95 protein-coding genes (1 of these 95 running past the window's edge) are annotated in these 114740 nt (G+C 67.8%); 40 read left to right on the forward strand and 55 right to left on the reverse strand.

What is annotated here, in order from left to right:
- Positions 1-272: 272 nt before the first annotated feature.
- Positions 273-1361: a DNA glycosylase AlkZ-like family protein gene (locus AC5P98_RS19680; protein WP_049406620.1), complete on the reverse strand. Its 1089-nt coding sequence runs from the start codon at positions 1359-1361 to the stop codon at positions 273-275.
- 77 nt (positions 1362-1438) lie between these two features.
- The gene (locus AC5P98_RS19685) at positions 1439-2023 is read right to left on the reverse strand and encodes a TetR/AcrR family transcriptional regulator (RefSeq protein WP_014647283.1); all 585 of its coding nucleotides are present in this window, start codon (positions 2021-2023) and stop codon (positions 1439-1441) included.
- A 258-nt stretch (positions 2024-2281) separates the two neighbouring features.
- On the opposite strand from AC5P98_RS19685, the gene AC5P98_RS19690 reads away from it, so the two are divergent.
- Positions 2282-4477 (forward strand): TonB-dependent receptor, encoded by a 2196-nt coding sequence (locus AC5P98_RS19690; RefSeq protein WP_495230172.1) that lies wholly within the window; start codon positions 2282-2284, stop codon positions 4475-4477.
- A 112-nt stretch (positions 4478-4589) separates the two neighbouring features.
- Complete coding sequence (locus tag AC5P98_RS19695) at positions 4590-5987, forward strand: phosphatase PAP2 family protein (RefSeq protein WP_049406608.1); 1398 nt, start codon at positions 4590-4592, stop codon at positions 5985-5987.
- Positions 5988-6092: 105 nt separating this feature from the next.
- Here AC5P98_RS19695 and AC5P98_RS19700 read toward each other — a convergent pair whose 3' ends face one another.
- Together AC5P98_RS19700 and AC5P98_RS19705 are read right to left on the reverse strand one after the other, a co-directional pair.
- Entirely contained in the window at positions 6093-6449 is a 357-nt protein-coding gene (locus tag AC5P98_RS19700) for a hypothetical protein (protein ID WP_032962681.1), read from the reverse strand.
- 465 nt (positions 6450-6914) lie between these two features.
- The gene (locus tag AC5P98_RS19705) at positions 6915-7580 is read right to left on the reverse strand and encodes a TraX family protein (protein WP_049406611.1); all 666 of its coding nucleotides are present in this window, start codon (positions 7578-7580) and stop codon (positions 6915-6917) included.
- A 114-nt stretch (positions 7581-7694) separates the two neighbouring features.
- On the opposite strand from AC5P98_RS19705, the gene pip reads away from it, so the two are divergent.
- On the forward strand, positions 7695-8642 hold the full coding sequence (gene pip, locus AC5P98_RS19710; protein ID WP_049406614.1) for a prolyl aminopeptidase: 948 nt from the start codon (positions 7695-7697) through the stop codon (positions 8640-8642).
- Positions 8643-8699: 57 nt separating this feature from the next.
- On the opposite strand, the gene AC5P98_RS19715 is transcribed toward pip, so the two are convergent.
- The 4 genes from AC5P98_RS19715 to AC5P98_RS19730 all read right to left on the reverse strand — a co-directional run bounded on the left by AC5P98_RS19715 (position 8700) and on the right by AC5P98_RS19730 (position 13858).
- Positions 8700-9911, reverse strand: coding sequence for a hypothetical protein (locus tag AC5P98_RS19715; RefSeq protein ID WP_495230173.1), 1212 nt, complete (start codon positions 9909-9911; stop codon positions 8700-8702).
- A 23-nt stretch (positions 9912-9934) separates the two neighbouring features.
- Complete coding sequence (locus AC5P98_RS19720; protein ID WP_049419557.1) at positions 9935-12439, reverse strand: TcfC E-set like domain-containing protein; 2505 nt, start codon at positions 12437-12439, stop codon at positions 9935-9937.
- A gap of 58 nt (positions 12440-12497) precedes the next feature.
- Positions 12498-12998, reverse strand: coding sequence for a CS1 type fimbrial major subunit (locus AC5P98_RS19725; protein ID WP_049408751.1), 501 nt, complete (start codon positions 12996-12998; stop codon positions 12498-12500).
- 125 nt (positions 12999-13123) lie between these two features.
- Positions 13124-13858 (reverse strand): CS1 fimbrial subunit B flags: Precursor, encoded by a 735-nt coding sequence (locus AC5P98_RS19730; protein ID WP_049408750.1) that lies wholly within the window; start codon positions 13856-13858, stop codon positions 13124-13126.
- Between the two features lie 358 nt (positions 13859-14216).
- Between AC5P98_RS19730 and AC5P98_RS19735 the strand changes: the two genes are divergently transcribed.
- From AC5P98_RS19735 to AC5P98_RS19765, 7 genes are all read left to right on the forward strand, one after another.
- Positions 14217-14516: an EF-hand domain-containing protein gene (locus AC5P98_RS19735; protein WP_049408749.1), complete on the forward strand. Its 300-nt coding sequence runs from the start codon at positions 14217-14219 to the stop codon at positions 14514-14516.
- A 292-nt stretch (positions 14517-14808) separates the two neighbouring features.
- Positions 14809-15108, forward strand: coding sequence for a hypothetical protein (locus AC5P98_RS19740; RefSeq protein WP_005413574.1), 300 nt, complete (start codon positions 14809-14811; stop codon positions 15106-15108).
- 63 nt (positions 15109-15171) lie between these two features.
- Positions 15172-17931: a magnesium-translocating P-type ATPase gene (gene mgtA / locus AC5P98_RS19745; RefSeq protein WP_049408748.1), complete on the forward strand. Its 2760-nt coding sequence runs from the start codon at positions 15172-15174 to the stop codon at positions 17929-17931.
- A 30-nt stretch (positions 17932-17961) separates the two neighbouring features.
- Positions 17962-18699, forward strand: coding sequence for an MgtC/SapB family protein (locus tag AC5P98_RS19750; RefSeq protein ID WP_049408747.1), 738 nt, complete (start codon positions 17962-17964; stop codon positions 18697-18699).
- A gap of 294 nt (positions 18700-18993) precedes the next feature.
- Positions 18994-20049, forward strand: a complete 1056-nt coding sequence (locus AC5P98_RS19755; protein WP_049408755.1) for a sensor histidine kinase — start codon at positions 18994-18996, stop codon at positions 20047-20049.
- A complete protein-coding gene (locus tag AC5P98_RS19760; RefSeq protein WP_049408746.1) occupies positions 20042-20683 on the forward strand; it encodes a response regulator transcription factor in 642 nt (213 codons plus the stop codon). The genes AC5P98_RS19755 and AC5P98_RS19760 overlap by 8 nt, the downstream gene beginning before the upstream one ends.
- A complete protein-coding gene (locus AC5P98_RS19765; protein ID WP_049408745.1) occupies positions 20680-21195 on the forward strand; it encodes a DUF1697 domain-containing protein in 516 nt (171 codons plus the stop codon). The genes AC5P98_RS19760 and AC5P98_RS19765 overlap by 4 nt, the downstream gene beginning before the upstream one ends.
- Here the strand turns inward: AC5P98_RS19765 and AC5P98_RS19770 are convergent.
- Both AC5P98_RS19770 and AC5P98_RS19775 read right to left on the reverse strand, forming a co-directional pair.
- Positions 21192-21584: a DUF3224 domain-containing protein gene (locus AC5P98_RS19770; protein WP_049408744.1), complete on the reverse strand. Its 393-nt coding sequence runs from the start codon at positions 21582-21584 to the stop codon at positions 21192-21194. The two genes, AC5P98_RS19765 and AC5P98_RS19770, sit on opposite strands and share 4 nt — an antisense overlap.
- A 31-nt stretch (positions 21585-21615) precedes the next feature.
- Positions 21616-22050, reverse strand: a complete 435-nt coding sequence (locus AC5P98_RS19775) for an EamA family transporter (protein WP_032962665.1) — start codon at positions 22048-22050, stop codon at positions 21616-21618.
- Between the two features lie 303 nt (positions 22051-22353).
- On the opposite strand from AC5P98_RS19775, the gene AC5P98_RS19780 reads away from it, so the two are divergent.
- The 3 genes from AC5P98_RS19780 to AC5P98_RS19790 are packed head-to-tail and all read left to right on the forward strand — an operon-like array spanning position 22354 to position 26501.
- Complete coding sequence (locus tag AC5P98_RS19780; RefSeq protein ID WP_049408743.1) at positions 22354-23550, forward strand: hypothetical protein; 1197 nt, start codon at positions 22354-22356, stop codon at positions 23548-23550.
- Positions 23551-23563: 13 nt separating this feature from the next.
- The gene (locus AC5P98_RS19785) at positions 23564-25051 is read left to right on the forward strand and encodes a DUF6384 family protein (RefSeq protein ID WP_049408754.1); all 1488 of its coding nucleotides are present in this window, start codon (positions 23564-23566) and stop codon (positions 25049-25051) included.
- Positions 25052-25067: 16 nt separating this feature from the next.
- Positions 25068-26501 (forward strand): coiled-coil domain-containing protein, encoded by a 1434-nt coding sequence (locus tag AC5P98_RS19790; protein ID WP_495230175.1) that lies wholly within the window; start codon positions 25068-25070, stop codon positions 26499-26501.
- Here the strand turns inward: AC5P98_RS19790 and AC5P98_RS19795 are convergent.
- Positions 26498-27676: a low temperature requirement protein A gene (locus tag AC5P98_RS19795; protein WP_049408741.1), complete on the reverse strand. Its 1179-nt coding sequence runs from the start codon at positions 27674-27676 to the stop codon at positions 26498-26500. The genes AC5P98_RS19790 and AC5P98_RS19795 overlap by 4 nt on opposite strands.
- A gap of 9 nt (positions 27677-27685) precedes the next feature.
- Positions 27686-27952 (reverse strand): hypothetical protein, encoded by a 267-nt coding sequence (locus AC5P98_RS19800; protein ID WP_014647303.1) that lies wholly within the window; start codon positions 27950-27952, stop codon positions 27686-27688.
- 203 nt (positions 27953-28155) lie between these two features.
- Here AC5P98_RS19800 and blaL1 point away from each other — a divergent pair, with 203 nt between their 5' ends.
- Positions 28156-29025, forward strand: coding sequence for a L1 family subclass B3 metallo-beta-lactamase (gene blaL1 / locus AC5P98_RS19805; protein ID WP_495230176.1), 870 nt, complete (start codon positions 28156-28158; stop codon positions 29023-29025).
- Between the two features lie 116 nt (positions 29026-29141).
- Here blaL1 and AC5P98_RS19810 read toward each other — a convergent pair whose 3' ends face one another.
- On the reverse strand, positions 29142-29681 hold the full coding sequence (locus AC5P98_RS19810; RefSeq protein ID WP_080354566.1) for a DUF411 domain-containing protein: 540 nt from the start codon (positions 29679-29681) through the stop codon (positions 29142-29144).
- 481 nt (positions 29682-30162) lie between these two features.
- Positions 30163-32448, reverse strand: a complete 2286-nt coding sequence (locus tag AC5P98_RS19815; protein WP_014647307.1) for an FdhF/YdeP family oxidoreductase — start codon at positions 32446-32448, stop codon at positions 30163-30165.
- Positions 32449-32692: 244 nt separating this feature from the next.
- Between AC5P98_RS19815 and fdhD the strand changes: the two genes are divergently transcribed.
- The gene (gene fdhD, locus AC5P98_RS19820) at positions 32693-33541 is read left to right on the forward strand and encodes a formate dehydrogenase accessory sulfurtransferase FdhD (protein WP_049407937.1); all 849 of its coding nucleotides are present in this window, start codon (positions 32693-32695) and stop codon (positions 33539-33541) included.
- Between the two features lie 39 nt (positions 33542-33580).
- Here the strand turns inward: fdhD and AC5P98_RS19825 are convergent, their stop codons facing one another.
- Entirely contained in the window at positions 33581-34117 is a 537-nt protein-coding gene (locus AC5P98_RS19825) for a carboxymuconolactone decarboxylase family protein (protein ID WP_019659816.1), read from the reverse strand.
- A 106-nt stretch (positions 34118-34223) separates the two neighbouring features.
- On the opposite strand from AC5P98_RS19825, the gene AC5P98_RS19830 reads away from it, so the two are divergent.
- Positions 34224-35105: an AraC family transcriptional regulator gene (locus AC5P98_RS19830; protein WP_197557485.1), complete on the forward strand. Its 882-nt coding sequence runs from the start codon at positions 34224-34226 to the stop codon at positions 35103-35105.
- Positions 35106-35289: 184 nt separating this feature from the next.
- On the opposite strand, the gene AC5P98_RS19835 is transcribed toward AC5P98_RS19830, so the two are convergent.
- From AC5P98_RS19835 to AC5P98_RS19870, 8 genes are all read right to left on the reverse strand, one after another.
- Complete coding sequence (locus tag AC5P98_RS19835) at positions 35290-35847, reverse strand: TetR/AcrR family transcriptional regulator (protein ID WP_049407933.1); 558 nt, start codon at positions 35845-35847, stop codon at positions 35290-35292.
- A 4-nt stretch (positions 35848-35851) separates the two neighbouring features.
- A complete protein-coding gene (locus tag AC5P98_RS19840; protein ID WP_049407931.1) occupies positions 35852-37384 on the reverse strand; it encodes an MFS transporter in 1533 nt (510 codons plus the stop codon).
- Between the two features lie 150 nt (positions 37385-37534).
- The gene (locus tag AC5P98_RS19845) at positions 37535-38281 is read right to left on the reverse strand and encodes a hypothetical protein (RefSeq protein ID WP_049407929.1); all 747 of its coding nucleotides are present in this window, start codon (positions 38279-38281) and stop codon (positions 37535-37537) included.
- Positions 38281-38901: a DUF3299 domain-containing protein gene (locus AC5P98_RS19850; protein WP_049407928.1), complete on the reverse strand. Its 621-nt coding sequence runs from the start codon at positions 38899-38901 to the stop codon at positions 38281-38283. Before AC5P98_RS19850 ends, AC5P98_RS19845 begins: the two co-directional genes overlap by 1 nt.
- The gene (locus tag AC5P98_RS19855; protein ID WP_049407926.1) at positions 38891-39442 is read right to left on the reverse strand and encodes a DUF3299 domain-containing protein; all 552 of its coding nucleotides are present in this window, start codon (positions 39440-39442) and stop codon (positions 38891-38893) included. Before AC5P98_RS19855 ends, AC5P98_RS19850 begins: the two co-directional genes overlap by 11 nt.
- Positions 39443-39444: 2 nt before the next feature.
- Complete coding sequence (locus AC5P98_RS19860; protein ID WP_049407924.1) at positions 39445-40698, reverse strand: ABC transporter permease; 1254 nt, start codon at positions 40696-40698, stop codon at positions 39445-39447.
- A complete protein-coding gene (locus AC5P98_RS19865) occupies positions 40691-41386 on the reverse strand; it encodes an ABC transporter ATP-binding protein (protein WP_049407923.1) in 696 nt (231 codons plus the stop codon). The genes AC5P98_RS19860 and AC5P98_RS19865 overlap by 8 nt, the downstream gene beginning before the upstream one ends.
- The gene (locus tag AC5P98_RS19870; RefSeq protein WP_049407921.1) at positions 41383-41916 is read right to left on the reverse strand and encodes a ZrgA family zinc uptake protein; all 534 of its coding nucleotides are present in this window, start codon (positions 41914-41916) and stop codon (positions 41383-41385) included. Before AC5P98_RS19870 ends, AC5P98_RS19865 begins: the two co-directional genes overlap by 4 nt.
- A 32-nt stretch (positions 41917-41948) precedes the next feature.
- On the opposite strand from AC5P98_RS19870, the gene AC5P98_RS19875 reads away from it, so the two are divergent.
- Positions 41949-42425 carry a MerC domain-containing protein gene (locus AC5P98_RS19875; RefSeq protein ID WP_049407919.1) on the forward strand — a complete coding sequence of 159 codons (477 nt, stop codon included), beginning with the start codon at positions 41949-41951 and terminating at the stop codon, positions 42423-42425.
- 369 nt (positions 42426-42794) lie between these two features.
- Here the strand turns inward: AC5P98_RS19875 and AC5P98_RS19880 are convergent, their stop codons facing one another.
- Positions 42795-43697, reverse strand: a complete 903-nt coding sequence (locus tag AC5P98_RS19880) for a LysR family transcriptional regulator (protein ID WP_046430882.1) — start codon at positions 43695-43697, stop codon at positions 42795-42797.
- Between the two features lie 118 nt (positions 43698-43815).
- On the opposite strand from AC5P98_RS19880, the gene dkgB reads away from it, so the two are divergent.
- From dkgB to AC5P98_RS19920, 8 genes are all read left to right on the forward strand, one after another.
- Positions 43816-44619 (forward strand): 2,5-didehydrogluconate reductase DkgB, encoded by an 804-nt coding sequence (gene dkgB / locus AC5P98_RS19885; RefSeq protein ID WP_049419559.1) that lies wholly within the window; start codon positions 43816-43818, stop codon positions 44617-44619.
- Positions 44620-44630: 11 nt separating this feature from the next.
- A complete protein-coding gene (locus AC5P98_RS19890; RefSeq protein WP_049406365.1) occupies positions 44631-45578 on the forward strand; it encodes a TIGR03571 family LLM class oxidoreductase in 948 nt (315 codons plus the stop codon).
- A gap of 19 nt (positions 45579-45597) precedes the next feature.
- Positions 45598-46536 (forward strand): cyclase family protein, encoded by a 939-nt coding sequence (locus AC5P98_RS19895; protein WP_087786657.1) that lies wholly within the window; start codon positions 45598-45600, stop codon positions 46534-46536.
- Positions 46533-46856 (forward strand): MoaF-related domain-containing protein, encoded by a 324-nt coding sequence (locus AC5P98_RS19900; RefSeq protein ID WP_032962628.1) that lies wholly within the window; start codon positions 46533-46535, stop codon positions 46854-46856. Before AC5P98_RS19895 ends, AC5P98_RS19900 begins: the two co-directional genes overlap by 4 nt.
- Before the next feature lie 113 nt (positions 46857-46969).
- A complete protein-coding gene (gene copC / locus AC5P98_RS19905) occupies positions 46970-47347 on the forward strand; it encodes a copper homeostasis periplasmic binding protein CopC (RefSeq protein ID WP_032962626.1) in 378 nt (125 codons plus the stop codon).
- 10 nt (positions 47348-47357) lie between these two features.
- Complete coding sequence (copD, locus tag AC5P98_RS19910) at positions 47358-48242, forward strand: copper homeostasis membrane protein CopD (protein ID WP_049406369.1); 885 nt, start codon at positions 47358-47360, stop codon at positions 48240-48242.
- Between the two features lie 45 nt (positions 48243-48287).
- Positions 48288-48986 (forward strand): heavy metal response regulator transcription factor, encoded by a 699-nt coding sequence (locus AC5P98_RS19915; RefSeq protein WP_049406371.1) that lies wholly within the window; start codon positions 48288-48290, stop codon positions 48984-48986.
- A complete protein-coding gene (locus AC5P98_RS19920) occupies positions 48983-50350 on the forward strand; it encodes a heavy metal sensor histidine kinase (RefSeq protein ID WP_049406373.1) in 1368 nt (455 codons plus the stop codon). The genes AC5P98_RS19915 and AC5P98_RS19920 overlap by 4 nt, the downstream gene beginning before the upstream one ends.
- A 66-nt stretch (positions 50351-50416) precedes the next feature.
- Here AC5P98_RS19920 and AC5P98_RS19925 read toward each other — a convergent pair whose 3' ends face one another.
- Positions 50417-51370 (reverse strand): LysR family transcriptional regulator, encoded by a 954-nt coding sequence (locus tag AC5P98_RS19925; protein WP_049406375.1) that lies wholly within the window; start codon positions 51368-51370, stop codon positions 50417-50419.
- 106 nt (positions 51371-51476) lie between these two features.
- Here AC5P98_RS19925 and AC5P98_RS19930 point away from each other — a divergent pair, with 106 nt between their 5' ends.
- On the forward strand, positions 51477-52220 hold the full coding sequence (locus AC5P98_RS19930; RefSeq protein ID WP_049406377.1) for an SDR family oxidoreductase: 744 nt from the start codon (positions 51477-51479) through the stop codon (positions 52218-52220).
- A 100-nt stretch (positions 52221-52320) separates the two neighbouring features.
- Here the strand turns inward: AC5P98_RS19930 and AC5P98_RS19935 are convergent, their stop codons facing one another.
- The 3 genes from AC5P98_RS19935 to AC5P98_RS19945 are packed head-to-tail and all read right to left on the reverse strand — an operon-like array spanning position 52321 to position 57811.
- Positions 52321-55398 (reverse strand): efflux RND transporter permease subunit, encoded by a 3078-nt coding sequence (locus AC5P98_RS19935; protein WP_495230178.1) that lies wholly within the window; start codon positions 55396-55398, stop codon positions 52321-52323.
- Positions 55395-56567: an efflux RND transporter periplasmic adaptor subunit gene (locus AC5P98_RS19940; protein ID WP_049419560.1), complete on the reverse strand. Its 1173-nt coding sequence runs from the start codon at positions 56565-56567 to the stop codon at positions 55395-55397. The genes AC5P98_RS19935 and AC5P98_RS19940 overlap by 4 nt, the downstream gene beginning before the upstream one ends.
- Positions 56564-57811, reverse strand: a complete 1248-nt coding sequence (locus AC5P98_RS19945) for a TolC family protein (RefSeq protein WP_049419561.1) — start codon at positions 57809-57811, stop codon at positions 56564-56566. The genes AC5P98_RS19940 and AC5P98_RS19945 overlap by 4 nt, the downstream gene beginning before the upstream one ends.
- 62 nt (positions 57812-57873) lie before the next feature.
- Between AC5P98_RS19945 and AC5P98_RS19950 the strand changes: the two genes are divergently transcribed.
- Both AC5P98_RS19950 and AC5P98_RS19955 read left to right on the forward strand, forming a co-directional pair.
- Positions 57874-58548: a response regulator gene (locus AC5P98_RS19950; protein ID WP_005413615.1), complete on the forward strand. Its 675-nt coding sequence runs from the start codon at positions 57874-57876 to the stop codon at positions 58546-58548.
- Positions 58541-59971, forward strand: a complete 1431-nt coding sequence (locus tag AC5P98_RS19955; protein ID WP_049419562.1) for a sensor histidine kinase — start codon at positions 58541-58543, stop codon at positions 59969-59971. Before AC5P98_RS19950 ends, AC5P98_RS19955 begins: the two co-directional genes overlap by 8 nt.
- A 342-nt stretch (positions 59972-60313) precedes the next feature.
- Here AC5P98_RS19955 and AC5P98_RS19960 read toward each other — a convergent pair whose 3' ends face one another.
- The gene (locus AC5P98_RS19960; protein WP_049407270.1) at positions 60314-62665 is read right to left on the reverse strand and encodes a GH92 family glycosyl hydrolase; all 2352 of its coding nucleotides are present in this window, start codon (positions 62663-62665) and stop codon (positions 60314-60316) included.
- Between the two features lie 348 nt (positions 62666-63013).
- Here AC5P98_RS19960 and AC5P98_RS19965 point away from each other — a divergent pair, with 348 nt between their 5' ends.
- Together AC5P98_RS19965 and AC5P98_RS19970 are read left to right on the forward strand one after the other, a co-directional pair.
- The gene (locus AC5P98_RS19965; RefSeq protein ID WP_495230179.1) at positions 63014-65323 is read left to right on the forward strand and encodes an autotransporter family protein; all 2310 of its coding nucleotides are present in this window, start codon (positions 63014-63016) and stop codon (positions 65321-65323) included.
- Positions 65324-65740: 417 nt separating this feature from the next.
- Positions 65741-65983 carry a hypothetical protein gene (locus AC5P98_RS19970; protein ID WP_032962604.1) on the forward strand — a complete coding sequence of 81 codons (243 nt, stop codon included), beginning with the start codon at positions 65741-65743 and terminating at the stop codon, positions 65981-65983.
- 59 nt (positions 65984-66042) lie between these two features.
- Here the strand turns inward: AC5P98_RS19970 and AC5P98_RS19975 are convergent, their stop codons facing one another.
- Entirely contained in the window at positions 66043-66366 is a 324-nt protein-coding gene (locus AC5P98_RS19975; protein ID WP_049407275.1) for a thioredoxin family protein, read from the reverse strand.
- 5 nt (positions 66367-66371) lie between these two features.
- Positions 66372-66788 carry a host attachment family protein gene (locus AC5P98_RS19980; protein ID WP_014037377.1) on the reverse strand — a complete coding sequence of 139 codons (417 nt, stop codon included), beginning with the start codon at positions 66786-66788 and terminating at the stop codon, positions 66372-66374.
- A 569-nt stretch (positions 66789-67357) separates the two neighbouring features.
- Between AC5P98_RS19980 and proP the strand changes: the two genes are divergently transcribed.
- Complete coding sequence (gene proP, locus AC5P98_RS19985; RefSeq protein WP_049407277.1) at positions 67358-68848, forward strand: glycine betaine/L-proline transporter ProP; 1491 nt, start codon at positions 67358-67360, stop codon at positions 68846-68848.
- A gap of 72 nt (positions 68849-68920) precedes the next feature.
- Here the strand turns inward: proP and AC5P98_RS19990 are convergent, their stop codons facing one another.
- The 10 genes from AC5P98_RS19990 to AC5P98_RS20035 form a co-directional block, all read right to left on the reverse strand.
- Positions 68921-69550, reverse strand: a complete 630-nt coding sequence (locus AC5P98_RS19990) for an ATPase (RefSeq protein ID WP_014647342.1) — start codon at positions 69548-69550, stop codon at positions 68921-68923.
- Between the two features lie 3 nt (positions 69551-69553).
- The gene (locus tag AC5P98_RS19995) at positions 69554-69895 is read right to left on the reverse strand and encodes a type II toxin-antitoxin system prevent-host-death family antitoxin (RefSeq protein WP_014647343.1); all 342 of its coding nucleotides are present in this window, start codon (positions 69893-69895) and stop codon (positions 69554-69556) included.
- Positions 69896-69965: 70 nt separating this feature from the next.
- The gene (locus AC5P98_RS20000; protein WP_046430927.1) at positions 69966-71552 is read right to left on the reverse strand and encodes a sensor histidine kinase; all 1587 of its coding nucleotides are present in this window, start codon (positions 71550-71552) and stop codon (positions 69966-69968) included.
- A 9-nt stretch (positions 71553-71561) separates the two neighbouring features.
- Positions 71562-71966 carry a response regulator gene (locus AC5P98_RS20005; protein ID WP_014647345.1) on the reverse strand — a complete coding sequence of 135 codons (405 nt, stop codon included), beginning with the start codon at positions 71964-71966 and terminating at the stop codon, positions 71562-71564.
- Between the two features lie 136 nt (positions 71967-72102).
- Positions 72103-73557, reverse strand: coding sequence for a surface lipoprotein assembly modifier (locus AC5P98_RS20010; RefSeq protein ID WP_049407279.1), 1455 nt, complete (start codon positions 73555-73557; stop codon positions 72103-72105).
- A gap of 89 nt (positions 73558-73646) precedes the next feature.
- Complete coding sequence (locus tag AC5P98_RS20015; RefSeq protein ID WP_100450155.1) at positions 73647-74411, reverse strand: Slam-dependent surface lipoprotein; 765 nt, start codon at positions 74409-74411, stop codon at positions 73647-73649.
- 52 nt (positions 74412-74463) lie between these two features.
- Complete coding sequence (locus AC5P98_RS20020) at positions 74464-77580, reverse strand: TonB-dependent receptor (protein WP_049407281.1); 3117 nt, start codon at positions 77578-77580, stop codon at positions 74464-74466.
- 183 nt (positions 77581-77763) lie between these two features.
- Entirely contained in the window at positions 77764-78720 is a 957-nt protein-coding gene (locus AC5P98_RS20025; protein ID WP_049407283.1) for a FecR family protein, read from the reverse strand.
- A gap of 82 nt (positions 78721-78802) precedes the next feature.
- Positions 78803-79306, reverse strand: a complete 504-nt coding sequence (locus tag AC5P98_RS20030) for an RNA polymerase sigma factor (RefSeq protein WP_495230180.1) — start codon at positions 79304-79306, stop codon at positions 78803-78805.
- 128 nt (positions 79307-79434) lie between these two features.
- The gene (locus AC5P98_RS20035) at positions 79435-80361 is read right to left on the reverse strand and encodes a LysR family transcriptional regulator (protein ID WP_049407285.1); all 927 of its coding nucleotides are present in this window, start codon (positions 80359-80361) and stop codon (positions 79435-79437) included.
- Positions 80362-80510: 149 nt separating this feature from the next.
- Here AC5P98_RS20035 and AC5P98_RS20040 point away from each other — a divergent pair, with 149 nt between their 5' ends.
- The 4 genes from AC5P98_RS20040 (at position 80511) to AC5P98_RS20055 (ending at position 83343) form a co-directional block, all read left to right on the forward strand.
- A complete protein-coding gene (locus AC5P98_RS20040; RefSeq protein ID WP_049407287.1) occupies positions 80511-81377 on the forward strand; it encodes a pirin family protein in 867 nt (288 codons plus the stop codon).
- 72 nt (positions 81378-81449) lie between these two features.
- A complete protein-coding gene (locus tag AC5P98_RS20045) occupies positions 81450-82130 on the forward strand; it encodes a hydrolase (RefSeq protein WP_014647352.1) in 681 nt (226 codons plus the stop codon).
- A 55-nt stretch (positions 82131-82185) separates the two neighbouring features.
- The gene (locus tag AC5P98_RS20050; protein WP_032962577.1) at positions 82186-82827 is read left to right on the forward strand and encodes a hydrolase; all 642 of its coding nucleotides are present in this window, start codon (positions 82186-82188) and stop codon (positions 82825-82827) included.
- 117 nt (positions 82828-82944) lie between these two features.
- A complete protein-coding gene (locus tag AC5P98_RS20055; RefSeq protein ID WP_049404363.1) occupies positions 82945-83343 on the forward strand; it encodes an OsmC family protein in 399 nt (132 codons plus the stop codon).
- 8 nt (positions 83344-83351) lie between these two features.
- On the opposite strand, the gene AC5P98_RS20060 is transcribed toward AC5P98_RS20055, so the two are convergent.
- The 6 genes from AC5P98_RS20060 to AC5P98_RS20085 form a co-directional block, all read right to left on the reverse strand.
- Positions 83352-83681: a hypothetical protein gene (locus AC5P98_RS20060; RefSeq protein ID WP_005409871.1), complete on the reverse strand. Its 330-nt coding sequence runs from the start codon at positions 83679-83681 to the stop codon at positions 83352-83354.
- 98 nt (positions 83682-83779) lie between these two features.
- Positions 83780-85525 carry a putative porin gene (locus tag AC5P98_RS20065; protein ID WP_049404360.1) on the reverse strand — a complete coding sequence of 582 codons (1746 nt, stop codon included), beginning with the start codon at positions 85523-85525 and terminating at the stop codon, positions 83780-83782.
- Positions 85526-85567: 42 nt separating this feature from the next.
- The gene (gene tolA, locus AC5P98_RS20070) at positions 85568-86233 is read right to left on the reverse strand and encodes a cell envelope integrity protein TolA (protein WP_049404358.1); all 666 of its coding nucleotides are present in this window, start codon (positions 86231-86233) and stop codon (positions 85568-85570) included.
- A 39-nt stretch (positions 86234-86272) separates the two neighbouring features.
- The gene (locus AC5P98_RS20075) at positions 86273-86686 is read right to left on the reverse strand and encodes an ExbD/TolR family protein (RefSeq protein ID WP_005409874.1); all 414 of its coding nucleotides are present in this window, start codon (positions 86684-86686) and stop codon (positions 86273-86275) included.
- A 10-nt stretch (positions 86687-86696) separates the two neighbouring features.
- Complete coding sequence (locus AC5P98_RS20080) at positions 86697-88481, reverse strand: DUF2341 domain-containing protein (protein ID WP_032956763.1); 1785 nt, start codon at positions 88479-88481, stop codon at positions 86697-86699.
- Between the two features lie 38 nt (positions 88482-88519).
- Entirely contained in the window at positions 88520-90136 is a 1617-nt protein-coding gene (locus AC5P98_RS20085) for a ShlB/FhaC/HecB family hemolysin secretion/activation protein (RefSeq protein ID WP_049404356.1), read from the reverse strand.
- 201 nt (positions 90137-90337) lie between these two features.
- On the opposite strand from AC5P98_RS20085, the gene AC5P98_RS20090 reads away from it, so the two are divergent.
- Entirely contained in the window at positions 90338-90673 is a 336-nt protein-coding gene (locus tag AC5P98_RS20090; RefSeq protein ID WP_032956760.1) for a hypothetical protein, read from the forward strand.
- 90 nt (positions 90674-90763) lie between these two features.
- On the opposite strand, the gene AC5P98_RS20095 is transcribed toward AC5P98_RS20090, so the two are convergent.
- Positions 90764-91240 carry a general secretion pathway protein gene (locus AC5P98_RS20095; RefSeq protein ID WP_172412061.1) on the reverse strand — a complete coding sequence of 159 codons (477 nt, stop codon included), beginning with the start codon at positions 91238-91240 and terminating at the stop codon, positions 90764-90766.
- Positions 91241-91343: 103 nt separating this feature from the next.
- Between AC5P98_RS20095 and gspH the strand changes: the two genes are divergently transcribed.
- The 4 genes from gspH (at position 91344) to AC5P98_RS20115 (ending at position 93922) form a co-directional block, all read left to right on the forward strand.
- Entirely contained in the window at positions 91344-91790 is a 447-nt protein-coding gene (gene gspH, locus AC5P98_RS20100; protein WP_014647360.1) for a type II secretion system minor pseudopilin GspH, read from the forward strand.
- 8 nt (positions 91791-91798) lie between these two features.
- Complete coding sequence (gene gspI, locus AC5P98_RS20105; RefSeq protein ID WP_153643303.1) at positions 91799-92149, forward strand: type II secretion system minor pseudopilin GspI; 351 nt, start codon at positions 91799-91801, stop codon at positions 92147-92149.
- Positions 92146-92760 (forward strand): prepilin-type N-terminal cleavage/methylation domain-containing protein, encoded by a 615-nt coding sequence (locus AC5P98_RS20110; RefSeq protein ID WP_049404354.1) that lies wholly within the window; start codon positions 92146-92148, stop codon positions 92758-92760. Before gspI ends, AC5P98_RS20110 begins: the two co-directional genes overlap by 4 nt.
- Before the next feature lie 247 nt (positions 92761-93007).
- Entirely contained in the window at positions 93008-93922 is a 915-nt protein-coding gene (locus tag AC5P98_RS20115) for an IS110-like element ISStma6 family transposase (protein ID WP_049404353.1), read from the forward strand.
- A gap of 60 nt (positions 93923-93982) precedes the next feature.
- Here the strand turns inward: AC5P98_RS20115 and AC5P98_RS20120 are convergent, their stop codons facing one another.
- The 7 genes from AC5P98_RS20120 to gspL all read right to left on the reverse strand — a co-directional run.
- On the reverse strand, positions 93983-106366 hold the full coding sequence (locus tag AC5P98_RS20120) for a putative filamentous hemagglutinin family protein (protein ID WP_495230181.1): 12384 nt from the start codon (positions 106364-106366) through the stop codon (positions 93983-93985).
- Positions 106367-106565: 199 nt separating this feature from the next.
- A complete protein-coding gene (locus AC5P98_RS20125; RefSeq protein ID WP_049404349.1) occupies positions 106566-107741 on the reverse strand; it encodes a substrate-binding domain-containing protein in 1176 nt (391 codons plus the stop codon).
- A 300-nt stretch (positions 107742-108041) separates the two neighbouring features.
- Positions 108042-109241, reverse strand: coding sequence for a type II secretion system inner membrane protein GspF (gspF, locus tag AC5P98_RS20130; protein WP_049404346.1), 1200 nt, complete (start codon positions 109239-109241; stop codon positions 108042-108044).
- Positions 109242-109248: 7 nt separating this feature from the next.
- A complete protein-coding gene (gene gspE, locus AC5P98_RS20135; RefSeq protein ID WP_080354472.1) occupies positions 109249-110682 on the reverse strand; it encodes a type II secretion system ATPase GspE in 1434 nt (477 codons plus the stop codon).
- Positions 110679-113060, reverse strand: coding sequence for a type II secretion system secretin GspD (gspD, locus tag AC5P98_RS20140; RefSeq protein WP_049404344.1), 2382 nt, complete (start codon positions 113058-113060; stop codon positions 110679-110681). The genes gspE and gspD overlap by 4 nt, the downstream gene beginning before the upstream one ends.
- Complete coding sequence (locus AC5P98_RS20145; RefSeq protein ID WP_049404341.1) at positions 113057-113584, reverse strand: type II secretion system protein M; 528 nt, start codon at positions 113582-113584, stop codon at positions 113057-113059. Before AC5P98_RS20145 ends, gspD begins: the two co-directional genes overlap by 4 nt.
- A protein-coding gene (gene gspL, locus AC5P98_RS20150) for a type II secretion system protein GspL (RefSeq protein WP_049404340.1) crosses the window boundary here: on the reverse strand, positions 113581-114740 show its 3' portion. It continues 4 nt past the right edge of the window; the window shows 1160 of its 1164 coding nt (coding positions 5-1164); its start codon lies off the right edge, out of view — the gene reads right to left on this strand; it ends in the stop codon at positions 113581-113583. The genes AC5P98_RS20145 and gspL overlap by 4 nt, the downstream gene beginning before the upstream one ends.

The raw sequence follows: 114740 nt of genomic DNA on the forward strand, positions 1-114740 counted from the left end.
CAGCGTTGCTCTGGTAGCTGCCCACCTTGGTGGGCACCGATGGAAGCCAGCGCCCACCAAGGTTGGCGGCTACCAGGCCTGAGCGGTGTTGCTCTGGTAGCTGCCCACCTTGGTGGGCACCGACGGAAGCCAGCGCCAACCAAGGTTGGCGGCTACCAGGCCTGAGCGGTGTTGCCCTGGTAGCTGCCCACCTTGGTGGGCACCGATGGAAGCCAGCGCCAACCCAGGTTGGCGGCTACCGGGATCGATAGATACCCATGCGCCGCTTGGCGCTACAGGAACTCCGCCATGCGCTGCAGCTCGTCGTCCAGCGCGCCACGAAATACCTTGTCGCGGGCCAGCGACTTGCCGGCATAGCCCACGCTCGACACCAACTCACCCTCGCGCACGCTCAAGTTGGCCCAGCCCACCACCTGCTCATGCCACAACACCGGCAGTGCGTAGTAGCCGTACTGGCGTTTCGGTGCAGGCGTGTACGCCTCGAACTTGTACACCCAATCCCACAACAGCTCGAAGCGGCGGCGGTCCCACACCACCGGGTCGAACGGCGCCAGCAGGCGCACCTGTTCGTCCGGCGCATGGCGGCGCGAGCGCGGATTTTCGTCTGCCGGCCAGTACCAGGTGGTGCCCTCCAACGTGCAGCTGGCCAGCTGCTGCTTGGCCAGCGCCAATGCCTTGCGGGTCTGCTCGGCCAGGTGCGGCGCGCCATAGCCCAGCAGGCGCACCAGATAGGTCAGGCTGGCCGAAGGCAGCGGCGCGTACTTGCGCACTACCAGATCAATCAGGGCGGCGGCACGTTCGATCTGCGCCTGTTCGCTGGAATCGGGCTCGGCATGATCGGCCACCGCGTAGATGCGCGTACCGCTGTCGCGCCGCTGCACGCGCAGCAGGCCACGGTAGTGCATGCCATCCAGCAGATGCGTACTGGCGTTGCTGGTGCCGCCCCAGTAGTTGGTCACTCGCCCATGCGCGAACGCCTGGTCGACCTCGCGCGGGTGCACGCTGCCACGCTCGCGCACAAAGGCCAGCACGTCGGCCGCACGGCGATGGGTCTCGGCATCCCACTCGCGCTTGGAAACCCGTGGGTGCATCAGCGCCAGATGCTCGCGCGGCAGGAAGCCGTAGTTCACCAGGCAATCCTCTTCCACCGGCAGACGCGTGTAGCGGCGCTCAAGATCGCCCGCGCGGTAGTCCTTCACCCGGTGGCGCAAGGTCAGGTCCTGTGCGCGTGCCGGTGCGCGGATCGGGTCGGCCTGCACGAAGCCCAGCCGCCGGATCGCGGTCAGCAGCGTGGTCGGCTTGAACAGGGTGCGCGCGACCGCGTAGCGGCGAAGATCATCGAGAGTAGGCGTGGCAGGCATGGCCGCATTGTAGATCCACGCCATCCGTAGATGGGGCCGTGGCGAACCGTGCAACGGCACCCACGCATGGCGTGCATCTACCGAAGCCGCGATACCTCCAGCGAACCGATCACCAGGGCCCGCATGCCCTGCTTGAACTCGGTGATCACCTGCCCTTCTTCGTCATCCGCAATCGCGTAGATGGTGTCGGCACCGGCGATGCAGTAGAACGCGATCGTGGCCAGCAGCCAGCGCGCCTTGTCCACCGGCAGGCCGAACACCTCGGCCACGTGCGCCTGGTGCGAGGCGATCTTTTCCAGCATCGGCGCGGTCGCCACCGTGCGCCGCAGCAGGTAAGGCGGTAGCCCGGGATGCGCCTTCACCACTTCGCACAGCGACTCCACGAACCCCATCAGATAGGCCTCCAGCCCACCCGGTGCGTCGACCGACGCGCGCGGAATCTGCCAGCGCTGGAACACCGCCTCCGCCACCAGGCGCTTCAACGCCTCCAGGTTGGCCACGCGCTTGTACAGCGCTGCCTGGGTCACCGCCAGTTCGGCGGCCACGTTGGCCATGGTCAGGTTGGGCAGGCCCAGGCGGATGCCGATGTCGGCCAGACGCTCCGGGGTGATGGTGGGCGGGCGGCCACGGGTCGGCGCCGTTGGATCGGGGTGCGTGCTCATACGGTGCCTACTCTTGCGGTGCGCGTCCATACCCTGCTGAGGGTGCCAGCAAAGGGACCCTCTTGTCCGCTTCGACTGATTTAGTTTACTTTACTCAACTAATTCGGAATGCGTCCGCCGCGCACCCGTAACCGAGCCCATGGCTCACCTCCCGCCAGGTCCCCACCCAGCCAACAACCCTGCGCTGCGCCCTTTCCCCGTGCTTGCCGTCGGCAGCGCGCCAGGCGCGCTCGCGCCTGCGATTCACAGGACTCTGGCATGACCGTTTTCAACTTCACTTCTGCACAGCATCGCGCTGCCGCCGCATCCTCCGGCCTGATGTATTCGCCGGGCATGGTCCGGCGCTACCGGGTGTCCGCCCTCGCGCTGGGGCTGCTGGCCTCGTTCGCCGCGCTGGCCGACGCCGCGCCGTCCACCCTTCCGTCGGTACAGGTGCAGGAACAACGCCGGGTCACTGCAGACTATGCGGGCGGGCAAGTGGCTGCCGGCAGCCGCGTCGGCCTGCTCGGCGACAAGGATTTCATGGACACGCCGTTCAATACGGTCAGCTACACCGAGTCCTTCATCCGCGATCGCCAGGCCAAGGACCTGACCGACGTCATTGCCGCCACCGACCCCACGGTGTTCAGCAACGGCGTCACCGGTGCCTGGAGTGAGAACTACGCGATCCGCGGCTTTGCCTCCAACACCAGCGACACCACGTTCAATGGCCTCAGCGGCATGGCGCCCTACTACCGCACCTCGCCGGAGATGTTCGAGCGCATCGAGGTGCTGAAGGGACCGTCTGCGCTGCTCAACGGCATGCCGCCGGGCGGCTCGGTCGGTGGCAGCGTCAACCTGGTGCCCAAGCGCGCAAGCGAGCAACCGCTGCTGCGGGTCAGTGCCAACTTCGCCTCCGATGCGCAGTTCGGCACCCACGTGGATATGGGCCGTCGCCTCGGCGCCGACAGGCAGTTCGGCATCCGCTTCAACGGTGCCTACCGTGATGGTGACGGCGCCGTCGGCAAGCAGCGCAAGAAGGTACAGCTCGGTTCGCTGGCACTGGACTGGCGCGGCGAACGTATGCGGCTGTCGGCCGATCTGTACAGCGCCGACGACCGCGTTGACGGCCCGGCGCGTGGCGTCGGCCTGGCACCGGGTGTGGCCATTCCACGCCCGCCACGCGGGGATACGCTGATCAACCCGGATTGGGCCTACGTGGACAGCCAGGACAAGGGCGCGATGGTGCGCGGCGAGCTGGATGTCAACGATAGCCTGATGGCCTACCTCGCGTACGGCACCAGCAGGACCGACTACCGCTACAACGGTTCGATCAGCGCGCAGATCCTCAATCCAGCCGGCGACTTCACCACGGTGATCGGCCAGCTCGCCTTCGACATCAGGAAGCAGTCCGCAGATGCCGGCCTGCGCGGTTCGTTCCACACCGGCAGCGTCGGCCACCAGTGGGCCGCCAACGTGACCCACTACCAGCACACCCAGAACGACTACGGTCGCCGCAGCGTGCCGGGCTGGGACTGGACCACCAACCTGTACAACCCGGTGTGGGGCCCGGCCGCGCCGTTCGTGGCACCGCACATCTCGCATACCGAGCTGACGCTGGACAGCAACGGCGTCGCCGACACCCTCGCCTTCGCCGATGACCACGTGCAGCTGACGCTGGGCGTGCGCCGCCAGCAGGTGGTCAGCGAGACCTTCAACGTGTCCACGGGTGCACGCACCTCGCGCTACGACGAGAGCGCCACCACGCCGGCAGCGGCCCTGCTGGTGAAAGCCACCGGCACGATCGCCCTCTACACCAACTACATCGAAGGCCTCAGCCAGGGCGCCACCGCGCCGATGACCGCTGCCAATGCCGGCGATGTGTTCGCACCGTTCCGCACCAGGCAGAAGGAGCTGGGCCTGAAGCTGGACCTGGGCAGCTTCGCGCACACCTTCAGCATGTACGAGATCAAGCGACCGAGCAGCTATACCGACCCGGTCACGAATATCTTCTCGTTTGGCGGCGAGCAACGTAACCGCGGCGTGGAATGGGGCTTCTTCGGCGCACCGCTGGACGGCGTGCGCCTGCTCGGCGGCGTGGCCTATGTACGGCCGAAGCTGACCCGCACGGCAGGCGGCGTGAATGAGGGACGCATCGCCACCGCCGTGGCGCAGCGACAGGCCAAGCTGGGCGTGGAGTGGGATGTGCCGACCTTGCAGGGCCTGACCTTGACCGGCAATGCCACGGCGATGTCGAAGCAGTACATCAGTGCGGACAATAGCCTGTCGGTGCCGGGGCGCACGTTGTTCGATGTGGGGGCGCGTTACAGCACCACCGTGGAGGGTCGACCGCTTGCGCTGCGGGCCAGCGTGAACAACGTGACCAACAAGGCCTATTGGGGCATGCCGTTGTTGTCGAGCCTGGCACTGGGTGCGCCGAGGACGGTGTTGCTCTCTGCGACGATGGATTTCTGAAAGGCATCCACGCATCGCGCAGCTTATCTGCCATCGGATTCGTACGAATCCGATGGCGGTTGCCTTTTCACGGTCGCACCATCGTCACGAATCCACCTTTTGCGATGGCCCCATGACCGTTGGCGTACGTCCGTCAATCATCACCTGGCTGGCCAGCACGTCTCGATACGCGCTGCTGGCCGGCCTCCTGCTGGCGCCCCACTTCGCCAACGCCGCTGCGGTGTGTGTCATCCGATCGAGCCACCGCATGCTGCTGGTGCAGGACCTCGCTTCGCGCTGGCAACTTCCCGGTGGCGGCGCCGAGCCCGCTGAAACACCGCAGCAGAATGCGCTGCGGGAAACCCTGGAGGAGACCGGCATTGAAGCCACGATCTCCGGCGTGCTGGCGACCGAAGGCAGCGTACACGTCTTCGGCTGCCAGGCCCGAAGCCCGCTGCAGGCGCAGGGCCACGCCGTCAATGTACTGGGCGCGCCGCACCTTGGGCGCGAGACCATCCAGGCGCGACTGGTCACCCGCGACGAAGCACGCCAGCTGCGGACCCGTTTCCCGGACCAGCTTGAGCGCGCTTTCGAACGTTTACCCGATGTGCCCGATACCGCGCTGCAGCCCGTGGCTGGGTTTGACCCAGCAACGCCTTTCCGTGAAGCAGAGCTTCAGCGGGTCAAGCAGACGCAGCAATGGCCGCTGGGCCCCGTCGCCACGGTCGGCAACGTACTGGGCGAGTTCTGGTTCTACCTGCTGACCATGCCGGTGCTGTGGGTCGTCTTCGGCGCGCGCGTCGCGCGATTGATGCTGATGACGCTGATGCTGGTGACCGTGGTCGTGCAGGGCTTGAAAGCGTGGGTGGCAGTGCCGCGGCCTTTCAGCTTCGACCCCAGCCTGAGCCTGTCCGGCGCCGGCGGCCCGGCCATGCCCAGCGGACATACGGCCAGCGCGACGGCGTTCTTCCTGCTGATTGCATTGTGGCTGGCAGGCAGGAGCGCCGGCAAAGGCCGCTATTGGCGGCACCTGGGGCTGGGGGTGCTTGCACTGATGGCCGGGTTGCTGGCCGGGCTGTCGCGGGTCTGGCTGGGCGTCCATTACTGGTCGGACGTAGGCGTCGGGTTGTTGCTGGGCGTACTGTCCGCAGTGGCAATTCGTGAGCTTGAGCGCCGGCTGTCCTGCAGCCAGAAGCCCGGGCGCGACGAGCGCGCAGGCTGGGCGGTGTTGGCGGTCGCCAGCCTGGCGGCGGGCCTCTCTTGGTGGACCATGGCCATGCTGCTGCCGCTCAGCGTGGCCGTTGCCTGCGCATTTGCACCACGCCGGGCGCAGGAGCTGTCCTCAGCGCGCTCTGCCGCCGTGCTGCTGGCCGGCCTGTTGCTGTTGGCGGGGTTCTGCCTGCCCGCTGCGCAGCGCGCCGAACCCTTTGTGTTCGCTGCCAGCCTGCAGGCCATGGTGTTCGCCGCCATGGGCCTGTGGATCGCGTGGGGTGCCGGTGCCGTGGCGACCTGGCGCTCGAAGAACCCGTAGAGCCAGGCCATGCCTGGCTGGCGCCAGGCCGATCCGCCAAGAGCATCCACGCATGGCGTGGATCTACTGAAATTCCCGGTAGAGCCGGGCCATGCCTGGCTCGTTTCACTCAGGGTGCAGGCGATAGATGGCGTGGCTGGTCAACGCCAGTGCGGCCAGCTTCAGACCTTCCATCACGCGATCGCCCACGTACTGTTCCGGGCCACCGTTCTGCCGGGCGCGTTCGGCCGCCAGCAGGATCTCCTGCACGATACGCAGCCCGGCCAGTGCGCCATCGGCGTCGGCCAGCGCCAGGCACCGGCCCGGCAGCTGATGACGCTCTGGCCAGGGCTGGCCATCGGCGGCGGCGCCCAGCCCGATGCGATGCAGCAGGGCCGTCAGGTTGTTGGGATCGGGCGGGATGTCGTGTCCTTCATCGGCATTGGCCGGGGCGCGCTGATGGGGGAACTCCGATGCATTCATGGCGGGTCTCCGTGCAAGGCATGCGGGACCACCGCCCTTAACAATCAAGGCGGCGGACGGTACGTGGCTGGAAATCCGGTGGTCGCGTAAGCACTGACCGGCAGGTGGGTTTTCACCCACCTCCACGCACCGCCCGCCATAAAGCTCGAACGGAATGCCAGCCGACGCCGCACAAGGCGACGCCGGCTGGCGAGCGCAAACTACATGCGACCAACGGGGTTTCCAGGCCCCGGCCATCCTTTATCGATGGCAACCCATCATGTGCACAACGATGTGGCAGGCGCCAACAACCCAAGTGCAAAGACAGCAACGTTCACGCAGCCGCAGCATTGTCGCATATCGATAATCGAGCCGAAAATTCAACAACTTGCACCATGCCGATGGCAGCATGCTCCACCCGCATCGGCACCGCGCGTTCCTTGACCGCGTCCGGCTTTCAAGACAGGCGACATGCCAGTTCCGACATTACGCAAGCAGATGGGCAACCAGCGCCAGCACCGCCAGATGCCCCACGTAATACCCGTAGAACATCCAGCGCCAACGCGGCAGTTGCCACGTCATCCGCGTCGCCAGCAGCACTATCGGAATGGCCAGCAGCGCCCAGCCGTTGTGGTTGGCCCAGCACACCGCCGCAAGCGCGAGCAGGCGCAGCAACCATGCTCGATGCCGGAACGCGATCCAGGCCAGCAGCACAGCGCCAACGCCGGCCCACTGGTAATCCACGAGCATCGGCAGCACGCCGGCAGCCAGCAACAGCAGCACAGGCCGATTGTTCGCAAGCGCATGCACGGCCACCGCCGCCAAGGTGAAGGTGAGCAGGATGTTGAGCGGCAGCCAGGAACCGAACGCGAAGGCGTGCAACGGCTGCGCGATCAGCCCCCATAGCGCGAGCCGGCGGATCGATTTGCGCAGGTCGGCGCCCGGCTGGGCCAGGTTGCAGGCCATCACCAGCGCGAACAGCGGGAAGGCGATACGCCCCAGTTCGCTGACCACCGGCACGTAGCCCCCGAACACCACCTTGGCCACGTGGTCGCCGGTCATGGCCAGCAGCGCGATCCACTTCAACAGCTCGCGCGCGCCGCTGCCGAGGCTGAGGTTGAACGTGGACGTCCCGGTCGTGGTCGCTTGCATCGCGGAAGCTTATGCGCATCGGCCAGCGCATTTCCAGCGCCGCGCAGGAGCCCGCCACTGCAAGCCGGAGATGGCGGCGCTATGCTGGCCGCCCCTGCTTGTGAGATACCTGCCATGCGCACCCTGTACCCGGCCATCGAGCCCTACCGCGAATTCACCCTGCCGGTGAGCGATCTGCACACGCTTCATATCGAAGAGTGCGGCACGCCGGAGGGCATTCCGGTGGTGTACCTGCACGGTGGCCCGGGCGCCGGTATCTCGCCGACCCATCGGCGCTTCTTCGACCCGGCGCGCTACCGCATCGTGCTGATCGACCAGCGCGGCAGCGGCCGTTCCACGCCGTTCGGCGAGCTGCGCGACAACACCACGCAGGACCTGGTGGCGGACATCGAAAAGGTGCGTGAGCACCTGGGCATCGAGCGCTGGCTGGTCTATGGCGGCTCCTGGGGCTCCACGCTGTCGCTGGCCTACGCGCAGGCGCATCCGGAACGCGCCACCGGCCTGATCGTGCGTGGCGTATTCCTCGGTCGTGAGATCGAGAACCGCTGGTTCGCCGAGGCCGATGGCGGTGCGCGCTGGATCTTCCCGGAGCGCTGGGACCGCTACGAGGCTTATATCCCGGAAGCCGAGCGTGGCGACATGATCGCGGCCTACTGGGCGCGCATGGATGGCCCGGATCAATCAACCCGCATCGAAGCCGCGCAGGCCTGGTTGGGCTGGGAAGACAATGCGGCCACCCTGCAGCACGACGTGGATACCGAATCCACCGATGATCCGCTGGATACCCTGGCGAAGGCCCGCATCGAAGCGCACTACTTCCGCAACGGCATCTTCCTGGAGCCGGACCAGCTGCTGCGCAACATCGAACGCATCCGCCACCTGCCCGGCGTGATCGTGCAGGGGCGCTACGACATCATCTGCCCGCCGCGCAGCGCGTGGGACCTGGCGAAGGCCTGGCCGGAAGCGCGCCTGGAGATGGTGACCTCCGGCCACAGCGCCAACGAGCCGGCCACGGTCGATGCGCTGGTGCGGGCGACGGATGCCTTTGCCGACCGGTTCTGAACGCCTGGGGTAGTGCCGGCCGCTGGCCGGCACCCCGCAACACACTCCCGCGTGCGACTACGGGTTGGCGTCAAACACCACGGTCATGTTGCCCTCCCAATGCGAGCCTGGCGCCTTCAGCATCTCTGTTACGGCGTCCCGTCCTGCGGTGAACCGCAAGGTCGACCGCCGCTGCATCAGATAGCCATCCGGTGTGAAGCGCGGCGCCTGTGCGTCGTCGGGCGACAGCGGTGTGTCCTGCGCCGGGCGCCCATCGCGCAGATTGCGCATGCCGGGCAGGGTGACGTCCACATCCACCGGTACAACCTCCCCAATCGTCTGATTGCGAATGCCGCAGCGATTGCCCGCGTCGTGCTCACACCGCAGCTTCATGCTGAAGTCCATCGACGTAGTCAGGTAGAAAGGGAGCTCCTGATAGAGGCGTGCCGGGGTTAGGCCATGATCGTTCCACTGTGCCCAGCCTCCTTCCGGGGCAAGCTTGACGGTTGGACGCTCGCTTGCAAAACGCACCTTGAAGTCGTGGACCACGTCCAGCAACAGCTGCAGTGTCAGCTCCGAGTCGGAATAGTCACCCTGCCCCAGGTCGATCTGCTGCCCGTTGCCAACCGTGTACGTCACGCTGCCGCTGTACTGTCCATCCTGCGCCCGCAACGGATTAGGGGTTTCAAGGTGATAGCCAATGGAGAATCGCAGATAGTTCGCGACGGAATCGGTGGTAGCACGCGGATTGCGCGCGCAGACCGCACTGCGCTCTGGCACTTCCCAGGCGTATCGATAGAACGTCGCATTTCCAACGCCCGTTCGTCCGGCGCAACCTCCTGTAGATGATCCATATAGCCCGGGTGACGTGCCATCGTGAGCCAAACCCCACTCCATGCCGACGAGGAACAGTCGTATGCGCGCCTTCAGTTCATGGCCTGCGGCGTTGACAACCGTCACGTCGCGCCAGTTTCCATCGGCGCCGAGGTACCACTTCTCGCGCGCCTCCTCCCCCCCCCCGAACAGCCGCCGCTGGCTGACGTTCAGGCCCGTGTTGATGGTGAAGTCGCCTGGCTTGCAGTAGCCCGAGTGCTGGGCACAGTACCCTGATTGCGGTGTGGTATTGACGAAACGGTTGTGGGTGGGATCAAGCGCCGTCGGCCTGAACTCCGCGGTAATCTGCAGATCTACCGCACGCGCAGGCGGCAGCGGCAGGAACAGCAGGAGCCCAACGAGGTAGAGTGCGATGGATGATTGGAATGTTCGAGAACGAAGTACAGTGTTTGCCATGACGTAGTTTCTCCTGCGTTCGCTCACGGACCTGCCAGTGGGGCTGGACATCCGACGGTGCCCACCATCAACACATCCCCTTCCCTGGGGTAGCGCCCCTCCTCCATCGTCAGCGTGCAGCTGACCAGGTTGGGGTAACGCAACTCCACCACCGGCGCACGGGCGCTCAGTTCCAGGGTAAAGAAGCCGTCCTCCTGGCTGACGCTGCGGCCGGCGTGGTTGATCACCTGCACGCCGCGCACGCCGTTGCCGTCTGCATCCAGTACCTGGCCCATGACGGTGAAGGTGCGCAGCACGTCCAGCGTGGCATGCATCACGCCGCCCTTGTTGAGGTGATAGCTGACGACCGAGGGCTGCAGCGTTGCCGACGGCGCATGCCGGCCCTGGAAATCGAACTGCACGTGGCCTGCGCGATACGCGGCCACCGGAACGAAGTTGCGGCCCGGGCGCAGCGCAACGCCGCCACCGTGGCTGTCGTCCGCACGCAGGGCAAGATCGGGATAATCGCTGCGGACATCGACAATCAGCCCGGTATCGGCGCTTCTGCCGCGCCCCTGCCCCAGCACGGCGGCGCGCCCACCGCCAATGACCACGGTGCTGTCGAGGTTGGCGGTGCCGCTGATGCGACCCGACGCCGCGCCGCGGTAGACCTGCATGTCACCTTCCACAAACGCGCCCTGCAGCGAGGCACCCGCGCCTGCGCCCAGCCCGCCCCGTTCGGCGGTGACCGTGCCATTCACGCTCTGCAGTACCGCTCCGTCCACGCGCTGTGTGGCGGTCGCGGTCACATAGGTGTCGCGGCGTCCGGCTTCGCCGGTGCGGCTGCCCAGGCTGCCGCTGTAGCTGCGTCGATCGCTGCCCAGCGACACACTCACCGTCAGGTCGATGCCGCGTTGCCGCCGGTACCCCGTGTAGCGGGCGCCGGGGCGGTCATAGGCGGAAACGCGCCAGTTGACATCATGCTTGCCGAACACCGTCTCCCGGCGCCCGTACGAGACATCGATGCCGGTCCCGCGGGTGAAGCCCGAACTGCGGGCCACGCGCAGGCTGGCAGTGTCGCGGTGCCCGAAACGATGCGTGATCGAGATGGCCGTGGTGTCCTGCCAGCCGCCGCGGGTCTCCCAGCGTGGGGCGCTGCTCGCATCCGCCACGACGCGCTCGCGCTGTTCCACCCAACCGCGCGCATGGTTGGCCACCACCGAGCCGGCACGATAGCGGTACAGGCCCTGCAGGTCCACGCCGCGCCCGGCGTCGCTGGAGGTATAGACATTGGTGTAGGTGCTGAAGCGGTCACTGGCCTGCCAGTCCATCGACACACCCGCCGCATGCCGCGCGCCGATCCGCTGCACGGTGGCCCCGGCCACCGCACGGGAATGCAACAGGTAATTGACCACGGCACCGGCCGCGGCGCCGCCCTCGCGGGCGCTTCCGGCGCTGGCCAGCAACCCGCGCTGCTGCCCTGCGAACGCGCTGTAGCGCCACCGCCGGCTGGGATCCTGCCAGCGGCTGGGCTTGTGGATGGAGGCGCTTTCGCGGGACGCTTCGCGGCCGTCCTGGACCACCCGCAGTTCCACATCGTAGATCCCGCCGGGTAGCCGGCGCGTATCGATTTCCTGGATGCCGGGCTTGACGGCCTGCGTGGACAGCAGGTTCCCGTCGCGGTAGATCTCCACCACGCCTTCGCCGCTGGCGGTGACATAGACGGGATAGACACTGGGGCTTCGCGTATCGGCCAGCAGCACGTCCGAGGATCCGAACAGCAGGCCCAGCGCCGTATCGTTCTGCGTACCCGGCGCGCGGGGCTGGCGCACAATGCCCTCGAAGCTGGGCAGGAAGTAGCCGGCGCGAACGAAGTGATCTCCCAGTTCGCGCTGGGCATACAGGGCACTGAGGTAGTGCTCGCTGCTGCCGGGCTGGGCGTAGTATTGGTAGCTGCCAACCGTGCTCCAGTGGCCGGCACTGCCGCGCAGTTCGGCGCTGTAGCGTACGGTGGCCTGCTGTTCCTGGCCGCCGTGCACGGCAAGACTGTTGCGCACGATCAACCCCCGGCTGCCCGCGTCCGGCAAGGCGATGTGGCGCCGCTCCTTCTGCGCGCCGGCAGGCGTCAGCACGCTCAGCAGCGAGTTGGACAGACTGTAGTGCAGCGCTGCCATGCCCCGGCACTGCTGCCTGCATACGCCCAGCGCCATCGGTTCAGCGAGCTGCTCGCCCCAACGGGCACGCTCGGTCTGTGCCAGCCGGCTTTCGTGGCTGTCACCAAAGCCGATCACCTGCACCCGGTTGTCTTCGTGCAGCAGAACCTCGGCGTCACCCAGATACTGGCCGTCCAGCTCCACGCGCACGGTGAGCGGGTTGCCAAACAGGTGCTCGCGGAACTCGGCCGGCATGCGTTCGCGCTGCTGCAGCAGGCTGGGCAGCTCGCCCGGCGCGAGGCCGGCCGCATGCGCTGAGGTGGCAAGGACCACGGCACCGATCGCGGTCGCGAGCCGGGCCAGTCGGAATCGACGGTGGTTGGAGGACGAGAGCATGGGCGCTGTTCCGGCGTCCCCGCCGCATCATTGGATGCGACGGGGCGCCTGAAAGGACTCAGGGGGTGATGTCGCTTTCGAAGATCATGTGGAACTGGCCGCCGTAGCTGCCCTGCTTGTAGCCGCCCGTCGGCGCAGTCGGCGCAATGGCGAAGGCCAGCGACTTGCCCGCGGCGGCCTGGGCCGCGTTGGCAACGGTGATCTTGGCGGCGGCGGTTGCCGGAACCTCCACGTTGTCCAGCTTCACCACCAGGTCCACGACGTCTGCGGCCGACGCCATCTGTGCCGGCGACGTCAGGTAGGCGGTGATGGCAGCCGGCGACTTGATGTTGATGACGCGCCCGGTCAGTTCGCCCAGGGTTTCGCGCGCGGTGTCCCACGGCAGGTTCTGCGGCAGGCCTTCCCAGCCGTCAGGCGTGGACACCTGCAGGCCAGCGGTGTTCGGGACGTCGGCGGTCACGTTGACGGTGATCGACTTGGATTCGGTGGCTGCCAGGCTGACAGCCGGTGCGATGAGGGCTGCAGCGGCTGCAGCCAGGGCGTACTTCTTCAGGGACATGGAAATGCTCCGGGATCGGTGGATGGATACGATGGGATACGACGCCAGGACGAAGACACAGCCTCCCCGCCGGGCGCCTGGCGAACCCGGTGGGGACGTTGCAGAAAGGGGAGATGGGCGGACGATCAGCGGCGCGAGTCGATGCTGCGGCGGTCGTCGCCCTCCCTCAGGTCGTAGCGGGCGAACCGGCTGTCGTCGGCCTGCAGCGCATAGGTTCGCCCGGGCCGGACATGGACGATGATGCCGGGCGTGCAGGCATCCGGACTGCTTCGCTCGCAGTACCGCAGGTTGTCCAGCACCACCGTGGCGTTGCCACCGTTGTGCACGTGACCGTCCTGCACACGGGTGTCATAGCGCGTGTTCCGCGGTGCCACGAACAGGATGGTGCCGTAGCCGGTGAACACGCGAACTGCCGAAGTCAGCCCGGTGATCTCCTGCACCTGCGCATCACTGAGCGAAAACTCCTCGGCGCTCGGCACCACCGGAATGAAGCGCAGCCGGTAGTAGCGCTCCTCATCGCGGTCACCGCGATAGACCAGGCGCGTCGCCTGTTGGCCATTGGCGGCAATGATCAGGCGGCTGGGGCTGGCGATCACCCCGTGCGCGCCAGGTGCATTGCGTACCAGCGCCACGGTGTCCACTGGCGTTTCGACAACCTTGCCGTCTGCATCGAAGTGCATCTCGGTGACCTCAACGCGCACGTATGCGGTCACATCACCGGTATTGCGTATGCGCTTGAGCAAGTTGCTCTGCGCGGGCGCAAGATGATCGAACAGGAGACCCACGTTGATCTGTGGTGTCGTGGCATGGGCGCTGCTGACGAACAGGGCCAGCAGGATCAGAATGAGTGCGCGTTGCATGACGAACTCGCGGGGGAGAGGCGAGCGGTTAGTTTCACGGCAGATTTACAATCAGGCCATGCAACAACTTGCAAAAAGGTCAGATATTTCCGACCTTCCAAAGCGACTCCGCCTGGGTCAGCCCGGAAATCCTGTTCGCGCACTCGGCCGCGGCGCACCGGCCCGTTGCACGTTTCGCTACGGCACGCCCTGGAACAGCATCGACGGCCGGTACACGCATGGGGCGTGCGGGTGAACGGTGGCCCACCGCCATCTGGTGACCCGGTCGGTTCTTCGCAGCTCGCTTACCGATCCGGGCCGAATATCCGGCCGTGGCCATCCACAGCCATGGCCCGCGCCCCCACTTCTGGAGCCTGTCATGACCGGTATTCGCTGCGTTTCTGCTGTCCTCCTCATCACCATCGGCCTGCTGCTGGGCGCCTGTTCCAGAACCCAGGAGGCGAGCAAGGCCACCGCCGCCGAGGACGTCACCGAAGTGAAGCTGATACCGCCGTATGAGTCGCTGGACAAGGACAAGGACGGCATCGTCACGCTGGCCGAAGTGGATGCCGTGGCACCCGACTGGGCCGAGCGCCTGCATGCCTGCGATACCGACCGTGACAAGACGTTGACCCGTGGCGAGTACGACGTCTGCAAGCAGACCAGCGGCGCGCATTGACCCACCACTGAACCCTCGATCGGCACCGCATACGCCCGGCTATACCAAGGTATAGCCGGGCTAACCCACGGGCCTCTAGGCCTGCCCCATTCAGGGGCGGACAATAGCGCCACTGGCCAGGGCAACCCTGGCTGGCCTCTTCCTTCATGGAGACGCAGATGGACCCCGACCCTGCCGGGCGCACCGCGCCCCGGATGCCCGCTTGTTGCCTGTTCCTGGCGCCTGCCCGCCGGTCCCTGCCTGCCTGAGTGACGGGGGACCGCCAGGTGCCGCCTGCCTGGAGATCGCCCCCATGTCCTACAAGATCCTCTACATCACCCTGCGCCGCCTGATCGGTGAGCGCGATGTTGCCGCCCTGCGCAGCCAGCTGCTGCAGCACGGACCGGTCATGTTTGCCCGTTCGCTGTCGCTCGGTTCGCCGCGCGTGGTGGCCGACGCGCTGTCGCTGCTGCCGATCAGCGAGCGGATCACCGTGCTGCGCCATCTGCCCTACCCGCTGCGCGATGCGATGAAGCCGCTGTGCATTGGTGGCAGCCAGCGCCTGCACATGCAGCCGTGGTCGCCGGCGGTGCTGGCGATGCGCCACGCCTGAACTGTCTCACCCATTCCGTTCGTGTTCCGGCTGCGGCCGGCTCTGACATTCGAGGAGCGTCCCATGAGCCTGCTCAACGCCTGGTTCAATGCCTTCCTGCGCAGCCGTCGCGCAGGCAACCTGTTCCGCCGCCGCGCGATGCCCGAAGCCGGCTTTGGCCCGGGCAGCGCCGAGGCCGCACCGTTCGCGCTTACCACCGGCCTGGTCACCCTTGCCCAGCAGGAGGAAGCCGAGCTGCTTGCGACGCTGGATTCGCATGCCGATGGCCTCAGCCCGCATGAAGCCGAGGAGCGGCTGGCCACGCTCGGCCCCAACGAGGTGGATCACGAAAAGCCGCTGCCGTGGTGGCGGCACCTGTGGCAGTGCTACCGCAACCCGTTCAACCTGCTGCTGACCGTACTGGCCGCGGTGTCCTGGCTGACCGAGGACATCAAGGCCACCGTGGTGATCGGTGCGATGGTGCTGCTGTCCACGCTGATCCGCTTCGTGCAGGAAGGCCGCTCCAACCGTGCAGCCGAGCGGCTGAAGGCACTGGTCGGCAACACCGCGCGCGTGCTGCGCCGCAATCCGGGCACCGAGGCCGCCGATGTGGCCGACCAGTACTTCGGTGCGCACCTGCACAGCCGTCGCCCGGCTCGCCTGCTGGACCTGCCGATCCGTGAGCTGGTGCCCGGTGACCACATCGTGCTGTCGGCCGGCGACATGATTCCGGCCGATTGCCGCGTACTGACCGCCAAGGACCTGTTCGTGGCACAGGCCGCAATGACCGGCGAATCGCTGCCGGTGGAAAAGTTCGCGCACCCCGGCGATGGCCTGGCTGGCCTGCTGGAGCAGCACAACCTGCTGTTCATGGGCACCAACGTGGTGTCAGGCACCGCCACCGCCGTGGTGCTGGCCACCGGCAACCGCACCTACTTCGGCACGCTGGCCCAGCGCAGCACCGCTACCGACCGTGCGCCCACCGCGTTCCAGGCCGGCGTCAACAGTGTCAGCTGGCTGCTGATCCGCTTCGCGCTGGTGATGGTGCCGTTCGTGCTGCTGATCAACGGCTGGACCAAGGGTGACTGGACCGAGGCGTTCCTGTTCGCGCTGTCGGTAGCGGTGGGCTTGACGCCGGAAATGCTGCCGATGATCGTCACCTCCACCCTGGCCAAGGGTGCGGTGCTGCTGTCGCGGCGCAAGGTGATCGTCAAGCGCCTGGATGCGATCCAGAACTTCGGCGCGATGGAAGTGCTGTGCACCGACAAGACCGGCACGCTCACCCAGGACAGGATCGCGCTGGAGCGCCACACCGATGTGTTCGGTCACGATTCGGAAGACGTGCTGAAGTTCGCTTACCTCAACAGCCACTTCCAGACCGGGCTGATCAACCTGCTGGACCGCGCGGTGCTGGAGCATGTGGAGCTGCAGAGTTCGCTGCGGCTGTCGCAGGACTACCACAAGGTGGATGAGATCCCGTTCGACTTCGAGCGCCGCCGCATGTCGGTGGTGGTGTCCGAGCGCGAGGACCACCATGAGCTGATCTGCAAGGGCGCGGTGGAAGAGATGCTGGCGGTGTGCAGCACCGTGCGCGAGAACGGCCAGGACATGCCACTGGACGAGCGCCGCCTGGCGCGGGTGCGGCAGACCACCGAGGAACTGAACGAACAGGGCCTGCGCGTGGTGGCGGTGGCGATGAAGGAGACCGCGGCCAGTCAGAGCGCCTACTCGCAAGCGGACGAGTGCGGGTTGACCCTGGTCGGCTACGTGGCCTTCCTGGACCCGCCTAAGGAGTCGGCTGCGCAGGCGCTGCAGGCGCTGGCCGCACACGGTGTCGAGGTCAAGGTCTTCACTGGCGACAACGAACTGGTGACCGCCCGTGTCTGCGCACAGGTGGGGCTGGACGCGGACACCATCCTGACCGGCCCGCAGATCGAGCGCATGGACGACGGCACGCTGTCGCGGGCGCTGCACCACCACCGCGTATTCGCCCGGCTGACGCCGCTGCACAAGGAGCGGCTGGTACGCGAGCTGCGCGCGCAGGGCAAGGTGGTCGGCTTCCTCGGCGACGGCATCAACGATGCACCGGCGCTGCGCGCAGCCGATATCGGCATCAGCGTGGACAGCGCGGTGGACATCGCCAAGGAGGCGGCCGACATCATCCTGCTGGAAAAGAACCTGATGGTGCTGGAGGAAGGCGTCATCCAGGGCCGGCGCACGTTCAACAACATGCTGAAGTACATCCGCATGACCGCCAGCTCCAACTTCGGCAATGTGTTCTCGGTGCTGGTGGCCTCGGCCTTCCTGCCGTTCCTGCCGATGCTGCCGCTGCAGCTGCTGGTGCAGAACCTGCTGTATGACATCTCGCAGATCGCCATTCCGTTCGACAACGTGGATGAGGAACTGGTACGCAAGCCGCTGAAGTGGAACCCGGCGGACATCGGCCGCTTCATGGTGTTCTTCGGGCCGATCAGCTCGCTCTTCGACCTGAGCTGTTTCGCGCTGATGTGGTACGTGTTCGATGCCCGCACGCCGGCCGACCAGGGCCTGTTCCAGTCCGGCTGGTTCGTGGTCGGCCTGCTGACCCAGACCCTGATCGTGCACATGATCCGCACGCCGAAGGTGCCGTTCCTGCAGAGCATCGCCGCGCCGCCACTGCTGCTGATGACCGGCCTGATCATGGCCATCGGCGTGGCCCTGCCGATGAGCCCGCTGGCCGGCTACTTCAAGCTGCAGGCGCTGCCGGTTGGCTATTGGCCGTTCCTGGTGGCGATCCTGTTCGGCTATGCGGTGCTGACCACCGCGCTGAAGAAGTTCTACATCCGTCGTTACGGCTGGCAGTAAGCGCCCGCCGCTTGTCCAGGGAGAAACGCAATGGACATCAATCCGAACCTGCCGGCGTTCAACGCCGGCGCCACGCTCAGCTCGCTGATCAGCCTGTCGGTGGCATTCGTGCTGGGCACGGTCATCGGCCTGGAGCGGCAGCTGCGGCAACGCACCGCCGGCCTGCGTACCAATACGCTGGTGGCGGTGGGTGCGGCAGTGTTCGTCGATCTGGCGGTGCGCTTCCATGACCTGTACGGCGGACCACCCTCGCCGCTGCATGTGGTGGCCTATGTGATCTCCGGCGTCGGCTTCCTCGGCGCCGGCGCGATCATGAAGGACGGCGCGCAGGTGTCCGGCCTGAACACCGCCGCCACCCTGTGGGGATCGGCGGCGGTGGGAGCATGTGCAGGTATCAAGCTGCTGCCCGAAGCAGTGCTCGCGGCGTTGTTCGTGCTGGCCGCCAATACCCTGCTGCGGCCGGTGGTGAACCGCATCCAGCGGCAGCCGCTGCCGGAAGCGTTCAGCGAGGCGACCTATGCGATCAACGTGGTCTGCCAGCGCGAACAGCAGGCCGAGGTGCTGGACCAGCTGTTGCTGCTGCTTGAGCAGGCGCAGTACCCGGTGCGCGCGGTGGACCAGCGCCCGTTCGGCGAGCGCGATGTGGAGATCGAGGCGGTGTTGTATGCCACCACGGTGGATGCCGGCGAACTGGACGCCGTACTTGCGACGCTGGCGACCACGCCCGGTGTGCTGCAGGGATTCTGGAACGCCAGCCTGGAGGAGTAGTGCCGGCCGCTGGCCAGCAACACCGTGCACCGCTTTGGTAGGTGCCGACCTTGGTCGGCAGAGAACCTTCAGAGACCGTGTCCATCCCTGCGGTAGTGCCGGCCGCTGGCCGGCAACCTCATGAGCTCCGGCAACACCGTGCAGTTGCCGGCCAGCGGCCGGCACTACCAGGCATCGTTCTGGCTTGTGCCGACCAACGGTCGGCACCCACAGCAAAAGAGCCTGCCGACCAAGATCGGCATCTGCCGATGGCGGCTTTGCTATCCTTTCACCCCACGCCAGGGAGCCGTCCCGATGCCATCGCTGTCGCCCCGCCGCCCGCTGGTGCTGCTGGCCCTGATCGTCGTGATGGCCGCGATCTTCCTGATCGACACCGTCACCGATTACGCGGTTGCTGCTGCCTGCTTCTACGCAGCGGTCATCCTCGCGGCATCGCGCGTGCTGGCCGCCCGCGGCCTGATCACGCTGGCCATCGCCTGCATCGCGCTGACCGGGCTGAGCTTCTTCCTGACCCGCTTCGGCACCTACCGCATCGGCCTGGTCAATTCGGTGATCGGCATGCTGGTGATCGGCATCACCACCTACCTCGCCCTGAACATGGAAGCGGCCAAGGCCGCCGTGCAGGAAGCGCAGGGTCGCCTGCTGCGGGTCGCCCGCGCCTCCACCGTGGGCGAACTCACCACCTCCATCGCCCATGAAGTGAACCAGCCGCTGGCGGCCATCGCCAGCAGCGCCGAAGCCTGCCAACGCTGGCTGGCCCAGGACCCGCCCAACGTGGACAAGGCCCGGCAGACCGTAGCCCGCATCCTGGCGGACGCGCACCGCGCAGGCGATGTGATCGCCCGCATCCGCGGCCTGACCCAGGGCGCGGCACCGGAACGACTTGCCTTCGACCTGAACCAGGCGGTGGAGGAAATGCTGGCGTTGTCGCGCAGCGAACTGGACCGGCATGGCGTGGCCGTGGCCCTGCTGCTGGACGCCGACCTGCCGCCGGTGCAGGCCGACCGCGTACAGGTGCAGCAGGTGATCGGCAACCTCATCCTCAATGCGGTGGATGCAATGGAAGCCGTACCCGCAGGCGACCGGCGTCTGTCGCTGCTGACCCGGCGTGAGGGCCAACGGGTCAGCCTCAGCGTACGCGATCGTGGCGTCGGCCTGCCCGCCGAGCATCCCGAGCGCGTGTTCGACGCGTTCTGGACCACCAAGTCGCACGGGTTGGGGCTGGGCCTCAGCCTGAGCCGCTCGATGATCGAGGCCAACGACGGCCAGGTCCGCGCCGAACGACCGGCAGGCGGCGGTGCCTGCTTCGTCTTCGACCTGCCCGTCGCCACGGATGTCCACCATGCGTAAGCCCACTGCACCCCTCGCCGATCCGGCGCCCATTGTCTATGTGGTCGACGACGATCCGTCGGTGCGCGCGGCGCTGGAAGACCTGCTGGCCTCGATGGGCCTGCAGGTGCGGGCCTTCGCCTCCACCCAGGCGTTCCTCGAACACGACCTGGAAGACGCGCCGGCCTGCCTGGTGCTGGACGTGCGCATGCCCGGCCAGAGCGGTCTTGAATTCCATGGCACGATGGGCAGCCATGGCCTGCAGCTCCCCGTGGTGTTCATCACCGGCCACGGCGACATCGCGATGGGTGTCAACGCGATCAAGGACGGTGCCATCGAATTCCTGACCAAGCCCTTTCGCGACCAGGAACTGCTGGATGCGATCCACAAGGGCATCGAGATCGACCGCCAGCGCCGCCGCGAGGGCGAGGCGCTCGATGCCCTCCAGCAGCGCTGGAACACGCTCAACACGGGTGAGCGCGAGGTGGTCGATGGCGTGGTGCGTGGCCGCCTCAACAAGCAGATTGCCGGCGACCTCGGCGTCAGCGAGATCACGGTGAAGGTGCGCCGCGCGCAGGTGATGCGCAAGATGGGCGCGCGCACCCTGGTCGACCTGGTGCGCATGTACGACCGCCTGCAGGCGGGGACGCCATGAACGTCCACGTCGCCTTGCTGCGCGCGGTCAACGTCGGCGGTACCGGCAGGCTGCCGATGCGCGAACTGGCGGCGATGTGCAAGGACGCAGGCTTCGCCGATGTCCGCACGTACATCGCCAGCGGCAACGTGGTGTTGCGCAGCTCGCTCGACGAGGCGGGCGTGCGCCAGGCCCTCGGCCAGCAGCTCCAGGAATATGCCGGCAAGCCGGTAGGCGTACTGGTGCGATCGGCCAGCGAGATCGCAGGTGTGGTGGCACGCAATCCGTTTCAGCAGGCCGCCGGCAACCGTGTGGTCGCCCTGTTCCTGGACGGCAGCCTGCCTGCGGACCCGCTTGATGGCGTGACCGGCCGGCGCGACGAACAGCTTGCACTCGGCACGCGCGAGATCTTCATCCACTACGGCGCCGGCATGGCCGACTCGCGCCTACGCATTCCCGGCACGGCACAGGGCACGGCGCGCAATCTCAACACCGTCGCTAGGCTAGCGGCGATGGCAGCGGAACTCCGCTAGGGTTCTTCCGGCAGGCTGTAGACCAGCCGGTAGTCATGGCGGCCCTCGCTGATGGTGATCTCCAGCGTGCCGCTCAGGCCGAGCAGTCCTTCACTGCCCGAGTCGGGCACCACCACCACGCTCAGCTGCGGCGTGCCACGGGTCATCAACCCGTTGTGCTGCAGGGTGAACCCACCCTGGCGCCCGGCCAGCGTGGCCGTTACCCGTTCCATCGCCACGTAGCCGGCCGAGCCCTGCACCGGCGTGCGGAAGGCCAGCATCTGGCCGACGCTGCTGCCGTGCAGGTCGCCGGCGAAGGTCTTGTTGATCGACATCACCGCAATCGGGCCGTCATTGCCACCGATCGGCCGCAGATCCACTTCAAACGTACCGTGTGCTTCGCCCTGCATCCTGCTCTCCCCTCTGGTCGGTTGAACGCTGCTACTTCTTCGTGGCCAGCACGATCACCCCGGCCAGCACCAGGCCGATGCCGCTCCACTCCCGCAGGCTGGGCCGCTCGCCCAGCAGGAGATAGGCCAGCACGATCACCAGCACCACGCTGAACTTGTCCACCACGGCCACCTTGGCCAGCTCACCGCTCTGTAGTGCGCGGAAGTAGAACAGCCACGACGCACCGGTGGCCAGCGCCGACAGCACCAGGAACAGCTGGGTGCGCCCCGGCAGCAGCAACGGGTTGGACCATTTACCGGTGACCACCACCAGCGGCAGGATCACCGCCGCCACCACCAGGGTACGGATGGCCATGGCCAGGTCCGGGTCGACACCCTTGACGCCGACCTTGGCGAACAGCGCGGTCAGCGCTGCGAACACGGCGGACAGTCCAGCCCAGAGCAACCATTGCGGTACGTTCTGCACGAAGCCCTCGCTTGCCGCAACCGATGAGCGTGCGCCAACGCTACTCCACCCTGCCATCGGTGGGGCTTCACCTGCCCATCACCGCCGCTACAATGGGGACGGAATCGCCAGGGGGGCGATCTGCAGGGAATGCGCCATGCTTGAACAGGACACCACCCTCGCCCATACCGGGCCGTCGGCCCTTGACCGGGCCCGCCTGTCGTGCGCCGCACGGCTGCCGCTCCCCTTCCCCTTCGTTTCGCAGCAACCTGCCCGTTCCGCGCGGCAGGTTCCTCATTGCCTGCCCTGACCGGAGCCGTCGAAATGTCCGAGAACACCCTCCTTGCCACGCCGGCCGCTACCGCGCCGATCAAGTACCTCGACCGCGCCATGGCCACGCTGCGCAGCCTGGGCCTGGCCGCTCCCCAGGACAACAACGCTCCGGCCATCGCGCTGGTCTCGCAGCTGTCCACCCTTGACCAGGGCCGCGTGGTGGCCATTGCCCGCGTGCTGCAGCAGTCCGGGCATTTCAATGCCGTGATGCGTGATGAAATCAGCTCGGCCAAGGTGTCCGACCGCTATACCGAGATCATCCGCGCCTTCGACAGCATCCGTGACGATGCCAGCACCATGGTCGAACAGGTGCGCGACGGCAGGATCGACATGGGCGAGCGCCTGCAGAACCTGTGGATGAAGGTCACCCGCGGCGACATCCCGAGCCGGTTCGAGAAGATCCGCCGCACATTCCTGGAAGTCAGCCGCGAGTCGGCCGAGCAGCTGCAGCGCGAGTCGCGCGTGCTGGAGATGTACGGCGACTTCCGCCTGTCGATCAAGGATGCCGAGATCCAGGCCCATGAGCTGTTGAAGCTGCAGGAGCAGGCGCTGGCCGATGCCCGCGAGGCGCTGAAGCAGGCGCAGCAGCGCGTGGAGTCGGCCGATCCGGCCGCCGATGCCGCCGACACCGGCCGCCTGGTCATGGCCCGCGACGAGGCCCTGCGCAACAACCAGGCCGAGGAGTCGCGCTACCAGCTGGCCAAGGACCTGGCCGAGAACCTGCAGGTGAACTACGCCACCTCCGAGGCGATCATGCTGCGCGTGCACCAGTCGCACGAGATCAAGCGCCGCGTCAACGAGCGCTCGGTGGTGTTCTTCTCCACCAATGAAACCAGCTTCACCGCCTTGAACCTGGCCTTCACCACGCAGATGGGCCTGCATGAGTCCACGCAGGCGCTCAATGCGATGACCGAGGGCACCTCCAAGGGCCTGGAAGCGGTGGCCAACATCGGCGATGACGTGCTGCACGAGGGCCTGAAGGCCGGCTACGGCGCCACCATCGGCGTCGATTCGGTGCGCAAGCTGGTCGATGCGGTGGTGCGCTTCCAGGAGACCTCGCTGCAGGAGATCGAGCAGCTGCGCGGCCAGGCGACCCGCGACTCGGCCGAGATCGCCGAGTATGTCGAACAGGGCAAGCAGCGCTTCGCCGCCCTGCTGCAGGCGCCGCCGAGCCTGGAGTCGCGCTGAGGTGAGTGCGACGATGGCCCCTGCCGAGCTGCAGGCTGCGCTGCTGACCATGGATGTGGTCGACCAGCTGCGCTACCGCAATGCCGAAATGAAGGCGCTGGCCGACAGCGGCCATGACAAGGCGACGCTGAAGCAGCGCCTGCTTGAGCTGTACCGCTCGCAGGGCATCGAGGTCTCCGACGAGATCCTCGAGGCCGGCATCCAGGCCCAGCGCGAGCAGCGCTACCTCTACACCGCGCCGCGTGGCTGGAAGGCGTGGCTGGCGCGGCGCTGGATCGATCGGGCCCGCCTGTTGAAGTGGGCGCTGCTGGCGGCCTTCCTGCTGCTGGTGCTCGGCATGCTGCTGGTCATGGCACGCAGCTTCGGAGCGTTCGTGCACGAGAGCAACGTGCAGAAGAACGTGCAGGTGCTGAACGACAAGGTGGCCGCGCAGCAACAGGAGGCTGCTGCAGCGCGCGCCCTGCTGGCCGCACAGGAACAGGCCCTGCAGGGGCTGCTGCCACGTGCCACCGCCAGCGGTGGGCGCCTGCAGCCACTAGCCGAAGGCGCACAGGCCGCGCTGGCCGAAGCACAGCGGCGCTTCGCCGGGGTTCCCGCCGCACTGGCCGCACAGCCGACCCTTGTGCGCAAGGACAAGCTCACCCGGCTCAGCAGTGGTGGCAGTGCCACCGGCGAGCAGGCGGCCGCGCAGGTTGAGCAGCATCGGCAGGCCGCCGCGCAGCTGCTGGCGAATGCCAGGGAAACCCTGCCGCCGCTGACCGAGCGGGTGAACATTCTCGGCCAGGCGATCGAGGCCAGCGAGCTGCTGGATACCACCAACGCCGCTGCAAAGGCGGCACGCCTCGCGCCGGATGCAGAGCAGGCGCGCGCACGCGCCTACACCGGCGGCGACGTGGCACTGCGCGCGGGCGACATGGCCGCGGCCGGCCAGGCGGTAGCGACCCTGAAGGAGCTGATCGGCAGCGCCGCCACGCTGGCCGCGCTCAACGAGCGGTTGGCCCAGCTCAAGGCCGACGGCCTCGCCACCGGTGTCGCCGGCGAAGACCGCAAGCGCTTCGAGCGTGCGCTGGAGCAGGCCGCCCGCCTGATCCGGGTCGAGACGCTGGCCGAAGCCGGGCCGGCCCTGGACGAGGTCAACCAGCTGGTGGGGCTGCTGTCGCAGACCCTGGTCTACCGCATCGTCAACCGTGACGATGAACGCACCGGCGTCTGGCGCTACAACGAAAAGGCCAATGGTGGCCGCAACTACTATCTGGTGACCGAAGCGCTGGACGAGGCCGGCAATGCTGCCGAACTGCCGATCCGCAACGAGGAAACCGGCAAGGAGGAACGGGTCTCGGTGTTTGCCGTGCGCGTGCCCGAGGCCACCTACAACCGGGTTGCCGCCGACAAGCAGGACAACGGCATCATCGAAGACGACCAGATCGGCAGCAAGCCGCGCGGCAGCCTGTCGCCGCGGTTCCGCATGCCCGCCACCGGTGGCTACATCACCCAATGGTGATGGGTAAGGAACTGACATGAGAGACCTGAACGACGCGATTGCCGATGTCGAAACCGATATCGGCCAGGTGCAGGCACAACTGGCCGCGCGTGGCGACCAGTGCCGGGAGCTGACCAAGGAACAGGAAGCGCTGCACGGGCGGATCCGCGACGACTTCAACGCCCTGGCGCGCCTGCAGGCCGAGGCCGCAAACGATGCGCCGCCGATGCTGGCCCGGGACCTGCTGCAGCAGTCCAGCGCAGATCTGCAGCGCCGTGACCGCAAAGCGGCGGTGCTGGACGACGAACTGCAGGCGCTGCTGGACATCGAGCAGTCGTTGCAGCAGCGGTCGCAGGAGGCCGTTGCCGCACGCGACGCCGCCGGCGGACGCTGGCAGGCCCTGCAGGACCAGGTGGACACCACGCTGGAAGCGGAACCTACCTACAGGGCGCTGCAGGACGACCTGCAGCTGGCCGTGGCGCGTGCCGACACGGTCGAGCGCATGGCTTCCTCTGCCCAATCGGAGCATGACGCCAAGGCCGGCGCCTATCAGGCCGACCCGATCTTCATGTACCTGCACCGGCGCAGCTACGGCAGCACGGCCTACGACGGCTGGCCACTGGTGCGCACCGTCGACGGCTGGCTGGCCGAACTGTGCGGCTTTGACCGTGCCCGTCGCGAGTACGCGACGCTGGTCGAGCTTCCGCCCTATCTGCAGGAACATGCCCGACGCGCCCGCGACGACGTGGAGGCGGCCCGCCAACCGGTACAGCAGGCCCGCGATGCCGCCCTCGCCCGCGCCGGTGGCGACCCGCTGCGCCAGCAGCTGCAGACGGCACAGGGCGCAGTAGCGCAGGCGCTGCTGGCCGAGCAGCTGCATCGTCAGACCGTGGATGCCAAGCAGGCACAGATCGACGGCTTCCGCAGTTGGACCGATGCCGAAGGCAGCGCCCTGCTCACCGCGCTGGCGCGCACGCTGTCGGCCAAGAGCATGGACGACCTGTACCGGCGCGTCGCCGCCACCGCCTCCGGCGAGGACGATGCCGTGCTAGAGCGCATCCATCGCAGTCGCCTGCGCCTGGGCGAGATCGATGGGATGGTAGGCGAGCACACCCGCGAAATGGCCGTACTGAAAAAGCGCCTGGACAGCCTGCAGGCGGCGCGCAGGAGCTACCAGGCGGCAGCAGACATCGAGCGCCAGGCGTACGAGGCGCCGAGCTACCGGGCCGCCGCGCCGGCCACCGTCGCCGCATCCTTCTTCAGCACCACCAGCAGCCGAAGCACCACCCGCTCCTCTGGCAGCCTGTTCGACCTGCTTTCGGGCGGTTCCAGCAGTTCCGGCTCGGGTTCGAGCTCCAGTTCGAGCTCCAGCTCCAGCTCCAGCTCCAGTTCCAGTTCCAGCGGCAGCAGCTTCCACAGCGGCGGTGGTATCAGCGGCGGCGGTGACTTCAAGACCGGCGGCGGGTTCTAGCCCGGCAACGGCCGGGTGCGCCGCTTCAGCCGCGCATCCAGCAACCCCACGCCCAGCAGCACCAGGCTGGTCAGCCATCCGGCGGCCAGCAGGTGCATCCAGGGCAACACCAGGCCCAGCATCAGTAGTGCGGCGGCGCCCAGCAGGTGCGAGCGCGGCGCGCGCCCATAGACCACGTGCTTGTACAGGGCACTGCCCAGCAGATAGATCAGCGGGCCCGCCACCATCACCGTGGCGTACACCGTGGTGACGGCCGCCGCCGGATGGTCCATGACCAGATCGTTGCCCACCGCGGTGGCGATGATGCCGGCGATCAGCAGGGCATGCACGTAATGGAAATTGGCGCCCATCCGGCCCGGGTCTTCGGCGTGGGTGATGGCCTCTGTGGCATCGCGGCTGGAGATGCCGAAGTACAGCCACCACATGGCAATCGTGCCAGCGAAGGTGGCCAGCACCGCCGAGATCACCTGCAGGCTCCAGTGCTCGACGTCGCTTAGCACGCCCCCGGTGGCCAGCAACGTCTCGCCCAGTGCGACGATGACGAACAGCTGGCAGCGTTCGGCCAGGTGACCGCCCTCGATGGTCCAGTCGCGGGTGTGCGACCGGCCCATGCCCGGGAACGCGAAGCCGAACATCGGCGAGATGTATTCGCAGGCCGCCGCCATCGCCCACAGTGCCAGCCGCAGGTGGCCCTCGGCCGCCGCGCCGACCAGCCAGAAGCAGGCCGACACGCTGACCCAGGCCAGCATGCGGCGGAAGTTCGGCGCCAACGTATGGTTGCGGCCGACTTCCAGCAGCACGAACGCGGTGCGTCCGACCTGCATCGTGGCGTACGCCCCGGCGAAGATCCACGCACGATCGGCGAACGCCTCGGGAATGGACGAGGACATCAACAACGCCAGCAGCATGGTGGCGAACATCACGCCCCGGATCCGCGGCGCCTCCGGGTCGAACCAGTTGCTGACCCAGCACGCGTACTGCCAGCCGAGCCAGACCGCGAACCACAGCACCAGGGTCTGCAGCACGCCGGCCAGGTCCAGGTGGTGCAGCAGATGGTGGCTGAGCTGGGTGACCGCAAACACGTAGACCAGGTCGAAGAACAGTTCTTCGTAGGTCACGCGGGCATGATGGCCATCGCGGTGGCGCAGCGCGGGCAGGCGCAGTCGGGTACTCATGGAACTCCTTCAGCGCGCCAGGCGCCAGTACAGGAAACCGGCAAGTAGCGCCGGCACGGCGAATACCAGCAACAGGATCGGCAGCTCCTCGCGTACCGCGTAGCCGGCCTTGCTGACCCCTACCCACATGTTGGCCACGGCCACCAGCAGCCAGGTGGCGATGAAGGCGATCAGTGCCGTGGGCAGCTGCGAGGTGCCCGTGCTCCAGAGATGGCCAAACAGCACGAATACCCCCAGCAGCAGTACGCCACCCAGCATCACCATGAGCACGTGCATGGTCCACCTCCTTGAGCCTGGTAGCAGGCTAGCCCCGGCCGATTCTGCGCTCCAGCCCGTGGAGGTGGATTCACAATCCATGGCCAGCGAACAATCCCTGGGCAGGCTGCGGCGCACCTTATTGCAGCCATGAATTATTCGCGAAACGGTCCGCCCCGCCCGCGTGCTAGTTTCATCCGACCCTGCCCAGACACCTCTCCGCCATGCGCCTTTGCCTGACGACCCTTGCCCTGACTGCCACACTTGCCTTTGATGTGACTGCCGCCGACGCACCGCTGCCGCAGCTGCAGGCCTACACCGTGGACGCCTCGTGGCTGCAGCCGATGGCACCGCTGCAGATTGCCGACCACACCTGGCAGATCGGCACCGAGGACCTGACCGCGCTGCTGGTGCAGACCGCCGACGGTGCGGTACTGCTCGACGGCGGCATGCCGCAGATGGCCGGTCACCTGCTGGACAACATGAAGGTACGCGGGGTGGCAGCACAGGATCTACGGCTGATCCTGCTCAGCCACGTACACGCCGACCATGCCGGGCCAGTGGCGGAGCTGAAGCGCCGTACCGGCGCCAGCGTAGCGGCCAACGCCGAATCGGCGGTGCTGCTGGCGCGCGGTGGCAGCAACGACCTGCACTTTGGCGACAGCATCACCTTTCCGCCGGCCAGCACCGACCGCATCATCATGGATGGCGAGGTGGTCACCGTAGGCGGCATCGCGTTCACCGCGCACTTCATGCCGGGGCACACCCCAGGCAGCACCGCCTGGACCTGGACCGATACCCGCGATGGCCAGCCGGTGCGCATCGCCTACGCCGACAGCCTGAGTGCGCCGGGCTACCAGCTGCAGGGCAACGCCCGTTATCCACGCCTGGTCGAGGACTACCGGCGCAGCTTCGCTACGGTGCGCGCCCTGCCCTGCGACCTGCTGCTGACGCCGCATCCGGGCGCCAGCAACTGGAACTATGCCGCGGGTGCAGAGGCCGGAGCCAACGCCCTGACCTGCAAGGCCTACGCGGATGCGGCCGAGAAGAAGTTCGACGCACAGCTGGCCAAGGAAACAGCCACGGCACGCTGATCCTGTAGAGCCGAGCCCATGCTCGGCTTGCCGGCCAAACACAGCCGAGCATAGGCTCAGCCCTACACAGGACGCGTCGAAGGGTGCCGGTCGGGACGACCGGCACCCGCCTTCCATCAGCCACCCTGCCCGTGCTGGGCAAACGGCTCGGTGCTGCCGTCGGTCCGCACCAGCTCGACGGTGTACGACTGCACGTAACCATCCGGCATTTCCATGCCCGGCGAACCGGCCGGCATGCCGGGCAGCACCAGCCCGCGTGCGGCCGGGCGTTCGGCCAGCAGGCGCTTGATGTCCTCGGCCGGGATGTGGCCTTCGACCACATAACCGCCGATCTCGGCGGTATGGCAGGAGGCCTTGCCGACCGGCACGCCCAGGCGGACCTTGATCGGATTCATGTCATCGGTATCGCGCACGTCCACCTGGAAGCCCGCGGCCTTCAGGTGGTCGACCCAGATACCGCAACAGCCACAGCTGGCGGTCTTGTGCACGATGGCCACCGGCAGGGCCGGATCGACCTTGGCCGGGCTGGCCTGGATCGGTGCCACCGGTGCCGTGCTGGCGACCGGTGCGGCGGCGGATTCTTCGGCGGCACGTGCACAGGCGGTGGTGGCCAGCACGGTGCCCAGCAGCAGGCCGAGGGAGAGAGAACGGTTCATTGAGTGATTCCTTTGCTGAGGCGGGCAACGCGGCCCGCCGCCCGCGCATCGAAGGCGCAGGCAGAGGCGAGAAAGAGCCGAACAGTCATGGCAGGCGCTTGAGCGCCTGCAGGACATCACACGATGGGGGGACGCAACGGGTCCGGCATCGGCGGCGATGCGCGTTGGTGGAAACGGGCAGCTACAGGCGCCTCGCGCCACGGCGAGGCGGGCGTTCCACTCAACGTGGCCAGCATGCCAAGGCAGGCTGGCGGGCATTCGCACTCACCGCTCTGGCAGGCCGCCCGGGCCGCATCATCGCAGCAGCCGGCTGCCGCCAGCGCAGCCGCGTGCGGTGCAGCGCAGTGATCCTGGTTGGCCGACCCGCCGTACGAAGACGAGCCAAGCGCCAGCGCCGGTGCATTCAGCACCAGGGCAACGAGCAGCATCCATCTCAGCAGCAGGCCAGGCAGGTTCACCCGCCGATGATAGCCGATGCGCGTCACGCAATCGCCGCCGCCATCGCCCGCATCCGCACCGGGATCGACTTCGCTGCGGGTGTGCCGCTGATCCGGTCGTAGTAGTCCAGCGGCAGCAACGGGTTCAGTTCCGGGTAGTAACCGGCCAGCGCGCCGCGCGGCATCGGGTAGTCCAGCACCGTCAGGCCCTCGATGCGGCGCTGCACGCCATCGCCGCTGATCGTCTCCAGGCTGACCAGCGCCTCCTTCTCCAGCCCGCGCGCCAGCCGGTCCTCGATGTTCATGAACAGCACCATGCGATCGTTGTACACGCCGCGATAGCGATCGTTGTAGCTGTAGATGGTGGTGTTGTACTGATCGTGCGAGCGTACCGTGGCCAACCGCAGCATGTCCGGATCGTGCACCGGATCGTCCACGTCCAGGCCAGGCATCACCAGGATGTTGGCCTTGCCATTGGGCGTGGGCCACACGCGGCGGCGCGGCGGAATGTCCAGATGGAAACCGTGTGGCTGCTGGATGCGCTCGTTGAAGCCGGTGTAGATCTCCGGATACACCGCGGCAATCAGCTCGCGGATGGGCGCGTAGTCGTGCATGCAGCCGGCCCAGTCAACCCTGCTGTCGGGCAGCGTGGCCAGTGCCATGCGGCAGACGATCTCGACCTCGGGCAACACCTCGGCACTGACCGGCTCCAGTACCCCGCGCGACGCGGTGACATTCGACATCGCGTCTTCGATGGTGACGAACTGCTCGCCGGCCGGCGTAACGATGCGCTCCGAGCGCGCCACCACCGGCAGGATCAGTGCATCGCGGCCATGGACCAGGTGCCCGCGGTTGAGCTTGGTGGCGATGCCCACGGTGAGCTCCAGGCCACGCATTGCCTCATACGCACGCGGGGTATCGGGCACGGCATGGATGAAGTTGCCACCCAGGCCGATGAACACCTTGGCGCTGCCGTCCAGCATCGCCTCGATGGATTCGACCACGTGATGGCCGTGCTCACGCGGCGGGTCGAAACCGAACACCTGCTGCACGCGGTCCAGATAGGCCGGCTTGGGCTTCTCGTCGATGCCGACGGTGCGGTCGCCCTGCACATTGGAATGCCCACGGATCGGTCCGATGCCGGCGCCGGGCTTGCCGAAGTTGCCACGCAGCAACAGCAGGTTGGCGACCTGCTGCAGCAGGCGCGAGCCGTACTGGTGCTGGGTCAGCCCCATGCCGTAGCAGATCACGGTGGCCTTGGAACGGATGTAGATCTCCGCACAGCGGCGGATCTGCGCCTGCGAAATGCCGGACACCTGCACGATCTGGTCCCAGTCCTGCGCCATCACGTCTTCGCGCAGCGCCTCCAGGCCCACCGTGTGTTCCGACAGGAAATCATGGTCGAGCACGCGCTCGCCCTGTGCCTCACGCTCGAACATCACCTTCATCATGCCCTTGATCAGGGCCAGGTCGCCGCCGATGCGGATATGCACGAACTCGCTGGTGATCTCGGTCGAACCGAACGTGGCCATCTGCACCACGTCCTGCGGCTCGGCGAAGCGGATCAGCGCACGCTCGGGCATCGGATTGACCGCCACGATCGGGATGCCGCGTTTACGCGCCTCGACCAGGTTGCTCATCATCCGCGGTGAATTGGTGCCGGTATTCTGGCCGATCACGAAGATCGCCTCGGCATGCTCGAAGTCCTGCAGCACGATGGTGCCCTTGCCCACCCCGATGGCCGGCGGAAGGCCACGGCTGGTCGGCTCGTGGCACATGTTCGAGCAGTCCGGGAAATTATTGGTGCCGAACTCGCGCACGAAGATCGAATACAGGAACGCGGCTTCATTGGGCGTGCGGCCGGAGGTGTAGAACTCGGCCTGGTGCGGGCTGTCCAGCGCCTGCAGGTGGCGGCCGATCAGCGCGAAGGCATCGTCCCAGCTGCACGGCACGTAGTGGTCGGTGGCTGCGTCGTAGCGCATCGGCTCGGTCAGCCGGCCCTGCATCTCCAGCCAGTAGTCGGTCTGCGCCATCAGTTCGGTCACGGTGTACCGGGCGAACAGTTCGCGGCCGGCGCGGAACTGGGTGGCTTCCCAGGCCAGTGCCTTCGCGCCGTTCTCGCAGAACTCCAGCTTCTTGCGTTCGTCGGCATCGGGGAACGCGCAGCTGGGGCACTTGAAGCCACCGGGCTGGTTCATCGCCAGCAATGCCTTCGATCCCTTGCCGATCACACTCTGCTGCAGCAGCACCTTGGCCGTGGCGCCGGCGGCACCCCAGCCTCCGGCGGGCTGGTTGTAGGGCTTGTAACGCGGCGGTTTCTGCTCGGACATGTTCGGGAACCTGGCAGTAGGAACGCAACAACGAACGGCACAACGCGGTCCGGCGGTGCATTCAGTGGCACGACCAGCCGCACAGTCAAGCACGGCCCACGGCGCTTCGCCAGAGGGCACAGGCTGATTTCAGCACAACCTGCCATGGCAACGGTTACAGCCGCGTCTGCGCGCGACCACTGCGCTATCCTCGAAACCGCAGGCGGTGGCCCGCCCGCGTTTCTCCCTTGTCCGGACGCGCTGCATGCCTGATTCGATCCCGCCGCACACCCCGCCTGCCGGCACCGCCCAACGCCCGTTGCAGCGCTGGCGCGGCGGCACGCAACAGCAGCAGGTCGACGTGGTGGCCGAGGAAGTGCCGGTGGCGCTGCGCTACAACGATGCCGCTTTTGCCGTGATGATGGCCACACCCTGTGATCTGGAGGACTTCGCACTCGGATTTTCGCTCAGCGAAGGCCTGATCAGCGCGCCCTCGCAGCTGCTGTCGATCGATATCCACCCACAGCTGGAAGGCATCGAGCTGCAGATGACCGTGGACGAGGCTGCGCCCGGCGCAAGCCTCGACCCCGACAAGGGACGCCTGCTGCCCGGCCGTGGTGGCTGTGGCCTGTGCGGCACGCGCCAGCTGGAAGAAGTGCTGCGCCCACTGCCGCAGATCCGCGAGCGCCGCAGCTATTCCGCCACCGCCCTGCAGCGGGCGTTGGCCAGCTTGGCGCAGCACCAGCCGATGAATGCGGCAAGCGGTTCGATCCATGCCGCGGCCTGGGCCGACGCCAGTGGGCGCATCGGCTGGGTACGCGAGGACGTCGGCCGCCACAATGCACTGGACAAGCTGATCGGCGCCCTGCACCACAACGAACACGCCATCGAAGGCGGCCTGCTGGTGATTTCCAGCCGGGCCAGCTACGAGATGGTGAGCAAGGCAGTGCGCGCCGGCGCCAGCGTGCTGGCGGCAGTGTCCGCGCCGACCGCGCTGGCGATCGATCTGGCCCGCAGCGCCGGCCTGTGCCTGGTCGGGTTCGCGCGGGAAAGCGGGTTCAATGTGTATACCCATCCGGAGCGGCTGCAGGCGCACGACGGCCACGCCCGCTGAGGATGGCCGGGAGCACTGCGTCCCCCGGCCCGGTACGCCTCAGCGCAGCGCGACCTTCGGGAAGTCCACCGGCACGTCGAACGCCACGTTGACGTAGTTGGTGAACAGGTTGAGCGCCACATGCGCGAGGATCTCGACGACCTGCTCATCATCGAAGCCGGCCGCGCGCAGCGCCTGCACGTCGCCGTCGGCGATCTGCGCACGCTGCTCGACCACCTTCAACGCGAAGTCGAGCGCCGCCGCAGTGGCCGGGTCGCTGGACTGGCCGATCTGCGCGGCAGCCATTTGCTCACTGCTGGCGCCGGCCTTGCGGCCCAATGCCGTGTGTGCGGCCAGGCAGTACTCGCAGGCGTTGCGGTTGGCGATGGCCACGGCGATCTGCTCGCCCAGCAGCGGCGACAGGCGACCGCCGCCCAGCGCGCCGAACGAACCCCACATGCTCTGCAGGGCAGCCGGCGAGTTGGCCACGGCGCGGAACATGGCCGGGGTGGCGCCGAAGGCAGCGTGGACCTGGCCCAGCAGGGCCTGGCGGTCGGCGGTGGTGTTGGCGGCATCGATCAGAGGGACACGGGACATGGTGGATCTCCTTGGGAAAGCGCCCGGGATTGGACGACCCGCTCATCCTAGGTAGACTCCCTGGACGTAACATCCTCAATGAGCCACATATGTTGTCCATACGTCCATGAGCATGCCTGCCGCCACCCCTGCGCCAGATCGACTCTCCTCGCTGCTGGAACGCTTCCGGGTGCAGGCGGCGCTGTTCCACAGTGGCCCGCTGTGCGGGCAGCATGTCTTCGAGCCGCAGCCCGGTCGTGCGTTCCTGCACATCCTGCGCCAGGGTGAGATGGAAGTCCGTCATCCTGGGGGCGATAGCGCGCTGCCCCGCTTGAAGATCGATACACCCAGCCTCCTGCTGTATCCGCAGCCGCTGCACCATGTGTTCTTCAACGCTCCGCTGGACGGCCCGGATTTCACCTGTGCCACGCTGGATTTCGATGGTGGCGCGCGCAATCCGATCGTGCAGTCGCTGCCACCGGTGATGGTGGTACCGCTGGCCGCGATCACCGAACTGGATGACACCCTGCAGCTGCTGTTCGCCGAAGCCGATCGCCAGCGCTGCGGGTCACGGCTGCTGACCAACCGCCTGTTCGAGGTGGCGCTGATCCAGATCCTGCGCTGGGTGGTCGACCACCCGGATGCAGCCGGCGTCAGCCACGGGTTGATGCGGGGGCTGTCCGATGCGCGGCTGGCACGCGCGCTGGTGGCGATGCACCAGGCACCGCAGGACGAATGGACGCTGCCGCGCATGGCCGCGACCGCCGGCATGTCGCGCAGCGCGTTCGCGGCCGTGTTCAAGGACGTGATGCAGGCAACGCCAGCCAGCTACCTGCTGGACTGGCGGCTGAGCCTGGCCTGCGCGCAGCTGCGGGCCGGCGTGGCGGTCAAGCAGGTGGCGATCGAGGTGGGGTTTGCCGATACCGCTTCGTTGTCGAAGGCGTTCCGCAAGCGGCTGGGGGCGTCGCCGAGGGCGTGGTTGGCCGCGGGAGCCGCGCAGGCTGGGTAAAGGCGAGGGGGTAGAGTCGACCGCTGGTCGACTATCGCGCGACGCGCGGGATTTTCGTTGTCCGACCGAAGGGCAGTCGACCAACAGTCGACTCTACCGATGCGGCATTTTCGTGATCTGACCGAAGGGCAGCCGACCAGCGGTCGGCTCTACCACGGGCGATGTCGGCGCGCCCGCTGCCCGCTCAACTGGACGTTCCATCGGGCTTCGCCAGCAGCCCGGCGATCCGTTCGGCCACCTGGGCGCGCACGCTTTCATCCAGCTGCCCCTCGTACATCGCCTCGTAGATCCACAGGCCGTCGGCGGCCAGCCGTGCCACGAAATTGTCGAGCGCGGCCGGGTCGCTCTGCCCGGTCGACGGCGGCAACGGCGCCCAACGCCGTACCGCCGGCCCCCACGGGCGCTCATCGGCGTCCGGGTCGGCCGATTCGAGCATGAACATCAGCTCGGCACGGGTAGCGCTCTGCGCCGAGACGCGCACGAAGGTCTGGTAACGCTCCAGCGCCGAGGCTTCGTCTGCACGCTTGCCCAGCAGCGTTTCCATCGACGCCTCCCAGGCCTGCACCAGGTGCTCGTCGATGCCGCGCAGCAGTGCCTCGCGCGACGGGAAGTGGTACAGCAGGCCGCCGCGGGTCAGCTTGGCCTCGGCCGCCACCGACTCGAAGGTCACCGCACGCACGCCGTCACGATTGATCACGTTGACGGCGGCGTCGAGGATGCGGTCGCGCTTGCTGGTTCTCATCGCTTCATTTTACGCGATCGGCCGCACCCTCGCGGCTGCCGACGCGGCCGCGCAGCAGGCGCGCGATGATCGACGCGCCCAGCGCCAGCACCACCGTGATCACCAGCAGCACGATCTGGTAGCCGCGGTCATACGCGGCCGTGGCCAGTGCGAACCACTCGCCCTGCCCGCTTTCACGTGCCACGTGCAGCGCCTGGGTGAAGCCTTCCCGTGCAAGCGCGGGCATGTCGGCCGAGACCGGCAGGAATGCGCCATACATCGCCGCGCTCAAGCTGCCCAGCATCGCCACCGCCAGCAGGCCGCCGAACTCGTAGGACACCTCTTCCACCGACGAGGCCATGCCCGCACGGTGCGCCGGTACGTTGTTGAGGATGGCGGTGGACGCCACCGAGATGGCCGAACCCATGCCGAAGCCGGTGATCGCCATGCCGGCGACCACCCAGCCGAGGCCGTGCGGGAAGCCGAATGCCACCACGCCGACACCCAGCGCACCTGCGGCCAGGCCGCCACAGATCAGCGGGCGCAGGCCCACCCGGTGCAGGATGCTGCCGCCCAGCAGCGCACTGGGCAGGCTGCCAAGCGCGGCCACCGACACCAGCAGGCCCGCCTGCAGCGGCGAAAAGCCCGCCACCAGCTGGAAGCGCTGGGTGGTGACCAGCTGCAGGCCGGCCATCGCAAACAGGGTGAACACCGCCGACAGCGTGCCGGCCAGGAACGCCGGATTGCGGAAGATCGCGAAGTCCAGCAGCGGGTACGGCAGCTGCTGCTGGCGGCGCGCGAACGCCGCACCACTGATGGCGGCCAGCAGCAGCGCGCCTGCACCCAGCGCATACGACGGCGGCGTAGCGATCAGTGACTTGATCGCCAGCACCAGGCCGGACAGTGCAGCCAGAGCCAGCAGCGACGAAACCAGGTCCCACGGTCGCGAGGTGTCGCGCTGGCCTTCCGGTGCCAGCAGCAACGTGGCCACGAACGCGACCACCACCACCGGCACGTTGATCAGGAACACCGAGCCCCACCAGAAATGCTGCAGCAGCCAGCCACCGATGATCGGGCCAAGCGCCGCACCGACGATCGCCACCGAACCCCAGATCGCGATGGCGATGTTGCGTTCGCGCGCTTCGTGGAAGCTCAGGCCGATCAGCGCCAGCGTGGCCGGCATCATCGCGGCCGCGCCGACCGCCAGCAAGGCGCGCGCGGCAATCAGCTGCCCTGCGGTGTCGGCGAACGCCGCTGCCAACGATGCCACGCCGAACACCACCAGGCCGATCAGGAACATGCGGCGGTGGCCGATGCGGTCGCCCAGCGTACCCGCGCCCAGCAGCAGGCCGGCCATCACCAGCGGATAGGCGTTGATGATCCACAGCGCCTGGCCGGCACTGGCCGAGAGTTCTTCGGTCAGCGTGGGCAGGGCGGTGTAGAGCACGGAGTTGTCGAGCGTGACCAGCAGCAGGCCGGCGGCAACGGTGAACAGCAGTGCCCAGCGACGGGCACGCGACAGGGCCGGAGCACCGGCCAAGGGCTGGGACAAAGCCATGGGAGAACCTGATGGGGGTGGATTACGATCATAACTATACCGGATGTCCTGTATAGTTATGAAGGCGGCGACAGCGGTTCAGATTGCGGTGCGGGCAATGTTCATGTTGCCGTGCCCCTCATGCCGGGTCGTGGCTGGTGTCCGGGATCTTCACCGGCAGTCTTCCGGCAGCGCAGCAATCGCCGCTACCACCGCCGCCTGCATGCCCTGCCCCACGGCCATGTCCAGCTCCCCGCCCGTTGCCCCGTGCTGGCGCCGCAGCTCGTCCTCGCACAGGCCGCGCACCTGCGCGCGGGCATTCGCGCGCAGGCTGCTGCACCGCCAGTCGGTGCCACCCAGCGGCAGCACCGAATACACCACGCTGTTGCAGGCGTTGCCAGCGCGCTGCTGCAACGACCGTCCACCGAAATCCCGGGGTTCACTGCTGCGCTGCGGGTCGAAGTAGCTGTCCGGGAAGGTGCGCGCGTACTGTTCGATGTCCAACGCCATGCTGCGCCCACCGGCCAACGGCATCTGCAGCAGCTGCCCGCACCGCGTCGCATCGGCGCGATGCTGGATGTACTGGTAGATCGGCCGGTCCAGCGATGGATCCTGCTGGGTCACCGCGCTGACTCCCGCCAGCACCGGCAGCGATGCACGATTGGCCATGCGCGCCAGCAGCCCCGCCTGCGCTGGCTGGCAGCGGTCGCGCACTGTTGCCGCGAGCAGGAACAATACGTCGTTGCGGAACGCGTGATCGTCACCCAGGCGCTGTTCGATGCGCTGGCTGGCATCGGACGCCGGTGCTGGAAACGCAACCGCCGGCGGCGCGGTGGGTGCGCGCTGCCGCTGCCACCACACCAGCAGCACCACCGCGACCAGCAGCACCCCGGCAGCCATGAGCCATCGCCGGCGCATCAGTTGCGGATCGCCGTCAGCGTGGCCGCCGCAGCATCGTAGGACGCGCTGGCGATGTCCGCGTCGAAACGCTTCACCTGCAGGCGGCCGGCAAGCCGGTACGGATCCCACAGGTCGCCCAGCGCGATCGGCGTGGCCAGGGTCACGTGGATGATCTGGTTCGGCGGCGGTGGCGGCACGTGGATGCACGCCCCGTAGAACGGTACGAACAGCAGTTCATCGACCAGGCCTGCATCGTTGGTGCCGAGCGGTACCACGTAGCCATCCAGATCGACCGCGCGACCGTCGACGGCGTCGACCACGCGCGAGGAGCCGAACTGCTTGGCGCGGTCCGGGCTGGAGTGGTCGATCTCCTGCCCCGGCGGCGTGCCGGAGCCGGTGTCGTCGATCAGCCCGCCCACATCATCCATGCCAGTGCGTGACAGACCGATCTGCGGCGGCGGGCGCTGATAGGTGACTTCATCGGGCCGCAGTGCATCCCAACGGTCGATGGCGGCAGCGTCCGTAGCGACTGCAGCCGGCGTGTCCTTCGGCGTGACCACCACGGCATCGCCGCCCGGCGACGTACAGCCCGCCAGCCACAGGCATCCCAGCACCAGCAACAAGGGGCTACGGTTCATAAGGCCTCAGCTGTGCATCGCGCATGGTGTAGGCGGAGCCGGCCAGATCATCATCCAGCCGTTCGGCACGCAGGGTGCCGGCCAGGAAGAACGGCGAGTACATGTCCGGCATCGCGATGGGGCGTGGCAGCACCACGTGCACGATCTGGTTCGGCGGCGGTGGTGGCACGTGGATGCAGGCGCCGTAGTACGGCACGAACAGGAATTCGGTCAGCCGCCCGTCCTGCGCGTTGGCCAGCGGTACCACGTAGCCCGGCAGGCGCACCGGTCGCTGCAGCACCGTGTCCACCGTGCGGAACGTACCGAACTGCGGCATGCGCCGGTTGCCGTTGTGCTCGACCTCCGGGCCCTCGCCCCGCTCCAGCGCGGCCAGCTCGTCCTTCGGCATCATCTGCAACCAGTCCAGTTCCTGCTCTGCCGCATCCGCAGCGTCAGCGCGGTCGACAACCGGCGAGGGTGGCAGGGCCTGCACACCGGTATCAACCGGCCGCTCGCAGGCGGCCAGTGCCAGCAGCATCGGCAGCGACAGCATCCAGCGCATGCTCAGCCTCCCGGCGACAGGCCATCGGCCAGCGTGCGCCGGTAGGCCAGCAACGCCGGCACCAGCCCGGCCACCGCGCTGATCGCCAGCACGCCTGCCACCCAGGCCAGCTCGCGGCCGTCCGGCCAGACATGGGTGATCGACAGGCCAAAGTTGGCCAGGGCCCAGCCGCGCCCGGCCATGCTGGCGACCACGAGAAGCACCAGCGCCAGCGCGCAGGCCACCGCGCTGGTCGCCACCGCCTCCACCACCAGCAGGGCAGCGATGTAACCCGGCCGTGCCCCGGTGGCACGCAGGATCGCCATCTCGCGCCGCCGCTCCTGCAGGGTCGAGACCAGCAGCGCCACCAGCGAGACCATGCCGAGTGCCACCACCATTGCGCTGATCAGCTGCAGCGCCCGTTCGGCCATGCCCAGCGACTGCCACAACTGCTGCAGCGTGACGCCGGGCAGGATCGCCAGCATCGCCTCGTCCGGATACTCGTTGATCCTGCGCTGCACCGAGAACGTGGCGATGCGCGAGTTCAGGCCGAGCATGAAGGCGGTGATGCTGGTCGGGGTCAGATCCAGATGACGCGCCTGCTCGGCGCTGACGCGCTGGCTGCGCAGCTGCACGCCCGATCGCCAGTCGACATGGATCGCCTCGATCGCCGGCAGCGAGACCAGCAGCGACGAGTCGACCGGCGTGCCGGTGCGCTGCAGGATGCCGGAGACCCGGAACGGCTTGTCGGCATGCGTGGCCAGGGTGACCGCGCCGGTGCCGTGCGCCAGCACGATCTGGTCACCGAGACCGACCTTCTGTGCCTGTGCCACCTCGGCACCGATCACCACGTCATACAGGTCATCGAACGGCCGTCCGCTCGCAAACGCAAGCGCGTGCCCGGCGCCGTAGCGGTAGTGCTCGAAATAGCCATCGCTGGTACCGACCACGCGGTAGCCGCGCCAGGAATCGCCCAGCGAAAGTGGCACCGCCCACTTCACCTGCGGCAACGCGGACAGCTCCTGGTAGGACTGCCAGGACACGTTGTTGGTCGGGTCACCGATATGGAACACCGAGTACAGCAGCAGGTTCACCGGCCCCGAACGCGCACCGACGATCAGGTCGGTACCGGACACGGTGCTGGCGAAGCCTTCGTGTGCCTGCGTGCGCACGCGCTCGACGCCCAGCAACAGCACCACGCTGAGGGTGATGACCAGCACGGTCAGGCCCACGCTCAACGCACGGCTGCGCAGGCTGGCCCAGGCAAGCTCAAGCATGGCCGGCACCTGCCTGGTTGATCTGAGACAGGGCAATCGTGCGGTCGAACAACCGCTGCAGGCTGTCGTCATGGCTGACCACCAGCACCGTGGTGCCGGCCGCCTCGCATTGCGCCGACATCAGCTTCAGGAACGCGGTCGCCGCGTCGCGGTCGAGCGCCGAGGTCGGCTCATCAGCCAGCAGCAACGCCGGGCGGCCGATCAGCGCGCGTGCCGCCGCCACGCGTTGTTGCTGGCCGACGCTGAGCGTGCCGGCGCGGCGCTGCATCAGCCCGGGGTCCAGCTGCAGGGCCTGCAGCAGTCGCGCGATCTCGGCATTCAACGGCCCGCTGATGCGCGCACTGCGCAGGCGCGAGAAGCGCAGGCCCAGTGCGATGTTGTCGCGCACGCTGAGAAACGGCAGCAGGTTGAACTGCTGGAAGATCACGCCCAGGTGGTCGGCGCGGAAGCGATCCCGCGCGGCACCGCGCATCGCCTGCAGCGCGTGGCCGGCGACTTCGATGCGGCCCTTGCCGGGCAGCAGCACGCCCGCCAGCAGGCCCAGCAGCGTGCTCTTGCCACCGCCACTGATTCCGCGCAGCAGCACGCTGCTGCCCTGCTCGATCCATAGCCGCGGCACGTCCAGCACCAGCCGCCGGCCATAGCCGAACTGCACGCCATCCAGCACGATCACCGGTCGCATGCTCACGGTGCCGGCACCACGCGCAGATTGTCCGCAGTCAACACGCTGCGGTTCTGGCCATGGGCGGTGGTGCTGTTGACGATCACTTCATGCAGGCCCGGGAACAGCACGGGCAAGCGCACCACGATGGCCCGCAACCCGGCAGGCTTGGTGCACTGGTACCGCAGGGTTGCGCTGAACCCTGCGTGGCGATGCTGACCGGGCGGCGGCGCGGCAGCCATCGCATCGAAGCCCTCGGCCCTGGCATCGTTCGCGATAAGGCGGCAGCCCGCGGCGGTGGGCAAGGTGACCCAGCTGCCGCCCTGCAGCAGCGCAGTCGCACGCGCCAGCGCGGCCTGCTCGGTTGCATTGGCCGGCGGTCGCTCGTAATCAAGGATGCCGATGCCGGGTGCCTGCAGGGCGAATTCCAGCGTCTGCTGGTCAAGCGCAAGATCGACGGTGGCCTGGCCGTGTACGTGCGGTGCGTGCTGGCGGATGTCATGGGCCTGCGCGGCACTGGCAGCCAGCAGCAGGAAAAGAGCAGCAGAACGCTTCATGGGGGAGACTCCAATTGTTACTATGTAACATTATGGACCACATTCCCACGACACCTGCAAGGGCCTTGGCCCAGCCGCCAGCTTCGGCACGCTGGCACCCCCGCTTCGATCTAGCCGGGGCCTGGCTGTCCCTGGCCTGCGCCGCCCATTGCATCGCCCTGCCCCTGCTGTTGGCCTTCGTGCCGGCAGCGATGATGGCGCTGCGCTCGTTCCAGCACCCCGGCCATGGCGCGATGACGGCGCTGCTGATGATGTCGCGCTGGGAATGGGTGTTTGCGCTGCTGGCCTCGTCGCTGGCCTTGGCGAGCACCTTGGCCGGGGTTCACCGGCATGGGCGCTGGCGACCTGCAAGGCTGGCCTGCGTCGGCGCCCTCCTGCTGTTGCCGGCCTCGCTATACCTGCCGCTGAAGGAATCACTGCTCTGGCATGGCGTGGCGACAGCTGGTGGTGGCGTGCTGCTGGCATGCGCGCACATCGGCAACCGGCGCGCGCTGCACAACCGCCGGTAGTGCCGGCCGCTGGCCGGCAGCTGCGGGATCCCGGCAGCCGGCCAGCGGCCGGCTCTACCCCCTCCATGCATGGGCCACGCATCAGGTGATACACAGCTGGTAGTGCCGGCCGCTGGCCGGCAGCCCCAGAGACCCGGCAGCCGGCCAGCGGCCGGCGCTACCCCTCCATGCATGGGCCATGCATCAGGGGATACGCAGCTGGTAGTGCCGGCCGCTGGCCGGCAGCCCAGAGACCCGGCAGCCGGCCAGCGGCCGGCTCTACCCTCCATGCATGGGCAACGCAACAGGTGACGCGCATTTGGTAGTGCCGGCCGCTGGCCGGCAGCCCCAGAGACCCGGCAGCCGGCCAGCGGCCGGCTCTACCCCGCCTTATTCGTCAAACGGACGCTGGCCGAGCGTCTGCGTCACGTGGTCGACGAAACAGGTGATGCGCGCGGCCAGCGCCGTGTTGCGGTAGTACACCGCGTTGATCGGCTGGCGCACCTCCTGCGTCTGCTTGGCGAACAACTGCACCAGGCGGCCGTCACGCCGGTCCTGGCGGGTCAGGAAGTCGGACAGGCAGGCGATGCCCAGCCCGGTCACCGCCATCTGCCGCAGTGTCTCGCCACTGGATGAAGCAATCGCCGGCTCGATCACGAAAGGCCCACCATCGGCATCCTGCAGCGGCCATTCGTTCAACGAACTGGGCTGGGTGAAGCCAAGCAGGTCGTGCTCGCGCAGCTGCTCCACCCGCGTGGGCGTGCCATGCCGGCGCAGGTACTCGGGGCTGGCCACCACGCGGATGCGGCTGTGGCCGATCGGCCGCGCATGCAGGGTGGAATCGCGCAGCACGCCAATGCGGAATGCTACGTCGGTGCGCTTCTCGATCAGGTCGGTGATGCCTTCATTGGAATTCAGCTCCAGCTCCACCTGCGGGTAGCGCTCACGGAACCCCTCAAGCAGCGGCACGATCACGTGCAGCATGAATGGCGTGGCCGCATCCACGCGCAGGCGCCCGACCGGCTGCAGCCGCCGCGCGGCCATCTGTTCCTCGGCCTCGTCCACCGTGGCCAGGATCGTGCGCGCGTACTCCAGGAACGCCGCGCCTTCCTCGGTCAGTTCCAGCCGCCGCGTGGTCCGCCGCAGCAGCGTGGTCTGCAGCTTGTCCTCCAGCCGCGCCAGGGTGCGGCTGGTGGCCGAGATGGTCAGCTCCAGCTCCTCGGCCGCTGCCGTGATCGAACCACTGTCGACCACGGCCACGAAGGCCTTCAGCTCATCCAGGGTGGTTTTCATTTTTTACCTCGGCGCAAAAGCGTTTCCCGTATACACGGCTTAATCAACAAATGTAAAGCGCCCACACTTCGCCCTGTCCCGAGCCCACCGGCTCTCAACGAAGTCCCTGGAGTCCATCATGAGCGTTCCTTCCTTTGGCGTCGGCACCTTCCGCCTGACCGGCCAGACCGTCATCGATTCGGTGCGCAACGCCCTCGACGTCGGCTACCGTGCGGTCGATACCGCGCAGATCTACGGCAACGAAGCCGAGGTCGGCCAGGCCATCGCCGAATCCGGCGTCCCGCGCGACGAGCTGTTCCTGACCACCAAGATCTGGGTGGACAACTACGCCGCCGACAAGCTGATCCCGAGCCTGCGCGACAGCCTGGCCAAGCTGCGCACCGGGTACGTCGACCTGCTGCTGATCCACTGGCCGGCGCCGGGCAATGGCGTTGAACTGCGCGAGTACATGACCGCTCTGGCCGAAGCGAAGACGCTGGGCCTGACCCGCCAGATCGGTGTGTCCAACTTCAACATCGAGCTGACCCGGCAGGCCATCGAGGTGGTCGGCGCCGGCGAGATCGCCACCAACCAGATCGAACTGAGCCCCTACCTGCAGAACCCGGCACTGACTGCCTTCCTGCAGGAACAAGGCATCACCGTCACCTCCTACATGACCCTGGCCTACGGCAAGGTGCTGAAGGACCCGGTGCTGGCCGCCATCGCCGACAAGCACCAGGCCACCGTCGCCCAGGTCGCGCTGGCGTGGGCGCTGCAACTGGGTTACTCGGTCATCCCGTCCTCGACCAAGCGCGAGAACCTGGCCAGCAATCTGCTTGCCCAGGACCTGCACCTGGATGCCGATGACATGGCCGCGATCGCCGCGCTTGACCGCAACGGCCGCGAAGTGGATCCGCCGGGCCTGGCCCCGGCCTGGGACTGAGGAGCCTCGCCATGGGCAGTGCGTTGACGCGGCTGCAGGCCGGTGGTTTCAGCATCGGCATCGAAGCACCGCTGGACAATGACTGGACGCCGCTGGGCGAACAGGCACGACACGCCGCGCGACGCCTGCCCGGCGAACCGGACCTGCAGCGCCATGCGGAGCTGGCACGGTTGGCCGACCGCCTTGGCTTCCGTGCGCTGTGGGTACGCGACGTGCCGGTGTACGACCCGGCCTTCGGCGATGCCGCACAGGTGTTCGAGGTGTTCAGTTACCTCGGCTACCTGGCCGGCATCACCGAGCACATCCTGCTGGGTACCGGCGCGGTGGTGCTGCCGATCCGCGAGCCGTTGCTGACCCTGAAGTCGGCACGCAGCGTGCAGCGGCTGAGCGGTGACCGCCTGCTGCTGGGCGTGGCCAGTGGCGACCGCCCGGTGGAGTACCCGCTGTTCGGCCGCGACTTCGACAGCCGTGGCAGCCGCTTCCGCGAGCACATCGCACTGCTGCGCGAAGGCGCCGCCGCGCACCTGCCGCAGGGCCTGGACGTGCTGCCCGCGGATGGCCCGGCCCTGCCGCTGTTCGTGGCCGGCCTGGCCCAGCAGCAACCGGCGTGGATCGGCCAGCACATGGATGGCTGCCTGGCCTACCCGGGCACGCCGCAGGACCATGTACAACGCGTGGCGGCCTGGCGCGCCGTGGCCGGCAACAAGCCCTATGCCAGCTTCATCCACCTGGACCTGGTGGCCGATGCCGATGCTCCTCTGCAGCGCTGGCGCTTCGGCCTGCGCGGCGGCCGCAACGCCCTGCTGGCCGAGCTGCACGCCATGCAGGCGGCCGGTGTCGACCACATCGGTCTGCAGTTCCGCCGCAACGAACGGCCGTTGGCCGAAACCTTCCACGAAATCGCCGAGTACGTGCTGCCGCACTTCCCGGCCCATGCCGGCGCCACCGCGACGGCCTGACAGTTACCGGAGCTTTGCCATGAAGATGAAGACCCTGGCCGCGCTTGCGCTGGCCACCCTGCCGCTGTCCTTCCAGGCCACCGCCGAGGAGTGGTATCCCTCTACCTACGGCGCCAACGACGAGATCGGCGCGGCCAACCTGCTCACCGCTGACGTGGTCAAGCACGCGGTCTCGCTGGTCAGGACCGGCAAGACCTATCCGCTGGCGGTGCCGGTGGACAAGAACCTGCCCGCGTTCCGCCACCGCAGCTTCCGCCTGTACAACGTGCAGGTCGGCCAGCAGGCTGGCAAGTCGCTGGGCCCCAACAAGTTCACCTTCAACGATGAACTGGTGAACGCCTGGACCGGCGTTGGCACCCAGCTCAACGGCATCGGCCATATCGGCATCGACAACGTCTACTACAACGGCAACAAGGCCGCCGACTTCGTCACCGTGGACGGGGTGCGCAAGCTCGGCGTCGAGAAGGTGCCGCCGATGGTCACCCGTGGCGTCGTGCTGGACATGACCGCGTACTACGGCAAGGCGATCGTGCCCGGCGGCACCGAGTTCACCGTGGCCGACATCCAGGCCGTGCTGAAGAAGCAGGGGCTGCGCCTGCGCAAGGGCGACGTGGTGCTGTTCAACACCGGCTGGCTGGAACTGATCGGCAAGGACGACAAACAGTTCCTGGAAGTGGAACCGGGTATCGGCATGGAGGCGGCGAAGTGGCTGGCCGACCAGGGCATCGTCGCCTTCGGTGGCGACACCTGGGCCTCGGAGGTCTACCCGAACCCGAACGGTGCCGAGGAGTTCCCGATCAACCAGTACATGCTGGCCAAGCGTGGCATCTACAACCTGGAGCTGATCGACAGCCGTGCCCTGGTGCGCGACAAGGCCTGGGAATTCCTGTTCGTACTCGGCCAGCCGCTGTACGTCGGTTCGACCCAGGTCAACATCAACCCGGTGGCAATCCGATGAACACCGCCGCTGACCTTCCCGTGTTCGCCGGCCGCCGCTTCCGCGTCAGCTATGACGGCCTGGCCGCCGACAATGTCTACAGCGCCGATGGCCGCCACGTGCAGTACGCCATCGTCTCCGGCGCCTATGCCGGTGCGCGGGGCGAAGCCGCCTGTGAGTGGCAGCGGATCAGCGACGGGGTCTATGCCATTTCGTGGCAGGAAGCCGATGGCGCTACGGTCGTGCATGTCGATGACTTCGCGGGCGGGCATTCGCTGGCCTGGTTCACCGCCACCGATGGCAGTTTCCATCGCATGCAGGGGCCGCTGCACGCGCTGTGATGCGGGCCAGCGGCCGGCGGACGAAACATTACAGATCGGTAATGCAGGGGTCAGGGCAGCGAAAGGCGCTGCCCTCCACCCTGTGGGCCATGTCTTCCACAGGTGTCCCACGCATGGCCCGTCCCCTGCTCCGCTCCACCGCCCTTGTTGTCCTCGTTTCCGGCCTCGCGGTTGCGCCGCTGGCCCTGGCCCATCCCAGCCTGGTGCGCTCGACGCCGGCCGCCGACGCGACCGTGGCGCCGGCCAGCCAGATCGAGCTGCAGTTCAGCGAGAAGGTGATGCCGCGTGCCACCCGCATCGAACTGAGCATGGACCATGGCCGCATGAAGATGGCCATGCCCACCACTGCGCAGGAGCTCTCCGAAGATGGCCACACCCTGCGGGCACGCTTCGCCAAGCCCTTGCCGGCAGGCAGCTACGCACTGCAGTGGCGCGCGGTGGGCCAGGACAGCCACCCGATCACTGGCACGTACCGTTTCACCGTGAAGTAAGGCTGCCGTCGTGGCCGAGCTCTCGCCGTATGCGCTGCGGCTGGCGCTGTACCTGGTGCTGATGCTGCTGTTCGGGCGGATGCTGTTCGTCCGTCCGGGGCTGCCGCGCGGCGTCTCGCTGGCGCTCGCCCTGATCGCGGTGGCCGTGGTGGTCACCGATGCCATCACCCGCTTGACCGGTGTGCTCGGCATCGCGCCGGCCGACATCGACCCTGCAACGGCGCACTGGTTCCTCACCGGTACGCCGGTGGGTAAAGCCGGCCTGCTGCGTACCGTGGCGGTGCTGGCGATGCTGCCCCTGCTGGCATTCGCCACGCCGCTGCAGGGCCTGCGCCGCGTGGCCCTGCTCGCTTTGTCTGCCACGGCGTTGGCCAGCCTGTCCTGGAACGGCCACGCCGCCGCCGGCGATGGATTCGGTGGCACGATGCGGCTGGTGGCCGGCATCGTGCACCTGCTGGCCGCCGGTGCCTGGGTCGGCGCGATCGCCGCCATCCTGCAGTTGGCGCTGCGTCCACAGGGCCTGCGCCTGCGCGAGCGCACCTACGAGTTGTGGCGGGCCGCGCACAGCTTCGCCCTGCCGGGCACGGTCATCGTCGCCCTGCTGGCAATGACCGGCACCTATACCTATGTCGATCTCGGCGGTTCCGTGCAGACCCTGACCGGTACCGCGCATGGGCGCTGGCTGCTGCTCAAGCTGGCCCTGGTGGTCGGCATGCTGGGGTTGGCGGCGCTGCATCGCTGGCGATTGGTGCCGGCCTTGGCCACCTCCATCCGCGACGGCTGGCAACCGCGGCCGCTGCGTTCCCTGCGCCACAGCCTGGCCTGCGAGTCGGTGCTGGCCGTGCTGGTGCTGGCCTGCGTGGCGGTGCTTGGTACGCTGGACCCGTTGGCGTGAGCCTGCGCAGCCAGCCCACGTGCAAGCTGCGATGATGGGCGCATCATGAAACTGCTGATCGTCGAAGACGAACCCAAGACCGGCAACTACCTGCGCCAGGGCCTGATCGAGGCCGGCTACGTGGTCGATCTCGCCTGCAACGGCGTCGACGGGCTGCACCTGGCCGGCAGCGGCGAGTACCAACTGATCATTCTCGATGTGATGCTGCCCGGCCTGGATGGCTGGAACGTGCTGTCGCGGTTGCGCGCCGGAGGGTGGCAGACACCGGTGCTGTTCCTGACCGCGCGCAGCAGCATCGCCGACCGCGTGCAGGGCCTGGAACTGGGCGCCGATGACTACCTGGCCAAGCCGTTCGCCTTCGCCGAGCTGCTGGCGCGGGTACGCACCCTGCTGCGTCGCGGCCAGGTACAGCCGCAGGCCGAGCGCATCATCATCGCCGACCTGGTGGTGGATACCCTGCGCCGCCGGGTCGAACGCGGCGGCCAGCGCATCGCCCTCAGCCAGAAGGAATACACCCTGCTGGAGCTGCTGGCGCGTCGCCAGGGCGAAGTGCTGCCACGCTCGCTGATCGCCTCGCAGGTGTGGGACATGAACTTCGACAGCGACACCAACGTGATCGACGTGGCGATCCGCCGCCTGCGCGCGAAGATCGACGATGACTTCGATGCCAAGCTGATCGTCACCGTGCGCGGCATGGGCTATGTGCTGGAGGCGCCGGACGACGGTGCCGTGCACAGCGGATGAGCCTGCGTCGTTCCATCGCGGTACGGCTGACACTGCTGTTCGCCATCGTGGCCACGCTGGTGCTGGCCGCATTGGGCGTGGCGATCTATGTCAGCGCCCGCCATGATCTTGTTGCCCAGGACTTCATCGAACTGGAAAACAAGGTCGCGTTGATCCGCGACCTCGCTGACAATGGGCCTGCCGCCGCGCGCGGACCGCGGTTGGCAGAGGCGCTCGGCCATCATCCGGATATCGCCTTCCACATTGTTGATGGGAGCGGAACCGTACTGTTCTCCACTGCGCCGGCACTGCTGCGCGAGCATGCACGCAGCCAGCCCATCGACGCCGCGCCACGGCGGCACGACTGGATCCTCACCGATGGTCGCTGCATGCATGCCCTGCACCTGCGCCAGACGCTGGCCGACGGCAGCCAGCTGGTGACCCTGCTGGCCATTGATGACAACCGTCACGCCGACTTCCTGGAGCGCTTCCGCCATCTGCTGGCGATCGCGATCATCGGCGCCGCCGTGACCAGCAGCCTGCTCGGTGGCTACGTGGTGCGGCGCACGCTGCGGCCGCTGCGTACGTTGGCCGATGAAGCCCGGCAGATCACCGCCGGGCGCCTGCAGCGGCGCCTGAGCGCGCGCAGTGCACCGGCCGAACTGGAGCAGCTGGCGCAGACCCTCAACGGCATGCTGGCACGCCTGCAGCAGGACTTCGCGCGGCTGACCGGGTTCTCCGGTGATCTCGCCCACGAGCTGCGCACCCCGATCACCAACATGCTCACCCAGGTTCAGGTGGTGCTGGCGCACCCGCGCAGCAACGAGGCCTACCGCGAGACGCTGGCGTCCTGCGCCGAGGAACTGCAGCAGCTGGCACAGACCGTGGGTGACCTGCTGTACCTGGCGCAGGCCGAGGCGCCGGGTGCGCTGCCTTCGCGCGAGCCGGTGGCGCTGCATGGGGTGGTGGATTCACTGTTGGAGTTCTACGAGCTGTTGGCTGAGGACCGGCAGTTGACCCTGCATCGCGAAGGCGTGGCGAGCGTGGAAGGCAACCGCTTGATGCTGCACCGGGCGATCGCCAACCTGCTGTCGAACGCGTTGAAGCACGCCACTGCCAGCAGCGAGGTGCGGGTACGGCTGGCCGAGGCCGATGGCGTGTGCAGGGTCAGCGTGCACAACGTCGGCACGCCGATTTCCGCCGAAGCGCTGCCGCGCCTGTTCGATCGTTTCTACCGCGGCGAGCGTGGCCGCCACGAAGGTGCGGGGCTGGGGCTGGCGATCACCCGCGCGATTGCACAGGCGCATGGCGGCAGCGTGAGTGTTGCGTCCGATGACACCGGCACCGTGTTCGAGTTGGTGCTGCCGAGCGCCGCAGCCCGGTAGTGCCGGCCGCCGGCCGCCCCCCCGGGGTACATCAAGCGCATTGCGGTTGCCGGCCAGCGGTCAGCACTACCCCCTGGGGTCGGACAGCTTCGCGTGCCGCTCCGGTAGTGCCGGCCGCTGGCCGGCCCCCCCGGTCTGCTCGAACACCCCGGCCACCCAGTCGATGAACACCCGCAGGCGTGGCGACGGCGTGCGGTTGCGCGGGTAGACCAGGCTCAACGGGCTTGGGGTCGGCGGCGCGTCCGGCAACAGCTCCACCAGCTGCCCGCGCGCGATATACGGGTCCATCCGGTAGCGCGGAGCCTGGATGATGCCCAGGCCCGCCAGCGCGGCGCCGAGGAACGCATCCGCACCGGACACACGCACCCGCACCGGCAGCGGCACGTAGAGCACCTGCCCGCCCTGCTGAAACTCCAGCGGAATCAGCTGGCCGGTGGCGCTGGAGCGATAGCCCACCATTTCATGGCCGCCCAGTAGGGACTCGATGCTGCCTGGCACGCCCTTGGCCTGCAGGTAGCCCGGCGCGGCCACCGTGACCTCGCGCAGCATCGCCAACCGGCGCGCCGCCAGATCGCTGTCGGCCAGCGTCCCCACCCGCAGCGCCGCATCCACGCCTTCGCGCAGCAGATCGACATAGCGGTCGCCTTCGCTGACCTCCAGTTCGATCTCCGGGTAGCGCTGCAGGAACCCCGGCAGGTGGGGAAACAGCAGGTGCCGGCCCAGCGTGCCATGCACCTCAATGCGCAAGGGGCCGCGCGGCGGCGCGTCACGGAAGGCGGCCTCCGCGTCGTCCATGTCGGCGATCAGGCGCAGGCAACGACCATAGAAGGCCTCGCCTTCCAGCGTCGGCACCACCAGCCGCGTGGTCCGGTGCAGCAGGCGCACGCCCAGCCGCTGTTCCAGCGCCTTGATCGCGTCGGTCACCGTGGCCCGCGGCAGGCCCAGGTCCTCGGAGGCCCGGGTGAAGCTGCGGCGCTCGACGATACGGACGAAGGCGCGCATGGCCGTGAAGCGGTCCATTGTTCGGCTATCCGGATGATGTTGGCGGATTATGCAGGATTATCCGAAAGCGCGATTTCGCGAAGATGGCGCTGCGCCACTTCGGCGTGTCCCCGTGGAAGCCACCATGACCCTCTCCCCCGCCCGCTCTGTCGCCCTGGTCACCGGCGGATCCCGTGGCATCGGTGCCGCCATCTCGCGTCGGCTCGCCGCCGATGGCCACGCGGTCGCGATCAACTATGCGGGCCGCCGCGACGACGCCGAAGCCTTGGCGGCCGAACTCAACGCCGCCGGCGCGCAGGCCACCGCGCTGCAGGCCGATGTGTCCGATCCGCAGGCGGTGCGCCAGCTGTTCGACGCCATCGAAGCCCGTTTCGGCGGCATCGACGTGGTGGTCAACAGCGCCGGGGTGCTGCAGCTGGCACCACTGGCCGATACCGACGACGCCCTGTTCGAGCGGGTGATCGGCATCAACCTCAGGGGCGCCTTCAACGTGCTGCGCGAAAGCGCGCGACGGGTGCGCGACGGTGGCCGGCTGATCACCCTGTCCACCAGCGTGGTCGGCATCCGGCTGGAGAACTACAGCGTGTATGCGGCCAGCAAGGCGGCGGTGGAGACGATGGGCGCGATCCTCAGCAAGGAGCTGCGCGGGCGCAACATCACCGTGAACGCCGTGGCGCCCGGACCGACCGCCACCGATCTGTTCCTGGATGGAAAATCGCCCGAGCTGATCGAGCGGTTGGCGAAGATGAACCCCCTGGAGCGGCTGGGTACGCCGGAGGACATCGCCGGCGCGGTGGGGTTCCTGGCAGGTGCCGATGGCGGATGGATCAACGGCCAGGTGCTGCGCGCCAACGGCGGAATGGTGTAGGCCGCGGCCATCGCACACCGGTAGTCGCCCACCTTGGTGGGCGCTTCGCCGTCTGCCAACCAAGGTTGGCCTCTACCGGGCGGAGAGCCGGATATCGCCGTCAGCCCGTGCGGGCCTCGCGGCGGTGATGCACCCAGTAGTACAGCGTGGGCAGTACCAGCAGGGTCAGCAGCATCGCCGACAGCAGGCCACCGATCACCACCACCGCCAGCGGCTTCTGGGTCTCGGCGCCAATGGCATGCGAGGTCGCCATCGGCAGCAGGCCGAACATCGCCAGCAGTGCGGTCATCAGCACCGTGCGCAGGCGTTGCAGCGAGCCCTGCACCACCGACTGCAGCAGGTCCATGCCCTGCTCGCGCAACTGGGCGAAGCGGCTGAGCATCACCACGCCGTTCAGCACCGCTTGCCCGAACAATGCAATGAAGCCGATTGCCGCCGACACCGACAGCGGAATGCCGGTCAGCCACAGGGCCAGGATGCCGCCGATCATCGCCAGTGGCACGTTGGCCAGGATCAGCGCGGCGCTGCTGATGTCCTTGAAGGCATCGAACAGCAGCACGAAGATGATCAGCACCGACAGCGGAATCACCCAGCCCAGCCGCTTCATCGCACGCTGCTGGTTCTCGAACTCGCCGGACCACTCCAGCCGATAGCCTTCCGGCAGCTGTACGCTGGCATCCACGCGCTTGCGCATGTCAGCCACCACGCTGCCCATGTCGCGGCCGGCGATGAAGATGCTCACCGCCTTCACCCGCTGTGCGTTCTCGCGCGAGATGTTGATCGCGCCGCTGGCCATGCGGAAGTCGGCCACGTCGGACAGCGTCACCGTGTGGCCATCGCCGATGCCAACCGGCACCGTACGCAGCCGCTGCAGGTCACGATCGGCATCGTCCAGGCGCAGGGTGATGGGGAACCTGCGGTCACCCTCCCACAGCTCGCCGACCTGGCGCCCGCCCAGTGCGGTCTCGATCACTTCGTCGACGTCGCGTACGTTCAGGCCATAGCGCGCGGCGCGGTCGCGGTCGATCTCGATCTGCAGCTGCGGCAATGACCCGTCGCGGTCGATGAAGGCGCTCTCCACGCCCTCCACGCCGCGTACCTGGCCCAGGATCGCCTGTGCCTGCTGGTTCAATACGTCCAGATCCGAGCCGCTGACCTTGATCACCACCTGGCCCTTGATCTGCGAGATGCTCTCCAGGATGTTGTCGCGCACCGGCTGCGAAATCGAGAACTCGGGCCCCGGAATGCGCTGCTCCAGCGTGCGCTGCAGGTCGCTCACCAGCTGTCGCTTGCCCACGCCCTTCGGCCATTCCTTCTCCGGCTTCAACGCCACCAGCGCCTCGATCTGGTTGGCGCCCTTGGCATCGGAGCCGTCTTCCGGGCGTCCCAGCTTGGCCACCACCGTCGATACCTGCGGGAACGTGCCGACCAGCTCACGGATGCGCCGCGACTGCTGCTGCGCTTCGCCCAGGCTGGTGCTCGGGTCGAGCGTGGCCGTCAGCCAGATCGATCCTTCGTCCAGCTCGGGCAGGAACTCCGAACCCAGCCGCGTGCCCAATGCCAGCGTGCCGACCAGCAGCGCAACCGCGGTCAGCACTACCGCACGCGGGCGGGCCAGTGCGCGCTCCAGGACCGGCCGGTACCAGCCGGTCAGGCGGTCCATCAGCGGATTGCCGTCGCGCATGCGGTCGCGCCGCAGCCACCAGTAGCAGAACAACGGCACCACGGTCAGCGCCAGGATCAGCGCGCCGATCAGTGCCGAGGTCACCGAGTACGCCATCGGCGCGAACATGCGGCCTTCCTGGCGCTGCAGGGTGAAGATCGGGATATGCGCGGCGATGATGATCAGCATCGAGAAGAACGTCGGCCGGCCCACTTCCGACGCTGCCGAAAGAATGGTCGAGAACCGTGTCTTACGATCGGCCGCAGGTGGCAGCTTCGACAATCGCGAGACGATGTGCTCGGTCACGATCACCGCGCCATCGATGATGATGCCGAAGTCCATCGCACCCAACGACAGCAGGTTGGCCGGCACGCCCCACAGATGCAGGCCAAGGAAGGTCGACAGCAGCGCAAGCGGCATCATCGCCGCCACGATCAGCGCGGCACGGGCGTTGTACAGGAACAGCCACAGCACCAGGAACACCAGCACCGCGCCTTCCAGCAGGTTGCTGAAGACGGTTTTCAGCGTGGTCGAGACCAGCCACGAGCGGTCGTAGAACGGCTCGATGCTGACCCCGGCCGGCAGCTGGTTCGCTTCGATCTCGGCGATGCGCGCATGCAGGGCGTCGAGCACGTCGGACGGGTTCTCGCCCTTGCGCATCAGCACCATGCCGAACACCGCATCGTCGTTGTCATCCTGGCCGACCAGGCCCTGCCGGGGCAGGCCGGTATCGGCGATGCCGGCCAGGTCGCGCACCAGGATCGGCGTGCCACTGCGCTGCGCCACGACCACGTTGCCGATGTCGGCCGGCGAACGCATCAGTCCGACGCCGCGGATCAGGAACTGCTGCTGGCCACGTTCCACGTAGCCGCCGCCCGCGTTCGAGCTGCCCTTCTCCAGCGCCTCGGCGAACTCACCCAGGCTGATGCCGCGGTCACGCAGCTTGTCCAGGTCCGGCTTGACCTGGAACGTACGCGCGAAGCCACCGAAACTGATCACATCGGCTACGCCCGGCACGGTGCGCAGGCTGCGCTCCATCGTCCATTCCTGCACGGTGCGCAGCTGGGTCGGCGTCAGGTGCGGGCCTTTCAGCACGTACCGGTAGATTTCGCCCACCGCCGAGCTCATCGCCTCCAGCTCCGGCGTCACCCCTTCGGGCAGCTCCACGCCCTGCAGGCGTTCCAGCACCTGCTGCCGCGCGAAGTAATCATCGGCCTTGTCGTCGAAGGTCAGGATGATCATCGACAGGCCGAACTGCGTATGCGAGAACACCCGCACCGAATGCGGGATGCCGGACAGTGCCACTTCCAGCGGCATCGTCACCTCGCGCTCCACCTCTTCGGCGGCCCGGCCCGGGTGCAGCGATACCACCGTCACCTGGGTGTCGGACACATCCGGAAAGGCTTCCACCGGCAGCACGCGGAACGCGGCAATGCCAGCGCCGATGAACAGCAGCAGCGCCAGCATCACCATCAGCGGCTGGCGCAGGCAATAGGCAATCAGGCGATCGATCATGGCGCGGCATGCCCCGTCCCGGTGCTGGCGGCTGCGGGCGCACTGTCGACCAGCTGCTGCAGCAACAGGCCCCCTTCGACCACCACCCTGGCGCCCTGGGCCAGGCCCTCGCGCACCCACAGGCGGCCATCGCCCAGTTCCTCGGCACGCACGGCGCGGCGCGCGAAGCGGCCCTTGGCCTCCTCCACGAACACCACCTGCTTGCCGTCGATGAGCAGTACCGCAGCATCGGGCAGCGAGACACCCCGCCCGGCCGGCACTGCCACCTGCGCACGCACGTACTGGCCCGCCTTGAAACCGCGCGCACGGTTGTCCAGCTCGGCGCGCGCCTGCACCACGCGGCGTTCGCTGTCGACGAAGTCATCCACGTGCTGCAGGGTCGCCTGCAGCAGTTGGCCAGCGGCACCGGGTACGCTCACCTGCATGCCCGCCTTCATGCGTCCGGCCAGGCTCTCGGGAACATCCAGCAGCAACCACAGGCGGTCCGGATCACCAATCACCGCCAACGGCTGTTCGCTGTCCGGGCTGACCGCCATGCCCGGGCTCATCCGTCGCTCCACCAGCACGCCATCGATCGGCGCGCGCAGCGGCAGGCGCTGGTCGACGCGCTGGCCATTGCCATATGCCTTGGCGAAGGCGGTTGCACGCGCATGATCGGCCTGGCTGCCGGCGAAGCTGGCCTCGGCCTCGTCCAGTTCGCGGCCCGACGCCACACCCGCCGCATGCAGCTCGCGGGTGCGCTCCAGCTCCTTGCGCGCCTGCTGCAGCTCGGCGCGGCCACGCACGCCCTCCGCCTGGGCCTGGCCGAACTCGGGCGAGGTGATCCAGGCAATCACCTGGCCGGCCTTCACTTTCTGGCCCGGCTGCGCCTCGATGCGCGCCACCTGCCCCGGCAACGGCGTGCGCAGTGCACTGGAACGGGTCTCGTCCCAGACCACCCGGCCCGGCAGCTGCAGGCTGGCGCTGGCGCCGGCGGTCACCGCCTCGCTGCGCAGCACGTCCAGCTGGCGGCTGCCGGCAGGAAACTGGATCTGGCCGGCACTGATCTGCGGCGCATCCTCGGTGTAGGACGCCGGCTCACGGCCGCAGCCGCCCAGCAAGGCCAGCGCCAGCAAGGCCGGCAGCAAGCCGTGTCGCGCCCGCGGGCGATGGGCGACGGGGGACTTCATCGGGACTCTCCTTCAGCAACGGATGTGGCCGCTTCCCAGCGCGCCAGGGCAATGGCATGGTCGGCGCGCGCATCGATCAGCGCGGCCTCGAAGTCGCGCCAACTGCGGCGCGCATCCAGCAGATCGGTCAGGCTGGCGGCGCCGCGCCGGTACGCCAGTTCGATGCCCTGCACCGCCTTGCGTGCGGCGTCGGACTGCAGTCCCTCATAGTCGCTGCGGCGCTGTGCGGCGGACTGCGCGCTGGCCTGCAGCTGGTCCAGCTCGGCGCGTGCTTCGCGCTGCAGTACCTGCAGCTCCAGCGCGGCGCTGTCACGGTCGGCCTCGGCACGCTGGATCGCGCCGCGTGCACGTGACGGGCCGCCGAGCGGAATGGTCAATGACACGCCCCAGGTGACACCGCTGATGTCGGTCGGCTCGCGCTCGGCCTCCACACCCAGCTGGATGTCGCGCTGGCGCTCGCTGCGCGCCAGCGCCACACCGGCGTCGGCCGCGGCCAGGCGCGAACGTGCCGCGCGCAGATCGGCACGCTGCTGCGGGTCGAACGCACCCGTATCCACCCTGCCCGCGGGGTCTGGCCACGGATCATCGGCGCTGAGGTCATGGCTGTCGTCGCGGCCGAGCAGCAGCCCCAGCGCATGCCGTGCATCGCGCAGATCCAGGGCCGCCTCGCGCGCCGCGTCGGCTACGGCGAGATCGTCCACCGCCAGCCGCGCGCGATCCACCGGTGCCATCGCCCCTGTCGCGACCTGCTTGTCCGCCGCCGCCATCTGCTCGGCCGAAGTCTGCCGGTTGGCGTCGGCAATCTGCGCCCGCTCCTGCGCGCCCTTCAGGCCGAAATAGGCTTCATGCAGTGCCACCTGCTGCCGGCGCCGGGTATCGAGCATGTCCAGCCCGGCCACTTCCAGCAGCGCGTCCGCCTGGCGGATGCGCAATGCGCGCTTGCCGCCGCGCTCCCAGGTCCAGCCCAGGCCCAGCGTGCTGTCCACCCGCTTGTCCTGCCAGCGCCCCGGGCCGATGCCGTGCTTCGGGCTGATCTTGCTGCTGCCGATCGACAGCTCGGCAGCTGGCCGCAACGCAGCGGTCAGCGCATCGCCCTGCACCCCACGCAGTTCCAATGCCGCCGCGCGCAGGTCCGGGTTGTGTGCTTCCATTGCGCGCTGCGCTTCCTGCAGGGACAGCGCCGAAGCCGCAGGCGCGCACAGAAGCGTGGCCAGCACGGCCGCAAGACGAGAGGAGAAATTCATGCACGTCACGGTAAGGTGATGCACTTGCGCCAAACTTGCCCCAACCTTGCACGAAGCTTGCAATGCGAATCCTGCTGATCGAAGACGACGCCGCTCTGGCCGATGGACTGATCCGCGCCCTGCAGGGTGCCGGTCATCTGTGCGACCACCTCTCGCGTGGACTGCACGCGCCGGCGGCATTGGCCAGCGCACCGTATGACGTGATGGTGCTGGACCTTTCATTGCCCGACGTCGATGGCCTGGACCTGCTCTCGCGCCTGCGCAACGACGGCGCCACCCTGCCGGTGCTGATCCTGACCGCACGCGATGGTGTGGAGGACCGCATCCTCGGCCTCGACCGCGGTGGCGACGATTACCTGGCCAAGCCGTTCGCACTCGGTGAGCTGGAAGCCCGCCTGCGTGCACTGTCGCGCCGCCGCAGCGATGCACCGGCGCAGAAGCGATTGGGCCGGTTGTGCTTCGACAGCATCCGCAATGAAGTGCAGGTTGAAGGCCAGCGCATCGAGTTGACCGCGCGCGAGCTGTCGCTGGTCGAGGCACTGATGCAGCATCCCGGTCGCACCGTCACCAAGCAGCGCTTGTTCGATGCGCTGTACAGCTGGGACCACGAGGCCAACCTGTCGGTGATCGAGGTGCATGTCAGCCGCCTGCGCCGCAAACTGGAACAGGCGCGCGCCGGCGTCGGCATCCGCATGCTGCGTGGGCTTGGATACCGGCTGGAGGCCGTGGGTGACTGAGCGCGTTCACAGCCTGCGTGGCCTGCTGCTCAGGCGCCTTTGGCTACCGCTGCTGGTACTGCTGCTGTGCAGCGCAGTGGGTTCATTTGCGCTGGCCCGGTTCTATGCCGGCCAGGTCTACGACCGCTGGCTGCTGGATTCGGCGATGTCGTTGTCCGAGCTGGTGACGGTGCAGGATGGTCGTGCTTCGATCGAGATCACCCCAGCCGTCTCGCGCATGTTCAGCTGGGACACCGCCGACGAAGTGCATGGCGAGGTAGTCGATGCCGAGGGTGGGCGTCTGTATGGCGACCTGCCCGAAGCCCTGCCACGCCCGGCGACGTCCGCCAACAGTGACGACGCGGTCTACTATGATGCGCGGCTGCGTGGTCAGGCCGTGCGCATGGTCGAGGTGGTGGTCAGCGCCGGACCGGGCCATGACATCCGGCTGCGCGTGGCTGAGACGCTTCGCAAACGCCACCGGCTGGAGCGCAAGCTGCTGCTGGCCAGCATCCCGTTCCAGGCCGCGATCCTGGCGCTGGCCGCGTGGCTGGCCTGGTCCGGTACCGGCGCGGCTGCACGCCATGCCAACCAGGTGGCGCGGCGGCTGGCCAGCCCGCGTCCGGATCCGTTGGCACCGTTGGACCCCGCGCAGGAGGCACCGCGCGAACTGTGGCCGGCGGTGGAGGCCTACAACGCGCTGCTGCAGCGTCTGGACGCGATGCAGGATGCGCAGCGGCGCTTTGTCAGCAATGCCGCGCACCAGCTGCGCACGCCCTTGGCGGCGATGCAGGTGGAACTGGAGAGTTCATTGCGCCAGCACGACCCGCAGGCCCAGCAGCTGGCGCTGTCCGGCACGCTGGCCGGGCTGGCCCGCTTGCAGCATCTGGTCAACCAGCTGCTGATGCTCAGCCGCTCGGAAGATCCGCATGGCAGTGCACTGCCACTGCAACCGGTCGACCTGGCTGCGTTGGCACGCGGGGTGGTGGAGCGCTACGCCGACCGTGCGTTGGCGGCGGGCGTTGACCTGGGCTACGAGGGGCCAGACGACGGCGTGCAGGTACAGGGCGATCCGCAGCTGCTGCGCGAAGCATTGGGCAACCTGCTGGACAACGCGCTGCGCTACGGTGCCGTGCCCGGCGTAATCACCCTGGGACTACAGCGGGATGCCGAGGGCGTGCAGGTGTGGGTGGACGATGACGGTACAGGTATCGCCGAAGCCGAGCGCGCGCGCGTCACGGAACGGTTCTACCGGGCCAGCAGCGAGGGAGATGGCTGCGGGCTGGGGCTGGCGATCGTGGCCGAGATCGCGCAGCGGCATGGCGCGATATTGATGATCGAAACGGCGCCACTCGGTGGCGCGCGCGTGGGGTTGCGTTTCCGTTCGCGAAAGCACCCCGACCCACGGATTCCGGTAGACGCCCACCTTGGTGGGCGCCGTTGATGTCCCGCGTGCCAACCAAGGTTGGCACCTACCAAAAGCACCGCGACCCACGGATTCCGGCAGAGGCCCACCTTGGTGGGCGCCGTTGACGTCCTGCGTGCCAACCAAGGTTGGCACCTACCAAAAGCACCGCGACCCACGCGTTCCGGTAGAGGCCCACCTTGGTGGGCGCCGTTGACGTCCTGCGTGCCAACCAAGGTTGGCACCTACCAAAAGCACCGCGACCCACGGATTCCGGTAGACGCCCACCTTGGTGGGCGCCGTTGATCTTCCGCGTGCCAACCACGGTTAGCGCCTACCAGGTGCGGGTCAATGACGGCGGCAATGTGGCGCCGCCCGGCATCACCGGCTCATCGAATACGGCGCCTGCGCGTCCTGCCCCGGGCAGTCCTTGTTCGGCTCAGCCTGCATGCTGAAGCGCAGTTCGCCGCCAGCCAGGATCTCGTCATGGCGCAGGAAGGTGCGCTGCAGCGGCTTGCCGTTGAGGCTCACGCTGCCCACATAGGTGTGCCTGTCATCCAGGCCCTCGGCCACGATGGTGAACGTCTTGCCGTTCGGAAGACGCATCGCGGTCCTGGGCAGGAACGGACGGCCCAGGATGTACTCGCCCGAGCCCGGCGCCACCGGGTAGAAGCCCAGCGCGGTGAACACATACCACGCCGACATCTGGCCGACGTCATCGTTGCCGGCCAGGCCATCCGGACGGTCGGCGTACTGGGTGTCCATGATCTGCTTCAGGCGCGCCTGGGTGCGCCACGGCTGGCCAGCGTACGAGTACAGGTAGGCCACATGGTGGCTGGGTTCGTTGCCATGTGCATACCAGCCGATCAGCCCGGTGATGTCTTCCATGTGCTCGAAGATGGACGGATCCACCTTGGCGTTGAACACCTCGTCCAGGCGCGCGAGCAGCTTGTCGCTGCCACCGTGGGCTGCCGCCAGGCCGGCAACGTCCTGCGGCACGTACCACGAGTACTGCCAGGCGTTGCCCTCGGTGTAGTCGGTGCCGTAGCCGCTGGCGCTGGGGTCGAACGGCGTACGGAAGCTGCCATCGCGCTTGCGCGCGCGCATGAAGCCGGTGTCCTTGTCGAACGCGTTGCGCCAGTTACCCGCGCGTTTGTCGAAGGTGGCCGCGATATCGGCCTTACCCATCGCCTGCGCCATGCGTGCGATGGTCCAGTCATCAAAGGCGTACTCCAGCGTCTTGCTGGCCGCTTCGCCTTCCTCGTCGATCGGCACATAGCCCAGCTCACGGTACTGCGCGATACCGTCATACGGGCCGTAGTTGGCGGTCTCGACCATCGCCTTCAATGCCTTGTCGGCGTCGAAGCCACGAATGCCCTTCACGTAGGCATCGGCGATCACCGGCACGGCGTGGTAGCCGATCATGCACCAGTCTTCCAGGCCATGGAACGACCACACCGGCAGCATGCCGTACGGACTGTGCTCATGGTGGGCCAGCATCGAATTGACGAAGTCGCTGTTGCGCTTCTCCGGCTGCACCAGCGTCAGCAACGGGTGCAGCGCGCGGTAGGTGTCCCACAGCGAGAACGTCGAATAGTGCGTGAAGCCGTCGGCCTTGTGCACCGCGTTGTCCGAACCGCGGTACTGGCCATCGGCGTCCATGAACAGCGTCGGCCCCAGCATCGTGTGGTACAGCGCGGTATAGGCACTGCGCCGCGCATGCTCGGGGGCATCGATATCGAGTACCGACAGCGCCTGCGTCCAGTCCTGCTTCGCCTGTGCACGCACGCGATCGAAATCGAAGTTGGCCACTTCCGCGTCGAGGTTGGCAATGGCGCCGGCCTCGCTGACCGGCGAGATGGCTACCTTCACCACCAGCGGTGCGTCCAGCTTGCCGAAGTTGAAGGTGCCGACCAGCTGCCGGCCTTCGATCTGGGCGCGCTGCGCCGGATCCTTCTCGCCCGGCGGCGGGAAGCCTTTATAGACGATGTCCTGCTCGGTGTTGTGCAGCTCATGGCCGGCCAGCGGCCGCGAGAAACGCATCGCGAAATACAGCTGGCGGCCCGGTGCCCAGCCGCGCGTCTCGCGGAAGCCGGTCACCGTGCCATCGGCGCGCACCCGCACCCGCGACCACAGCACCTTGCCCGGGTAGTCGTACATGCTGGTGCGCATGTCCAGCAGCACCTTGGCGTCGGTGCCCTTGGGGAACGCATAGCGATGCACCCCCACGCGGGTACTGGTGGTCAGCTCGGCACGCACCTTGTAATCGTCCAAGGTGACCGCGTAGTAGCCCGGCTCCGCTTTCTCGTCATCATGGCGGAAGCGGGAGGCATAGCCGCTGCGCGGCTTCTCGGGATCGCCACGCTCCAGGCCGGGACTGCCGGTGAACGGCATCAGCAGGATGTCGCCCAGATCGGAATGGCCAGTGCCGGAAAAATGGGTGTGCGAGAAGCCGACGATGCTGCTGTCGTCGTAGCGGTAGCCGGCCGCCCAACCGTAGGCCTTCTCGCGCGGCTGGATACGCGTATCCGGGCTGAGCTGGACCATGCCGAACGGCACCGTCGCCCCCGGGTAGGTATGGCCTTCCCCGCCGGTACCGATGAACGGGTCGACCGAGCCATAGGCGCGTTCGGCGGCGGATGTCGACGGAGCCGCCAGCACCGCCCCGGAGGCAAGCATGGCGGTCGCGGCGAAAGCGATCAGGAGACGACGGTCCAGCGTGGGCATCGGCATTTGGATCGATTCAGGTGGTGGTCAGATCCTAGCACCCGCGTTCTGGCACCGCATGTTGCGGTGCGGCTGAACGGTTCCAATCACACAGCCTATGGCGAATGAAGACTGCAATTAATTGCATGGATCGATCCATCCCCCTTCACCACACTGTCCCCGTGCCCAAAACGGCGCGGCAAAGCGAGTGACGACATTTCCTGCCGCTGTGTGATCTCTCGCGCAGTTTGCGTCGGGCGGGCCGGAAAAGGGCACGGGTATCACCTGGGCTTCACAACATCTCGGCGTCTCATTAACGCTGACGAGTGAACGCGGTCCCCTTTCCTGAGGTTCTGATTCCAACAGGAGTACGTCATGAAGATCGCTGTTCGCCGTTCCCTTGCGCTGGCCATTGCCGCCGGCCTTGCCGTTGCCGGTCCCAGCCAGGCCGGCACCCTCAACCCGGGTGAAAGCGCAACAGTCAATGCTGGAGACCCCATTGAAGGCTGGTCTGCCCACGGTGCCACACTGACGTTCAACACCGGCAGCGCCGCCACATCCGTAGGCATCAGCGACGGATCCACGCTCGCCATGACGGGGGCAGCAGCCACCGCCACCGATCCGTTTGCCGCCGTCCAGATTGCCTCCTCCAGCGCAACGATCGCCGGCACCCGGATACAGAACAGCCGCGCCGCGGGATTGGCGGTAACCAATGGCATCTCTGGTGGCGCTGCCGGCACCGCAACTGTCACTGACTCGAGCATCATCGGCCAAGGAATCGGAGGCTATGTTCAAGGTGGCGTACTGACCCTGAGCAACACGACGATTGATGGAACCGGCATCGGAGCCGGCCTCCTACCGTCCGAAATCTCGTCCGGTCTGGCAGTCTTCTCGAACTCAAGCGTCAACATCACCAACGGATCTTCCGTCATGGGGGATGAGAACGGCATCGTTGTGAAGGACATCGGGGGAACTCCCACCAGTCCGATCAGTGACAACGTCCTCACCATCGACAAGTCACGCATCGCCGGTCGAAACGGCTCGGGCATTGTTGTCAGCGGTGCAGGGATCATCGCCCCAACCACTGTCAACGTTCTAAACGGCAGCACTGTAAGCGGCGGCAATGGCGTGATTGCTGAAGCCGTCGATGGCGGTACGCTGAATCTGAACGTCGGCGCGTCACAACTGCAGGGTACGCTTCGTGCCGATGCAACCTCGCAGCTGCACGCCAAGCTTTCCAATGGCGCGGTACTGACCGGCGTCATGACCAACGTCACCAGTACCACGCTGGACACGGCCACCTGGAACATGACCGGCAATTCCACGATCGGTGCGCTCAGCCTCGGTAACGGCACCGTGTCCCTCGGCGACGGTTCCGCCTTCCACACCCTCAACGTGGCTGGCAACTTCAGCGGTGCCGATGGCACGATCGTCTTCAACACCGTACTGGCTGGCGACGACGCAGCCACCGACAAACTGATCATCGGCGGTGACACCAGCGGCACGGCCAACGTGCGCGTCAACAATGTCGGCGGCGCGGGTGCGCAGACCGACAAGGGCATCGAGCTGATCTCCGTCGGCGGCGCTTCCAACGGCCAGTTCAACCTGGCCGGGCGCGCGGTGGGTGGCCAGTACGAGTACTTCCTGCACAAAGGCACCGGCGCCGACGGCAACTGGTACCTGCGCTCGCAGCTGCCGACCCAGCCGGACCCGTGCGTGGTCGATCCGAGCCTGCCCGAGTGCGATCCGGTCGATCCGGAGCCGGTGCTGCGCCCCGAGCCCGGCGCCTACCTGGCCAACCTGCAGGCGGCGCAGACCATGTTCCGGCTGGGTTACCACGATCGCCATGCCGGCCAGAACTCCGGCCGCGCCTGGGCCCGCGTGGATGGCTCGCGTAACGGCTTCGATGCCATCAGCCGCCAGCTCGACATCCGTGGCAACAGCCAGGCACTGACCGTCGGTGCCGATCTGTGGCGTCACGATTCGGGCAGCAGCGTGGGCGTGATGCTGTCCAGCGGCAACGCCAGCAGCACCTCCACCAATGAGCTGACCGGCTACTACGCCCGCGGCAAGGTGAAGGGCGAGGCGCTGGGCATCTACGGTACCTGGCGCGGCGGCAACGGTGCCGACCCGTATGCAGGCTTCTATGTGGACGGCTCGTTGCAGCGTGCGCAGTTCCGCAATCGCGTGGTAGGCATCGGCCTGGATACGGAACGCTACGACAGCCGTGCCTGGCAGGGGGCGGTGGAAACCGGCTACGCGTTCCGCGTCGGCGGTGCCAACAACGGCGGCATCTACCTGGAGCCGCAGCTGCAGGTGGGCTACAGCCGCTGGGACAGCAACCGCCACACCGAGGCCAACGGCACGGTGGTGAGCACCGAGAATGCCAATGGCGTGTTCGGGCGTGCAGGCCTGCGCCTGTCCGGCGTGACCCGCTGGGGCAATGGCGCGGCGGAGGTGCAGCCGTACCTGGCCGCCAACTGGCTGCACACCCGCGCCGAATCGCAGATCCGCATGGATGACGAGATCGCCGATTCGCGCGTGCCGCGCAGCCGTGGCGAGTTCAGTGGCGGCGCGTCGGTGAAGTTCAGCAACGGCATCGGCGCCTGGGGCGGGCTGTCGCTGCAGAAGGCCAGTGGCTATCACCAGACCAGTGCGCAGGTGGGTGTCAGTTACAGCTGGTAATCGGTCGCCTTCAGCCCGCGATCGATTCGATTGCGGGTTGATATCAAGGCGGGAGGTGTGGCTGCCGGACTGGGGTTCGCGGCCACGGCGTGAAGGGCGCGACAGGGATTGTCGCGTCAGACACTTGTTTGCCGGGATCTGCAGCGGGGAGTGACGTGACCTTTCGATTCTGCCCGTTTGGCAGAAAGCATCAATGAGCATTCCACGTCGTGACCCGTACAAGATGGCGCCGCAGCGGACATCCCGCTGCCGGGATTGGAACCCCGTTTTGAGCTACGAGATTTGCTTGCCGTAACTACGGCGGGCGGTGTGCGGCGGCCGCATGGCCCTCCGGCTTTTCTCGTAGCTCAGCCGAAGTTCCAACCTCGCACCGCCCGCCACCCTTGCGGTGGCCCTCGCTTCCCAAGGAGTTCCCGCATGACCCAACGTCCACTCAGTCCGGCCATGGAGTCGCTCTTCCAGCGCATCGAACACGCCCTCAACAGCGCCGAAGGCATGGCCATCCTCATCGGCGAACAGTACGGCCCCGAGCCGAAGCCGCCCGCACCGATGGGCTACAACGCCAAAGAGATCGCCAACGCGATGGTCATGCTGAGCCAGCATGGGCGGTGCCTGTTGCAGAAGCTGCGTGCGGAAGCGGAGAAGGTGACCTATCACTAGACCGCGATGCAGCCGAGCCTGCTCGACGCCGTGCGCACCGCACGCAGCGATCGCTGCCCTCAATCTGGCAATGCGCCCTGCAAGGTGGCGAGGTCGGCGCTGTCGACCGGCCTCACCACGCGCGCCACTTCCTGGCCGTCATGCAGCAGCACCACGGTGGGCCACAGTTTTACCTTGAACGCACGCCCCAGCGGCTTTCCCTTGCCATCCTCGATCTTCCAATGCACAAGATCGTGGGCGTCCACAAACGCCTGGAGTGCAGGCTGCGCAGCCTGGCAATGGCCACACCAGGGTGCACCGAACTCCAGCAGCTGCCAGCCCGCCTGAGCTTCCACGTCCGCGCCCGCAGGCTCCGCCGCCGGGTAGTCACGCATGAACGGCATGCCGGTTACGCCGCCAGCGCTTTCTGGATATCCGCCAGCGGGGCGTTGGTCAGGTCCTTGGCGATATCGCCCAGCAGGCGCGCCTGGACCTCCTTGTGCAGCAGCGGGCGGATACGGCCCAGCGTGGTCGGGTCTGCCACCAGCACCAGGTGTGCATAGCGGTTGTTGAGCGCATCTTCGTTCAACTGCTCCGCTACCTGCTTGGCAAACGTCGCCTCGTTGAGCTGCGAAATGGACATGTCCTTCGGCACCGCGCCAGCCGGGCCCTGACCGGAGACGCCCTGCTCGCTGATGTCCTGCAGGCGCAGCTCACCTTCCTGCTTCAACGCCAGCTGATGTTCGCTGCCGACGTTGGTGAACACGCGGGCCGAACCGCCATCGGCGACGATGATCAACGTGCCTTCGGGAATGCGACGGGTCATGCAATGCTCCTTCTCGATTGCGTTCAGCGCTACCGTAGACAGCGTCGCGTGAGCGCTGCGGCCAGAGTTCGTTCAACACTTGTCATTGCATGCCGCGCGCATGAACAGGCGCGATGGAACACAGCGTGCAGATCAGTCCGCTTCGCTGCATGCTCACGCCGATGCCGCTATGATGAACGGATGATCGACACGACCCACTACGTGACGGGCGCACCTGTTACGTGGGAAGCACTGCCGACCGGCGCTTCGCTTGCCACGATGGCTCCCGCCCTGCCGTTCCACCGCCTCGCGCTGGATCCTGGCGGATGACGCCCGCAGGCCCTCGGCCTGCACTCCCCACGCTGCTGTGACCGCCGGCCGCTGATTGCGCGACCGCTGTGATCCCGTTGCTGCGTTTCCGCCGTTACGGCGGTGCTTTGCCGTGCGCATGGCGTCGTGCCTGCACACATTCCCCGGCCCCCACGCCACTCACCGATGCCCCTGCGCCACCTGCGCCTGCATCGCCGTTTCCGATTTCCGGGACCTACCTCACCGCTCATTTCCCCTCTTCTGCCTACAAGGGAGCCCCCATGCAGGACACCCCCGATGCACATGCCCATTTCGGCTGGTTCAAACGCCGCCGCCACCTGAAGGTCGATGAGATCACCGTCGTCGACAAGCCCATGCTCAAGCGCGCCGTCGGCGCGGCCGCACTCGGCAATGCCATGGAGTGGTTCGACTTCGGTGTCTACGGCTATCTGGCCGTCACCATCGGCCAGGTGTTCTTCCCCTCCAGCAACCCCACCGCGCAGGTGATCGCTGCGTTCGCTACCTTCACCGTGGCGTTCCTGGTGCGGCCACTGGGCGGCCTGGTATTCGGCCCGCTGGGTGATCGCTACGGCCGCCAGAAAGTGCTGGCGTTCACCATGATCCTGATGGCGCTGGGCACGTTTGCCATCGGCCTGATTCCCGCCTACGAGCGCATCGGCATCTGGGCACCGGTGCTGTTGCTGCTGGCGCGCGTGGTGCAGGGCTTCTCCACCGGCGGCGAATACGGGGGCGCGGCCACCTTCATCGCCGAGTATTCCACCGACCGCAACCGCGGCCTGATGGGCAGCTGGCTGGAGTTCGGCACGCTGGGCGGCTACATCGCCGGCGCCGGCACCGTCACCGCGCTGCACATGCTGCTGAGCAGCGAGCAGATGCTGGACTGGGGCTGGCGCATTCCGTTCCTGGTGGCCGGCCCGCTGGGCCTGCTCGGCCTGTACATGCGCATGAAGCTGGAGGAAACCCCGGCGTTCCGCGCCTTCGCCGAGGAAGCCGAGAAGCGTGAGCACGAGCGGCCGGGGCTGGGCGCGCTGTTCCAGGTGCATGGCCGCCAGCTGCTGGTGTGCATGGGCCTGGTGCTGGTGTTCAACGTGACCGATTACATGCTGCTGACCTACATGCCCAGCTACCTCAGCGTCACGATGGGCTATGCCGAGAGCAAGGGCCTGCTGCTGATCATCATCGTGATGCTGGTGATGATGCCGCTGAACATCGCCGGCGGCCTGTTCAGTGACCGGCTGGGCCGGCGCCCGATGATCATCGGTGCCTGCATCGCGCTGCTGGTGCTGGCCATTCCGTGCCTGCTGCTGGTCGGTAGCGGCAACGACGGGCTGATCTTCCTCGGCCTGATGCTGCTGGGGCTGGCGCTGGTGTGCTTCACCAGCTCGATGCCGTCCACGCTGCCGGCGTTGTTCTACACCCCGGTGCGCTACAGCGCGCTGTCGATCGCTTTCAATGTGTCGGTGTCGCTGTTCGGTGGCACCACGCCGCTGGTGACCGCGTGGCTGGTGGAGCGTACCGACGACCCGCTGGTGCCGGCCTATTACCTGATGGGCGCGGCGGTGATCGGCCTGGTAACCATGCTGTTCGTGAAGGAAACCGCCGGCCTGCCGCTGCGCGGTTCACCGCCAGCGGTTGGCAGCGACAAGGAAGCAGCCGCGCTGTTGAAGAGCGATGTGCCGGTGACGGTGGACCCGACCTTGCCGCCGCTGCCGGACGTTGCCGAGCCCGAGCAGGCGAAGCCGGCGTTGTAGAGCCGAGCCCGCGCTCGGCTGACTTCCAGGGGATCAGCCGAGCATGGGTTCGACTCCGCACCCCGTGCGGCATCAATCACCCGGGGTGTCCAATTCCATCGCGCGCATCACGATGGGCTTGGCCCAGCCCGGCGTGTGCAACAGGTCGGCCACTGCGACCGGGTAATGCAGCTGGCCTGCAGCCATGGCCAATACCGGCAGCGGCACCACGCAGCCGTCGGCATCGGCCGGCGCGCTGTTGTCGTAGACATGCAGCTCGGCCAGGTGCGGCAGCAGCTCCAGCAGGTTCGCGCGCGCCGAATCGAAACGCGCGTGGATCTTCTCCACCGGAATATCGTGGCCACCGGCGGCCACCCGCGCGGCCACACGGGCGACGTGCAGCCCGACATCGGCCAGCCCACAGAACCAGATCGCCACCTGGTGCCGCTCGCAGGCCTCACGCAGCAGGCGCGGAATGGTGTTGCCACCGAGCGTGGTCTCGAAGGCGAAGTCGGTGCCATCGGCCATGGCCTGGCGCAGGCGGCGGGTGCCTTCCTGCCAGGCCTCGGCATTGGCGTCCGGCAGCGGCCAGCCGGCGTCGACCAGGCGGCGGGTGAACGAGTCCGGGTTGAACCAGCTCAGCCCTTCGGCGTCCAGCCAGGTGCCCAGCAGCGAACTCTTGCCGGCGCCATTGACACCGGCCAACGCCAGGATGCGTCCCATCGATCAGAGCGGACGGCCAAGGGTGACCTTGCGGCCGCGCCGGATCGGCTGGCCCAGCACCTTGCCCAGCCCTTCCCCGCGCTGCAGCCCGGCCAGGGTCTGGTCGAACTCGCTGCGCAGGCGCTGCAGCTCCTCGCTGCGCTCACCGGCATCACCGCCAGCGGCCTTGGCCAGCAGTTCCTGGTAGGTGCGGATGTCCACGATCACCGCTTCCGGGTGGTTGTGGTTGGTGATGACCAGCGCCTGCTTTTCGCGCACGGTGCGCATCAGGCTCGGCCAGCCCCGGGTCTTCACCGACGAGGCCGGGGCCTTTTCAAGGCCAGGCAGATCCAGCGGCAGGGTCATGGCACGGCTCCAGGCGGGGTGGATGAGCGAAACTATACCCAATTTGGCCAAATTGGGGATAAATCCCCTTTTACCGCAGGGGCGCGGTGTCCGGAGCGTCGGTCTGCAGCAGGCTGTCGCGTTCGCGCAGCGGGAAGCGGATCCACGCATCCAGCCCCTGTGGGCCAAAGTGCAGCTCGCCGCTGCCAGCCAGCTCGTAGGGCACGCGCTGCTCGATCAGCGCCCGGCCCAGGCCGCGCTGGCGTGGCATTTCCCAGCCCTCCACGTCGGCATGGCGCTCGCACCAGTGCAGGCCCAGCCACGGTTCGGCGTCCTGCACCTGCAGATGCCAGGACACCTCGATCCGCCCCGCCTCGCGCGCGGCCGCGCCGTAGCGCAGCGCATTGCTCGCCAGCTCATGGATGGCCAACGACAGCACCTCGGCCGCTTTCGGTGGCAGCAGCACGTCCTCACCGTGCAGTTCGCACAGGCCCGTGCCCGGCATCTGCGCCGACACTTCCTCTTCGATCATCCCGCGCAGGCAGACCCCGGCATTGCCGCCGCGGGTCAGCAGGCTCTGCGTGCGCGCCAGCGACATCAAACGCCCGCACAGCCGCTCGGCGTACTCGTCCACGCTGGCCACGGTGCTGCGCGTCCGCCAGGCAAGGGCATGGATGGTGGACATGATGTTGCGGACCCGGTGCTGCAGTTCGGCCAGCAGCACCGCCTGGCGCTCGGTGGCGCGCTTGAGGTCGTCGATATCCACCGCAATGGCGAACACCCCGGTCACCTCGCCGTCTGCATCGCGCAGCGGCGCAGCGGCGACGCGTGTCCAGCGGGCGCGCCCGTCGTCATGGATGAACTGGAACTCCAGGCCGGGGACCACCGTCTCCCCCCGCAGGGCGCGGGCGATGGCGAAATCATGGGGCTCGATGCGCGAGCCGTCGGGGTGCCATCCCTGCCAGCGGTAGTGGTTGGGACGATCAGTGGACGGCACCTTGCCGGTGGGCAGATAGGTCCGCATCCGGTCGTTGGACAGTTGCAGTCGGCCTTCGGCATCGACAATGCAGACGCCCACCGGCAGCACCTTGAATGCCAGCGCCAGGCGCCGGTCGCTCTCACGGCGCTTCTGCTCCTCGCGCTCGCGGGCCGCCTGCGCGACATGCGCGGCGGTCGTTTCGAACATGGTGACAAGCACACCGTTGATGCGCCCTTCCTCACCGCGGATGGGGCTGTAGGTGATGGTGAACCAGACATCCTCCAGCCGCCCCCGCCGCGCCAGCGGATAGAGCTTGTCCTCGTAGGTGATGGTCTCGCCCTGCCACACCCGCTGGTAGATCGGGCCGTTGATGTGCCAGACCTCAGGCCAGCACTCGCGGGTGGGCTGGCCAAGCCCGCCCGGATGCTTGTCGGCGAGGATCTCGGCATAGCCATCGTTGTAGAGCTGCACCAGCTGCTCGCCCCACAGCACGATCATCGGGAAGCCGTGGGCCAGCATCAGGTCGACAGTGGCGCGCAGGTGCGGCGGCCATCGCTCGATCGCACCCAGTGGCGTGCCTGACCAGTCGTGGCGGGCAATACGGGCGGCCATGCCGTCATGGCGCGCATGCGCCTGCAGCGGCGGCGGCATGCCCGCCGGGCGCTCAACGGCCGGGAGACCCTGGATGCGGTGTGACATGCCGCGCAATCAGGCGATGCCCGCAGCAGCCTGCGGGCCTGCCACCAGCCGTGCCAGCTGCTGCACCAGTGCCTCGATGTGATAGGGCTTGGTACAGCGGGGCGCGCCAGCGAAGCGGCTGGGCAGATTGTCATCGTAGCCGGAGGTCAACATGAACGGCGTGCCGGCGTCCGCCAAGCGGTCGGCCAAGGGGTAGACCAGTTCACCCCCCAGGTTGATGTCCAGCAGGGCGACATCGATGGGGTTCTCATCGACCAGACGCCCCAGCGCCTGCAGGTCACCGGCCGGTCCCACCACCTGCGCCCCCTTCAGTTCCAGATAGTCCACCAGGAACATCGCGATGGCGAATTCATCTTCCGCCACCAGCACCCGCAGCCCTTTCAGGCCCTCTGGCTTGTTGCCCGCTTCCAGCACGACCCGCGCTCCTCGATACACGCGGCGCACCTCTGCCGCAACGCCTGCAGGATGCGCGAAACGGGCTACAAGGGCGCGTGATGATCGATGAAGATCGCCGCCACGGCCCGTTCACCCGGGCATTGCAGCGGCGCGTTCAGAACGCACGCTCCCATTTCAGGCTGAGCAGGCTGCGGTCGTGGCTGTACAGCCAGCCGACGTTGCTGTCGATGCGGGCGTAGCGCAGGCCCAGGCTGGGCACCAGCCCGGCCACCGCCAGCCGCTCGCTGCGCACGATGGCGATCAGGTTCTGTTCGTCGTCCTGCCTGCGCGCCTCCAGCAATGGACTCCAGGCGTCGTAGTCGCGGCGGCGCAGCGACACGAACACCGTGGCCGTGGTGCCGCTCCACTGCCGCGCCGCGCCCAGCCGCAAGCCGCGCTGGCGGTAGCCGTTGGCCGGGTCGGCAGCGCTGCTGCCGGTGACATCCAGCCCGGCGAAGACCGTCCAGCGCGGATTGAGCGCACGGAACCAGGTGGCATACACCGATGCCAGTTCGCCGTCATAGTTGCTGGCCAGGCCCTGTTGGCGATACCGCTGGCGCTTCCAGTCGGCCTCCAGCTTGAGCAGGCTGCGTGCATCCGGGGCGTACTGCCATTCGCCGTGCACGCCACTGCCGCCCTGCAGCGCATGGTTGCCCAGGCCCTGGACGTCATAGCTGGGGGCAAGCAGCACGGTCTGCCGCGCACTGCGCCAGCTGTAACCTGCCTGCACATTGGCATTGAGCTCGTTGTAGGCACGGTGCCCGCGCCATGCCTGACCGAAGGCGAGACCGCGCACGTACAGCCCATGATGCCCGTCGAGGACCCAGCGCCGTTCCAGGCTGGCGTCGTAGTCGAGGCCCCCTGCGCGCTGGGCGTCGGGCAGTTTCCGTTCGATGATGCAGGCGTCGCCTACGCCGAACAGGCAGGTGCGGCTGGCCGAGCTGCGGTTGATGTTGTCACTCCATGCGGGGCCGGCGGACAGCGCGCCTTTCCAGCGCTGGCGCGCCTGCAGGGCACCCAGGTAACCGTCCACGCGCGCGCGGACGCCGGCCGTGGCCGGATCATCAGCATTGATGCCTGCAGCGATGGCCGTGAACAGCGCGACCGCATCGCGATCACGCTGGTCTTCCGCATAGACACGTGCCAGCTCGAGTCGGGCCGGCAGGAAATCCGGCTGCGCCGCCAGCAGCGCTTCGTACTCCTTCGCCGCGCGACGATGGTCGCCGGCCACGCGGGCCAACACCCCCTGCGCGTAATGGCGCAGCAGCGGGTCATGCCCCTGCAGTTCGATGTACTCCTCGAGGAACGCCGCGGCGGCCCGCCATTGCTGATGCTGCAGTGACAGGTAGAGGGCCTGGCCGAGATCGTCGACGGTGCGCTCCACGCGCAGCGTCCTGCCATCGATGGTGATGGTCGGCCGCTCCGACTCGGCCTGTTGCAGGCGCTGCCGGTCCTGCTGCTGGTGGCGCAGTTCGCTGCCCTGTTCAAGCACGCGGCGCAGATCGTCCTGCTGGGCGCGCACATCAGCGGCAGCCAACAGCAGTACGACAAGGAAGGTGGAATGGCGCATGGTCGATCCGTGGTGGTGCATGCAGCGGCCGAAGCAGGGACTGGCGGATCGCGGCTTGTCCCTGCCCTGCCCCGTCAGGGGCGTGGCGATCAGTTCTTGCTGCCGCCGAAGGCGGTGTCGTACTGGCTGTTGCCGGCGAACGTGGCGATACCGGCGAGCGTGGCCGCGTTGGCGCCGAAGAACTGGCCCTGGCTGTTGCCGGTGACCGAGCCGTTGGCCACGGCGGTGCCGGCGAAGGATGCATCGGCGCTGTTGATGTTGGCGCTGATCGCCAGGGTCTGGCCACCACCGGTCAGGCCGCCGGTCAGCTTGCCAGTGCCGAAGTTCGCCGCGAACGTGCCGCTGAGCAGGTTGCTGCCATTGAACCGGTTCAGGCCGGCCACCGCGTAGGTGGCGGTACCGCTGGGCAGGGTGGTGCCGGCGCGGTCACCAGCGAAGTACACCTGGCGGTTGTTGAAGCCACCTGCGGCGCCGTCCTTGGACCATTCACCGAACCACACATCGCCACTGCCCACCTTGACGAAGTTGAAGTGGCCCATGCCGGAATGGCTGCCCGGCGTACCGGTGATCGGCATGGCCAGGGTACGCACGGTAACGCCGTTGACGGTGGTCGGGGCCGAGTAGGCCGCCAGCCCCTGGAAGTCGACCGGCTTGCCGTTGGAGACGGCGCCGACGCCGATGCCGGCCTTGCCTGCGCTGTGCGGGCCGCCGTTGACTTCGGAGGCACCGACCTTGACGTACAGCTGCGAATCGGTGGCCGGGCTGGCCGCACCGACGATGTCGGCGGCCTGGGCGGCACCGGCCAGGGCGAAGGTGGCGGCCATGGCCAGTACGGAACGGGAGATCATCTTCATGGAACTACTCCTTGGGTTGAGGGAACAACGGGTACAACAACGAGGCAGGTCATCAGAAGCGTGCAGTGACACCGAGCTTCAGCGTGCGCCCCGGCGCCGGCAGCGTGGAGCGCGTGGCCGGGTCGACGTAGTAGCGGTTGCCTAGGTTGGTGCCGACCAGCTCGACGCTGGCGTGGTCATTGAAGCGCCAGCGCGCGTAGGCATCGACGGTGGTGATGTTTCCCCAGGTGAACGGCACGTTCTGCCAGATCAGGCCACCGCTGCCGGCGTACAGTCGGTCACGGTAGGCCTGCAGGTCCGGGTTCTGGTGGCGCTGGTAATGCACGATGCGGCTGCCCAGCTCCAGGCGCTCATCGAACAGCCGGGTGCCCAGCGACACGTTCACCGACAACCGGGGAATGGCCTGGGTCAGCAGGTAGCCACTGACGAAGCCGTCCTGCACGCAGTTGGGCACCTTGCCGGCCAGCGCATCGAGCTGCACCGCCATGCTTTCGTCGCAGACCTTGTTTTCCAGCGTACGGGTGATGCCCAGGTCGGTGAAGAAGCGCCGGTTGTCGAACCGCGCCTGCAACTCCACGCCGCGGATGCGCTGCTTGTCCAGGTTGTCGAACAGGAAATTGCCGTCGCGCTCGATCACGTTGCGGGTCTTGTGCACGTAGTAGGCCAGCTTCACGTCGGCATCGGCGGTGTTGCCGAACAGTGCGGACAGGTTGTACACATAGCCCACTTCGTAGTTGTAGGCGTGCTCGGGCTTGAGCGGGTACAGCGGGTTCAGGCTGCTGGAGAACGCGATGGTGCTCTCGAACATGCTGGGGAAACGCACCGCCTCGCTGTAACGCACATAGGCGCGCGCATTGGGCGAGAAATGCGCGGTGGCCGAGAAGGTCGGCAGCCAGGCATGGTCGCGCCTGCGCTCGTTGCGGCCGGCCACCGTCTGCGACCGCCCGCTCTGGATGCTGCACAGGATCTGCGCGCCCTGCACCGGCAACAGCCCGGGAATGGCCGCCACCTGACCATTCAGGCACGGGTTGCTGGCACGGCGGTAGTTGCCGTCCGCATCCGGCAGCCACGGAATGCTGTGCTCCACCGCCACCGGCGTCTCGTACCTGCTCAGCAGGCCCTTCAGCAGATCATCGACGATGAAGCCCATGCCGATGCTGTCCCAGAACGCGCGCTGCGCCTCGATGGCGTCGATCTCGCCCTGCAGGCTGGCCGGGCGTTCGGGCAGTTCGTTGACCCGGTAGCGGGCCTCTTTGGGGAACACAGAGGTGGTCATCAGCTCCGGGTGTTCCTGCAGGAAATCATCGAAGGCCCAATAGCGCGCGTAGCGCACGCCGGCGCTCAGGGAGAGGAAATCCACCGGCCGCCAGTCCAGCACCAGGTAGCCCTCGCCTTCCTGGCGACGCCCGGCGCGCGGGTACATGCGCCAGCCATCGCTGACGCCAAAGTACGGGTCCGCCGAGCGCAGTTTCTCGAACTGCCAGTTGCCGCCCACGGTCAGGTCCAGGGTGGAATGCAGCGCGAAGCGGTTGCTCAGGGTCAGGCCGGTGCGGTCGTTGCGGGCATTGGCCAGCGCGGTATTGCGCAGGATCGGGCTGCTGCCGGGGTTCCAGTCGGGGTTGCTGGCAAAATTGGGGAAGCCGCCGGCGGTGTAGGTATCGCTGGTGGTTTCGGTGCGCCACAGGTTGGCACGCAGGTCCAGCCAGCGGCTGCCGGCAGGCTGCCAGTGGTATTCCAGGTTCCAGGCATCGGCATCGACGCGGCTGAGCGGCCACTGGATGCGACCGTAGTCGGGCGCGGACAGGATGCGCGAGGGCATGATCTCGCCGTAGTGGGAGAGCGTACGCCGCCAGGTGGCGCGCAGCTGCTGGTCATCGTTGATCTGCCAGGTCGCCTTCAGCAGCCACGATTCCTGCTCGCTGGAGGTGTTGGGCACCTCGTCGCCGGGCTTGAAGTAGCGCGCCAGCGTGGTGATGTAGTCCAGGCCCTTGTACTCGAACTGCTCGCGCGGGTCCTGGTCGTAGTACGCCGTGCCCTGGGTGCCGGAGAAGTAGTTGCCGCGCTTGCGCCAGGCATACGCGGCCATCAGGTCCACGTGCTCGCCGCGCAGGCCCAGCGCCAGCCGCCAGGCCTGGTCCTCGCCGGCGAACACATTGGCTTCCGAACCGCGCGACTTCACCGGCACCAGCAGCGTGCTGTCGGCATACGGTGCCGAGGGCGAGCCCTGCGGGAACCCGGGCACCGTGCGGTAGTCCTCGCCGGTATGCAGCCGCGGCAGGCGTGGCGCCACCGCATTGCTGCTGCCTTCGATCTTCAGCTCCCCGCCGAAGCGCTCACCCGCTTCCACGATGTCATCGACGTCGATGGTCTTGATCACCAGCGCGCCACCGATCCCGCTGTGCACATCGCGCACCAGCCCCGGCCCCTTGATGACCTGGATGCCACCTATCAGGTTGGGATCGATGTAGTTGCGGTTGCTGACGCCGTTGTAGCCGCGCCAGACCGTAAGTGCCTGCTCGCCGCCGTCGATGCTGACCGGCACCCGCCCCGGCCCCTGGATGCCGCGGATGTTGATGTCCAGCGCGCCACTGTTGCGCGCATCGCCGCTGAACACACCGACCAGATCCTTGACCACGTCGGCCGGATTGGAGCCGCGGTAGCGCTCCACCCGGTCGCGCCCCGAATACGCCGTGGCCATGTCCAGCGCGAACACATCATCGTAGCCGCGCCGATCGCGGGCCTCGCCCCCTTCCGACTGCAGGCGACCGGCCACGTCCAGTGTCTCGGTCACCCGCACCCCTTCCCCTTCACCCGCCTCCGCTACGGCACGCAGGCTCCAGGTGCCGTCCATGCCACGCTGCGCGCGCACGCCGCTGCCACGCAGCAGCAGCTGCAGGGCCTGCATCTGGCTGTACTCGCCGCTCACCGCGCTGGAGCGACGGCCTTCCACCAGGTCACTGCGGAACACCACCTGCACATCGGCCTGGCGGCCAAAGGCACGCACGGCGTCGGCCAGGGGCTGTTCCGGAATGGCGTACTGGCGCAGCGGCGCGACGACCGCCGGTTGCGCCTGCCCGGCCGGCACCCAGGCCAACTGCAGCAATGCGGTGGAAACAGCCAGGGCCAGAGCGGTGGCGCGACGATGACAGGCGGATGCCGTGGACGGCATGGACAGGAACTCCTCAAGCGGGGCGGGACCACGGACACGTCCGGTGCCCGGTGGTGTGTCTGGCTTGAGAAGAAACGCTGTTTCGCTCTGGCTATACCTCTATAGACAGCGGGCTGCGACGACTGCCCACGGTTTTTTCATGTTTTTTTCATGCGACCGGTTCGTCCATGTTCCGCGGGTGCTTCACCACAGCAGCAACGCACCACCGGGCAAGCGCTGCACGCGCAGTCCCGCCTGCGCGGCCACGGCGACGATGGCCGTGTCCGGTTGCTGCAGGTGGAACAGGCCACTGACCCGTACGCGTGCGCCCTGCCCGCCCAGTACCCAGACCGGGCCACGACGGTAGCGCGCCAGGTCGGCGATGGCCTGCGCGGCCGGCCGATCATCGATCACTACCTCGCCACGCCGCCACGGCGCCATGCTCTCCGGATCTTCCAGCTGCACCGGCTGCAGCCAGTGCCCGTCACGGAACGCGCGTGCCTGTCCGGCATGCAGGCGCTGCACGCTGCCATCGCCCGGGCGCACATCGACCACGCCCGCGCTGACCTGGGTGGTGACCGTGGTATCCAGCATCGACACGCTGAAGGCAGTGCCGATGTCACGGACCAGGCCGCCCGCTGCCTCGACCTGGAACGGGCGAGCCTCGTGCGCTACCTGGAACCAGGCCTGGCCGCGCAGCAGGCGCAGGTGGCGCTGCCGGTCATCGAACGAAAGTGCCAGCGCGGTGCCGGCATCGAGTACCGCCGTGCTGCCATCGGCCAGCTGCACCACTCGTGGCGCATCGCTGCTGCGCACATCACTGCGCGCCAGCAGCAACGCATGCGGAGCGGCCGCGACCATCAGCACCACGGCCGCAGCCGATGCCAGCAGCCACGGCAGGCGACGGCGCGGTGCGATCGGCCGCAGCCCCTGGCGGTCGCCGGTCAGCGCGGGCAGCGCGGCCAGCACCTCGGGCCCGGCAGCGTCCAACCGCTGCCAGAAGGCCTGCTGCTGGCGCCAGGCCAGCGCATGGCGCGGATCGGACTGCAGCCAGCGCTGCAGGGTGCGTTGCTGGCGTTCCGGCAACGGGCCTGCACTGCACCGTATCACCCAGCGCAACGCCTGCCTGGCCTGACGCGGCGAGGGTTCGGACGTGGTCATGGTTGTGGCCTGCCGCACCACGAACGGGTGCGCCTTCCTGTTGTGACAACGGCGGGCACGATCTGCCCACGGCAATCGCCGCTCATCGGCCCATTCCCCGCTGCTGTTGCTGGATCAGCAGCGCTGCGCGCAGCACATGCTTGCCGACCAGGCTCTTGGAGATCCCCAGGCGCGCGGCAATCTCGCGTTCGCTCAGGCCCAGGTAGCGGTTGAGCACGAAGCACTCGCGTACCTGGGCCGGCAGGGCCAGGATGGTCTGGGTGATCTCGCGCAGCTGCGCCTGGTCCAGCGCCTGCGCCTCGCCGTCGTGGCCTGCCTCGGCCATGCCGGTCGCGTACTCGGCCATCGCGCGCCGCTCGCGGGCGTCGGCCTGGCTGCGGATGAGCGCGTGGTGGTAGGCCATCCGGTACAGATAGCCGCGCGGCTCGAGGATGGGCGGATCGCCGGGCACGCTGCTGGCCTTCAGGTACAGGTTCTGCAGAGTGTCCTCGGTGCTGGCCGGGTCGAGGTAGCGCGCGACGAAGCGGGACAACGCACGGCGCTCGCGGATCAGCAGCTCGACCAGCGCCAGGGCATTGGGAGACATAGGTGCCAAGGCCGGACCGGGGAATGATGGGCGTGATGGCGACGGTCCGGACGTGGATTGTGGGCTGCACGGCCGCAGGCGGCAAGCTGCAGCCCCGACATCATCCACGCATGGCGTGGATGGAAGACCTAGGGTTCCTCCAGCGCCTCGAAGCGTTCGGCGAGGTAGTCGATCAGCGCACGCACCGCAGGCAACAGGCCGCGTCGCGACGGGAACACCGCGTGCACGATGCCGTGCTTGGGCACCCACTCCGGCAGTACCGGCACCAGCGCGCCACGGGCCAGCTCGTCGCTGATCATCATCCGCGGCAGCATCAGCAGGCCCACCCCGGCCACCGCGGCGGTGCGCAACGCGATCATGTCATCGCTGACCAGCCGCGGGCGATGGTGCACGCTGGCCAGCACATCGCCCGGCCCGGTGTATTCCCAGGCATGCTGCTGGCTGGCCGATGCCAGATCCACGGTCGGCATCATCGCCAGGTCGGCCGGCACCTGCGGCGTGCCCAGCCGCTGCAGCAGCGCCGGGCTGGCACTGGTGCACCAGACCCGGCGCGCCAGCACGCGTACCACCAGGTCACTGTCCTCCAGCGGCGGCGGCCGCACGCGGATCGCCACGTCCACGCCCTCGCCCACCACATCGACGCGCCGGTTGGTGGCGTCCAGCTGCACCGTCACCTGCGGGTGCAGGGCCAGGAAATCGGCCAGCATCGTGCCGATGCGCGCGTGCAGGATCGCGATCGGGCACGCCAGGCGGATGGTGCCGCGCGGCTCGGCACGTGACATCGCAATGGCTTCCTCGGCCGCTTCGGCTTCGACCAGCATGGCCTTGCAGTGGCGGTAGTAGTCCTGGCCGACCTCGGTGACCGAAAAGCGCCGGGTCGAACGCTGGATCAGGCGCACGCCCAACCGTTCCTCCAGCAGCGCGATGCGCCGGCTCAGTTTCGACTTCGGCATCGCCAGCGCCCGGCCGGCCTGCGAGAAGCCGCCATGCTCGACCACCATGGCGAAGTAGAACAGGTCGTTGAGGTCACAACGGCGGATATCTGCGATGAACACGGGGCGATCTCCTGCGGCCACGGCCTGCAGACATTGTTCACCAGATAGGACTATGACGGCAAATACTGGCGTCTACCGGCCTTATTGTCACGGCGATATCGTCTTCGCAACGAAGAACAGCGGCCGGCAGCCCCGGCCAGGAGATCGCCATGAAGCGTGTCACCGGTACCTACAGCGCCCCCCGCCCGCACTGGGTGGGCGACGGATTCCCCGCCCGCTCGATGTTTTCCTACAACACCCACGGCCAGCACCTCAGCCCGTTCCTGCTGCTGGATTATGCCGGCCCGTACACCTTCGCCCCCAGCAATACGCCGCGTGGCGTCGGCCAGCATCCGCATCGCGGATTCGAGACCGTCACCATCGTCTATGAGGGTGAGGTCGCCCACCGCGATTCGACCGGGGCCGGCGGCACCATCGGCCCGGGTGACGTGCAGTGGATGACGGCTGCCTCCGGCATCCTCCACGAGGAATTCCACACGCCGGAATTCAGCAGGCGCGGCGGCACGCTGGACATGGTCCAGCTGTGGGTGAACCTGCCGGCGCGCGACAAGATGGGCGCACCGGGCTACCAGACCCTGCTCGACGCAGAGATTCCCTCGGTGGATCTGCCCGATGGCGCCGGCCGCGTGCGGGTCATCGCCGGCCGCTTCCACGGTCATGCCGGCCCGGCGCGCACCCACACGCCGATGGATGTCTGGGACATCCGCCTGCAGCAGGGCCACCACACCGACCTGCCGGTGGCCGAGGGCCGCACGCTGGCGCTTGTGGTGCTGAAGGGCACGGTGCGGATCAACGGCGGCCAGCCGGTCGGCGAAGCGCAGCTGGTCACCTTCGACCGCAGCGGCGAGGACGTGTTCGTCGACGCCGACAGCGACGCCACCGTACTGCTGCTCAGCGGTGAGCCGATCGACGAGCCGGTGGTGGGCTATGGCCCGTTCGTGATGAACAGCCAGGCCGAGATCGCGCAGGCGGTCAACGACTTCAACAGCGGCCGCTTCGGCCGGATCGCGCACTGATCGTTTCAAAGCGGCGGGCGATGGCCCGCCGCACCCTCCGGGCCATCGCCCGCTTTTTCCAGGAGACTGACCATGAGTACCCCCGCCAACTTCAACGGTGCCCGCCCGGTGATCGATCCGGACAACGCCGCGATGCTGCTGATCGACCATCAGAGCGGTCTGTTCCAGACCATCGGTGACATGCCGTTCACCCGCGTGCGCGCCCACGCCACCGCGCTGGCCAGGATGGCCACGCTGGCAAAGATGCCGGTGATCACCACTGCCTCTGTTCCGCAGGGCCCGAACGGCCCGCTGATCCCGGAGATCCACGACGCAGCCCCGCATGCCCGGTACGTGGCGCGCAAGGGCGAGATCAACGCATGGGACAATCCGGAATTCGTTGCCGCAGTGAAGGCCACCGGCCGCAGGCAGCTGATCATTGCCGGCACCATCACCAGCGTGTGCATGGCCTTCCCGTCCATTGCCGCCGTTGCCGATGGCTATCAGGTGTTCGCGGTCATCGATGCCTCGGGCACCTATTCGAAGATGGCCGAGGAGATCACCCTGGCCCGGGTGGTGCAGGCCGGCGTGGTGCCGATGGACACCGCCGCGGTGGCCTCGGAGATCCAGCGCAGCTGGAACCGCGATGATGCCCAGCAGTGGGCCGAGGTCTACACGAAGATCTTCCCGAACTACCAGCTGCTGATCGAAAGCTACCTGAAGGCGCAGGACGTGCAGAAGAACCACGAGCCGCTGGATTCGCAGCGCAGCTGACCTACGCCCGGGGTGCCGGCCCGCTGTCGGCACGCCTCTCAACCGGAGACCCATCATGTCCAGTGAACCGATCCGCGACCCGGCCAGCGATCATCTGCTGACCCCGCAGAACTCCGCCTTCATCATCATCGACTACCAGCCGGTGCAGGTGAACTCCATTGCTTCGATGGACCGCCAGTTGCTGGTCAACAACATCGTCGGCACTGCCAAAGCCGCAGTGGCTTATGGCCTGCCGATCGTGCATTCGACGGTGAACGTCAAGACCGGCCTGAACAAGCCGCCGATTCCGCAGCTGCGCCAGGTGCTGGGTGACTATCCGACCTACGACCGCACCACCATCAATTCCTGGGAAGACGTCCAGTTCCGCAGGGCGGTGGAAGCCACCGGCCGCCGCAAGCTGATCATGACCGCGCTGTGGACCGAGGCCTGCCTGACCTTCCCGGCCTTGGATGCGTTGAAGGAAGGCTATGAGGTGTATGTGGTGGTCGACGCCGTCGGCGGCACCTCGCTGGCCGCGCACGATGCCGCGCTGCGCCGCATCGAACAGGCCGGCGGCCAGCTGATCAGCGTGCCGCAGCTGTTCTGCGAGCTGCAGCGCGACTGGGCCCGTTCGGAAACGGTGCCGGCCTTCATGAACCTCTTCATTGAAACCGGCGGTACGGCGGGCATCCAGTTCTCGTACGATCGTACCGAGTAACCGGGTGGCGGCGCCGGTCCTGACTGGCGCCGCCTTTGGGGAGCCGTCGAGCATGGCTCGACGCTACAGTGGGTTTGGTCGAGCGTGGCTCGACGCCATGGACAGATGGAGAATGTGATGGCCTACGCACGCATTGTTTCAACCGCCGACAATTACCTGCACCACATCAGCAATGGCAGCTTCGATGTGGATGCGGACGAGCCTGCCTCGTTGGGCGGCCAGGGCAAGGGCTTCGCGCCGTTCGACCTGTACCTGGCCTCGCTGGCGGCGTGCACCGCCATCACCCTGCGCATGTACGCGCAGCGCAAGGGCTGGGACCTGGGCGAGTTCCATGCCGAGCTGCGCTCGGAACGTGATGAGGACGGGCGCCTCCACGTGCACCGCGTGCTGCATGCCAGTGCCGAGCTGAGCGATGCGCAGTGGCAGCGATTGCTGGAGGTGGTGGAAAAGACCCCGGTGACCCTGGTGATGCGCGAAGGTGCACGCATCACCAGTGAGCGTGGGGCGGCGGCGTAACAGAGGGCTCAGCGCCGTGAATGCAACACCGTGCGCTGGCGCATCGCGTTGAATTCCTGCTCCACCTGCTGGATGTCTTCGGCCTGGAACCCGGCGGCATCCAGCAGCTGGTCGGCGGCCGCGGCCGCCAGCGGATCATCGTCACGCTGGCGCCAGCAGCGCGCCGGCAGGAAGTAGCCCACTTCGCTGCGCCCGCGCATGATCACCACCGGCCGGCCCGCGTACAGCAGGAACTCGGCCAGGTGCTGGCGCAGGCCCTCCACGGAAACATAGGCCGGTCCAACACCCAGCATCTGGCTGGACGGTTCGGGACTCTCGAACAGCTTGCGACGGCTCATCCACTCCTCCTTTTGAACAACGCGTGGTCTCCTTTCCCTAGACGGGCGCATCGCTGCGCCCCCGCCACGCACTACGTGATCCGCATCACGCCCGCTACTCAGAAGCCGGTGTTGAACTCCAGCTGGAACACGTCGATCGACAGCGGCGCACCGGACACTTCCTTGGCCGCCATCCACTTGCCGCTGATCCAGCTGCGCGCGTCCAGCGCATAGGCACCGCCCACGTAGTAGCCGCGGGCGTTGGTGCCACCGAGGTGGAAGTTCGGATCGTTGTAGGCATCCGGCAGCGCATCGGCCTCGATGTGCTTGTAGCCCAGCAGCGCCTGCCACTGGCCCTTCTCCTTCAGCTCGGTGGCACCGAAGGCGGCCTGCAGCATCCATGCGGTGTCGCCGCTGCGGAAGGTGTCGATGCTGGCGGCACCACCGGCACCGTAGTTGTTGACGATGCCGTTGTTGGCGCGACTGAACATCGCCTGCTTGTCGTAGGCCAGGTTGCGGATGTAGTCGCCTTCAAGGCGCAGGCCGACGTCCTGGGCCAGCTGCGTATCCCAGCGCAGGTTCAGCGTGGCCAGGCGGAATGCCGAGGCCAGGCCGACATACTGCGGGGTGGGCGTATTGGCCGGATCCAGCGGATTGCGCGCGATGTCGCGGATCAGCATCAGGGTGTTGCCCTTCTGCATGAACGCCGGACGCGACCAGTCGGTGTCGCAGCCCACTGCGCCCGCATACAGCGCGCACGGCGAGGACAGGCGGCCGCTGATGTTCTTGAAGTCGTAGTAGCCCAGTGCCGCGCGCAGCGCGTTGTCGTCATTGAAGCGCCAGTTCACGCCCACCTGCGCACCGGACAGCCACTTGTTCTCGTTCGGGGTCTTGACCCGGCTCTGGCTGGGCGAGCTGTCGGAGGTGTACTCCAGCGGTACCACCGCCAGATTACCGAACAGGCCGAGGTCACCGCCGCCGAAGTCGTACTGCAGGTTGGCGGCCAGGCCGTCGAAGTTGAGGTCGTTGGAGAACAGCGTGTCGCTGGTCCAGAACGGATTGCCGAAGCGGCCGCCGCGCACCGTCACCCAGTCGGCCGGGCTGTAGGCCAGCCAGGCCTGGTCCAGCCACACGTCCTTCTTGCTCAGGCCACCGCCCAGCTGCTCGGTGGTCGACACCGGGCCATTGCTGCTGCCGCTGGCCAGGCGCACACCGGCCGTGGTGTGCTGGCCGATGGTCGCCTCGATGCCCAGGCGGGCGCGGATGCGCCACAGGTTGCGGCGGTCCTGGCGGGTGTTCAGCAGCGGTGGCAGCTGCAGGTTGGTGTTGGTGTTGGTGTCGAAGCCGTTGCCGGAATTGATCGACGACCAGTTGCTCACGATGTCGCTGTTGCGTTCGGAGAAGAAGCGCGATTCGCTGCGCACGCGCATGTCACCAGTGACCTTGATGCGCTTGGTCCATTCAGCCACTTCGTTCGGTGCCGCCCAGCCCTCGGACCTGGCCTGCGCCATCACGTCCTGGCGTACTTCGTCACGGATGCCGTCGCGCACGCTCTGCGGCACGTAGGGCACGCGCACGTCGCCGGCTTCCAGGGCGACACCGCCACTGGCGGCCGAGGTCGCGGTGGCTGTACTGCGCTGGGCGGCCGCCGCTTCGGCCTCGGCCTGCACCAGCAATGCCTGGCCATCTTCGGGTTTCAGTGCGCCGCTGGCGATCAGGCCCTTGATCAGCTTGACCATGGTCGTTTCGGCGGCCATCGCACCGGTCGGGGCGGCCAGGCTGAGCAGCACGGCGCAGCACAGCAGCGCCCGTCGGGCCGGCCGCGGGCGTCGGGAATCGGTTCGTGCGCGGACGTGGTCGTTCATCACGGTTCTCATCGAAAGAAGGGAAATCACGGAGGTCGGGAATCAGGCCCCGGGCCGGCGGCCCTGGATCAGGACGCGGGCGGGGAAATCAAGCGACGGTGGGGGTGCCTGGTCGACCTTGCCGATGCGGCGCAGTGCATCGAGCACGGCCGCGTCGGCCTCCTCGTTGCCACTGCCACGCACCAGCTCGACCTTTTCCAGGCGGCCATCGCGGGCCAGCCACACATTCACCTGCAGCTGGAACGCCAGGCGCTTGACCTTGTCGTCGCGCGAGATTGCCTGCTGCATCAGGTAGCCGAGGTAGCGCCCATAGGTGGCATTGCCGGCACCGCCGCGACCGACGCCGGACGAACCGCCACCATTGCCGGACTGGATGCCGAAGTTGTCACCGCCGGCCTGCGCATCGGCGTTCATCGTCACCGGATCGGCATTGTCCGGAGTCGGTGCCGGCTCTTCAGCCGGCGTCGGCTGCTCCAGCGGCTCCGGTTCGGGCATCGTCTCCTCCGGCGGCGTTTCCGGCTCCGGCGGCTTTTCCGGCGGCGGCGGGGGTGGCGGAGGCGCTGGCGGCAGCGCCAGCATCGGCGGCTGCACCACCGGCCGGCGGGTGCTGGCGGTGTCCTTGAACAGCATCCACCACACGGCGATGCCGAGCACCAGCAACGCGGCCAGCACCAGCGCGACAGTCACCAGCAGCTGGCGACCGCGCATGCCGGGCTCCGGCCGAGGGGGTTGATGGGCCGTCATGCCTCAGCCCTGCGCCTTGCCGGTGACCAGGCCGACCTGGGCGAGCTCCAGGCGCCGCAGCAGGTCCAGCACCTCGACCACGCGGGCGTACTGCACCTGCGCGTCACCGCGCACGATCACCGGGAAATCCGGCGTGGTCGCGCGCTCGGTGCGCAACCGGTCTTCCAGCTCGGCCATCGTCACCGGGTAGGCATCCAGGAACACCTGGCCGCTGGGGTCGATGGTGATCGCCTTGGTCTTGGGCTTCTCCAGCGCGACGCTGTTGCTGGCCTTCGGCAGGTTGACCTCGATGCCGGGGATGGAAGCGTTGCTGGTCAGGATGAAGATCACCAGCACCACCAGCAGCACATCGACGAAGGGCGTCACGTTGATGCCCTTCTCGCGCTTCTTGATGCCGAACTTCGCCTTCTGGCCCATGGCGCGCCCCTCAGCCCTGGACCGCGGCCGGGCCGCGCCCGTCCTGCTCTTCAGCCAGGCGCGCGGCGAACTCGTCGATGAACACCGCCATGTCCGCGCCGATCGCTTCGGCACGCGCGCCCAGATAGTTGTAGCCGAACAGCGCCGGGATCGCGACGCCGAGGCCCGCGGCGGTACACAGCAGCGCCGCGGCCATGCCCGGTGCCACCGAGTTGATGTCCACCGCGCCGGCCATCGCCGCAACCACGAACACCAGCATGATGCCGATCACGGTGCCGAACAGGCCCACGTAGGGCGCGCCTTCGATGGTGGTCGACAGCCAGTTCATGCGCCGCGCCATCGCTTCCTGCTCGCGCACCATCACTGCATCCATCGAGGCGCGGATCGCCGCGATGGTGGCACCACTGAGGTAACCGCTGTTGCCATCGCGCTGGTGGCGTTGCTGCATTTCATCGATGGCCACCTGGTAGATGCGCCACAACGAGCCATCGTGCATGGCGGTCGGCGCCTTGCCCTGGCGGTCCATGTCGGACAGGGTGCGCAGCGGTACGCCGGACAGCTTGCCGAAGCTCTCGGTGAACACGGCATTGGCCTTGCTGGTACGGCCGAAGTGGCGGCTCTTGGCGATCATGATCGCCCACGACAGCAGCATCATCAGGCCAAGGATGGCGACCACCACCCAGGCATCGAACGGCATCGCCTTGAGGATGAAGGCGAAGTGGCTCTGCCCGGCGGACTGCTCGTCGGCGCCGTAGCTGACCAGGCGCGAGTCGGCGCCCTGAGCGGTGGCGTCGGCCAGCAGCAGCGCGGCCGGGCGTGCCACCCGCGAAATGCGCAACTCGTCCAGGGCACCTTCGAAGTTGGCCAGCGGCTGCGCGGCGCCCGGCGCATCGGCGCCGACCACCGGCGCGGTGGCCAGCGCCGGCAGCGCACCGCTCAGCTGGGCAGCTACGCGCCCATTGAGGTACAGCTGCAACGCGCCCTTCTCTGCCGTCAGTGCAACATGCGCCCACTGCCCTTCCGGAATCGGTTGCGCCGGCGTGCTGCGCTGGCCATTGAGCTGCACGAACGGCACGCGGTTCTCGATGCCCAGCACCAGTTCGGAAGCACCATCACGGCGGGCGTAGATGGCTTGAGCCGCATTGTTGCTGCCCGGCTTGATCCAGGCCGAAACGGTGAGCGGCGCGCCCGCTTCCTGCGCCAGCGACGCGCTGGCCGGCAGCGGCAGTGAGCCGGCGCCCAGCTGCACGCCGCGGCCGATCACCGCGCCTTCCGACGGCGGCACCACCGCACCGGCATTGTTGCCATAGGCGGTGGTGTCGCGTGCCGGCGCATTGGCCTCGGCAAAGTGGTAGACCAGCGTGTAGTCCGGATCGAACACCTGCTGGCCGTTGCCGCTGGCCGGGGCTTTTTCATTGCCGTAGTACATCCAGATGGTCTGCGGCGCGGCGGCACTGACCGCCGGCAGGTCCACCCAGACCAGGGCCAGGCCCAGCGTGGGATCGAACTGCTCGATCTGGTGGGCCAGCACGGTACGGCCATCACCCGAGACGAAGCGAAGGTCGTTGCCCGCATCCTGGGTGCCGTCGAAGCCGAAGTTGCCGGTATGCAGCCGCAGCAGCAGTGGCGTGCGGCCCGGGTCACCGGCCAGGCCCGCGCCCTGCGGGCCGGCGTCGACGGTGATCGGCTTGCGGTATTTCCATTCGGCCTGCCACCAATTGGCATCGGCCGCAGCCGCCGGCAACGCAACCAGCGCGGCCAGCAGCAGCAATACTCGGGAAAGCAAACGGTCCATGCGAAGGGTCTCCGGAGAACGCATGTTCAAGGGAAGGGTCAGTAGCTGGTGCTGATGTTGAAATGCAGGCGCGGGTCGTCCTTGCGCGTGACCGGGCCATCGGCATAAGGCCAGGCGTAGTCCAGGCGCAGTTGCAGGTGTTCACCCAGGCGCAGCTGCGCGCCCAGGCCGACCGAGGCCAGGTTGTACTTGTCACGCTGCTCGGGCAGCGGCCGGCGCAGGCGCAGGTAGGCCGCGTCGGCGAAGCTGTAGACACGCAGGTCGGTGCCGCTCCACAGCGACCACGCCGGGGTGCGCCATTCCAGGCTGGCCAGGCCGCCGTAGTCGCCGATCGCCTCGGCCGACAGGTAGCCACGCACGGTGTACATGCCGCCAGCAGCGAACTGCTCGGCCGACACCAGTGGCGCATCGGTTACCTGCAGCGAGCCACGCGCATACCACTGCCAGTCATTGCTGAAGGTGTGGGTGTTGGCCACGTCGGCCTTGAAGGCCACGAAGCTCGGGTCAGCCCAGTAGCGCTTCTGCCCGAACGCGGTGGCGTCGCTGCCGTAACCCAACAGGCGGCGGGTACCGGCCACCAGCTGGGTGTTGATGCTCAGCTGATCCTGCTCGCCCTGGCGCACGCCGACGAAGGCCAGGGTGATCGGCGCATACTTCAACGGTGTCTTCAGGCTGTCCTTGCCCATCTGCGTGTCTTCCTCGGTGTCCTTGAAATCCACACCGAGGCTGAGCTGGCGCCACCACTGGCTGCTGCCGGCAAGGCGGTAGTTGAGCTTGAGGCCGATCGAATGGCCGTTGCCGATCACGTTGGTGCCGGTGCCGGTACCGACCTGCCCGCCTGCATTCAACACGCGGCTGTCGGATCTGTAGCCGGAGGCTTCCAGGCTCCACGGCGTGCCTTCGAACGGCATCGTGTACGAGGCCGAGAACACCTTGGCCTGCTTTGTATCTTCCGGCGCCAGGTACATGCCGATGTTGGCGCTGTGCCCGCGCTTCCACAGGTTGTCGTAGGCCAGCGACGCACTCAGGCGCAGTTTCTCGGTGTCGGCACTGTGGTCGTTGTTGAGTGACGCGCTGGCACGCCACGGCGACTTCTCCTCGACCTGCAGGTCCACATCCATCGTGCCCGGCACCTGGCCTTCGCGCACCAGCGGCATCACCTGGCGACGCCCGCCTTCGTTCAGTGCGGTCAGTTCCTTCTGGGCCTGGTCGAAGTCCGGCACCTTGCCCTCGGCCAGTGCCGGTACGCGATCGCGTATGCGGTCGGGCGATTCGTGGCGGGTGCCGACCACGCGCAGCTGGCCGATCGGCGTCTGCTGCACCTTCAGCAGCACCACGCCGCCACTGACCTGCTGCTCGGGGAGTTCGACGTAGACCGACTGGTAGCCCGCCTGCTGGTACAGCGCGTGGACCGCATCGCGCGCCTTCTCGACATCGGCCAGGGTCCTGCCCGGGCCGAGGAACGGCTCTACCGCCCGTTCGATCTGACGCGGATCGAGCACGGTGTTGCCGCGCACGATGTATTCATTGATGTTCACGCTGGGCGCAGGCGCTGCCTCCTGCGCGAACAATGGCAGCGGCATCGCGGCCAGCGCCAGCACCAGCGGATGCAGGCGCAACGGAAAGCGGACGGCTCGGCACGGAACAGGAGTCATCGAAGGCATCGCGTCGTATCGGAGGGAGGGGCCAGGGAGCGGCGCGTGGGTCTACCAACAGGACGTGCACGTCGCGTCAAAACCGCCACCAGTTTTGTGACAGCACTGTCATCTTGTGACAGCGCCGGAGCACCAGCCGGCGTAGACTGCCCTCGCCACACGTCTTCATTGCAGAGCGTCGGTTGTTGCAGGAGATTCGCGATGAGTGGGCCATTGAAGGCGGGCCTTCGCCCTGCCCTCGCCCTTGCCTTGTTGCTGGCGTTGCCATCGGCCTGGGCCGGAGAGGCGAAGAAGCAGGACGGTGCTGCGCCGTGCATCGAAGTACAGGTCAACGGCGAGCGCATCCCCGCGTGGGAATGCCTGCAACGCAGGCTGGCGCCGGCGCCGAAATCGGCGAAGTCAGCGGCGCTGCCGGATGCCGAACGCCTGATGCGGCAGCCCGGCAACCAGCTGATGCAGTACAACCTGGAAGGCACGCGGCAACGCATGGGCGATGCCTTCGGGCGGTCCGTGGTACCGCAGCGTCCGGCGCGATGAACCCATGCATCTGCAGAGCCGAGCCCACGCCCGGCTGCGCCTGCACACCGTTCAACAGCCATGCAGAGGCAGCCGAGCGCGGGCTCGGCTCTACCGAGCGCCGCCCTGCGGAGCGGCCGGCACGATGCCATCGTTCGGCACCGGTGGCAGCGCGGGCACCGGCAGGCTGCGCGATTGCCCAGCCTGGTTCAGTTCCACCGCGTTGGCGCTGATGCTGGCCAGCACCGTACAGGGCCCCAGCCGCTGGCCGGGCGCGTAAGCCTCCGGCGGGCGTCCATCCACCGACAACAGGGCCAGGGGCGCGTGGTCACCCGCCATCACACCCAGCACGACCACCTCGGTCTGCACCGCACCGGGCGACAGCAGCCGCACCAGCGGCAGACTGGCCACCGCATCGAACAGCGGCCGCGTCGGCGCATCGGCATGCGCTTCGCTGGCCGCCGCCGCAGGCGCCACCGCAGACAGGGTGACGCTCCAATAGGCCACCACCGCCAGCAGCAGGGTGGCCGCCAGCAGGGTCAACATCCGATTGCGATCCCAGCGCCTGCCATCCATGTTCCGCACCATCGCCACGTTCGTGTCCGCCCACGCTAGCAGCCGCCGCTGACGCTTTTGTTTCATCATGCGGGCCTACGCTGGCAGGCATCGACCTGGACAGGAGGCAACGTCGATGCAGCACGTGCCGCGTGGTTTCACCCTGCTGGAACTGATGGTGGTGCTGGTGATCATCGGCATCTGCACGGCGGGCATCGGCCTGGGCCTGGGCAGCCTGCTCGACCCCGCGCGCCAGCTGCGGCAGGAGGCCGAACGACTGGCGCAGCGCCTGCAGGTGGCGCGCGACGAGGCCCGCATCGATGGCCGCCCCCTGCGCTGGCAGGCCGACGCCGCCGGCTACCGGTTCAGCAGGCGCGAAGGCACCCGCTGGGTGGACGTGCAACGCGACGACCTGCTGCGCCCACAGTCATGGCAACCGGCCGGCATCGTGGTGCAGCCGGCCACTCCGGTTGAACTGAGCCCGGAGTGGATCGGCGTGGCATGGGAACTGACGTTGTCGTTGCAGGGCCGCCAGCTGCGTCTTCGTGACGATGGCAGCGGACAGTTGCAGGTCGTGCAGTGAAGCGGAACATGCGCGGATTCACCTTGATCGAAGTGCTGATCGCACTGGCGATCGTTTCGATTGCGCTGGCTGCGGTCATGCGCTCGGTCGCGGTGGCCACCGACGATCAGTCACGCCTGCGCGACCGTCGCCTGGCGCTGTTGTGCGCGCAGGACCGCTGGCAGGAGCTGCGCCTGGCCGGGCAGCCGCCGCAGGATGCACGGCTGCGCTGCGTGCAGGGGCGAAGCAGTTTCCTGGTGCTGCAGCATATCGGCACGGGGAGTGACGGACAGCCGCAACTGGAACTCAGCGTGGCTGCCGAAGATGCACCGCGGCAGTCGCTGGCGCGGATGCAGCTGCCGTGGACCGCGGCGCAATGAAGCGTACCGCAGCAGGCTTCACCCTTATCGAGGTGATGATCGCGATCACCATCATGGGCGTGCTGGCGCTGATCTGCTGGCGAGCGCTCGACAGCGTGGCCAGCAGCGACCAGCGCCTGCGCCGGGCCGATGCCGAGACCACGACGGCACTACGCGTGCTGCAGCAGTTCCAGCGCGATATCGAGATGCGTGCCGACGATGCGCTGATGAACGGCGCGGTGCGCCCGGCGGATCGTCCGCAGCGACTGCTGCCGCCTTCGCTGGTGAGCGAACGGTACCCGGATGGCAGCTTTGCGCTGGAAATCACCCGCAGCGTCGACAGTGATGGGCTGCGCTGGCAGCGGGTGCGCTGGTGGCGGCAAGGCAACACGCTATGGCGCGCCAGCGGTACGGCGACGGACCGCTATCCCCTGCCCGCACCGGTTCCTTCGGAAGGCATTGCAGTGGCAAAGGATGTGCAGCGGTTCGAGGTGCGCGCCTGGCAACCCGGGGCCGGCTGGGCGATGCTGCCGAGCGAGGGCGAGGTGCTGCCGGCCACCGGGCTGGAACTGCGGCTGGGCCTGCGTGACGGGCGTGGACCGCTGAGCTACCGGCGCGTGCTGGAGCTTTAGGATTCCTCCCAGGCAAAGCACCCACGCATGGCGTGGATCTTATCTCTTGCCGATCTGGCACCTTGGGTGCCGAGAGCCCGGCGTGGGCGACCGTGTGGATCCAGGTCTTGCGACCGAGAATTAGCTTGGGTCCCCACGCCGGATTCTCCCTGAACCGCCCGAACAGTTGGTTGAGTTGGCGCTCGAACTGATAAGACTGGGCAAGCGGGGAGAGCTCTCGACCCTGTCAGCCTAGCGGAGTTCTGCCATGTTTGGGATCGGGATTGATGTGAGCAAAGCCACGCTGGATGTGGCCGTCCATGGAGAGCAGTTTCGCCAATTCAGCAACGACAAGCGCGGCTTTGTACGCTTAATTCGGTGGCTGAAGACGTGGCCGATCAAGCAGGTCGTTCTTGAGGCAAGCGGGGGTTACGAGCGTGCTGCTCTGGATGTATTGCACGCCGCCGGCCTGCCGATGGTGCGAATCAATCCGGCGCGTGCACGGCGATTTGCCCAAGGCACAGGCCGTTCCGCAAAGACCGATCGGCTCGATGCGACAGTGCTGGCGCAGATGGCCCATTTGTTACCGCTGACCCGCTACGTACCGCCTGCCCCTTGGCAGCAGCGTCTGGCTGAATTTGCGCAATGCCGCAGGCAACTGGTGCAGATGCGGGTCAGTGAGATGCAGCGCTTGCGGCGATTGGTCGATCCGGATCTGATTGCGATGAAGCAACGCCATATAGCTCAGCTATCTGACGACCTGAAGCAACTGGACAAAGCTATTGCCGAGCAGCTTGAGGGACAGCCTGGCTGGAAGAACATCGGCGCGCTCAAAGGCGTCGGCCCCATCCTGATCAGCACACTGGCCTGCGAGTTGCCCGAACTGGGCAGCTTGGGAAGCAAAGCCATAGCATCGCTGGTGGGGTTGGCCCCGATGAACCGCGAAAGTGGCACCTGGCAGGGCCAACGGCGGATCAGTGGTGGGCGCGCAGTGGTACGCGAAGCCCTTTACATGGCGGCCCTGACGGCCATCCGGTACGAGCCAAGACTGCGCGCGTTTTACGCTGGCCTGAAGGCCAAGGGCAAAGCGAGCAAGGTGGCGCTCGTGGCGGTCATGCGCAAAATGCTGGTGATCCTCAACGCCCGTAAGCGGGACGCCGAGGTGGCCCTCGGCTGCCCCTGACAAGACAGTTGCTACTGCCGAGCTTGGTGGGCAGCAACGTGTGCCGACCAAGGACGGCACCTACCGGCGCTGTGTGCCCTCGTCGCGACTTGCCTGCGGGAACTGGAAGGCACTGTTGGCGTCATAACCGCTGTTGGCAGTGTTGCCACGCGCCGGCGGGTCGATGCTGCTGGTGCCACTGCCGAAGCCGAGGATCTGCACGCTGATCACCGACGGCTGGTTGCGCCGTGCCTCGTCCTGGCTCTTGCGCATCACATCCTGTGCCGCCTGGCTGGCGCTGTTGGCTGCCGCACTGGCCGAGGCCAGCGCATTGACGTTCACCGATGCCAGCACCGGCAGGCCCTTGCTCTCGCCCTGTACCTGGATGTTGGCGGCATTGAGCACCTGCAGCGCCGCCAGGTTGATGTTGCCCGAGACGCGGATACCGGCCTCGCCCGCGTCGATGGTGCCAAGCGGTGCGATCAGGTCGACGTCGCCCGGTCGTACTTCGGCGATGGGGTTCAAGGTCGCGATGCCGGCGCCACTGGCGGGAGCCTGCGGCGACAGGATCACATTGCCCCAGCCGTCATAGACGCGACGCGGTGGCGTGTACAGCAGCGTCGTCTGCGAACCGCGACCGGCATTGATGTCACCCTGCTCCGACCACGCCAGGATGTCGCCGCCGAACGTGGTCATCACCCGCGACAGGCCCAGCAGCACGCTGTCCTGGCTGAACAGCCGGATATCACCTTGCCCCTGGGTGACAAGGCCGGCGCTGGCGGGTGGCACCACGCCCTGCACACCGATCACGATCTGCCCACCCGGTGCCATCAGTTCGATGTTGCCGCCCGCCTCGGTACGCACGCCGGAGCCACCGTACATCACGATATCGCCGGTACGGTCGATCGTCGCACCGGCCGCATTCCTGTCCGGCATCAGCGTGGCGATGGCTTCGCGCCCGCGCAGGTAGGAGCCGAAGCGGGGCCCTTCTGCATCGGTATACTCGCGTCCACCTTCGCGCAGCTCTGCGTAATAGACCTGGCGCAGGAAGATACGCTGCTGTTCCTGCGGCAACGCATCGAACGTGGCCAGCGCCCCGTCGCCCTCGGCCGCCACGCCGAAGCGTCGCTGCAGCCACTGCTTCAGTTCCTGGTCGTACACCTTGGCTGCCTTGCCCGGCTGCGACGCAAGCGATTGCGCGGGATCGGCAAGGTTGGCAGGGTCCAGATAGCGTGCACGCAGGGCCGCGAAATCGATCTGCTGGTTGCCGGCCGTCAGCGCGATGCTGGCGCCGGGACGGGTGTCGCCCTGCACGATGCCACCGAGGCTGGCGATGCTGCCCGCATCCTCCTGGCGCAGCTGGCGGCCGGCACTGATCTCGGTGTTGCCGGGGCCAGCGATGGTCGCGTTCAGATGCACGATGTCGCGGCCCGCCGCCGCCACCGTGATGTCGGTGGGCGCGGTGTTCAACGCGGTCATCGACACCCCGAGGATGTCCCGGCCTGCCCGCAGTTGCACGGCGCCGGCGGCCTCGAACCAGTTCAGCTGCGTGCGCTGCCCCGCGTTGACATTCAGCGTGCGCTGGGCGCCGGTGGCCAGACCCATGATGTCGCCCTGCACCGCGTAGAAGCGGCTCGGCGCCAGTGCCGCAGACACAGTGGACAGCGGCGTATTCGGACCGAATGCGAACAGTGGGAGCGACCCCGCCGGCGATGCCGTGTTGCCGTCGACGGACAGGTTGTGCCGCGAGCGGGTCACATTGCCTGCGGAATCCCCCTGCTCGGCCATGAATGCCGGGTCGAAGGGTCCCGGCAGGCGCGCGTCACTGGCCGAGCGCGCGATCTGGGTCGCGCCAGGCTGGGCGAAGATGCCTCCACCGGCCAGGACGTCCAGCCGTCCTGTCGCCGAGGGTGCCAGCAGGATCACATCCTGCGTCCCCGGCGTGGCGCTGATCCGGTCCAGCTTGATGTCACCCTGAGCAGCAATCGCGCTGAAGCGCGAAGGATAGAGCCAGTAATTCAGCAGATCATCGCCGCCACGCACAACAAGCTGGACCTGCTCCCGCCACAGATTGCTGCCCGTCACGTTTTCCGGCCCGGCGAGGCCTGGCGCGAGGTCACCACCGGCACTGAACAGATCCACGGCCGTGTTGGCGGTCCACAGGGAGAACCACGTACTGCCTGCAGCGCGCGCGCCATCATCCTGCAGCACCGCGCTGTAGTTGGCCAGCGGAACCCGGCCCGCATCGGCGACGCCGCCGAGCACCACATCGCCCCGCGCCTGCAGCTGCGCGGCGGCGTCGCCCAGCACCAGCACCGGCCCGCCCATCGCGCGGGCGGCGTCAGGCGCAAACAGGTCTGCCGCCCGCTGCTTACCCAGCGTCGCGTAGCTTTCCAGGGTGACGCCCATTGCACCGATGCGCCCCGCATCGAGCTGCAGGCTCCCACGCAGGTTGCTGAAGGTACCGTTGAGGTCGAGATTCTGTCCCGCCCTGGAGGGGTTGAGGCTGGAGATCGTCGCCTGCAGGTTCGGATTCAGCGCGCCACCGATACGCAGCTGCAGGTCGCCGCCGCCGGTCAGGTGCAGCTGGCCATCGCTGACCCGGCCGGTCGATCCCACCGCAGCAATGATCGCACCCGAGCGCGGTGCGATCGTCGAGACCAACGCGTCACCTATCGCATCGCGCACGCCGGCGTCACGCCCGGCCTCCAGCGTCAGGTTTCCCCCGCCCAATGTGCCGAAGCCGGTGAAACCAACCATCCGTGGAGAAGCGCCGGCGGCAGCGGACACGTTGGTGTAGGCGCCAAAGTTCACCCACCAGCTGGTCGGCACCGGCTCGACCCCAGTGGTGCCGCCGGTACCCTGCCGCCACAGCCAGTTGCCGACCGCGGCACTGGAGTACAGCGCCCAGTCGCGATCGCTGCTGCCCGACTCTGCGCGCGCGGTCCAGGCGTCGCCGACGATATCGCGTCCGGCTTCGACGCGCAGGTTGCCACCATGATCCGGATACCAGGCCTGGTAGCTTGCCATCGCGGCGTCATAGCTGCCCGGCACCAGGTTCGGCCCCAGCACTGCGGTGTTCCAAGGGGCCGCTGCACGGGGCGAATTGAAGGCAGCGTCGCGGCCCCCACCCAGCGCGGCGGGAGTGCCGGCGGTGTAGACGCCAAAGCCTGACTTCATCACGACGTCACCGGCCGCGAGCAGTTCCATGTCGCCCCTGCCGGTGCGCAGTACGCTCCACGCCGGCGTGCCTGCGCGCTTGCCGTAAGTGGTCACTTCGGTCTGCGTGCCGCCGCCGGCGCAGTAGGTGGGCGCGGTGCTGCAGAACTCGTCTTCGGTCATGCCAAACATCGCGGCGAAGTCCTTCGCAGGAGTGCCTGCGTAGGACTCGTCGCCCCAGTAATCCAGCGAGCCCTGCGCGGCCACCTGGCGGGGTGCCGGGCCGCAGTAGTCGGCCGACATCGCGCAGAACTCGTCTTCGGTGAAGCCGAACATGTCGGCCAGCTCCGCGATCGGACGGCCTGCATAGGAGGTGTCGCCGATCCAGTCCAACGATGCCTGCTCGGTCAACGCGCGATCCCCCACCCAGATGATTTCCGTCTTGACCGTGCCGATCGAGCCCTGGTGGGTATCGGCCAGCACCACGTTGCCATCGCTGCCCCAGCGCCGGCTGCGTGGGTCGGCTGCCCCGGTATCGGCGCCGGCAACAACGGTCAGGTCCCAGGAGGTGGTGCCCTCGGCCAGCATCGGCGCCAGCGCCCAGTTGCGCCCCTGGTTGCCGCCGGCATCGGCCGGCCTCAGATTCACCGGCGCGTCGCCGGGCAGCTCCACCTTGGTCAACGACGGGATGTACGCGCCCACCTTGAGCGCGACTTCGCGTGCCAGGCGCAGCGCAACCGGCAGCACCGCGCCGGCGGGCCACTCCTGTGCCGCCATCTGTACCGCACTGCGCAGGCGGAAGCCGGCCCCCAGCCGCGCACCGGCCGCCAGCATCAGCGGCTCCTGCAGCACGGTGCCCGCGGCCAGCGTCTGCCCGGAGTCGGTGGTCACCGCCGCACCCAGCACCGTGCCTGCAGGCAGCCGCAGGCTCTGCGAGATCACCATCGGCGCGGGCAGCACGGTACCGACCGGAAGCGTTACCGATTCGACCGGCACGTCATAGTTCAGGCGGGTGCCGGCCTGAAACTCGGTGCCGGGCTGCAGCTTCACTCCGTCCACCGGCACCACCAGCCCACCGCCAAAGGGGGTGTGCCCCGCGCTGCCATTGCGACCCTCGTACAGCTGCCAGCCGCCCTCATCCGGCGTGGACGGCGGCGGTGCGAACCCATCGTTGATGCTGCCGTAGACGTTGATGTTGCCTTCGGCGCGCAGCACCAGCGAGGCCGATTCGCCGAAGCCACGCCGCGATGGATCGGCGCGGTTGGCATCGGGGCCATAACGGTAGCCGGACAGATCGATGTCGCCGGCGATGGTCAGGTCGCCGTCCGGGTTGGCGTCGCTGCGCCGCGCCAGCACCTGCACGCCGGGACGAAGGCGCACATCGCCCAGCGCCCGCGTGCGCTGCTGCAGATCCGCGTTGCCCAGCGCACCATCGATCCAGGCCACGCTGTGCGGATCGACCACCTGGTCCAGCCACTGCTGGGTGACCAGCTGCGCGCGGTTGCCGCGCACGTCAGCGGTGGTTGCCAGGGGCGCATCGTCGTAGCGGCGAACACCATTGAGCTGGATGTCGGCCGCGCCATCGATGCGCAGGCCGGTGGCCGCGGCAATCGCCGCGTCGTTGCTGCCCAGCCGCGGCACATCGATCTTCAGCGTGCCGCGCGGGGTGCCATCGTTCTGGCCAGGACGTCCACCAACGGCAACGTCGCTGCCCGCACGCAGGTCCAGCTGCGCCGCGCTGCCCAGGCCGACGGCACCTTCGGCGCTGCCCAGCGTGATGATGGCCCGGTTGGGACTGTCGATGATCTTGCCATGGCTGTCCACGCGCAGGCCGGTACCGTGCGCGTCCAGCGTGCCGTCCACCTGCAACTGATCGCGGGCGTACAGGCGGATGCTGCCGACCTGCTCGCCGCTGGCATCGATGCGGCCGGCCACGGTCAGGCTGCCCGCATCGACGCTGATGTCGACCCGGCGCGCCTTCACTTCGTCGCCGATCCGCAGATCGCCCTCACCGATCTGGAAGCTGCGACCGCCGACGACGCCGCCGGCAGTCAATCGCTGGTTGAGGCCGGCGAAGTCCTGCAGCTGGCGTGCCCGCACCACCAGTTCGCCACCGTCGTAGGGCACCAGCGTGCCACCGGCATCGTAGCGACCAGTGGCGGCACCCTGCAGAACACCGGCCAGATCGGCTCGGCCGGCCATTGCGGTGACCGTCAGGCGTCCGCCGCGGTTGTTGCGTGCGGAAACATCGATGCGGGAGGCAGCATCGGCGCGGATGTCACCCGTGTCGCTGGACAGCAGGACATCGCCGCCCCAGCTGAACTTGTCCACGTCGTACAGCGAGACCTTGCGTCCGGCCAGATCCAACTCGGCCCGGCTGCCAAGCGTGATGCCCTGGCGTGCGTTCGCCGACAGCCGTCCGGACGCCAGCGCGACCGTGCTGTCCAGCGTGATCCGGTTGGCGTCGATGCTCAGCTCACTGCCCAGTGCATCGCCACCCGCCCTGCCGGTGCCCCCCTGCAGGCGGAAGTCGCCGCCGGTGCGCACGCGCAGCTGCGCGGCGGGATCGGCCGTCAACAGCGGTGTATCGATACCCAGGCTGCCTCCGCTGTACTGCCAGCCCTTGTCGGCCAGATAGTCGCCGCGCTGCTGGAACACGTCCAGCGTGCCCTGCGCGGAGAACGACAGCTGCTCCGAGGCACTCAGGTTCAGCGCACTGAAGCCGAGCACCTGCCGGTTCGCAGGTACTTCAGAGCTGGGACGGCTGAATGGCGCCCGCCCCAGCTGCAGCTGCCGGGTGACGATGTCCAGTTGCCCGGCCCCGAGCCGGTCCACCATCGGATCGGCCGGCGGCACCGTCGCGTCGCTGCCCGGCGCCTGGCTCGCCGCCAATGAGCCGTCCCAGACCAGCGTGTCCACCAGAATGCGCGCGCGGTCGGTCGCCGCACCGTAGCCGCGGATGGCCTGCGCACCGAGCACAAGCGTCTGCAGGCCACTGCGGCCGGTGGCACTGTCGCGCGCATCCAGGTCGACGCTGCCGAACACGTTGACAGACTCCCGCGCGACCAGGCTCAGCGTGTCCAGCGCCGGCGCGCCGGTCGCATCATTGCCGCGCAGCAGTTGTTGCAGCACGGACTGGTTCATGGTCATGCCACTGGGCAGCGCCCCGGCCGCAGCGGCCTGGGCGATCGCTTCGGCACTGCCGAGGTTCAGCGCCGCCATGCTCAGGCCGAGCTGGCGGGTGCCATAGCTGGCCGAGTCGCGCATCTGCAGCGCGCCATCGGTCGCTACCGCGATGCTGCCATCGGAAACCAGCCGCGTCTGGCCGTCGCACGCCGCCTGGCATCCGCCGATGTCGATCGCCACCGGACCGGCCTCCACCCCGGTGGTGCCGGTGATCAGGTTCAGGCGCTGGTTGGACACCGCCAGCAGGCCGCCGGAGACCTGGTAAGGCAGGGTCGCGCTGGCATTCGCGTTGGCGGATGCGAACGGCAGTGTATCGAGGGTCGCACCGGCCTCGACCAGCACGCCGCTGCCACCGGAGGCCGCTGCCACCAGCACTTCCGGTGCGTTCAAGGTGACGCCGGAACGGATCGCCACGCTGCGCGCCTGGCCGGTCACCGCAACCTGCGAGGCCTCCTGGTTGAACTGCCCGCCGATCATCATCCGCGCCGGCAGGAAGGCATTGAGCGCGTCGTCGCTGAAGGTGGCGCCGCGATCACGCGCCTGCGATGGCGCGCTGCCATCGACGATCTCCAGCGAACCGACCGCCGGGCTCGCCAACGTGGCTGCCAGCGTGCCACCACGCCCCTTGTCGGTGGCAGCCGCGAACCGCGCGGTGCCGGCGAAGTGGATGGCAGGCGTGTCTGCACGACCTGCACCTTCGCCCAGCGCAAGGGTCAACCCGAGCGCATCGATGGTCTGCCAGCCACGCGACTCGCCGCGGCGGTCAGCTACCGATTGCGCGAAGCTGTTGTAGGAGGTTTCGTTGTAGCCCGAGTGCCGGCGTACCACTGCCGCGGGAGTCAGCAGGATGTCGGTGAGCAACGGCGAGATTGCCGCGCCCAGCGCCGTGCGCTGCTGCCCGGACACACGCCAGGTGCCGGTGCCGGTCGCAATCGGTTGCACGATGCCGGAGGTGCCGGTGGCGCCCAGCTCCACCCGGAATGCGCCGGGCTGCAGCGCATAGCTTGCCGGCATCAGCGTGTAGGTGCCGGCCGCCAGGCCGGGCACGCCAGCCGGCACGGTGATCTGCTGGCCCACCGCCGGAGCTGCGAACCCTTCTTCGCCACTGGGGGCGAACGCCCCGGCGCGTCCCGGTACGATCGCGTACACCGGGTTGCCCGACGCACTGAACCCGTAGCGCGGGTTGGCGTCGGCCAACGCCGTTCGCCGGACGTCGACAGAGCCACCGCGTCCTGACACGAAGGCGGCGCCGGTCAGCTCACCACCGCCGGACATGTCCAGCAGGGCCCCCGGCGCCACCTCGATCTCGTTGGCCTTCAGTGTCACCCCCATCGAGGAGATACCGGCCGGCGTCAGCGAACCCAGGCTGCGCGTACCGACCCGCCAGTCAACACCATCGACGGTGCCACCATAGGGCAGCGACAAGCCGGCGCCACTGGTCGAGGTTACGCTGCCTGGCAGCAGTTCCACCCGGCTGCCGACGGTTCCGTTCTGGATCAGGCCACCCAGCTGCAGCGTGCCCATCGGCGCCTGTACGTTGCCGCCCTGCTGCACCGTGGCGGCCACCAGGCGAAGCGTACCCAGCGCCGATTCCGGCGCCGGCTTCGTGGCCGCACCGGTGCCGTGGATGCGCAGCACGGCATCCGGATCGGACCAGTAATCAGCGGTCTGCACGGTCTGCGCCGACGCGCCGGCCACCAGCGTGCCGACCGCGCCTGTGGTGGGATACAGGCGCGCAGCGGTCACGTCCATCGAACCAGCCGTCATCAACGCGCTGGTGTTGCCACTGCTGGCAATGCCGTTGGTCAGGCGCACGTCACTGCGGCTTTCCAGCGCCACATGCTTGAAACCCGGCAGCCAGGTGACGTCGCGGATGTCGATCAGCCCGGCCTGCACCGCCAGCGCGTGATCTTCCGGCCCGGACGAAGCGACCGCGGCGGTGCCCTGCAGGTTCTCGCCCGGCATCTGGCGCCAGCGTGCCTGCGCCAGGCGAACGTAGGGCGCACTCAGTCGCAGCCCCGACGATGGCCCGGCATCCACGGCCATGCCCAGGCTCGAAGTACCCTGGCCGTGGATGCGCAGGCTCTGGGCCAGGCGCAGGTCGACGTCGCCGACCGCGCGGATGTCACCGAACACGGACAGATTGTCGAAACCGCCAGCCTGCAGCTGCTCGACCGACAACGCGGCGTGGCCATACTCCAATGTGGTCGGCAGTGGCTGCCCCGGCGCGCTGTGCTGGCTGAGGGTGATCGCACGTGACCGCAGTACCTCCTCGCTGGCGCCACGTGCATGGATGCTGCCGCCAAAGGCCAGCCCCAGGGTGCCGCCGCGTGCGCCGGCACCGCCGGCGGCCGCATCCATCCCGCCGTCCAGGTACAGCGCATTGGCCGAGCGCAGCACGATCTGCCCGCCATCGCTGTCCACGCGCACGCGGCCCTGGCCGTCGACGTCCAGCTCGGCCGACGCACCCCGCGCCTGCAGGCGCGCACCGCGTTCGACCACCACGAAGGCTTCCGGTGGTCGGTTGTCGACGAATGCTGTGGTCTCCCAGTCCAGCGCCCCGCCGATCTCGATGCGTCCACCCGCGCGCACCTGCCCGCGCAGACGGCCGCTGGAATCGGGCAGCGAAATCGCGTCTGCATCGGCATCCAGCAGCGCGCCTTCGGCGAAACGCCAGGTGCGTTCGGTGCGCTGCCCGGCGTACAGCGCGTTCTCCGGGCGCACATCGTCGATCAGGATGCGTCCGCCCTTCGCGCGCAGCGTGCCTTCAACATCGATGTTGCCCGCACCAAGCAGCGAGATCGTCTGGCCTGGATCGACCGCCACCAGTGCATCCTTGCCGACCCGCAGGTCACCGCCCACGCTGTTGCGCTCCGAACGCAGGCTGATGCTCGCACCCGCGCGCTGGCTGACGCGCCCGCTCGACGGATCGGCGCTGTACAGCGGTTCGTCCCACGCCGCCAGTGCGGACGCCCGGTCGGTCGCCATCGGCGCGTCCTGGGTCAGGCGCAGGCCTGGCAGGGCAGCGACCAGCCGCGCGCCATCGGCCACCTCCACGCCGTGGTGGCCATTGATGTCGTACTGCGCGAAGCCACTGCCGAACAGGCCGGGGTCCAGTCGCAGCGACGCGCCCGCCAGGTCCGCATCGCCCACCCGCACCTGGCCACCGGTACCCAGCGAGAAAGAACCACCGCCCTGTCCTCGACCACTGAACCGGCTTCCCTCACCCAGTTGCACCCGGCCACTGCCGTCGGTCGTCACCGTACTGCTGTTCGCCTGCAGGGTGACGCTGCCGCCTTTGCCGATATGGGCCTTGCCGCGCAGGTCCAGCGCAGCACCGGCCTCGACGTCAACCGTTGCCTTGGCGCCCACGGCCACGTCATGACTGTTGCCCAGGCTCAGGCGGCCGCCATCCGTCCAGGCACCGCTCGCGTCGCGCGGCATCGCCAGTGAGGCGTTGCTCCATTCGCCGGAGAGGTCGATCCGCGTTCCGTCGGCAATGACGGTGCGGGCGCGGCCATCGTGCAGCAGCGCCGTCGGCCGGCCCTGGACATCCAGCAGGTTGCCCGCCGACAACTGGCCGCCGGCAATGCCGATGTCGCCTGCCAGCTCCACCTCGCTGCCGGTCAGGTTGAGCTGCCCGCCGGCCTGAAGCCGAAGGCTGCTGTCGATGCGGATGCGATCGGCGGTCGCCAGGTCGATCCGCCCCCACTGCTGGGCACTCAGCTCTGCGATATCCAGCCACACCGTGTCACGCCGCTCCTCGTTGACCGGAGCCGCCAGCGACCACGCCGTCTTCGTCGGAGCCTTGTCACCCAGGCGCACATCCGAGCCGAACACACCACTGCGGCCCTGGCCGTCGTAGCGCCCCAGGTACAACTGCGCATTGCGCGCGACCGCCGTCTGCGCCTGTGCATAGCCATCCAGCGCGGCATCCGGCCTGCGGTTCTGCTGCGCGCCCTGGAAGGTTGCAGTCTCAACCTTTCCATCCAGCACCGCGGTCGGTGCGGAGACGATCAGCCGTCCTGCATCGCGGCCGACCGTGTACCCGTTATCGACCCGCTGCGCCGCGAATACGATCGGATCACGGAAGGTCTCGGTGATGCCCCAGCGTTCCTGCTTCACTTCATGGCCGCTGTACAGGCCATCGAACAGCATCTCCGCTGGCGCCTCATCAAGACGGTAGACCTGGCCATCAACGCCGCGCACCCAGCTCTGCCGGACCACGCCGCTCTGCACATCCAGGCTGCCGCCGGCAAGGTTGATGCGTGAGCCACCTTGCGTGATCACTTCCCTGCCGCCCAGCAGGACGGTGCCTCCCTGCGCAGCCCATTCGCCGATCGAGTGCCCCTGGTTGTCGAGGTAGCCCCCCACTTCCAGCAGGCCGCCTGCGGCGTACCAGCGCTCACCCTCGTAGCCCCCGGTACCGGCCGGAACGTGGACCAGCCTGCGGCGGTCGACCCAGACTTCGCTGCTGGTCAGCTTGCCGCTGTCGCGGTTGTCCAGGGCATCGCGCAGTTCGTTGCCCTGCACCTTGACCTGGACATTGTTGCTCTCCATCGACACCCGCACGCCCACTGCGCCGGACACGTCCACGCGCGCGGCATCGTCCACGTAGCTACGGGCCGCCGCATCGGCGATGATCTGGCCGCCCGTGGCAACCGTCAGCGAATCCGCGCTGAAATGGATGTTGCCCCCCGAGACGATCTCCACCCGCGACTGGTCCCGGCGATCATTGTGCTGGGACAGATTGTCGAAGGTTGCCGAACGCGCGCCAGCGCGGATCGCGTCCTGCTCGGCCGATTCCTTGATTAGGGCGTCGCGCTGCGTATCCAGCACCGTGGTCTTGCCATCGTCCTCGATCAGCACCGCCGTGGTGGCTCCGTCAGCAAGCGTGACGCTGCTGCCTGCATCACTGGCCGAGGCCAGAAGATGCACGGTGCCGCGCTGTGCAAGCGTGGTGCTGGCCACGGCCACACCGGCCTGCTCGACGCTGCGTCCGGCCAGGGTCACGTCCCCCTCGAGTGCGCGCAGCAGGCCGGTATTGCGCACGCTGCCAGCCGTGCTGCCAGCGATAAAGCGCGGCGCGATTTCATTGCCGCGGGTGGTGGAACTGGTGTTGGCGGCCGTACCCACGCCGCGCCGGATCACGAAACTGTCACCGGCTGCGAGCTGCACTTGGCCCTTGCGCGCTTCGATCTGGCCAGCATTGTCCACGCTGTGCCCGGCCAGCAGCACGTAGCCACCGCCGCGCGTCGCACTGGTCGGCTCATGGGTCGCGATGCGGGCGCCCCGCTGCACCATCACCTTGCCGAATGCATCGCTGAGCGCGCTGCTGCTGGCGTCGGGGCTGTACAGGCCGTTGTCGCGGAACTGCGCATCGCTGATCCGTGCTGCAGCCGCCAGCAGATTGCGTACATTGACCTGGCTGTTGTTGCCGAACACCACGCCGTTGCGGTTGGCCACGAACACCGTGCCACTGGCCTTCAGCTGGCCCAGGATCTGGCTGGGCCGCGCCTGCGGATCGTTGACGCGGTTCAGTACGGCCCAGTCAGGGTTCTGCAGGAAATTCAGCGTGGTGTTGCCGCCGATGTTGAAGGTCTCCCAGTTCAGGATCGCCTTGTCCGCGGTCTGCTCGACCGTGACCTGCACCCTCCCGTCGCTGCCCTGCGACTGGATCACGTCGCGCGCATTGAGCCAGCCACGGGTCAGCGGGTTCTGGTCGACGCTCAGGCCGTCCTTGCCGAGGCCATCGGCAACGATGAAGCCAGCCTCGCGGCGCGCCTGCCGCGCCTGTTCCTGCAGGCGCTGCTGCAGGGCACTCGCCTGCGCCGCAGTGCCAAGATTGTCGATCGACTGCTGCAGCTTCTGCCGTGCCGCATCCTGCTGCTGGGCCGGCAACTGGAACTGGATCGGCACGCCGTTGGGCATCCGGCCACTCTGTGCCGCGCTGCCCTGGGCCGCGCCCCGTTCGGCGAACCAGCCCGGACTGAACGCCTGCTGCGCCTGGCTGGCCGGGGCCACCATGCTCCCCAGTGCGACCGCGATGGCCCACGCCATCGGATGATTGCGGCGCATCGACGCGGCCGGATGAACAGCGGACGGAAGCGGGTGCGACATCGGAACCTCATCAACCTGGTGGGCCGCAGCTGCGGCGGCGATCGGGGAGGCACACGCAACGCATGCCCTGCCACTGATAGACGGTTCACGCGAGACGAAGCCGACAGCCAAACGCTGCAACCGCGGCACCGTCGCGGAAATGGCGACGCCGGCCCAGAGGCCGGCGTCGGGTCAAGCAGGATTCAACCCATGCTGCGGATTACAGCGGACGGCCGATGCCGGCGCAGGTGCTGGGGTTGTTCAGGCCGGCAGTGCTGCTGGCCAGCACGAAGCGGTTGCGGATCGCATCGCGCCAGGCCTTGGTCAGCGGGATGAAGCCGTGGTCGGTGATCGACTTCTCATACGCGACGGTGTAGGTCGCCGGATAGTGGCGGGCCAGGAAGCCGCGCAGGCTGGTGGCGACGCTCGAATCCTTGTAGCACTGGCCGATCACCAGATTGGTGTAGCCGGCGATCGGATAGCCGGCCGACGGGTTGCCGAACACCGGCACCCAGTTGGCGGGGTTCTCTGCATCGGTGCCGGTCGGCGGAGCGACGGTGTCCAGGGTGGCCTGCACGCTCACCTGGTCCGGCGAGAAGCCCTTGACCTTGGCGACCTTGGTCGCATCGGTCAGGTTCGGAATCACGTCCGGGCCAACGTAGCCGATACGGCCTTCAGCCGCGTAGACAGCGTTGTACAGCGAGGTGCCGCCGGTGGCCGGGGCGGCCACCAGGAACGCCGGCAGGTTGCCGTTGGCATCGCGCTTGTACAGGTCGGCGAAGGTCGACTTGATGGCGAACTTGCCGCCCACCAGCTTCGAGGTTTCAGCGTTCTCAGCGGCACAGGCCGCGGTCAGGAAGCGGCTGAACATTTCGCTGGTGCCGCTGCTTTCCGCGCGATACACCACCTGGATCGGGCCGCTGCGGTTGGCATCGATGGTCGACCAGTCGCTGATCGCGCCCGAGAACACGCCGCAGATCTGCGCCACGCTCAGGTTCACCGCCGAACCGGCCTTGTTGAACGGGATGGTGACCGAGGTGGCCACCGACGGCACCTGGATCAGCGCGCCGTAGCGGTTGGCATTGGTCGGCTGGTTGAAGTTGGTGGTGTAGGTGTTCAGCTCGGTGCCGCTCAGTACCGAATCGCTGCCGGCGAAGTGCACGGTGCCGGTGGTCGAGAACAGCAGCGAGTTGTTTTCCAGGAACGCCTTCTTGCCGGTGCCCGAACCGGTCACGGCGTAGCTGAAGTTCGCCGGCAGGATGCTGTCGGACGAACCCTTGTAGAGGTCGGCCGGCAACGAGGCACCGCCGCCGGTCACGGTCTGCGCCGAGGCGGCGCCCACGGTAGCGAGCAGCGCGGTGGCAACCAGCGCGGCCAGGGTCTTGCACTTGTTCATGATCTTCTCCTGAAGGGTTTACTGCGAAGGGAAACACCAAGGGAGGAACGGTCACTACACGCCTGCTGCCGCCGAGGGCCTCCCAGCCCACTCTGCGGCGACGTGTCCATGCTGGTCCGCGCCGATGACAGGCCGCTTAAGAAACCTGTGGAAGATCGGAAAAAGGTGTGGAGGATTGTGTGGAGAATCGAAGACGGCGACCGGGTAGAGTCGACTGTTCGTCGACTGGTGCACGGAGCGCTGGTCCTGTCGAAGTGTGCTTGGGAAGCAGTCGACTCCACCCGTGATGCGCGTTGCGCATCACTGCACCAGCTGGTTCATTTCCATGATCGGCATCAGTACCGCCAGCACGATCGTCAACACCACGCCACCCATCACCAGGATCATGGTCGGTTCCAGCAGTGCGGTCAGCGCCATCGCGCGACGCTCGATCTCGCGCGAGATCGTCTGCGCGGCGCGTTCGAGCAGTGGCGCCAGCGAACCGGTCTTCTCGCCGCTGGCCACCAGATGCACCAGGATCGGCGGATAGACCTTCTGTACCTTCAACGCAGCACCCAGTGCCGCACCTTCGCGTACGCGAGCAGCCACATCATCGGCACAGCGCGCCAGCAGCGCATTGCCAAGCGTCTGCCGCGCCGCTTCGAGCGCACGCAGCAGCGGCACACCAGCATCCAGCAGGATCGCCAGCGTCGAGGCAAAGCGCGCACTGTTCACACCCAGCACGAAGCGCCCGACCATCGGGACCCGCAGCAGCATCGCGTCCCAGCGCAGGCGCAGTTCCGGCCGGCGCAACGCCAGCCGCCAGGCCACCACCAGCGCAGCGATGCCCAGCCCTGCCCACATGCCCCAGCTGCGCACGAACGCGCTGGCGGCCAGCATTACCTGGGTCAGCATCGGCAGCGTCTGCCGTGCCTGAACGAACGCGGTCACTACCTGCGGCACCACATAGCTGAGCAGGAAGATCACGATCGCCACCGACACCAGGCTGATCGCCGCCGGATAGATGAAGGCGGTCAGTACCTTGGCCTGCAGCGCGTTGCGTTCTTCAATGTAGTCGGCCAGGCGCTCCATCACCCGTGCCAGGTCACCAGAGTCTTCACCAGCGCCCACCAGCGCCCGATAGATCGGCGGAAAATCGCGTGGCCGCGCGGCCAGGGCCACGGTCAGGCGCTGGCCGGCCCGCACGTCGGCGCGCACGGCGGCAAGTGCCTGGGCCACATGCGCGCGCTCGGCCTGGTCGATGACCGCACTCAATGCAGCTTCCAACGGCAGGCTGGCGGCCAGCAGGCTGGCCAGCTGGCGCGTGGCCCAGGCCAGCTCGCTGGCAGACAGTCGCCGGGCAGCCCAGCCACTGCCGGCACTGCGCGCCACGCTGACCTGCACGGGTGTCAGCCCACGACCGCGCAGCACCTGTCGCGCGCCGCGCGGGCTGTCAGCGTCCAGCTGGCCCTTCTCGATGCGGCCCTGCGCGTTGGCGGCCTGGTAGTCGAACAGCGCCATGCAAGCCTCAGTCGTCGCCGGTGACGCGCAGGATCTCTTCCAGCGTGGTCACCCCGCTGTCGACCCAACGCTGGCCGTCCTGACGCAAGGTCCGCATGCCGGCACGCCGCGCCGCCTCGCGCAGTGCAGGTTCACCCTGCCCTTCATGGATCAGCGTACGCACGCGATCGTCCACCACGAACAACTCGTGGATGCCGGTACGCCCCCGGTAGCCGCTGTTGGCACAGGCCGCGCAACCCACCGCGCGCCATACGGTACGGCCGTCCCCATCCACCTCGGCACGCCGGCATTGGGTACACAGCCGCCGCACCAGCCGCTGCGCCAGCACACCGCGCAGCGACGAGGCCAGCAGGAACGGTTCCACGCCCATATCGGCCAGGCGCGTCACTGCCGAGATCGCGTCGTTGGTATGCAGGGACGCCAGCACGCCATGGCCGGTCAGCGACGACTGCACCGCAATCTGTGCGGTCTCCAGGTCGCGGATCTCGCCGATCATGATGGTGTCCGGGTCCTGGCGCAGGATCGCGCGCAGCGCGGTGCCGAAGCTCATGCCGATGCGCGCGTTCACCTGGATCTGGCCGATGCCGGCGAAGTCGTACTCCACCGGGTCCTCCACGGTGAGGATGTTGCTGGTGCTGCTGTCGAGCTGGCCCAACGCGGCGTACAGCGAGGTGGTCTTGCCACTACCGGTCGGGCCGGTGACCAGCACGATGCCATGCGGCTGCCGGATCAATCCGGTGAACGTGGCCAGGGTGTCATCGGCCATGCCCAGGCGCTGCAGCTGCAGACGGCCGGCATCCTTTTCCAGCAATCGCAGCACGGCGCGCTCGCCATGCCCGGTCGGCACCGTGGAGACTCGGATATCCAGCGGACGCCCACCCACGCGGATCGCGATGCGCCCATCCTGCGGAAGGCGCTTCTCGGCGATGTCCAGGTGGGCCATGATCTTGATGCGCGATACCAGCGCTGCGTGCAGTGCGCGCCGTGGCTGCACCATGTCGCGCAGCGTGCCGTCCACCCGGTAGCGCACCACCGAATGGGTCTCGAACGGCTCGATGTGCAGATCGCTGGCGCCATCGCGTGCGGCCTGCGCCAGCAGCGCGTTGATCATGCGGATCACCGGCGCATCATCCTGCGCGTCCAGCAGATCGGTGACTTCCGGCATGTCCTGCATCAGCCGGTCCAGATCGACTTCGCTCTCGGCGGCACCGACCACGGCAGCGGCGTCGCCGCCGTCACGGTACTGCTCAGCCAACCGCTGCTGCCACGTCGCGGCATCCAGTACCTGGAAGGGCAACGGTCCATGCCGGCGGCGCAGTTCGGCCACGGCCCACGCTGCGGTATCGACGGTACCCAGCAGCACAGGCTCACCGCCAACCTCGGACAGCATCACCCCATGGCTGCGCACCCAGGCGTACGGCAGTGGCGCGGCGGCGCTCACGGTCCGATCACCAGTTCCGGCGTGTAGCCCAGCCCGCGCAGTTGCTGCAGTGCCGGATCCAGCGTCGCCGGGTCGCGCGGCAGCCGCACCCGCAGGCGCTGGCCACTCTCGCCCGGCGTCGCCTCGGCATAGGCCTGCAGGCCCAGCGCCCGCACCTGCGCCACGCCCTGGCGGGCACGGGTCGGGTCCAGCCCCTGTGCGAACTGCACCAGCTGCGCATCGCCGTCACCGGCCGGATACAACGCTGCCAGGCTGGTGTTCTGCAGCGGCTGGCCCTGGCCATCGCGCGCATTGCCCTGGCCGAGTACAGACAGGTCCTGCGGCGGCAGCTGCGGTGCCGACAGCGCCGGCAATGCCCAGCTCTGCACCGGTTGCGCGCCAGCCTGCGCGTTGCGCATGTAGTCATAGCGGTCGCGGGTCAGGCGCTGGCCGGCGGCCGGGTCACGCACCACGTGCGGACGCAGGAACACCATCAGGTTGGTCTTGGCGCGCCTGCGTGTGTCGCTGCGGAACAAGGCACCCAGCACCGGAATCTTCCCCAGCCCCGGCACCGCGTCACGGCCATGGCTGACGCTGTCCTCCAGCAGGCCACCCAGCACCATGATCTGGCCATCGTCCAGCAGCACGCTGGTATCCAGTGCGCGCTTGTTGGTGATGATGCCGGCCGTGCTGTTCGCGCTCTGCGCATCGATGCTGCTGACTTCCTGGTAGATGTCCAGCTTCACCGTGCCGCCCTCGGAAATCTGCGGGCGTACCCGCAGCTTCAGGCCCACGTCCTCGCGCACGATGGTCTGGAATGGATTGTTGCTGCCGCCGCCACCGTCGGTAACGTAGCGGCCGCTCACAAACGGCACGGTCTGCCCGACCATGATGCTGGCCGCCTCGTTGTCCAGCGTCATCAGGTTCGGCGTGGACAGGATGTTGGCACCGCCCTTGCTCTGCAGCGCGTTGGCCAGCGCCTTCATGTTGAGGATCTGGCCGACGCCGGGCAGGTTGATCGTGCCGTCGATCACCCCGATCTTCAGGCCATCCTTGGGCAGCACGTCCAGGGTGGTGCGCGCGGTGGTGTTCAGCCCGCTGCCACCGCTGGTGCCGCCAAAGTGGGTGCCGCCGAAGGTGCGGCCATTGCCCAGCATCCACTGCACGCCCAGTTCGGCCGCGTCGGTCTGGTTGACCTCCACGATCAGGCTTTCCACCAGCACCTGTGCACGGCGCTGGTCAAGCTGGTCGATCACCCGTCGCAGGTTGCGGTACACCGGTTCCGGCGCCGAGATCAACAGCGTGTTGGTGGCCACGTCCGCCTGTACCGAAATGCCGTTCTGGCTGAAGCCGGTGCTCCCGGCGTCGATCGGGTCGCGGCGGTTCGGATCCAGCCGCTGCGATTCCAGCGCATTGCTGCCGGTTCTGGCCTGCTGTGGCTGCGACGGCTGCGCCGGTGCGGAACGGCCTGCATCGCCAGGCAGTGGCGTGATGCCTTCATTGCTGCCCACTGCCGGCGCATCGCTCTGCCCCGCAACCACGCCGCGCAGCACGCCGGCGAGCTGATTGGCCTGGGCATTGCGCAGGTAGACCACATGCAGGTTGCCGGACTCGTCCTGCGCGCGGTCCAGCTTCTCCACCAGCTGCCGGGCCAGACGGGTGCGCCCGGGACTGCTGGAACGCAGCAGCACGCTGTTGCTGCGGGGGTCGGCCATCACCACTACCTTCTGGCTGGGCTCTGCGCCCTGCGCATCCAGCAGCGGCGCGACCATCGCCGCGACGTCTACGGCGATGCCCTGCTGCAGCTTCACCACATCGGTGTCCATGCCGGCCGGCGTGTCGACGCTGGCGATCACCCGCGCGATGCGCTCCAGGTTGTCGGCATAGTCGGTGATCACCAGGGTGTTGTTGCCCGGGTTCGCCGTGATCGGATTGTCCGGGCTGATCATCGGCCGCAGCACCGCCACCAGCGCGGCGGCGTTCTCGTAGCGCAGCGGAAAGGTGCGCGTGGCGATCTCGCCCCCTGCACCGCCACTGCCCACCCGGCCACCGAGCAGCTTGGCGTCGGCCTGCGGCACCACCCGGCTGACGCCGCCATTCTCGACCACGGCGAAGCCGCGCATGCGCAGCGCGCCCAGCAGCAGCTGATAGGCCTGGGTACGGCTGACCGGGCCATCGGAGACCACCGTCATCTTGCCGGTCACCCGTGGGTCGAGCAGGAACTGGCGGCCGGTGAACCGTGCCGCCATCCGCAGCACGCCACCGATGTCGGTATCCACCAGGTTCAGCTGCACCGGCTCATCGCGTGTGTCCTGCGCTGCCACCGGCGCCGGCACGTGGGCCATGCCCACGATCAGGGCCAATGCAGTACTGCAGGCAAGGCTGCGCATCGCCCTCATGGATGGGCACCCGCAGTGGCCACCATCACGATGTTTCCGGAAATCCGTGCCGCCGGCATGTTCGCGTCCCCTGTGCGTGTCAGTTGCAGCTGCTGCAGCTCGATGGCCGGGTCGGCCAGCAGCGGCAGCAGCCAGTTCCATAGCGCATCGGCGGGCACCGCCTGTACCTGCAGGTGCCAGCGCCCGTCGCGCGTTTCGATATGCAGGCCATCGGCAAGGCCGGCGGTCTTTATTCCATCGCGCAGCCCGGCCAGTGTCGGATGCTGGCCCTGCGCCAGCTGCTGGCGCTCACGGACGCGCAGCAGCGGTGCCAGTGCGCGCGACTGCGCCTGCAGCCGCGGTAGCTCGGCCTGCCAGTGCGTGCGCTGCTTCAGCAGTGGCTCCAGCCACAACGACCACAGGCCCGCCACCAGCAGCGCCACCACCATCACCCACAGCATCCGCCGGTCGCGCGGTGGCAGGCGTTGCCAGCGCTGCTGCAGGCCGGCCAGCCCCCCGCCCAGCCGCAGGGTGCGGGCCGTCACTGTCCCGCTCCGCTCACCCGCAGGCGCCCACCGGCGTCGCGCGTGAGCAGCAGACCCTGCACCTGCAGCGCCTGCTGCCAGTGCTCAAGCCGCTGCGGATCGTCGGCCAATGCCTGGGCATCGGCATCCAGCTCCATGTCGAGCTGGCCGGGCTGGTAATGCAGGCTGCGCACCTGCCCGGCCAGTTCCGGAACCGCCAGCAGCGTGCTGGCTACCTGCCGTTGCAACGGCGGCAACGGTGGCGCCGGTGGCGACACCGCCAGAGCACGCCTTGCCTGCAGCACCGGATCCACCACATCGGTGATCTCCGGGAAGCGTGCGCTGAACTGCCGCGCCATGTCCTGTTGCAGCGCCTCGCCCTCGATCCGCCAACGCCAGACCTGCAGCTGCAGGCCGAGCGCGGCCAGCAGCACTGCCGCCAACGCGAGGCCGATTGCCAGGCGTGGCGCTTGCCGACCCGCACCGGGCAGCGGCAGTGACCACCCCGGCAGAGGGCCACATGCCTGCCTTTCATTCATGACGGCGGTGGCCGGCAGGCTGTCCGGCCACGCCGGCGGTACGCTGCCGATCCATTGCACGGCCTGCACGCCGGCCTGTCGCAGGCGCACGGCCAGCGCCTGCATGACTGCACACGCATCACGTCCGCCATACCACTGGACGAACCCCCGATCGCGCCCGCTTCGCACCAGCAGGTGCTCGCCGCTGACCTGCAGCGTGGCCTGTCCGTCCTGCCAGGGCAGCAGCAGCGGCGTCGGATGGAGTGCCTGCAGCTGCAGTCCGCACGAGGTCAGCAACTGCTGCGCCTGCAGGACCGCCTGCTGGCCGAGCCAGGCCACCGGAACCGTGCCGTCAGCCGCCTGCGCACCGTGGGCCAGCGCGACGTCCTGCAGGTCGTCCAGCAACATCGCCTCCACCTCACCCTGCAACGCCAACTGCAGGCGGCGCCCGGACAACGGTGGCAGCTGCAGTTCCAGCAGGATCAGGTCGCTCGGATCGAGGCAGGCATGCACCGCAGCCCGCGGATGCCGCAGACCCAGCGCCGCCAGCGTGGCGCAACCGTGGGCCAGCACCTCGCCCTTGTGCAGCTGCGCCCAGTCCACCGCGCTGTCGGCGTGCAGACCCTCAAGCGTCGGCAGGCGCACCCGAAGCTGCCCGT

The sequence above is a fragment of the Stenotrophomonas sp. YJH_SMC_135 genome, from assembly GCF_059372355.1.

What these genes read in the sequence shown, in the direction of transcription:
- AC5P98_RS20090 (WP_032956760.1), top strand. Translation starts at nt 90,338, where the DNA reads ATGAGTGGGCCATTGAAGGCGGGCCTTCGCCCTGCCCTCGCCCTTGCC.
- AC5P98_RS19705 (WP_049406611.1), bottom strand. Translation starts at nt 7,580, where the DNA reads ATGCAAGCGACCACGACCGGGACGTCCACGTTCAACCTCAGCCTCGGC.
- AC5P98_RS19950 (WP_005413615.1), top strand. Translation starts at nt 57,874, where the DNA reads ATGCGAATCCTGCTGATCGAAGACGACGCCGCTCTGGCCGATGGACTG.
- AC5P98_RS19825 (WP_019659816.1), bottom strand. Translation starts at nt 34,117, where the DNA reads ATGTCCCGTGTCCCTCTGATCGATGCCGCCAACACCACCGCCGACCGC.
- AC5P98_RS19835 (WP_049407933.1), bottom strand. Translation starts at nt 35,847, where the DNA reads ATGAGAACCAGCAAGCGCGACCGCATCCTCGACGCCGCCGTCAACGTG.
- AC5P98_RS19810 (WP_080354566.1), bottom strand. Translation starts at nt 29,681, where the DNA reads ATGAACCGTTCTCTCTCCCTCGGCCTGCTGCTGGGCACCGTGCTGGCC.
- AC5P98_RS20050 (WP_032962577.1), top strand. Translation starts at nt 82,186, where the DNA reads ATGTCCAGTGAACCGATCCGCGACCCGGCCAGCGATCATCTGCTGACC.
- AC5P98_RS20030 (WP_495230180.1), bottom strand. Translation starts at nt 79,306, where the DNA reads ATGTCTCCCAATGCCCTGGCGCTGGTCGAGCTGCTGATCCGCGAGCGC.
- gspI (WP_153643303.1), top strand. Translation starts at nt 91,799, where the DNA reads ATGCGCGGATTCACCTTGATCGAAGTGCTGATCGCACTGGCGATCGTT.
- AC5P98_RS19720 (WP_049419557.1), bottom strand. Translation starts at nt 12,439, where the DNA reads ATGCTCTCGTCCTCCAACCACCGTCGATTCCGACTGGCCCGGCTCGCG.
- AC5P98_RS19855 (WP_049407926.1), bottom strand. Translation starts at nt 39,442, where the DNA reads ATGCGCTGGATGCTGTCGCTGCCGATGCTGCTGGCACTGGCCGCCTGC.
- AC5P98_RS19690 (WP_495230172.1), top strand. Translation starts at nt 2,282, where the DNA reads ATGACCGTTTTCAACTTCACTTCTGCACAGCATCGCGCTGCCGCCGCA.
- gspH (WP_014647360.1), top strand. Translation starts at nt 91,344, where the DNA reads ATGCAGCACGTGCCGCGTGGTTTCACCCTGCTGGAACTGATGGTGGTG.
- AC5P98_RS19685 (WP_014647283.1), bottom strand. Translation starts at nt 2,023, where the DNA reads ATGAGCACGCACCCCGATCCAACGGCGCCGACCCGTGGCCGCCCGCCC.
- AC5P98_RS20115 (WP_049404353.1), top strand. Translation starts at nt 93,008, where the DNA reads ATGTTTGGGATCGGGATTGATGTGAGCAAAGCCACGCTGGATGTGGCC.
- AC5P98_RS20000 (WP_046430927.1), bottom strand. Translation starts at nt 71,552, where the DNA reads ATGTCACACCGCATCCAGGGTCTCCCGGCCGTTGAGCGCCCGGCGGGC.
- AC5P98_RS19875 (WP_049407919.1), top strand. Translation starts at nt 41,949, where the DNA reads ATGGACCACATTCCCACGACACCTGCAAGGGCCTTGGCCCAGCCGCCA.
- AC5P98_RS19840 (WP_049407931.1), bottom strand. Translation starts at nt 37,384, where the DNA reads ATGGCTTTGTCCCAGCCCTTGGCCGGTGCTCCGGCCCTGTCGCGTGCC.
- AC5P98_RS19900 (WP_032962628.1), top strand. Translation starts at nt 46,533, where the DNA reads ATGAACACCGCCGCTGACCTTCCCGTGTTCGCCGGCCGCCGCTTCCGC.
- tolA (WP_049404358.1), bottom strand. Translation starts at nt 86,233, where the DNA reads ATGCGCGGTCGCCAGCTGCTGGTGACTGTCGCGCTGGTGCTGGCCGCG.
- AC5P98_RS20060 (WP_005409871.1), bottom strand. Translation starts at nt 83,681, where the DNA reads ATGAGCCGTCGCAAGCTGTTCGAGAGTCCCGAACCGTCCAGCCAGATG.
- AC5P98_RS19725 (WP_049408751.1), bottom strand. Translation starts at nt 12,998, where the DNA reads ATGTCCCTGAAGAAGTACGCCCTGGCTGCAGCCGCTGCAGCCCTCATC.
- AC5P98_RS20010 (WP_049407279.1), bottom strand. Translation starts at nt 73,557, where the DNA reads ATGCGCCATTCCACCTTCCTTGTCGTACTGCTGTTGGCTGCCGCTGAT.
- dkgB (WP_049419559.1), top strand. Translation starts at nt 43,816, where the DNA reads ATGAGCGTTCCTTCCTTTGGCGTCGGCACCTTCCGCCTGACCGGCCAG.
- AC5P98_RS20020 (WP_049407281.1), bottom strand. Translation starts at nt 77,580, where the DNA reads ATGCCGTCCACGGCATCCGCCTGTCATCGTCGCGCCACCGCTCTGGCC.
- gspD (WP_049404344.1), bottom strand. Translation starts at nt 113,060, where the DNA reads ATGAGGGCGATGCGCAGCCTTGCCTGCAGTACTGCATTGGCCCTGATC.
- AC5P98_RS19760 (WP_049408746.1), top strand. Translation starts at nt 20,042, where the DNA reads ATGCGTAAGCCCACTGCACCCCTCGCCGATCCGGCGCCCATTGTCTAT.
- AC5P98_RS19940 (WP_049419560.1), bottom strand. Translation starts at nt 56,567, where the DNA reads ATGAAGTCCCCCGTCGCCCATCGCCCGCGGGCGCGACACGGCTTGCTG.
- AC5P98_RS19975 (WP_049407275.1), bottom strand. Translation starts at nt 66,366, where the DNA reads ATGCCGTTCATGCGTGACTACCCGGCGGCGGAGCCTGCGGGCGCGGAC.
- AC5P98_RS19730 (WP_049408750.1), bottom strand. Translation starts at nt 13,858, where the DNA reads ATGCAACGCGCACTCATTCTGATCCTGCTGGCCCTGTTCGTCAGCAGC.
- AC5P98_RS19880 (WP_046430882.1), bottom strand. Translation starts at nt 43,697, where the DNA reads ATGAAAACCACCCTGGATGAGCTGAAGGCCTTCGTGGCCGTGGTCGAC.
- AC5P98_RS19695 (WP_049406608.1), top strand. Translation starts at nt 4,590, where the DNA reads ATGACCGTTGGCGTACGTCCGTCAATCATCACCTGGCTGGCCAGCACG.
- AC5P98_RS20095 (WP_172412061.1), bottom strand. Translation starts at nt 91,240, where the DNA reads ATGGTGCGGAACATGGATGGCAGGCGCTGGGATCGCAATCGGATGTTG.
- AC5P98_RS19990 (WP_014647342.1), bottom strand. Translation starts at nt 69,550, where the DNA reads ATGGGACGCATCCTGGCGTTGGCCGGTGTCAATGGCGCCGGCAAGAGT.
- AC5P98_RS19860 (WP_049407924.1), bottom strand. Translation starts at nt 40,698, where the DNA reads ATGCTTGAGCTTGCCTGGGCCAGCCTGCGCAGCCGTGCGTTGAGCGTG.
- AC5P98_RS19845 (WP_049407929.1), bottom strand. Translation starts at nt 38,281, where the DNA reads ATGCGCCGGCGATGGCTCATGGCTGCCGGGGTGCTGCTGGTCGCGGTG.
- AC5P98_RS19700 (WP_032962681.1), bottom strand. Translation starts at nt 6,449, where the DNA reads ATGAATGCATCGGAGTTCCCCCATCAGCGCGCCCCGGCCAATGCCGAT.
- gspF (WP_049404346.1), bottom strand. Translation starts at nt 109,241, where the DNA reads ATGGCGCTGTTCGACTACCAGGCCGCCAACGCGCAGGGCCGCATCGAG.
- mgtA (WP_049408748.1), top strand. Translation starts at nt 15,172, where the DNA reads ATGAGCCTGCTCAACGCCTGGTTCAATGCCTTCCTGCGCAGCCGTCGC.
- copC (WP_032962626.1), top strand. Translation starts at nt 46,970, where the DNA reads ATGGCCCGTCCCCTGCTCCGCTCCACCGCCCTTGTTGTCCTCGTTTCC.
- AC5P98_RS19965 (WP_495230179.1), top strand. Translation starts at nt 63,014, where the DNA reads ATGAAGATCGCTGTTCGCCGTTCCCTTGCGCTGGCCATTGCCGCCGGC.
- AC5P98_RS19680 (WP_049406620.1), bottom strand. Translation starts at nt 1,361, where the DNA reads ATGCCTGCCACGCCTACTCTCGATGATCTTCGCCGCTACGCGGTCGCG.
- AC5P98_RS19735 (WP_049408749.1), top strand. Translation starts at nt 14,217, where the DNA reads ATGACCGGTATTCGCTGCGTTTCTGCTGTCCTCCTCATCACCATCGGC.
- AC5P98_RS20120 (WP_495230181.1), bottom strand. Translation starts at nt 106,366, where the DNA reads ATGTCGCACCCGCTTCCGTCCGCTGTTCATCCGGCCGCGTCGATGCGC.
- AC5P98_RS20065 (WP_049404360.1), bottom strand. Translation starts at nt 85,525, where the DNA reads ATGAACGACCACGTCCGCGCACGAACCGATTCCCGACGCCCGCGGCCG.
- AC5P98_RS19800 (WP_014647303.1), bottom strand. Translation starts at nt 27,952, where the DNA reads ATGCACGTGCTCATGGTGATGCTGGGTGGCGTACTGCTGCTGGGGGTA.
- AC5P98_RS19930 (WP_049406377.1), top strand. Translation starts at nt 51,477, where the DNA reads ATGACCCTCTCCCCCGCCCGCTCTGTCGCCCTGGTCACCGGCGGATCC.
- AC5P98_RS19925 (WP_049406375.1), bottom strand. Translation starts at nt 51,370, where the DNA reads ATGGACCGCTTCACGGCCATGCGCGCCTTCGTCCGTATCGTCGAGCGC.
- AC5P98_RS19870 (WP_049407921.1), bottom strand. Translation starts at nt 41,916, where the DNA reads ATGAAGCGTTCTGCTGCTCTTTTCCTGCTGCTGGCTGCCAGTGCCGCG.
- AC5P98_RS20075 (WP_005409874.1), bottom strand. Translation starts at nt 86,686, where the DNA reads ATGGGCCAGAAGGCGAAGTTCGGCATCAAGAAGCGCGAGAAGGGCATC.
- pip (WP_049406614.1), top strand. Translation starts at nt 7,695, where the DNA reads ATGCGCACCCTGTACCCGGCCATCGAGCCCTACCGCGAATTCACCCTG.
- AC5P98_RS20015 (WP_100450155.1), bottom strand. Translation starts at nt 74,411, where the DNA reads ATGAAGATGATCTCCCGTTCCGTACTGGCCATGGCCGCCACCTTCGCC.
- AC5P98_RS19850 (WP_049407928.1), bottom strand. Translation starts at nt 38,901, where the DNA reads ATGAACCGTAGCCCCTTGTTGCTGGTGCTGGGATGCCTGTGGCTGGCG.
- AC5P98_RS19980 (WP_014037377.1), bottom strand. Translation starts at nt 66,788, where the DNA reads ATGACCCGTCGCATTCCCGAAGGCACGTTGATCATCGTCGCCGATGGC.
- AC5P98_RS19785 (WP_049408754.1), top strand. Translation starts at nt 23,564, where the DNA reads ATGGCCCCTGCCGAGCTGCAGGCTGCGCTGCTGACCATGGATGTGGTC.
- AC5P98_RS20125 (WP_049404349.1), bottom strand. Translation starts at nt 107,741, where the DNA reads ATGAACAAGTGCAAGACCCTGGCCGCGCTGGTTGCCACCGCGCTGCTC.
- AC5P98_RS19765 (WP_049408745.1), top strand. Translation starts at nt 20,680, where the DNA reads ATGAACGTCCACGTCGCCTTGCTGCGCGCGGTCAACGTCGGCGGTACC.
- AC5P98_RS20045 (WP_014647352.1), top strand. Translation starts at nt 81,450, where the DNA reads ATGAGTACCCCCGCCAACTTCAACGGTGCCCGCCCGGTGATCGATCCG.
- AC5P98_RS19770 (WP_049408744.1), bottom strand. Translation starts at nt 21,584, where the DNA reads ATGCAGGGCGAAGCACACGGTACGTTTGAAGTGGATCTGCGGCCGATC.
- AC5P98_RS20055 (WP_049404363.1), top strand. Translation starts at nt 82,945, where the DNA reads ATGGCCTACGCACGCATTGTTTCAACCGCCGACAATTACCTGCACCAC.
- proP (WP_049407277.1), top strand. Translation starts at nt 67,358, where the DNA reads ATGCAGGACACCCCCGATGCACATGCCCATTTCGGCTGGTTCAAACGC.
- AC5P98_RS20085 (WP_049404356.1), bottom strand. Translation starts at nt 90,136, where the DNA reads ATGACTCCTGTTCCGTGCCGAGCCGTCCGCTTTCCGTTGCGCCTGCAT.
- AC5P98_RS19755 (WP_049408755.1), top strand. Translation starts at nt 18,994, where the DNA reads ATGCCATCGCTGTCGCCCCGCCGCCCGCTGGTGCTGCTGGCCCTGATC.
- AC5P98_RS19970 (WP_032962604.1), top strand. Translation starts at nt 65,741, where the DNA reads ATGACCCAACGTCCACTCAGTCCGGCCATGGAGTCGCTCTTCCAGCGC.
- AC5P98_RS19750 (WP_049408747.1), top strand. Translation starts at nt 17,962, where the DNA reads ATGGACATCAATCCGAACCTGCCGGCGTTCAACGCCGGCGCCACGCTC.
- blaL1 (WP_495230176.1), top strand. Translation starts at nt 28,156, where the DNA reads ATGCGCCTTTGCCTGACGACCCTTGCCCTGACTGCCACACTTGCCTTT.
- AC5P98_RS19915 (WP_049406371.1), top strand. Translation starts at nt 48,288, where the DNA reads ATGAAACTGCTGATCGTCGAAGACGAACCCAAGACCGGCAACTACCTG.
- AC5P98_RS20110 (WP_049404354.1), top strand. Translation starts at nt 92,146, where the DNA reads ATGAAGCGTACCGCAGCAGGCTTCACCCTTATCGAGGTGATGATCGCG.
- AC5P98_RS19890 (WP_049406365.1), top strand. Translation starts at nt 44,631, where the DNA reads ATGGGCAGTGCGTTGACGCGGCTGCAGGCCGGTGGTTTCAGCATCGGC.
- AC5P98_RS19995 (WP_014647343.1), bottom strand. Translation starts at nt 69,895, where the DNA reads ATGACCCTGCCGCTGGATCTGCCTGGCCTTGAAAAGGCCCCGGCCTCG.
- AC5P98_RS19780 (WP_049408743.1), top strand. Translation starts at nt 22,354, where the DNA reads ATGTCCGAGAACACCCTCCTTGCCACGCCGGCCGCTACCGCGCCGATC.
- AC5P98_RS19790 (WP_495230175.1), top strand. Translation starts at nt 25,068, where the DNA reads ATGAGAGACCTGAACGACGCGATTGCCGATGTCGAAACCGATATCGGC.
- AC5P98_RS19815 (WP_014647307.1), bottom strand. Translation starts at nt 32,448, where the DNA reads ATGTCCGAGCAGAAACCGCCGCGTTACAAGCCCTACAACCAGCCCGCC.
- AC5P98_RS19945 (WP_049419561.1), bottom strand. Translation starts at nt 57,811, where the DNA reads ATGAATTTCTCCTCTCGTCTTGCGGCCGTGCTGGCCACGCTTCTGTGC.
- AC5P98_RS19920 (WP_049406373.1), top strand. Translation starts at nt 48,983, where the DNA reads ATGAGCCTGCGTCGTTCCATCGCGGTACGGCTGACACTGCTGTTCGCC.
- AC5P98_RS19960 (WP_049407270.1), bottom strand. Translation starts at nt 62,665, where the DNA reads ATGCCGATGCCCACGCTGGACCGTCGTCTCCTGATCGCTTTCGCCGCG.
- AC5P98_RS20025 (WP_049407283.1), bottom strand. Translation starts at nt 78,720, where the DNA reads ATGACCACGTCCGAACCCTCGCCGCGTCAGGCCAGGCAGGCGTTGCGC.
- AC5P98_RS19715 (WP_495230173.1), bottom strand. Translation starts at nt 9,911, where the DNA reads ATGGCAAACACTGTACTTCGTTCTCGAACATTCCAATCATCCATCGCA.
- AC5P98_RS19830 (WP_197557485.1), top strand. Translation starts at nt 34,224, where the DNA reads ATGAGCATGCCTGCCGCCACCCCTGCGCCAGATCGACTCTCCTCGCTG.
- AC5P98_RS20040 (WP_049407287.1), top strand. Translation starts at nt 80,511, where the DNA reads ATGAAGCGTGTCACCGGTACCTACAGCGCCCCCCGCCCGCACTGGGTG.
- AC5P98_RS19795 (WP_049408741.1), bottom strand. Translation starts at nt 27,676, where the DNA reads ATGAGTACCCGACTGCGCCTGCCCGCGCTGCGCCACCGCGATGGCCAT.
- AC5P98_RS20080 (WP_032956763.1), bottom strand. Translation starts at nt 88,481, where the DNA reads ATGGACCGTTTGCTTTCCCGAGTATTGCTGCTGCTGGCCGCGCTGGTT.
- AC5P98_RS19740 (WP_005413574.1), top strand. Translation starts at nt 14,809, where the DNA reads ATGTCCTACAAGATCCTCTACATCACCCTGCGCCGCCTGATCGGTGAG.
- fdhD (WP_049407937.1), top strand. Translation starts at nt 32,693, where the DNA reads ATGCCTGATTCGATCCCGCCGCACACCCCGCCTGCCGGCACCGCCCAA.
- AC5P98_RS19895 (WP_087786657.1), top strand. Translation starts at nt 45,598, where the DNA reads ATGAAGATGAAGACCCTGGCCGCGCTTGCGCTGGCCACCCTGCCGCTG.
- AC5P98_RS19935 (WP_495230178.1), bottom strand. Translation starts at nt 55,398, where the DNA reads ATGATCGATCGCCTGATTGCCTATTGCCTGCGCCAGCCGCTGATGGTG.